The organism is Lysobacter capsici, from assembly GCF_014779555.2.
Taxonomy (GTDB): domain Bacteria; phylum Pseudomonadota; class Gammaproteobacteria; order Xanthomonadales; family Xanthomonadaceae; genus Lysobacter; species Lysobacter capsici.
Map to the genome: position 1 here is coordinate 2,407,463 of NZ_CP094357.1, position 113,215 is coordinate 2,520,677.

Annotated in this window: 102 protein-coding genes and 1 tRNA gene (2 of these 103 cut by a window edge); 57 read left to right on the forward strand and 46 right to left on the reverse strand. The window is 67.4% G+C overall.

What is annotated here, in order from left to right; translation table 11 throughout:
• The 3 genes from IEQ11_RS10145 to IEQ11_RS10155 form a co-directional block, all read right to left on the reverse strand.
• A protein-coding gene (locus IEQ11_RS10145) for a restriction endonuclease (RefSeq protein ID WP_191820960.1) crosses the window boundary here: on the reverse strand, nt 1-114 show its 5' end (the start). 969 nt of this gene lie to the left of the window's left edge; only the first 114 of its 1,083 coding nucleotides appear in the window; the start codon lies at nt 112-114; its stop codon lies off the left edge, out of view.
• Between the two features lie 483 nt (nt 115-597).
• The gene (locus IEQ11_RS10150; protein WP_046656388.1) at nt 598-1,206 is read right to left on the reverse strand and encodes a phasin family protein; all 609 of its coding nucleotides are present in this window, start codon (nt 1,204-1,206) and stop codon (nt 598-600) included.
• 155 nt (nt 1,207-1,361) lie between these two features.
• The gene (locus IEQ11_RS10155; RefSeq protein WP_191820961.1) at nt 1,362-2,729 is read right to left on the reverse strand and encodes a patatin-like phospholipase family protein; all 1,368 of its coding nucleotides are present in this window, start codon (nt 2,727-2,729) and stop codon (nt 1,362-1,364) included.
• 207 nt (nt 2,730-2,936) lie between these two features.
• Here IEQ11_RS10155 and IEQ11_RS10160 point away from each other — a divergent pair, with 207 nt between their 5' ends.
• Nucleotides 2,937-3,659, forward strand: coding sequence for a DUF8198 family protein (locus tag IEQ11_RS10160; RefSeq protein ID WP_036109729.1), 723 nt, complete (start codon nt 2,937-2,939; stop codon nt 3,657-3,659).
• Between the two features lie 378 nt (nt 3,660-4,037).
• Here the strand turns inward: IEQ11_RS10160 and IEQ11_RS10165 are convergent, their stop codons facing one another.
• Complete coding sequence (locus IEQ11_RS10165) at nt 4,038-4,313, reverse strand: polyhydroxyalkanoic acid system family protein (RefSeq protein ID WP_057921419.1); 276 nt, start codon at nt 4,311-4,313, stop codon at nt 4,038-4,040.
• A 250-nt stretch (nt 4,314-4,563) separates the two neighbouring features.
• Here IEQ11_RS10165 and IEQ11_RS10170 point away from each other — a divergent pair, with 250 nt between their 5' ends.
• Nucleotides 4,564-5,367, forward strand: coding sequence for an FHA domain-containing protein (locus IEQ11_RS10170; protein ID WP_036109735.1), 804 nt, complete (start codon nt 4,564-4,566; stop codon nt 5,365-5,367).
• 422 nt (nt 5,368-5,789) lie between these two features.
• Here the strand turns inward: IEQ11_RS10170 and msrQ are convergent, their stop codons facing one another.
• Nucleotides 5,790-6,425 carry a protein-methionine-sulfoxide reductase heme-binding subunit MsrQ gene (gene msrQ / locus IEQ11_RS10175; protein ID WP_247024839.1) on the reverse strand — a complete coding sequence of 212 codons (636 nt, stop codon included), beginning with the start codon at nt 6,423-6,425 and terminating at the stop codon, nt 5,790-5,792.
• A 94-nt stretch (nt 6,426-6,519) separates the two neighbouring features.
• A complete protein-coding gene (gene msrP, locus IEQ11_RS10180; RefSeq protein ID WP_057921421.1) occupies nt 6,520-7,491 on the reverse strand; it encodes a protein-methionine-sulfoxide reductase catalytic subunit MsrP in 972 nt (323 codons plus the stop codon).
• Nucleotides 7,492-7,684: 193 nt separating this feature from the next.
• On the opposite strand from msrP, the gene serC reads away from it, so the two are divergent.
• Genes serC through aroA form a run of 4 tightly spaced genes read left to right on the forward strand, consistent with a single transcriptional unit; the run spans nt 7,685 to nt 12,501 of the window.
• Complete coding sequence (serC, locus tag IEQ11_RS10185; protein WP_046656392.1) at nt 7,685-8,770, forward strand: 3-phosphoserine/phosphohydroxythreonine transaminase; 1,086 nt, start codon at nt 7,685-7,687, stop codon at nt 8,768-8,770.
• A 1-nt stretch (nt 8,771) separates the two neighbouring features.
• Nucleotides 8,772-9,986 carry a prephenate dehydratase gene (pheA, locus tag IEQ11_RS10190; RefSeq protein ID WP_191820963.1) on the forward strand — a complete coding sequence of 405 codons (1,215 nt, stop codon included), beginning with the start codon at nt 8,772-8,774 and terminating at the stop codon, nt 9,984-9,986.
• On the forward strand, nt 9,983-11,158 hold the full coding sequence (gene hisC, locus IEQ11_RS10195) for a histidinol-phosphate transaminase (RefSeq protein ID WP_191820964.1): 1,176 nt from the start codon (nt 9,983-9,985) through the stop codon (nt 11,156-11,158). Before pheA ends, hisC begins: the two co-directional genes overlap by 4 nt.
• A complete protein-coding gene (aroA, locus tag IEQ11_RS10200) occupies nt 11,155-12,501 on the forward strand; it encodes a 3-phosphoshikimate 1-carboxyvinyltransferase (protein WP_191820965.1) in 1,347 nt (448 codons plus the stop codon). The genes hisC and aroA overlap by 4 nt, the downstream gene beginning before the upstream one ends.
• Nucleotides 12,502-12,767: 266 nt before the next feature.
• On the opposite strand, the gene IEQ11_RS10205 is transcribed toward aroA, so the two are convergent.
• The 3 genes from IEQ11_RS10205 to IEQ11_RS10215 all read right to left on the reverse strand — a co-directional run bounded on the left by IEQ11_RS10205 (nt 12,768) and on the right by IEQ11_RS10215 (nt 15,184).
• Nucleotides 12,768-13,226, reverse strand: a complete 459-nt coding sequence (locus IEQ11_RS10205) for a hypothetical protein (protein ID WP_191820966.1) — start codon at nt 13,224-13,226, stop codon at nt 12,768-12,770.
• Between the two features lie 427 nt (nt 13,227-13,653).
• On the reverse strand, nt 13,654-14,271 hold the full coding sequence (locus IEQ11_RS10210) for an energy transducer TonB (protein WP_191820967.1): 618 nt from the start codon (nt 14,269-14,271) through the stop codon (nt 13,654-13,656).
• A gap of 238 nt (nt 14,272-14,509) precedes the next feature.
• Nucleotides 14,510-15,184: an energy transducer TonB gene (locus IEQ11_RS10215; RefSeq protein ID WP_191820968.1), complete on the reverse strand. Its 675-nt coding sequence runs from the start codon at nt 15,182-15,184 to the stop codon at nt 14,510-14,512.
• A 171-nt stretch (nt 15,185-15,355) separates the two neighbouring features.
• On the opposite strand from IEQ11_RS10215, the gene serS reads away from it, so the two are divergent.
• Nucleotides 15,356-16,648 (forward strand): serine--tRNA ligase, encoded by a 1,293-nt coding sequence (serS, locus tag IEQ11_RS10220; protein WP_036109753.1) that lies wholly within the window; start codon nt 15,356-15,358, stop codon nt 16,646-16,648.
• An 81-nt stretch (nt 16,649-16,729) separates the two neighbouring features.
• On the opposite strand, the gene IEQ11_RS10225 is transcribed toward serS, so the two are convergent.
• Both IEQ11_RS10225 and IEQ11_RS10230 read right to left on the reverse strand, forming a co-directional pair.
• Complete coding sequence (locus IEQ11_RS10225) at nt 16,730-17,389, reverse strand: hypothetical protein (protein ID WP_191820969.1); 660 nt, start codon at nt 17,387-17,389, stop codon at nt 16,730-16,732.
• Nucleotides 17,390-17,643: 254 nt separating this feature from the next.
• Nucleotides 17,644-18,222, reverse strand: a complete 579-nt coding sequence (locus IEQ11_RS10230; protein WP_191820970.1) for an FMN-dependent NADH-azoreductase — start codon at nt 18,220-18,222, stop codon at nt 17,644-17,646.
• 109 nt (nt 18,223-18,331) lie between these two features.
• Here IEQ11_RS10230 and IEQ11_RS10235 point away from each other — a divergent pair, with 109 nt between their 5' ends.
• Nucleotides 18,332-19,357, forward strand: a complete 1,026-nt coding sequence (locus IEQ11_RS10235) for a LysR family transcriptional regulator (protein WP_148650328.1) — start codon at nt 18,332-18,334, stop codon at nt 19,355-19,357.
• A gap of 152 nt (nt 19,358-19,509) precedes the next feature.
• Nucleotides 19,510-19,599, forward strand: a tRNA-Ser gene (locus tag IEQ11_RS10240).
• Nucleotides 19,600-19,692: 93 nt separating this feature from the next.
• Here the strand turns inward: IEQ11_RS10240 and IEQ11_RS10245 are convergent.
• Nucleotides 19,693-20,190 (reverse strand): hypothetical protein, encoded by a 498-nt coding sequence (locus IEQ11_RS10245; protein WP_191820971.1) that lies wholly within the window; start codon nt 20,188-20,190, stop codon nt 19,693-19,695.
• Nucleotides 20,191-20,587: 397 nt separating this feature from the next.
• Between IEQ11_RS10245 and IEQ11_RS10250 the strand changes: the two genes are divergently transcribed.
• Nucleotides 20,588-21,157, forward strand: a complete 570-nt coding sequence (locus IEQ11_RS10250; protein ID WP_191820972.1) for a hypothetical protein — start codon at nt 20,588-20,590, stop codon at nt 21,155-21,157.
• A gap of 127 nt (nt 21,158-21,284) precedes the next feature.
• Here the strand turns inward: IEQ11_RS10250 and fabV are convergent, their stop codons facing one another.
• Both fabV and IEQ11_RS10260 read right to left on the reverse strand, forming a co-directional pair.
• Nucleotides 21,285-22,493, reverse strand: coding sequence for an enoyl-ACP reductase FabV (gene fabV, locus IEQ11_RS10255; RefSeq protein WP_191820973.1), 1,209 nt, complete (start codon nt 22,491-22,493; stop codon nt 21,285-21,287).
• 115 nt (nt 22,494-22,608) lie between these two features.
• On the reverse strand, nt 22,609-23,319 hold the full coding sequence (locus tag IEQ11_RS10260) for an rRNA pseudouridine synthase (RefSeq protein WP_191820974.1): 711 nt from the start codon (nt 23,317-23,319) through the stop codon (nt 22,609-22,611).
• A 96-nt stretch (nt 23,320-23,415) separates the two neighbouring features.
• Between IEQ11_RS10260 and IEQ11_RS10265 the strand changes: the two genes are divergently transcribed.
• From IEQ11_RS10265 to IEQ11_RS10275, 3 genes are all read left to right on the forward strand, one after another.
• On the forward strand, nt 23,416-24,273 hold the full coding sequence (locus tag IEQ11_RS10265) for a PA4780 family RIO1-like protein kinase (RefSeq protein WP_036103231.1): 858 nt from the start codon (nt 23,416-23,418) through the stop codon (nt 24,271-24,273).
• Nucleotides 24,274-24,365: 92 nt separating this feature from the next.
• Complete coding sequence (locus IEQ11_RS10270; RefSeq protein WP_191820975.1) at nt 24,366-24,824, forward strand: AAA family ATPase; 459 nt, start codon at nt 24,366-24,368, stop codon at nt 24,822-24,824.
• A complete protein-coding gene (locus IEQ11_RS10275) occupies nt 24,821-25,576 on the forward strand; it encodes a tRNA(His) guanylyltransferase Thg1 family protein (RefSeq protein ID WP_191820976.1) in 756 nt (251 codons plus the stop codon). The genes IEQ11_RS10270 and IEQ11_RS10275 overlap by 4 nt, the downstream gene beginning before the upstream one ends.
• 69 nt (nt 25,577-25,645) lie before the next feature.
• On the opposite strand, the gene IEQ11_RS10280 is transcribed toward IEQ11_RS10275, so the two are convergent.
• Nucleotides 25,646-26,266 (reverse strand): LysE family translocator, encoded by a 621-nt coding sequence (locus IEQ11_RS10280; RefSeq protein ID WP_191820977.1) that lies wholly within the window; start codon nt 26,264-26,266, stop codon nt 25,646-25,648.
• Between the two features lie 103 nt (nt 26,267-26,369).
• Here IEQ11_RS10280 and IEQ11_RS10285 point away from each other — a divergent pair, with 103 nt between their 5' ends.
• The 7 genes from IEQ11_RS10285 to IEQ11_RS10315 all read left to right on the forward strand — a co-directional run bounded on the left by IEQ11_RS10285 (nt 26,370) and on the right by IEQ11_RS10315 (nt 37,721).
• Complete coding sequence (locus IEQ11_RS10285) at nt 26,370-27,248, forward strand: LysR substrate-binding domain-containing protein (protein WP_228464449.1); 879 nt, start codon at nt 26,370-26,372, stop codon at nt 27,246-27,248.
• 923 nt (nt 27,249-28,171) lie between these two features.
• Nucleotides 28,172-28,327 (forward strand): class III lanthipeptide, encoded by a 156-nt coding sequence (locus IEQ11_RS10290; RefSeq protein ID WP_157753924.1) that lies wholly within the window; start codon nt 28,172-28,174, stop codon nt 28,325-28,327.
• A 208-nt stretch (nt 28,328-28,535) separates the two neighbouring features.
• The gene (gene lanKC / locus IEQ11_RS10295; RefSeq protein WP_191820979.1) at nt 28,536-31,274 is read left to right on the forward strand and encodes a class III lanthionine synthetase LanKC; all 2,739 of its coding nucleotides are present in this window, start codon (nt 28,536-28,538) and stop codon (nt 31,272-31,274) included.
• Nucleotides 31,275-31,344: 70 nt separating this feature from the next.
• Nucleotides 31,345-33,231 (forward strand): ABC transporter ATP-binding protein, encoded by a 1,887-nt coding sequence (locus IEQ11_RS10300; RefSeq protein WP_191820980.1) that lies wholly within the window; start codon nt 31,345-31,347, stop codon nt 33,229-33,231.
• Between the two features lie 38 nt (nt 33,232-33,269).
• Entirely contained in the window at nt 33,270-34,490 is a 1,221-nt protein-coding gene (locus tag IEQ11_RS10305; protein WP_228464450.1) for an efflux RND transporter periplasmic adaptor subunit, read from the forward strand.
• Between the two features lie 16 nt (nt 34,491-34,506).
• Complete coding sequence (locus tag IEQ11_RS10310; RefSeq protein WP_191820981.1) at nt 34,507-35,289, forward strand: ABC transporter ATP-binding protein; 783 nt, start codon at nt 34,507-34,509, stop codon at nt 35,287-35,289.
• A gap of 2 nt (nt 35,290-35,291) precedes the next feature.
• Nucleotides 35,292-37,721, forward strand: a complete 2,430-nt coding sequence (locus tag IEQ11_RS10315; protein ID WP_191820982.1) for an ADOP family duplicated permease — start codon at nt 35,292-35,294, stop codon at nt 37,719-37,721.
• 10 nt (nt 37,722-37,731) lie between these two features.
• On the opposite strand, the gene IEQ11_RS10320 is transcribed toward IEQ11_RS10315, so the two are convergent.
• Nucleotides 37,732-38,634: an AraC family transcriptional regulator gene (locus IEQ11_RS10320; RefSeq protein ID WP_191820983.1), complete on the reverse strand. Its 903-nt coding sequence runs from the start codon at nt 38,632-38,634 to the stop codon at nt 37,732-37,734.
• Nucleotides 38,635-38,868: 234 nt separating this feature from the next.
• On the opposite strand from IEQ11_RS10320, the gene IEQ11_RS10325 reads away from it, so the two are divergent.
• A complete protein-coding gene (locus IEQ11_RS10325; protein WP_191820984.1) occupies nt 38,869-39,612 on the forward strand; it encodes an SDR family oxidoreductase in 744 nt (247 codons plus the stop codon).
• Between the two features lie 237 nt (nt 39,613-39,849).
• Here the strand turns inward: IEQ11_RS10325 and IEQ11_RS10330 are convergent, their stop codons facing one another.
• From IEQ11_RS10330 to IEQ11_RS10340, 3 genes are all read right to left on the reverse strand, one after another.
• On the reverse strand, nt 39,850-41,310 hold the full coding sequence (locus tag IEQ11_RS10330; protein WP_191820985.1) for a TIGR04222 domain-containing membrane protein: 1,461 nt from the start codon (nt 41,308-41,310) through the stop codon (nt 39,850-39,852).
• A 501-nt stretch (nt 41,311-41,811) separates the two neighbouring features.
• Nucleotides 41,812-42,627, reverse strand: a complete 816-nt coding sequence (locus tag IEQ11_RS10335) for an isocitrate lyase/PEP mutase family protein (protein ID WP_036103203.1) — start codon at nt 42,625-42,627, stop codon at nt 41,812-41,814.
• A gap of 114 nt (nt 42,628-42,741) precedes the next feature.
• Nucleotides 42,742-42,948 carry a hypothetical protein gene (locus IEQ11_RS10340; protein ID WP_148650331.1) on the reverse strand — a complete coding sequence of 69 codons (207 nt, stop codon included), beginning with the start codon at nt 42,946-42,948 and terminating at the stop codon, nt 42,742-42,744.
• Nucleotides 42,949-43,113: 165 nt separating this feature from the next.
• On the opposite strand from IEQ11_RS10340, the gene IEQ11_RS10345 reads away from it, so the two are divergent.
• A complete protein-coding gene (locus tag IEQ11_RS10345; protein WP_036103199.1) occupies nt 43,114-43,761 on the forward strand; it encodes a response regulator in 648 nt (215 codons plus the stop codon).
• 1,014 nt (nt 43,762-44,775) lie between these two features.
• Here IEQ11_RS10345 and IEQ11_RS10350 read toward each other — a convergent pair.
• On the reverse strand, nt 44,776-48,330 hold the full coding sequence (locus tag IEQ11_RS10350; RefSeq protein ID WP_191820986.1) for a ribonuclease E/G: 3,555 nt from the start codon (nt 48,328-48,330) through the stop codon (nt 44,776-44,778).
• A gap of 497 nt (nt 48,331-48,827) precedes the next feature.
• On the opposite strand from IEQ11_RS10350, the gene IEQ11_RS10355 reads away from it, so the two are divergent.
• Complete coding sequence (locus tag IEQ11_RS10355; protein ID WP_036103193.1) at nt 48,828-49,784, forward strand: RluA family pseudouridine synthase; 957 nt, start codon at nt 48,828-48,830, stop codon at nt 49,782-49,784.
• 18 nt (nt 49,785-49,802) lie between these two features.
• Here IEQ11_RS10355 and IEQ11_RS10360 read toward each other — a convergent pair whose 3' ends face one another.
• From IEQ11_RS10360 to IEQ11_RS10370, 3 genes are all read right to left on the reverse strand, one after another.
• Nucleotides 49,803-50,576: an energy transducer TonB gene (locus tag IEQ11_RS10360; protein WP_425494669.1), complete on the reverse strand. Its 774-nt coding sequence runs from the start codon at nt 50,574-50,576 to the stop codon at nt 49,803-49,805.
• 212 nt (nt 50,577-50,788) lie between these two features.
• The gene (locus IEQ11_RS10365; protein WP_228464451.1) at nt 50,789-51,214 is read right to left on the reverse strand and encodes an energy transducer TonB; all 426 of its coding nucleotides are present in this window, start codon (nt 51,212-51,214) and stop codon (nt 50,789-50,791) included.
• A gap of 5 nt (nt 51,215-51,219) precedes the next feature.
• Nucleotides 51,220-51,561, reverse strand: a complete 342-nt coding sequence (locus tag IEQ11_RS10370) for a 4a-hydroxytetrahydrobiopterin dehydratase (protein WP_191820988.1) — start codon at nt 51,559-51,561, stop codon at nt 51,220-51,222.
• A 142-nt stretch (nt 51,562-51,703) separates the two neighbouring features.
• On the opposite strand from IEQ11_RS10370, the gene IEQ11_RS10375 reads away from it, so the two are divergent.
• Nucleotides 51,704-52,300: an NfuA family Fe-S biogenesis protein gene (locus IEQ11_RS10375; RefSeq protein WP_046656418.1), complete on the forward strand. Its 597-nt coding sequence runs from the start codon at nt 51,704-51,706 to the stop codon at nt 52,298-52,300.
• 21 nt (nt 52,301-52,321) lie between these two features.
• On the forward strand, nt 52,322-54,046 hold the full coding sequence (locus IEQ11_RS10380; protein WP_191820989.1) for a hypothetical protein: 1,725 nt from the start codon (nt 52,322-52,324) through the stop codon (nt 54,044-54,046).
• An 859-nt stretch (nt 54,047-54,905) separates the two neighbouring features.
• On the opposite strand, the gene IEQ11_RS10385 is transcribed toward IEQ11_RS10380, so the two are convergent.
• Together IEQ11_RS10385 and IEQ11_RS10390 are read right to left on the reverse strand one after the other, a co-directional pair.
• Nucleotides 54,906-55,361, reverse strand: coding sequence for a c-type cytochrome (locus IEQ11_RS10385; RefSeq protein WP_036103182.1), 456 nt, complete (start codon nt 55,359-55,361; stop codon nt 54,906-54,908).
• Nucleotides 55,362-55,369: 8 nt separating this feature from the next.
• A complete protein-coding gene (locus tag IEQ11_RS10390; RefSeq protein ID WP_036103715.1) occupies nt 55,370-55,762 on the reverse strand; it encodes a c-type cytochrome in 393 nt (130 codons plus the stop codon).
• A 365-nt stretch (nt 55,763-56,127) separates the two neighbouring features.
• Here IEQ11_RS10390 and IEQ11_RS10395 point away from each other — a divergent pair, with 365 nt between their 5' ends.
• From IEQ11_RS10395 to IEQ11_RS10405, 3 genes are all read left to right on the forward strand, one after another.
• On the forward strand, nt 56,128-57,279 hold the full coding sequence (locus IEQ11_RS10395; RefSeq protein ID WP_046656420.1) for an efflux RND transporter periplasmic adaptor subunit: 1,152 nt from the start codon (nt 56,128-56,130) through the stop codon (nt 57,277-57,279).
• A 76-nt stretch (nt 57,280-57,355) separates the two neighbouring features.
• Nucleotides 57,356-60,847 carry an efflux RND transporter permease subunit gene (locus IEQ11_RS10400; protein ID WP_247024788.1) on the forward strand — a complete coding sequence of 1,164 codons (3,492 nt, stop codon included), beginning with the start codon at nt 57,356-57,358 and terminating at the stop codon, nt 60,845-60,847.
• A 1-nt stretch (nt 60,848) separates the two neighbouring features.
• On the forward strand, nt 60,849-63,941 hold the full coding sequence (locus IEQ11_RS10405; RefSeq protein WP_191820990.1) for an efflux RND transporter permease subunit: 3,093 nt from the start codon (nt 60,849-60,851) through the stop codon (nt 63,939-63,941).
• A 10-nt stretch (nt 63,942-63,951) separates the two neighbouring features.
• Here the strand turns inward: IEQ11_RS10405 and IEQ11_RS10410 are convergent, their stop codons facing one another.
• The 7 genes from IEQ11_RS10410 to IEQ11_RS10430 all read right to left on the reverse strand — a co-directional run bounded on the left by IEQ11_RS10410 (nt 63,952) and on the right by IEQ11_RS10430 (nt 69,750).
• Entirely contained in the window at nt 63,952-64,599 is a 648-nt protein-coding gene (locus tag IEQ11_RS10410) for a thioredoxin domain-containing protein (RefSeq protein ID WP_191820991.1), read from the reverse strand.
• A gap of 112 nt (nt 64,600-64,711) precedes the next feature.
• Nucleotides 64,712-64,840, reverse strand: a complete 129-nt coding sequence (locus IEQ11_RS25880; protein WP_257720857.1) for a hypothetical protein — start codon at nt 64,838-64,840, stop codon at nt 64,712-64,714.
• Nucleotides 64,841-64,953: 113 nt separating this feature from the next.
• Entirely contained in the window at nt 64,954-65,082 is a 129-nt protein-coding gene (locus tag IEQ11_RS25885) for a hypothetical protein (RefSeq protein WP_257720858.1), read from the reverse strand.
• A 40-nt stretch (nt 65,083-65,122) separates the two neighbouring features.
• Nucleotides 65,123-66,349 (reverse strand): zinc metalloprotease, encoded by a 1,227-nt coding sequence (locus tag IEQ11_RS10415; RefSeq protein ID WP_191820992.1) that lies wholly within the window; start codon nt 66,347-66,349, stop codon nt 65,123-65,125.
• Between the two features lie 224 nt (nt 66,350-66,573).
• Nucleotides 66,574-67,779 carry a TraB/GumN family protein gene (locus tag IEQ11_RS10420; protein ID WP_046656425.1) on the reverse strand — a complete coding sequence of 402 codons (1,206 nt, stop codon included), beginning with the start codon at nt 67,777-67,779 and terminating at the stop codon, nt 66,574-66,576.
• A 410-nt stretch (nt 67,780-68,189) separates the two neighbouring features.
• Nucleotides 68,190-69,116 carry an alpha/beta hydrolase gene (locus tag IEQ11_RS10425; RefSeq protein WP_191820993.1) on the reverse strand — a complete coding sequence of 309 codons (927 nt, stop codon included), beginning with the start codon at nt 69,114-69,116 and terminating at the stop codon, nt 68,190-68,192.
• Nucleotides 69,117-69,135: 19 nt separating this feature from the next.
• Entirely contained in the window at nt 69,136-69,750 is a 615-nt protein-coding gene (locus IEQ11_RS10430) for a TetR/AcrR family transcriptional regulator (RefSeq protein ID WP_057921449.1), read from the reverse strand.
• A 502-nt stretch (nt 69,751-70,252) separates the two neighbouring features.
• On the opposite strand from IEQ11_RS10430, the gene IEQ11_RS10435 reads away from it, so the two are divergent.
• Nucleotides 70,253-70,855, forward strand: a complete 603-nt coding sequence (locus IEQ11_RS10435) for a TetR/AcrR family transcriptional regulator (protein ID WP_046658990.1) — start codon at nt 70,253-70,255, stop codon at nt 70,853-70,855.
• A 163-nt stretch (nt 70,856-71,018) separates the two neighbouring features.
• Nucleotides 71,019-72,053, forward strand: a complete 1,035-nt coding sequence (locus IEQ11_RS10440; protein ID WP_191820994.1) for an NADP-dependent oxidoreductase — start codon at nt 71,019-71,021, stop codon at nt 72,051-72,053.
• Between the two features lie 173 nt (nt 72,054-72,226).
• Here the strand turns inward: IEQ11_RS10440 and IEQ11_RS10445 are convergent, their stop codons facing one another.
• From IEQ11_RS10445 to ykgO, 6 genes are all read right to left on the reverse strand, one after another.
• Nucleotides 72,227-72,790, reverse strand: a complete 564-nt coding sequence (locus IEQ11_RS10445) for a GNAT family N-acetyltransferase (RefSeq protein WP_191820995.1) — start codon at nt 72,788-72,790, stop codon at nt 72,227-72,229.
• Entirely contained in the window at nt 72,787-73,674 is an 888-nt protein-coding gene (locus IEQ11_RS10450) for a carbon-nitrogen hydrolase (protein ID WP_191820996.1), read from the reverse strand. The genes IEQ11_RS10445 and IEQ11_RS10450 overlap by 4 nt, the downstream gene beginning before the upstream one ends.
• 96 nt (nt 73,675-73,770) lie before the next feature.
• Complete coding sequence (locus tag IEQ11_RS10455) at nt 73,771-74,310, reverse strand: hypothetical protein (RefSeq protein WP_191820997.1); 540 nt, start codon at nt 74,308-74,310, stop codon at nt 73,771-73,773.
• 186 nt (nt 74,311-74,496) lie between these two features.
• A complete protein-coding gene (locus IEQ11_RS10460) occupies nt 74,497-75,534 on the reverse strand; it encodes an agmatine deiminase family protein (RefSeq protein ID WP_191820998.1) in 1,038 nt (345 codons plus the stop codon).
• A 4-nt stretch (nt 75,535-75,538) separates the two neighbouring features.
• Nucleotides 75,539-75,868, reverse strand: a complete 330-nt coding sequence (locus IEQ11_RS10465; RefSeq protein WP_036103150.1) for a hypothetical protein — start codon at nt 75,866-75,868, stop codon at nt 75,539-75,541.
• 179 nt (nt 75,869-76,047) lie between these two features.
• The gene (gene ykgO, locus IEQ11_RS10470) at nt 76,048-76,173 is read right to left on the reverse strand and encodes a type B 50S ribosomal protein L36 (RefSeq protein ID WP_010342887.1); all 126 of its coding nucleotides are present in this window, start codon (nt 76,171-76,173) and stop codon (nt 76,048-76,050) included.
• Nucleotides 76,174-76,477: 304 nt separating this feature from the next.
• On the opposite strand from ykgO, the gene cmk reads away from it, so the two are divergent.
• The 8 genes from cmk to galU all read left to right on the forward strand — a co-directional run bounded on the left by cmk (nt 76,478) and on the right by galU (nt 85,239).
• Entirely contained in the window at nt 76,478-77,170 is a 693-nt protein-coding gene (gene cmk / locus IEQ11_RS10475) for a (d)CMP kinase (protein ID WP_046656433.1), read from the forward strand.
• 238 nt (nt 77,171-77,408) lie between these two features.
• Nucleotides 77,409-79,097: a 30S ribosomal protein S1 gene (gene rpsA / locus IEQ11_RS10480; protein ID WP_036103144.1), complete on the forward strand. Its 1,689-nt coding sequence runs from the start codon at nt 77,409-77,411 to the stop codon at nt 79,095-79,097.
• A 208-nt stretch (nt 79,098-79,305) separates the two neighbouring features.
• The gene (locus IEQ11_RS10485) at nt 79,306-79,608 is read left to right on the forward strand and encodes an integration host factor subunit beta (RefSeq protein ID WP_036103140.1); all 303 of its coding nucleotides are present in this window, start codon (nt 79,306-79,308) and stop codon (nt 79,606-79,608) included.
• 326 nt (nt 79,609-79,934) lie between these two features.
• Nucleotides 79,935-80,207, forward strand: coding sequence for a lipopolysaccharide assembly protein LapA domain-containing protein (locus tag IEQ11_RS10490; protein WP_057921454.1), 273 nt, complete (start codon nt 79,935-79,937; stop codon nt 80,205-80,207).
• 2 nt (nt 80,208-80,209) lie between these two features.
• Nucleotides 80,210-81,385, forward strand: coding sequence for a lipopolysaccharide assembly protein LapB (lapB, locus tag IEQ11_RS10495; RefSeq protein ID WP_036103137.1), 1,176 nt, complete (start codon nt 80,210-80,212; stop codon nt 81,383-81,385).
• 3 nt (nt 81,386-81,388) lie between these two features.
• Entirely contained in the window at nt 81,389-82,390 is a 1,002-nt protein-coding gene (locus IEQ11_RS10500; protein WP_191820999.1) for an MraY family glycosyltransferase, read from the forward strand.
• Nucleotides 82,391-82,429: 39 nt separating this feature from the next.
• A complete protein-coding gene (locus IEQ11_RS10505) occupies nt 82,430-84,340 on the forward strand; it encodes a polysaccharide biosynthesis protein (RefSeq protein WP_036103132.1) in 1,911 nt (636 codons plus the stop codon).
• Nucleotides 84,340-85,239 carry a UTP--glucose-1-phosphate uridylyltransferase GalU gene (gene galU, locus IEQ11_RS10510; RefSeq protein WP_036103130.1) on the forward strand — a complete coding sequence of 300 codons (900 nt, stop codon included), beginning with the start codon at nt 84,340-84,342 and terminating at the stop codon, nt 85,237-85,239. Before IEQ11_RS10505 ends, galU begins: the two co-directional genes overlap by 1 nt.
• 68 nt (nt 85,240-85,307) lie before the next feature.
• On the opposite strand, the gene IEQ11_RS10515 is transcribed toward galU, so the two are convergent.
• A complete protein-coding gene (locus tag IEQ11_RS10515) occupies nt 85,308-85,769 on the reverse strand; it encodes a hypothetical protein (protein ID WP_191821000.1) in 462 nt (153 codons plus the stop codon).
• Between the two features lie 80 nt (nt 85,770-85,849).
• On the opposite strand from IEQ11_RS10515, the gene IEQ11_RS10520 reads away from it, so the two are divergent.
• The 3 genes from IEQ11_RS10520 (at nt 85,850) to IEQ11_RS10530 (ending at nt 87,936) form a co-directional block, all read left to right on the forward strand.
• Complete coding sequence (locus IEQ11_RS10520; protein ID WP_191821001.1) at nt 85,850-87,145, forward strand: NAD(P)/FAD-dependent oxidoreductase; 1,296 nt, start codon at nt 85,850-85,852, stop codon at nt 87,143-87,145.
• Nucleotides 87,142-87,498: a tRNA-binding protein gene (locus IEQ11_RS10525; RefSeq protein WP_036103124.1), complete on the forward strand. Its 357-nt coding sequence runs from the start codon at nt 87,142-87,144 to the stop codon at nt 87,496-87,498. The genes IEQ11_RS10520 and IEQ11_RS10525 overlap by 4 nt, the downstream gene beginning before the upstream one ends.
• Before the next feature lie 144 nt (nt 87,499-87,642).
• Entirely contained in the window at nt 87,643-87,936 is a 294-nt protein-coding gene (locus IEQ11_RS10530; protein ID WP_036103121.1) for a hypothetical protein, read from the forward strand.
• A 146-nt stretch (nt 87,937-88,082) separates the two neighbouring features.
• Here IEQ11_RS10530 and IEQ11_RS10535 read toward each other — a convergent pair whose 3' ends face one another.
• The 4 genes from IEQ11_RS10535 to IEQ11_RS10550 form a co-directional block, all read right to left on the reverse strand.
• Nucleotides 88,083-88,817, reverse strand: a complete 735-nt coding sequence (locus IEQ11_RS10535; protein ID WP_198339020.1) for a methyltransferase family protein — start codon at nt 88,815-88,817, stop codon at nt 88,083-88,085.
• A 159-nt stretch (nt 88,818-88,976) separates the two neighbouring features.
• The gene (locus tag IEQ11_RS10540) at nt 88,977-90,182 is read right to left on the reverse strand and encodes an acetyl-CoA C-acyltransferase (RefSeq protein ID WP_096414331.1); all 1,206 of its coding nucleotides are present in this window, start codon (nt 90,180-90,182) and stop codon (nt 88,977-88,979) included.
• A 173-nt stretch (nt 90,183-90,355) separates the two neighbouring features.
• Nucleotides 90,356-92,731 (reverse strand): 3-hydroxyacyl-CoA dehydrogenase/enoyl-CoA hydratase family protein, encoded by a 2,376-nt coding sequence (locus IEQ11_RS10545; protein ID WP_191821002.1) that lies wholly within the window; start codon nt 92,729-92,731, stop codon nt 90,356-90,358.
• Nucleotides 92,732-92,892: 161 nt separating this feature from the next.
• Complete coding sequence (locus tag IEQ11_RS10550; RefSeq protein WP_036103114.1) at nt 92,893-93,513, reverse strand: TetR/AcrR family transcriptional regulator; 621 nt, start codon at nt 93,511-93,513, stop codon at nt 92,893-92,895.
• 434 nt (nt 93,514-93,947) lie between these two features.
• Here IEQ11_RS10550 and ndk point away from each other — a divergent pair, with 434 nt between their 5' ends.
• The 10 genes from ndk (at nt 93,948) to moeB (ending at nt 104,772) form a co-directional block, all read left to right on the forward strand.
• A complete protein-coding gene (gene ndk, locus IEQ11_RS10555; protein ID WP_046656439.1) occupies nt 93,948-94,373 on the forward strand; it encodes a nucleoside-diphosphate kinase in 426 nt (141 codons plus the stop codon).
• A gap of 189 nt (nt 94,374-94,562) precedes the next feature.
• Entirely contained in the window at nt 94,563-95,732 is a 1,170-nt protein-coding gene (rlmN, locus tag IEQ11_RS10560) for a dual-specificity RNA methyltransferase RlmN (protein WP_036103704.1), read from the forward strand.
• Between the two features lie 4 nt (nt 95,733-95,736).
• Nucleotides 95,737-96,594, forward strand: coding sequence for a type IV pilus biogenesis/stability protein PilW (pilW, locus tag IEQ11_RS10565; protein WP_052756193.1), 858 nt, complete (start codon nt 95,737-95,739; stop codon nt 96,592-96,594).
• A complete protein-coding gene (locus tag IEQ11_RS10570) occupies nt 96,591-97,415 on the forward strand; it encodes a RodZ domain-containing protein (RefSeq protein ID WP_425477292.1) in 825 nt (274 codons plus the stop codon). The genes pilW and IEQ11_RS10570 overlap by 4 nt, the downstream gene beginning before the upstream one ends.
• Nucleotides 97,416-97,549: 134 nt before the next feature.
• The gene (locus IEQ11_RS10575) at nt 97,550-98,179 is read left to right on the forward strand and encodes a YfgM family protein (RefSeq protein ID WP_036103110.1); all 630 of its coding nucleotides are present in this window, start codon (nt 97,550-97,552) and stop codon (nt 98,177-98,179) included.
• 2 nt (nt 98,180-98,181) lie between these two features.
• Entirely contained in the window at nt 98,182-99,417 is a 1,236-nt protein-coding gene (bamB, locus tag IEQ11_RS10580; protein WP_191821066.1) for an outer membrane protein assembly factor BamB, read from the forward strand.
• 365 nt (nt 99,418-99,782) lie between these two features.
• Nucleotides 99,783-101,183, forward strand: coding sequence for a ribosome biogenesis GTPase Der (gene der / locus IEQ11_RS10585; protein WP_046656442.1), 1,401 nt, complete (start codon nt 99,783-99,785; stop codon nt 101,181-101,183).
• Nucleotides 101,184-101,543: 360 nt separating this feature from the next.
• Complete coding sequence (gene mobA / locus IEQ11_RS10590; RefSeq protein ID WP_191821003.1) at nt 101,544-102,170, forward strand: molybdenum cofactor guanylyltransferase; 627 nt, start codon at nt 101,544-101,546, stop codon at nt 102,168-102,170.
• A 64-nt stretch (nt 102,171-102,234) separates the two neighbouring features.
• Nucleotides 102,235-103,455, forward strand: a complete 1,221-nt coding sequence (locus IEQ11_RS10595) for a molybdopterin molybdotransferase MoeA (protein WP_191821004.1) — start codon at nt 102,235-102,237, stop codon at nt 103,453-103,455.
• A 180-nt stretch (nt 103,456-103,635) separates the two neighbouring features.
• Nucleotides 103,636-104,772 carry a molybdopterin-synthase adenylyltransferase MoeB gene (gene moeB, locus IEQ11_RS10600; RefSeq protein ID WP_191821005.1) on the forward strand — a complete coding sequence of 379 codons (1,137 nt, stop codon included), beginning with the start codon at nt 103,636-103,638 and terminating at the stop codon, nt 104,770-104,772.
• A 97-nt stretch (nt 104,773-104,869) separates the two neighbouring features.
• Here the strand turns inward: moeB and IEQ11_RS10605 are convergent, their stop codons facing one another.
• A complete protein-coding gene (locus IEQ11_RS10605) occupies nt 104,870-105,238 on the reverse strand; it encodes a RidA family protein (RefSeq protein ID WP_036103106.1) in 369 nt (122 codons plus the stop codon).
• A gap of 21 nt (nt 105,239-105,259) precedes the next feature.
• Entirely contained in the window at nt 105,260-106,057 is a 798-nt protein-coding gene (locus IEQ11_RS10610; RefSeq protein ID WP_228464452.1) for an alpha/beta hydrolase, read from the reverse strand.
• Between the two features lie 237 nt (nt 106,058-106,294).
• Here IEQ11_RS10610 and IEQ11_RS10615 point away from each other — a divergent pair, with 237 nt between their 5' ends.
• Nucleotides 106,295-107,338: a DUF2272 domain-containing protein gene (locus IEQ11_RS10615; RefSeq protein ID WP_057921463.1), complete on the forward strand. Its 1,044-nt coding sequence runs from the start codon at nt 106,295-106,297 to the stop codon at nt 107,336-107,338.
• Nucleotides 107,339-107,480: 142 nt separating this feature from the next.
• Here the strand turns inward: IEQ11_RS10615 and IEQ11_RS10620 are convergent, their stop codons facing one another.
• On the reverse strand, nt 107,481-107,816 hold the full coding sequence (locus IEQ11_RS10620; protein ID WP_191821006.1) for a DUF1244 domain-containing protein: 336 nt from the start codon (nt 107,814-107,816) through the stop codon (nt 107,481-107,483).
• A 157-nt stretch (nt 107,817-107,973) separates the two neighbouring features.
• On the opposite strand from IEQ11_RS10620, the gene folD reads away from it, so the two are divergent.
• The 5 genes from folD to IEQ11_RS10645 all read left to right on the forward strand — a co-directional run.
• Nucleotides 107,974-108,852 (forward strand): bifunctional methylenetetrahydrofolate dehydrogenase/methenyltetrahydrofolate cyclohydrolase FolD, encoded by an 879-nt coding sequence (gene folD, locus IEQ11_RS10625; protein WP_036103105.1) that lies wholly within the window; start codon nt 107,974-107,976, stop codon nt 108,850-108,852.
• Nucleotides 108,853-109,432: 580 nt separating this feature from the next.
• Entirely contained in the window at nt 109,433-110,890 is a 1,458-nt protein-coding gene (gene guaB / locus IEQ11_RS10630) for an IMP dehydrogenase (protein WP_046656447.1), read from the forward strand.
• 3 nt (nt 110,891-110,893) lie between these two features.
• The gene (locus IEQ11_RS10635) at nt 110,894-111,220 is read left to right on the forward strand and encodes a hypothetical protein (RefSeq protein ID WP_191821007.1); all 327 of its coding nucleotides are present in this window, start codon (nt 110,894-110,896) and stop codon (nt 111,218-111,220) included.
• Nucleotides 111,217-112,785: a glutamine-hydrolyzing GMP synthase gene (guaA, locus tag IEQ11_RS10640; protein ID WP_191821008.1), complete on the forward strand. Its 1,569-nt coding sequence runs from the start codon at nt 111,217-111,219 to the stop codon at nt 112,783-112,785. The genes IEQ11_RS10635 and guaA overlap by 4 nt, the downstream gene beginning before the upstream one ends.
• 26 nt (nt 112,786-112,811) lie before the next feature.
• Nucleotides 112,812-113,215, forward strand: partial view of a hypothetical protein gene (locus tag IEQ11_RS10645; RefSeq protein ID WP_191821009.1) — the 5' portion only. The gene runs 310 nt beyond the window's last position; the window shows 404 of its 714 coding nt (coding positions 1-404); its start codon is at nt 112,812-112,814; its stop codon lies off the right edge, out of view.

Consider the following 113,215-nt stretch of genomic DNA (forward strand, 5'->3'; position numbering starts at 1 on the left):
GATGCCGGTGCTGACCTCAGTGCGATGGCGGCGATACGACCAAAGGTAGGCGGTGGACGCCAGGCCGATCGTCAGTGCGACGGCGGCGGCGGACCACAGGGAGAAACTCGACATGCAGCACGAAGCCCATAAAAGACGCTGAGGATATACGGCTTCATACACATGAAATTCACGAAAATTGAGACGTGTTTCGCGAATTCGATGTGTCCGTCATCAGCCGTTATTGATTCAACGTCCCAGATGCGGGTCTGTGAAGCGACGTTTGCGACTGCCGGGAAGTCACGGCCAGGGCACGGAAAGTCGGCGTGCAGTGTCTTTGCGAGGCCGTCGCGTGTCCGCGCGCGGCGGCGGCAATAAGAAAGCCCGCCAGTCCGAAACCGTAAGGGGAGGGGAGCATACGGAAGCGCGGACTGGCGGGCTTAAACGTCGCGTCGCCGATGCGCGGCGACGCGGTGAAACCGGTTCGCAGCCGATGCAGGGCTGCGAGGAACTGCGATCGGGCGGTATTGCGAACTGCCGGGTTGCTGCAACGGTTGAGCGTCGTTACTGCTAAGACTTGCTACTGCTGAGCATGTACCAATACCCGTTGTGAATCGCTTACGGTGCGACCGGCGGCTTGGGACGCGCGATCGACTTGCGCGCGGCCTTGGCCGGCTTGGCGGCCGACTTGGCCGCGGCCTTGCGCGGCGCGGCGGCCTTCTTGGCCGGTGCCTTCGCTGCCGGTGCCTTGGCGGCCTTGCGCGCGGCCGGGGCGCCGCCCTGGCGACGCAGCTCGGCGGTCAGCGCATCGACGCGATCGCTCAGGCCGGCCAGATCGTCGCGGCCCGGCACGCCGAGCTTGACCAGCGCGCGCTGGACGCGTTCTTCGAACACCTTTTCCAGACGGTCCCAGGTGTCGGTGGCGCGTTCGCGCGCCTGGCCGACCTTGGACTCGACCGCATCGCGCAACACGCTGGCCTGGCCGCCGGTGAACTTGCGCGCGGTCTGCTCGAGGTTGAGACCTTCCTTGACCAGGCCTTCGAACAGCTTGGTGCCCTCGGCCTGGGCGCGACCGAACGCGCCGACGCCGGCCAGCCAGATCTGCTGCGCGGACTCGCTCAGCGTCTTGGACAGGCGCTCGGCCTGTTCCTGCGCGCTGCCCTTGCCGGCGGTGTTGCTGGTCTTGCCGGAAGTCTTCTTCGCGGTCTTCTTGAACTTGGCGGCCATGGACATCCTGTAGTTGGGGTTAGTGCTGTGCCCCCACCATGGCGGTGCTGTCTAGAGTATTCACACCACAGGGCGAGGAACGAGTTCGCAGGAGTGAGAAGCGAGTAAAGCGGTCGTATCGACTCGTTTCTCACTCCTGTGAACTCATTCCTGCTCTAAGCCCGACGCGCCTTGCGCGCGGCGCCGGCATTGCCGGCCACCAGCAGATCCACATCGTCCAGCGCCCGCCGCAGCCGCGCCGTGGTCTCGGTATCGCGCTGCGGCGGCTCGATCCCGTCGAGGATCGAGCGCTCGGTATCGGCCAGCACGTCCTCGCGCAGGCGCAGGCCGTGCGCGGCCAGCATCGGCCCCAGCGTGTCCGCGCGCAGGCGCAGGTCGGCCAGGGTGTTGCGGTAGGCGATCTCGCAGATGCGCTTGCGCGCCGAGAAACTGAAGGCGTTGGTGAAGAACAGCTCGCGGTCTTCGGCGTTGGGTTCGAACACCAACTGGTCGACGTCCGGGTATTGCTGGGCGTAACGCGCCAGCCCGACCTGCATGCGCGATTGCAGCAGGGTGCGGAAGGTCTGCGACAGCACCGCCGGCAGGCCGCCCGCGGCGAGGCTGTTGTCCTCGGCCACCGGCACGCCCTGGGCGTGATTGAACGGCACCAGCGGATTGATCCCGATCAGCAGGTCGATGCCGCGTTCGAGCACCACCGAGGCGTGCATGGTCCGGCGCAGCGCGCCGTCGACGAAGTGGCGGCCGCGGATCTGCACCGGCGGGTACAGCCCGGGCAGCGCGGCGCTGGCCTGGACCGCCTGCGAGATCGGCACGTCGTTCCAGTTGTCGCCGCCGAAGCGCACCGCGTCGCCGCTGTCGATGTCGACCGCGACCACGTACAGGTCGGCGTCGAGTTCGCGGAAATCGTTGCTGCGGCCGCGGCGGGTGAACACTTCGCGCAGGAACAGCTCGACCTGGGCGTTGTCGAACAGGCCGTTGGGGATCAGCCCGCCGAAGCGGGTGATCAGGTCCGACCAGCGCGCTTCCAGCGGCGAGAACAGCAGCTCGCGCCACCATTCGGTGGCCAGGCGTGGAAAGCTCGCCGCGCGCTTGATGTATTCGAGGAAGGCCGGACGCATGAAGGTTTCGGGACGGAACTCGACATCGGCGCTGTCGCCGGTGACGAAGATCCGGCACATCTCGGCGGTGTCCATGCGATTGGCCAGGCCGGCGGCGAGAAACGCGCCGCTGCTGACGCCGACGTAGCAATCCAGCCGGGTCAGGTCCAGGCCTTCGATGGCTTCGTCTAGCGCGCGCAGGGCGCCAAGTTCGTACATGCCGCCGATCGGGCCGCCGCCGGCGATGGCCAGGCCGATCCGCGGCTTGGCGCTGGGCGCCGCGACCTTGGCGGCGCTCGCCTTGGAGGTGCCGGTTTTGCTCGCGCCGGCCTTGTATTTGCCGGTTTCGGACGCTGTCGGGTGGGAGGAGCCGTTGGCCGTGCGTTTGCGGTTCGCCCGATGCTGGGCGGCATGAAGTGACAGCATGTGATCGGCGGCACGTCCTGGGCGGAATCGGCCGAGTGTAGCCCAGCTGGGACACGCGTCCAGCGGGCTAGGACCAAGGTCGCAGGGCGGAGCAGGGGATTGGATACGGTGCGATCGGGCACCTTCGATGCGCCTGTCGGCTCAGCTGTCGGTCGCCGGGAGGGCGGCGCTTGCGGTACGGCGCGGACGTGGCGATCATCCCCGACGATGTCCAGAACGACCGACCTCAGCCAACGACTGGGCTGCCTGCTGGCCCGCCATCAGGCCCTGCACGACCCGCGCCGCGAGCCGCGCAACCAGTTGCGCTGGCTGCCGGAGCTGCGCAGTTGGCAGGCGCGGCGGCTGGAGGCCAGCTTCGACCGCTTCCTGCGCGACCCGCGCCGACGCCCGGCGGCGCAGTTCTTCCTCAGCGACGTCTATAACGACCGCGACTTCAGCCGTCGCGACGCCGACATCGCCAAGGTCCTGCCGATGATGCAGCGGCTGTTGCCGGGCGCGCTGCTGAACACCGTCGCCGACGCGATCGAGCTGGGCCTGCTGACCCACGCCTTCGACCTGCGCATCAGCCAGTGCCTGCACGAGATCGCGCCGCGCCGGCGCAAGCTCGACGGCCGCCTGTACGCGCAGGCCTATCGCGCCTGCGGCCTGCCGCGGCTGCGCGACCATCAGATCGACCTGATCGCCCGGGTCGGCCTGGGCCTGGGCAAGGCGCTGCGGATGCCGGGCATCATGACCTTGCTCAAACTCTCGCGCGGCCCGGCCAAGGCCGCGGGCCTGTCGGAACTGCAGGGGTTCCTGGAGCGCGGCTTCGCCGCGTTCTCGCAACTGGGCGACGTGCGCGAGTTCATCGCCGAGATCGAAGAAGACGAGCGCGAGGTGGCGCGGCGCTTGTTCGAGGAGGATGGCGATCCGTTTCCGCATTTGGAGTGATGCGGGGGAGGGGTGATGCGAGGGCGGCGGGTCCGTTGCGGGAACGCGTCGGGCGCTTGTGCTTCTCCTTGCCGCCGGGCTCAGCGCTGAGCCTGTTCGCGTTCTTCCAGAACGTCATTCCCGCGAAGGCGGGCTGCGCTTTACTTCGGTGCCGCCGAATATCCTGAGGCTTTAGCGCCATTCCTCCAGACCGTCATTCCCGCGAACGCGGGAATCCAGTGACTTCAAACGTTCTCGCACGAAAGGCACTGGATTCCCGCGTTCGCGGGAATGACGTTCTGAAGAAGACGTCGTGCTGGAGAGGTCGTGCTGGAGAGAGCGTCGGGTCTTCAAGAGCTTAGGCTTCGATTCCCGATTCCCGATTCCCGATTCCCAGCCTTACTTGAACCGCTCCTCCAGCACCCGCCGGATCTCCGACTCGATCGGCCCCTTCAGAGCGCCGAGCAAAAAGCCCAACTGGGCCGACACATGCAGTTGATTGGGCTGCAGCGCGATCTTGCCGTCGACGCCGCTGCGGCTGAAATTGAGGGTGTCGCCGACCCAGCCGTATTCGACGTCGAAACGTTCGGCGAGCTTCTTGGCGACTTCTTCGACGGCCTTGCGGGCCTTGGCCGGAGCCAGCGAGTGCGGGTGTTGGATATCGATACTGGACATGGTCGGGCTCGTCGAAGTCTGGGTTTCCCTGGAACCGGGTATTGTGCGGGCAGGCGGCGGCGCATCCAAGTCCGCGGGGCGGGGGGAGCGCCGGGGGAGAAACGAGTGCACAGGAGTGAGGAATGAGTAAGGCAGGGGCTCCGATTCACTCTTTACTCCTGAGCACTCGTTCCCGCTCCCCACCATCGTTCATGTAACCCCGCCGCACCCCGGATGTGCCTATCCCCACAACCTGCTAGATTCCTGCCGGGTGAGCGCACTCAAACTTCGATATCCCAACCGCGAACATGCCGACCTGCCGCTGAAACCCGGCGTGCATGCGATCGGCCGCGATCCCGCCGGCCGCACCGTCCTGGTCGAGGACGCCGGCGCGGCGATCGCACAGTTCAGCGTCGACCGGCGCGGCGTGTGGCTGCAGGTGCGCGAAGGCCTGCGCGGGCTGCACGTCAACGGCCGGCCGGTGAAGCGCATGGCGATGCTGCGGCCGGGCGATGCGATCTTTCTCGACGGGGTCGAGCTGCTGCTGGTCTCGGACAAGCCCGAAGCGGCGCCGCCGTTCGGGGTCGAGATTCCGGCCGATTCGCGCATGGTCGTGCGCGGCGTCGGCGGCATCCACCATGGCCGCTGCTACACCCTGGAGCAGCCGCGGGTGATCGGCCGCGCCGGCGACTGCGATATCCGCATCAACGAGCCGGCCTTCGCCGACCGCCACGCCCGCCTGGAGGCGCATGCCGACGGCGTGGTGCTGCGCGACGTGGGCTCGGTCGACGGCAGCGTGGTCAACGGCCAGCCGGTGCGGCATGCCTTGCTCAAGCCGGGCGATCAGTTGCTGCTCGACGGCCAGCACCGGTTCGTGATCGAAGCGCCGACCCGCCAGTTCAGCGCGGCCGAGGCCTTGCAGGCGCAACTGGCCCAGGAAGCGGCCGCGAACGAAGACCGTCCGCCGCCGCCGTCGGCCCTGCCGGCGTCGGTGCGGCGCATGCCATGGTTGCTGCTTGCGGCGGTGGTGATGGCGGGGTTGCTCGGGTTGTTGCTGTTGTACGGCGTGCGTTGAGCGCACGGGATTGGGTTAGCTCCCTGTAGGAGCGGCGTGAGCCGCGACCAACCGAAGCGACGTACGCAAGCGTCCCAGCCGACGCCCGGCAACTCTCATCGCCAAACACGAATGGCCGTCAGAAGTTTTCGCTTCGGCGGGTTGAGTGGTATTCGGCCTCTTCGGGTGGTCGCGGCTCACGCCGCTCCTACAGGGGCTTCGGCGAGCGCGCCGCGGCTGGGTGGGCACGGCTTCGTGTATCGGCCACTCCTCGTAAAGCCGCCAGACCCGCAACGCCGTCGCAATCGCTCCCTGTAGGAGCGGCGCGAGCCGCGACCGCGATACCGCGCCTTCGTCGTATCTGCCGTATCTAGCCGGCGTTACGGCCGCGCCCTTGTGCCTGCGTCGTAACCGCGATGTCGCTGTCGCGGCTTGCGCCGCTCCTACAGGGGCTTCGGCGAGCGCGCGGCGGCTGGATGGGCGCGGTTTCGTGTGTCGGCCACTCGCTTGTACAGCCGCCAGGCCAACAACGCCGCCAGAATCGCCGCATACAGCAGCGGCTCGCGGATGTCCGATTTCACCAGCCACCAGAAGTGCAGCACCGCCAGCACCGCGATCGCATAGATCAGCCGATGCAGCTTGCCCCAGAGCCGGCCGAGCCGACGCATCATGCCCTGGGTCGAGGTCAGCGCCAGCGGGATCAGCAGCAGCCACGCCAGGAAACCCACGGTGATGTACGGCCGCTTGGCGATCTCTTCGAAGATCTGGGTCCAATAACCCTTGAGGTCGAGCAGCAGGTACGCGGCCAGATGCGCGCTGGCATAGAAGAACGCATACAGCCCCAGCATGCGCCGGAACCGCAGCAGCACGGCCTGGCCGCTCAGCTGGCGCAGCGGGGTGATCGCCAGGGTGATCAGCAGCAGGCGCAGCGCCCACAGCCCCAGGCGATGCTCGATCTCGGCGATCGGATCGGCGCCCAGGCCGCCGCTGCCGGTGAGGAACTCCTCGCGGATCTGCCAGGCCAGGATCGCCGCGGGCGTCAGCGCCAGCGCGTGCACCGCGACCTTGGCGGCGATCACGCCCTTGGGCGTCTTGCGCTTGGGCACTGGCCGCGCCGCGCGCGCGGCGGCCGTGGTGGCGTCGCCGCCGGGAGTGCGGGTCGAATCGCTCATCTCAGAACCAGGTCTTGAGGTTCATGCCGGTGTACAGCCCGGCGACCTGATCGGCGTAGCCGTTGTACAGCCGGGTCGCGATGCGGTCGGCGAACAGCTTGCTGCCGGTGCCGGCGATGCGGCGCTCGGTCTTCTGGCTCCAGCGCGGGTGGTCGACGTTGGGGTTCACGTTGGAGAAGAAGCCATATTCGCTGGGCTGCAGCTGGTTCCAACTGGTCACCGGCATTTTTTCCACGAAGGTGATCGCGATGATCGACTTGATGCTCTTGAAGCCGTATTTCCACGGCACCACCAGCCGCAATGGCGCGCCGTTCTGCTGCGGCAGCGATTTGCCGTACAGGCCGGTGGCGAGCAGGGTCAGCGGGTGCATGGCCTCGTCGATGCGCAGGCCCTCGCGGTAGGGCCAGTCGATCGAGTCGTAGGCGATGCCGGGCATCTGCTTGCGGTCGGCCAGGGTGGTGAAGGCGACGTACTTGGCCTTGGACGTGGGCTCGAAGCGCTTGAGCACGTCGGCCAGCGGCACGCCCAGCCACGGGATCACCATCGACCAGCCCTCCACGCAGCGCAGCCGGTAGATGCGCTCCTGCGGGGTCAGGCCCTTGATCAGATCCTCCAGCGACAGTTTGCCCGGCTTGGCGCAAGCGCCGCCGACCGCGACCGTCCACGGGCTGGTGCGCAGGGTCTTGGCCGCGGCCGAGGGGTCGCCCTTGTCGGTGCCGAACTCGTAGAAGTTGTTGTAGCTGGTGATGTCCTCGAAGCGCGTGAGCACTTCGTCGGTGCGGAATCCGGCCTTGGCCTGCTCGGGGCTGACCGGCTTGGCGGCCGGCGGCGGCGGGGCCTCGGCCTCGGCGCAGCCGGACAGGCCCAGCGCCGGGGCCAGGGCCAGCGCGGTCAGCAGGCGGCGCCGGTCGCGGTAGACCGCCTCGTCGGTGATTTCGGAAGCGGGGATATTCAGCACTTGGCGCAACGACATGGGACGGCTCCGGGGCGGGGGACGAGCGGGATCTGCGGACGGACTTCGAGAACGGGACGCGGCTTGAGTGATACGAGACCGCATACCCACATAGAGGCAGCTGCCGGGGTAAAAGTTGCGCGAGTAACGACAGGTACACACGGTGTTGCACTGCGGCATACTTGGGGTCCACCCCACACCCCGGAGCCTCCCGATGTCCCGCGCCTTCAACTTTAGTGCCGGTCCCGCGACCCTGCCCGAATCGGTCTTGCTGCAGGCGCAGTCGGAACTGTTGGAGTGGAACAATGCCGGGGCCTCGATCGTCGAACTCAGCCACCGCGGCCCGGAGTTCATCCAGGTCGCCGCCGAGGCCGAGCGCAACCTGCGCACGCTGATGTCGATCCCGGACGATTACGCGGTGCTGTTCCTGCAGGGCGGCGCGACCGCGCAGCAGGCGCTGATCGCGCTGAACTTCGCCGACCCGGGCCAGACCGTCGACTACGTGGTCAGCGGCCACTGGGGCAAGACCGCATTGAAGCAGGTCAAGCCTTACGTCAACGCGAACGTGGCCGCCAACGGCGAGCCGGGCGGCTTCCGCGACATTCCCGCGCGCGACACCTGGAATCTGTCCAAGGACGCGGCCTATGTCCACTACACCGCCAACGAGACCATCCACGGCGTCGAGTTCCGCGACATTCCCGACACCGGCGACGTTCCGCTCGTCGCCGACTTCAGTTCCTCGATCGTGTCCGAGCCGCTGGACGTGTCCAAGTTCGGCGTGATCTATGCCGGCGCGCAGAAGAACCTCGGCCCGGTCGGCGTCAGCGTGGTCATCGTCAAGCGCGAACTGCTCGAACGCGCCGGTCAGCCGCGCGCGGAAATCTTCGACTACCGCGCCCACGTCAAGGGCGAGTCGATGCTCAATACGCCGCCGACCTACAACTGGTATCTGGCCGGCCTGGTGTTCAAGTGGATGCTGGCCGAAGGCGGCGTCGAGGAATTCGCCAAGCGCAACGCGCGCAAGTCGGCGCTGCTGTACGGCGTGATCGACAACTCCGGCGGCTTCTATCGCAACGAAGTCGTGGTGGGCGCGCGTTCGCGCATGAACGTGCCGTTCTTCCTCAAGGACGAAGCGCTCGACAAGCCCTTCCTCAAGGAAGCCGAAGCGGCCGGGCTGATCTCGCTCAAGGGCCATCGCGCGCTGGGCGGCATGCGCGCTTCGATCTACAACGCGATGCCGGAAGCCGGCGTGCAGGCGTTGGCGTCCTTCATGCAAGACTTCCAACAACGGCACGGTTGAGATGGCCAGCAAAGATACGAAGAAGCCGGCCAAGCCCGGCAAGCAGAAATCCGTCGCCGCTGCGAAGAGCGCGAGCGACAAGAAGGCCGCCGGCAAATCCAAGGCCGCCAAGCCCGAGGACGCCGCGCCCGTCGCGGCCGGTCCCGACCTGGCCACCTTGCGCGAACGCATCGACGGCATCGACCTGCATATCCAGCAGTTGATCGGCGAGCGCGCGCAGTTCGCCAATCAGGTCGGCAAGGCCAAGGGCAAGCTCGCCGCGGCGGTGGATTACTACCGTCCCGAACGCGAAGCGCAGGTGCTGCGCCGGGTGGTCGACCGCAACGACGGCCCGCTGCACGACGAAGTGCTGGTGCGGCTGTTCCGCGAAATCATGTCGGCCTGCCTGGCCCAGCAGGAGCCGCTGAAGATCGGCTTCCTCGGCCCGGAAGGCACGCATTCGCAGCAGGCCGTGTTCAAGCACTTCGGCCATTCGATCCACGGCCTGCCGCTGGCGAGCATCGAGGAAGTCTTCCAGGAAGTCGAAGCCGGCAACGCCGATTTCGGCGTGGTGCCGGTCGAGAATTCGACCCAGGGCACGATCCAGTCCACGCTCGACATGTTCCTGACCTCCAAGCTCAAGATCAGCGGCGAAGTCGAACTGCGCGTGCATCAGCACCTGCTGTCGCGTAGCGGCCGGATCGAGGACATCGAGCGGGTCTATTCGCATCCGCAATCGTTCGCCCAATGCAAGGCGTGGCTGCGCGAATACCTGCCGAAGGCCGAGAAGATCGCGGTGTCGAGCAACGCCGAGGCGGCGCGCCGCGCGCGCAATGCCGACGACGCGGCGGCGATCGCCGGGGCCAGCGCGGGCAATGTTTACGGGCTGCGCACGGTCGCTGGGCCGATCGAGGATCGCCCCGACAATACGACACGATTCTTGGTGATCGGCCGCGAACTGTTCACGCCCTCGGGCAACGACCGCACCTCGCTGCTGATCTTCATCAAGGACGAGCCGGGCGCGCTGTACAACGTGCTGTCGCCGTTCGCCAAGCGCGGCCTGAGCATGAACCGGATCGAATCGCGTCCGGGCCACACCGGCCGCTGGCAGTACGCGTTCTTCGTCGATATCGGCGGCCACGTGCAGGAGCCGGCGATGCGCGAAGCGCTCGACGAGCTGCAGGACCTCGCGCATGAAGTGAAGGTGCTCGGCTCCTACCCGGTGGCGATCGCATGAGTCAGGCGGCCGCGCAATCGCAGCAACCGGCGTCGTCATCGACCCCGGCCTTCGACGAAGCCTGGTTCGCCGCGCGCGCGCAGCCGGGCGTGCAACGCCTGAAGGCTTACGACCCGGGTCACGATCTGGTCGCGTTACGGCGCCGTTTCGGCGAGGCGAATCTCGCCGAACTGGGCTCCAACGAAAACCCGTACGGCCCGTCGCCGGCCGCGCGTCAGGCGATCCTCGAATCGCTGCACGCGCTGCACCGTTATCCCGATCCGCTCGGCGCCGACCTCAAGCGCGCGCTGGCGGCGCGACATGGCGTGAACGTCGCGCAGCTGCAGCTCGGCAACGGTTCGCACGAACTGCTGATGCAACTGGCGCAGGTATTCGCCGGCCCCGGCGACGAGGTGGTGTTCTCGCGTTACGGTTTCGCCGTGTTCGCCCTGGCGACGCAATGCGCCGGCGCGACCATGCGCATCGTCGAGGCGCTGCCGCGCGATGCGGCGATGCCCTGCGGTCACGATCTCGATGCGATCGCCGCGGCGATCGGGCCGCAGACGCGCTTGGTGTATCTGGCCAATCCGAACAATCCCACCGGTACCTGGTTCGGCCGCGAGGCGATGATCGCGTTTCTCGAGCGCGTGCCGCCGCAAGTGATCGTGGTGATGGACGAAGCCTATGCGGAAATGGCCGATGCGCCCGATTACGCCAGCGCGGTGTCCTTGCTTGATCGCTATCGCAATCTCGCCGTCACCCGCACCTTCAGCAAGGCCTACGGGCTGGCCGGCTTGCGGGTCGGTTATCTGATCGCGCAGCCGGGTTTGATCGCGGTGATGGATCGCGCGCGCGAAAGCTTCAACGTCAACGGCCCGGCCTTGGCCGCGTGCGAGGCCGCGCTCGGCGACGTCGCGCATCTGGACTGGGCCTGCGCGCGCAACGCCGAGCAGCGTTCGGCCCTGGCCGATGCGCTGACGCGGCGCGGGCTGCGGGTGTTTCCGTCGCAGACCAATTTCGTGCTGGTCGAATTCGGCGCGCGTACGTCGCAGATCGAAGCGGCCCTGGTCGAACTCGGGGTGATCCTGCGGCCGATGGGCGGCTACGGTTTGCCCGATTGCCTACGCATCAGCGTCGGTTCGCCCGATGAGAGCCGTCGTCTGTTGAGCGCATTGGATCAGGTGTTGGCATGAGCGGTTCGGCGGATACGCAGCACACCCAGGCGCAAGCGCAACAGGCCTGGAACGCCGGCACCGGCACGCCGCTGCGCGGCTCGCTGCGCGTGCCCGGCGACAAGTCGGTGTCGCATCGCGCGGTCATGCTCGGCGCGCTGGCCGAAGGCGTCACCCGCGTCACCGGCTTTCTCGAAGGCGAAGACACCCGCGCCACCGCGCGCGTGTTCGAACGCCTGGGCGTGCGCATCGAAACGCCGAGCGCGAGCGAACGCATCGTCCACGGTGTCGGCCTGCACGGCCTGCGCGGCATCGTCGAACCGCTGGATTGTGGCAACGCCGGCACCGGCATGCGCCTGCTCGCGGGCGCGCTGGCGGGGCAGGCCTTCGATAGCGTGCTGATCGGCGATGCGTCCCTGTCGAAGCGGCCGATGCGTCGCGTCACCGAGCCGCTCGCGGCGATGGGCGCGCATATCGACACCGACGAAGGCGGTCTGCCGCCGTTGCGCATCCGCGGCGGTCGCGCCCTGCGGGGCATCGAATACACCTTGCCGGTCGCAAGCGCGCAGGTGAAATCGGCGCTGCTGCTGGCCGGCCTGTACGCACAAGGCGACACCGTCGTCCATGAGCCGCACCCGACCCGCGACTACACCGAGCGCATGCTCGCCGCGTTCGCCTGGCCGATCGAGTTCTCGCCGGGTTACGCCAAACTCAGCGGCGGCCATGTGCTGCGCGCGGCCGATGTCGCGGTGCCGGCGGATTTCTCCTCGGCTGCGTTCTTCCTGGTCGCGGCGAGCGTGGTGCCGGGTTCTGAGCTGCTGCTCGAAGCGGTCGGCATGAACCCGCGCCGCACCGGCCTATTGTCGGCGTTGCGGCTGATGGGCGCGGACATCGTCGAAGAAAATCCGCGCGCCGAAGGCGGCGAACCGGTCGCCGACCTGCGCGTGCGCTACGCGCCCCTGCAAGGCGTCGAAGTACCCGAAGCCCTGGTGCCGGACATGATCGACGAATTCCCGGCCTTGTTCGTCGCCGCCGCGGTGGCGCGGGGACGCACCGTTATTCGCGGCGCGGCCGAGCTGCGGGTCAAGGAGTCCGACCGCATCGCGAGCATGGCGACCGGCCTGCGCGCGCTGGGCGCGACGATCGAGGAAACCCCCGACGGCGCGATCATCGACGGCGGCGCCCTGCATGGCGGCGAGATCGACAGCCATGGCGACCATCGCATCGCGATGAGCTTCGCGATCGCCGCGCAGCTGGCGAGCGGCGAGGTCCGCATCGGCGACGTGGCGAATGTCGCGACTTCGTTCCCGGGCTTCGAGGCCTTGGCGGCGAAGGCGGGGATGCGGGTCGACGCGGCGCGGTAAGCCGTGTTGCCCGATACGGTTGTACGACGGCGGCCTTGAGCCGCCGTCGTTGTTTTGCTGTTCGTCAGTCCCCGACCTTTCAAGCCGCCTGGGCGCCGCGATGCGTCTGTGGGATGGGCTTGACGCGTTTTGCGCAGATCACGACGCAGCCGAAGCATTGCGCTTATGACAAGGCAGCGGTTCGCGATACCGGTCGAACGCGTCGGTCCTCAAACCCCGCACAAGACCTCGTGTTTTCGCGGCCGTGAATCCGCGCGGCGGTGGTTCTATCCCATGTCCGAAACGGTCAGCGTGTACGACAAGGCCCGATTGCCGTAGCGGAACTCCTCGATCAGCGCGAACACGTTCTCGACCTGGCCATAGTGGTTTTCGTGCCCCGGCTCCTTGCGCCAGTCGAGCTGGAAACGCAGGCCTCGGTGCTTCGCCGCCAGTGCGTCAAGGTCCGGCGGCCCGATCAGTTCCAGATACTCCGCTTCGCTGATGCGCCTGGACCAGTCCAGCAGCGCGTGAGGCGGGGACACCCGCGGCAAGCGGTAGCGATCGATGAGCCCCAGGGCGCCGCCCGGCAAGGTGAATCCGCAGTACGACAAGTCGAGCGACATCGTGCGCGGATAGTCGGGCGATCTGTGCCTGCGGATCGCGATGGGCTCGGCGAACTCGATGGCGATGTAGGCGCTGACGGACAAAGGCGTGCTTGCGTGCGGGTGTTCGAAAAACGATTGCATGCGGTGGAGCCTGAGACAAGTCGTTCCGGCCGGCGCCGCGGCGCCGCGGCGGTCGCTCGGCGACCGTCATGCCGCAATCGCACGACACCGCTTCACCGAATCCATCCGGCCGCGACCGCCGCGCTCATGGCCTCGGCTCAGTTCGGACCGGCCTGAACCCGACAACCTGCCAATGCCACGGTGCCTTGAAGCCGCGCTGGCTCGCGCGGGAGTTTCAGCCAGACGCTATTGGTCGCGAGTTCTCGAAGGCAAAGCGCCAAGCCGTCCCAACAAAGAACGGCGGCCCTCGCGGGCCGCCGTTATTCGTTCAATCGCTTTGCTTTCGAATCGGCCAGCGTCGCATCGGGCGAGCCCCGCATCACACCGCGGGCGCCGCATGCGAGCTTTCGCCCTCATGGCCGCCTATCACGGTCAGCCACCTCGATGCTTACTGGAGTGGACGAAACTCCACCGGCTGCTCCACCACCGAGGCCACTTCGCGGCCGTTGCGCGTGGCCGGCTTGAAGCGCCAGTCGCGCACCGCGGTCATCGCGGCGCGGTCGAGATCGCGCGAACCGCTGCGGCGGCTCACCGCGATATCGTCGGGCACGCCGTCGGCGCCGACGTTCACTCGCAACACCACCGTGCCGCCTTCGCCGCGACGCAGCGCCGCGGCCGGATAACGCGGTTCCGGGCTGCGGCTGGCGATCGGGCGGGCCTGGGTCGCGCGCGGCTTGGCCGCGACCGGCTTGGCGCTGGGCGTGGGCTTGGCGGCATTGGGCTTGTTCGCCGTGTTCGCCGTGTTCGCGGCGTTGGCGATCGCGCCGGCATCGTTCGCGCCGCGATCGAGCGGCGGCAGCGCCACGATCGGCGGCAACGGCGCCGGCGGCGCGACCGGAGCGCGCTTGCCGTACAGATACCAACCCAGGAAGGTCGCGCCGAGCAGGATCATCAGCAGCCACAGGCCGGTGCGGCTGGGCGCGGCCTGGATCGCGGCGGCCTCAGGGGCCGGCGGGGTGTCGCGATCGGGCGCGTTGGGATCGATGGAATGTGATGTGGTGCTCATGTCGGCCTCCTTCTGACCGTCCCCGGGGGATGGGATCGGAGGCCGAGCTTCTTAGCGCTGTCGTTAGCCGGTGGTGAACAGCGCGCACATGCGGTTCAGTCGCGCGACAGGCTTGTGCAAATGCAGATACGCGCGATCCGCGAGTTGGTGCTTCACAAAACGTAGAGGACGGCATCGAGACGGGGACGAGACGCTTCTCCGATTCCCGATTCCCGATTCCCGATTCCCGTCCCGAGCCTCACTGATTGGGATTGAACGTGATCGGCACGATCACCGCGCCCGCCACCGGCTGGCCGCCGCGCATCGCCGGCTTGAAGCGCCAGGAACGCACCGCGCTCAGCGCCGCGCGATCGAGCGCGCGCGAGCCGCTGCCTTCGACCACGTCCACGCCGTCGACGCCGCCTTGTTCGGTGACCTCGACGCGAACGCGCACCGTGCCGCCTTCGCCGCGGCGCAGCGAGGCCGGCGGATACTGCGGCGGCCGATTGCCCGGCAGCGGCGAGGCCGCGGTCTGCGCGCCCGAGGCCGCGTTCGACGCGGCCGGCGCTTGCGGAGCGTTCGGCATGCTCTGCGGCGGCGCCGGCGGGTTCGGGTTTTCGACCAGTTGCGGGGTGTCCTGCGGCTCGTCGCCGGCCGCGGCGGGCGAGGGCTGCGGCGACGGAGCCGGCGCCACGCCCTCGCCATCGGCCGAGGCCGGCGCGGGCAGCGGCGCATAGAACGGTTGCGCGCTGGTCGGCGGGGTGTCGCCGCTGCGATAGAAGCCATCGCCGCGATTGCGGTTGCTCGACCAGACCCAGGCGAACAGGGCCAGGCCGATGGCGAACGCGCCCACGACCCACAGCCACGCCTTGCCCGACGGCAGCCAGGCGGCGAAATTGAAGGAACGGCGAGGTGCGGGGGACGGTGTCGACATGGGGCCGGCTGCTCGTGGATCTGATTCGTGATGCTCCGCATTCTGCATCGAAACGCCGCGCCGCGCCGAACGCGGGTGGCGCGGGTTCGCGGCGCGGCGCCATGAAGTTCGCTAAAAACCCCGCCAGCCGCGATAATCTGCGGTTCTCCCGCCACGTCCTCCGGCACCGCCATGCTCGATCCGACCCTGCTGCGCCAACAGCCCGCCGAACTCGCCGCCCGTCTGCACGCCACCCGCGGCTATCTGCTCGATCCGGCGGCGCTGGCATCGCTGGAAAGCGAACGCAAGATGGTCCAGGTGCGGACCCAGGAACTGCAGGCCTCGCGCAACAAGCTGTCGGGCGAGATCGGCAAGCGCAAGAGCAAGGGCGAGGACGTTTCCGATCTGATGGCGCAGGTGTCGAGCTTCGGCGACGAGCAGAAGCGCGGCGAAACCCGTCTGGATGAAATCAAGGCCGAGATCGAGGCGATCGCGCTGGGCATCCCAAACCTGCCTAACGATTCGGTGCCGCTCGGCCCGGACGAAAGCGGCAACGTCGAGCAGCACCGCTGGGGCAGCCCGCGCGAGTTCGACTTCCAGGTCAAGGACCACGTCGAACTGGGCGCGCGCAACGGCTGGCTCGACGGCGAGACCGCGGCCAAGCTGTCGGGCGCGCGTTTCACCGTGCTGCGCGGCGGCCTGGCGCGGCTGCATCGCGCGCTGGCCCAGTTCATGCTCGACCTGCACACCGAGCAGCACGAATACCAGGAAACCAACGTGCCGCTGCTGGTCAACGCCGACGCGATGCGCGGCACCGGCCAGTTGCCCAAGTTCGAGGACGATCTGTTCGCGACCCACGTCGGCGAAGGCGAAGCGGCGAGCAAGCGTTATCTGATCCCGACCTCGGAAGTGCCGCTGACCAATATCGTCCGCGACGAAATCCTCGAGGAGTCCGCGCTGCCGCTGCGCATGACCGCGCACTCGATGTGCTTCCGCGCCGAGGCCGGCAGCGCCGGCCGCGACACCCGCGGCATGATCCGCCAGCATCAGTTCGAGAAGGTCGAATTGGTCACCATCGCGCGGCCGGACCAGAGCTACGAAGAGCACGAGCGCATGACCCGCTGCGCCGAGGTCGTGCTCGAAAGCCTCGGCCTTCCGTACCGGCGCATGCTGCTGTGCACCGGCGACATGGGCTTCTCCGCGACCAAGACCTACGATCTGGAAGTGTGGCTGCCGAGCCAGGGCAGCTACCGCGAGATTTCCTCGTGCTCCAACTGCGAAGCCTTCCAGGCCCGGCGCATGCAGGCGCGCTGGCGCAACCCGGCGACCGGCAAGCCCGAGCCGGTGCATACCCTCAACGGCTCCGGCGTCGCCATCGGCCGCGCGATGATCGCGGTGATGGAGAACTATCAGAACGCCGATGGTTCGATCACGGTGCCTGAGGTGCTGCGGCGGTACATGGGTGGGGTCGAAACGCTGGTTTGATGGCGCGATGGCGGTGGGTGCGGGAGATCCTGTCCGGATTACCGACGCCGCCCCTTCGACATAAACGGTGGCGGGCGATTTTTATTCGCCCGGAAATACCTCCGCGATTCCGCTCCGTCGGTCCACGACGACCAGGAACGTGCAGCCGGGCGGAGGCACAGGCTTGCAAAGGAAGCCGAACAGCCATTGGCCGCCATCTTCCGATAGCTCGCGACCAAACGCGTCGAGCGAGTAGCGCTCAAGATCGTAGCCGTGGGCCGTGGCGGCCTTGCGAGCGATCGCCAGTCCCTCTTCGCGAGTCAAGAAGCTCTCGGTCTGGCGGCTTCCTTCAGTCGCAGCGTTCTGACGTTTGGCGATTGATGTCGTTTCCCGACATTCGTCCATCGCCGTGGGGCGATCCTTCGACTGAAACCGCACGTTGTCGCCGTAGCAGACGTGATCGCAACCGCCGCCAACACGGTGTCCGTGCGGACTCGCCAGGCAGGTGAGGACGCAGTCCGCGGCCGCCGTGCATTGGTTTTTCAATCGGCCAACCAGGCAGTCTTCGTAAGCAGACAGCTTGCGCTGGGGAAGCTCGGCGCAACCATGGAAATGCGCAATGTCTCCTACGTCGGGAGGCGGGGGCGGCTGTGCTTCTTGAGAGGTCGCAGTTTCGGCCCCGACGGATAGATTTCCTCTGCCGCAGCCGGACATGGCCAGGATCAGCCCAGCAACAAGGGTCATCGCCACGATGCGGTGCATGCTCGATGCGGTCCCGGGCTGTCAGGCTAATAAGTTATCAGCCCTTCGAACGTTGGCTTCGAGCTGCGAGGCGTTCAAGCGCAACTGCCGCAATCCATGTGAGGCGCGACAGAGCGGTATTCCCGCGAACAAAATCGACACCCACAAAAAAGCCGGGCCCGTCAGGACCCGGCCAATGCCGGCATGGGGGAGGGAACGCCGGCCTTGCACTTACACGGTGGGACACGGGACTCGCGGGACAAGCGCGGAGAGCTTCACGCCGCCTGTCGTTGCGGCAGCGGGATGGAAGCGTGCGCCGCAGCGAGCGCGTCGGCACGATGCTGTGGCGAGTAAGCCACACCTTCGGCACGCACGAACTCGACATCGGTCACGCCAATGAAGCCCAGGACGTGACGCAGGTAGGTCTCCTGAAAATCGCTGGGCTGCCCGCTGTGCAGGCCGCCGCGGCCGCTGACGATGATCGCGCGCTTGCCCTTGGCCAGGCCTTCCGGGCCGTCGGCGGTGTAGCGGAAGGTCTTGCCCGCGACCGCGACCCGATCGATCCACGCCTTGAGCGTGGAAGGAATGCCGAAGTTGTACATCGGCACGCCCAAAACAATCACGTCGGCGTCCAGGAATTGTTGCAGGATATGAGCGGAAGCCTCGGTTTCGGCCGGATCGGTCCCGGCCAGGGAACGACCGGTAAGATGCGGGATCGGGTCGGCATCGAGGTCGCGGTAATCGATGCTCAGATCGGGCAGGGCGTCCAGCCACCGCGTCGCCACCGCGGCGGACAGCTCGCGAGTCACGGAATTTGCGCCCAGAGCGCTTGAATCGATGTGCAGGAGCTTCATGTCTATGACCTCGATGGGTCGTCTGATGCGGGCCTCGCCGCGTTGGAGCAAAGTCTGCATCGTTGCGTCAGTGGGATAAAGCTGCTTCAATATCACTAATTGTTCTATTATTGGAACTTTCGTCATGCACGATCTGAATGACCTGTACTACTTCGCGATGGTCGTCGACCACGCCGGGTTCGCCGCCGCGGAACGCGCGCTGGGCATTCCCAAGTCGCGCCTGAGCCGCCGCATCAGCCAGCTGGAAACCGATCTGGGCGTGCGCCTGCTGCAGCGGTCGACCCGCCGTTTCGCCGTCACCGAAGTCGGCAACAGCGTCTATCGCCACGCCCAGTCGATGCTGGCCGAGGCCCAGGCCGCGCGCGAAGTGGTCGACCGCCTCAGCGCCGAGCCGCGCGGGGTGATCCGGGTCAGCGTGCCGGTCGGCCTGGCCCAGCAGCAGATTCCCAAGCTGCTGCCCGAATTCCTGGCCAAGTACCCGCAGGTGCGCGTGCAGCTGCACGTCAGCAACCGCCGGGTCGACATCATCAACGAAGGCATCGACGTCGCCTTGCGCGTGCGTTCCAAGCTCGACGACGACGGCAGTCTGGTGATGCGCAGCTTCGGTCAGATCCAGGAACTGCTGGTCGCCAGCCCGAAGTACCTGACCCGCATGGGCCGGCCGACCAATCCCGACGAACTGTCCGATCACGTCACCCTGAGCATCAGCGAAGACGACGCCCGCCAGCGCTGGGAACTGCACGGCCCGGACGGCGAAGTGCGCAAGGTCGAACTCAAGCCGCGGGTGATGGGCTTCGATTTCCCGATGCTGATGGCGCTGGCCGAGCAGGGCGTGGGCATCACCCTGCTGCCCGAGACCGTCTGCGCCGAGGCCGTGCGCCGCGGTGAACTGGAAGTGGTGCTGCCGAACTGGCGCCTGCCGCAGGGCATCTTCCACGCCGTGTTCGCCTCGCGCCGCGGCCTGCTGCCGGCGGTGCGGGTGTTCATCGACTTCCTGGCCGAGAAGGCCCCGTCCCTGGTCGAATCCGCGCGCCTGCAATGCAGCGACATCAAGGGCGTGCCGTGCCCCGACAGCATCGCCGGCCGCGACGGCAAGAAGCACGACAAGCCGGTGAAGATTTCCGCTCCGGCATGAGAGAATGCCCCGCGCCCGGTGCAGGCCGGGCGCATGGGGATGGCGCCGCAATGGTCCGTCCCTGATCGATCCAGCGTTTCGGCATGGCCGCCGAAGGCGCGATGATCGATCGCCGCGTAGCGCCTTCGTGCGTACCCGGAAGTTGCGTTTACGGAGAGATGGCCGAGTGGTTTAAGGCAGCGGTCTTGAAAACCGCCGAAGGGTTAAACCTTCCGTGGGTTCGAATCCCACTCTCTCCGCCATTCCTGGAAAATTCGAGGCGACTCGCGATATGGCCGTCGCAGCTACGCGACGGCCCGGGTGGTTACTGCGCAGTTCGTCGTTGCGCTGCCCGATCAATACCCGCCGCGCCCCAGAAACCCCGCGCCGATCGTGCATTGCTTGCCGCACGAGTCGCATTTGTCTTCGGCGGCCTTGAATACGGCTTTTTCGGAGTCGGACAATTTCGTGAATTCCTCGGCGAAGGCTTGCGAGCCGGCCGAGACACGCAGCAGCAGGCGGGCGGTGACTTCGCTGGCGGCCATCGCGCGTTCGTACATGCGGTCGCAGTGCTTGTAGCAAAAGCCGTCATGCACCGAGACGGTCTCGCGCGCGCCGATCACGCCGGCCTTGATCATGATGTCGCGGCAACTCGCCGACGCCGCGGACAGGTAGCTGTCCTGTTCGCAATAACCGCCCTTGCAGCTCAGGCCCGCCGCGCAGGTGGCGACGATTTTCGAGTCCTCGCCGCAGGTATCGCCCTGTTGGCGGACGAAGTGCTGCTTGGCCGATGCATCGGTGCTGCAAACCGCGGCCAGAACGAAAAGGCAGAGGGTGGCGATCATGCGGCTCATGCGAGGTCTCCTTGGCGAGAGGGAAGTTCTTCCCGGGCGCACGACCCGAGCGGCGATCGCGGGACGATGGCCGTGTGCGACGGGCCCGGGTTGCGTGCGGTCCCTGGCGGCGTGCCGCATCGCCGAGGCCAGCTTAGGAAGCGGCAAGATCGCGCGAACGTGATTCGCGTTGGAGAGTGAAGATGGGTGAGGCGTGCCGCTTCGCAACGCTCGATACGGTGTGAGTGATCGCTATGCATCGCCCGCATGCCGGCGATGGCGTGTTGGCGCGTGGCGGGCGAGGGCTGACCGCTTCCGGCCTAGCGTCACGTTTCCGCATGGGAGAGATCGCGGATGAGCCGACGGCGCGGAGCCGCCGTACGAGCCGATCCGGTCATCACCCGTCCAAGGATGCGACATGTCGACGATCAAGGCGTTTCTGGAAGCGGCTAAATCCCTCGTCACCCTTGGTGCCGGCGCCAATGCCGCGGCGCGACAGCAGATTCGTGAGGTGACCGGGCAGTTGGCCGACGAGCTCGACCGGGCGTTGTCGCTGGCCGATTCGTATCTGGTCGGGGTGCGCTTTTCCAGGGACGATCACGAACTCGCCGCCTATCTGTACGACGCGCGGTCCAAGTTGATGGGCAGTTACCACGAGCACCATATCTGCGCGGGGCTGTATCAGCTGGCCGACAAGTTCGGGCAGTTGTTCGATCCCACTCGATTCTCGGTGTCGCTGGATTCGTATCGCGAGATCCCGCAATTGATCGAGCATCTAAAAAACGGCGAGCGCGCGGTCATCGACGATCTCGATGAGTTGATCGGCCAGTTTCAGGACTTGGCCGCGCGGCTGGCCGCGGCGCCGGCGGGACAGAAAGACGAGGCGCGGGCGGCGATTCTCGCGTCGGCCGACTATTTCCGCGACAAGCTTGTGCAGCAGCGCAAGCAACTCAAGAGCAGCCGGCGGCGGATCGTCGATACCTTGTAGCGATCCGCGCATCGGCGTGCGTGCGATGTCGCGGCGGTCAGTCGCGGCCTCGGCTTGAAGCGATCGGCAAATCAGTGCCGGCACCCCGCGTCGCAGGGTGCCGGAGGCGTGAGGCCCGGTTTCGCGATTACAGCTCGATGCAGTCGAACGTGACCTCGGGATCGACCTCGGCGCCGTAATCGACATCGTCGCGCTCGAAGCCGAACAGCTTGAGGAATTCGTGCTTGTAGCTGGCGTAGTCGGTGAGCTGGAACAAGGTCTCGGTGGTCACCTGCGGCCACAGCGCCTTGCATTCGCTCTGCACGTCCTCGCGCAGTTCCCAGTCGTCCAGGCGCAGGCGGTTTTCCGAATCGGTTTCCGCCGCCTGGCCGTCCTGGCGGTACATGCGTTCGCGGAACAAGCGGTCGAGTTGATCGATCGGGCCTTCGTGCAGGCCTTTTTCCTTCATCACCTTGAACACCAGCGAGATGTACAGCGGCATCACCGGAATCGCCGAGCTGGCCTGAGTCACCACCGACTTGAGCACCGCGACATTGGCGCCGCCGCCGATTTTCTGGCTCAGGCGCGCGTCGAGCCGCTGCGCGGTCTGGTCGAGATCGACCTTGGCCTTGCCGAGCGCGCCGTGCCAGTAGATCGGCCAGGTGATTTCGGTGCCGATGTAGCTGAAGGCGACCGTGCGCGCGCCCGGCGCCAGCGCGTCGGCGCGTTCGAGCGCGTCGATCCACAGCTCCCAGTCCTGGCCGCCCATCACCGTCACGGTGTCTTCGATTTCCTGCTCGGTCGCCGGTTCGACCGTGGCCTGGATGATGGTGTCCTTGTTGGTGTCGATCGCGGTCGAGGTGTAGGGCTCGCCGATGGTCTTGAGCGCCGAGCGCTTGAGTTCGCCGCCGCCGGGCAGCTTGCGCACCGGCGAGGCCAGCGAATAGACGATCAGGTCGACCTGGCCGCCCATTTCGTTCTTGATCAGTTCGATGACCTGGGCGCGCGCTTCATCGGAGAAGGCGTCGCCGTTGATCGACTTGCTGTACAGCCCCTTGGCCTTGGCGAACTTGTCGAACGCGGCCGAGTTGTACCAGCCGGCGGTGCCGGGCTTCTTGTCGGTGCCGGGTTTTTCGAAGAACACGCCGAGGGTGTCGGCGCCGAAACCGAACGCGGCGCTGATGCGCGCGGCCAGGCCGTAGCCGCTGGACGCGCCGATCACCAGCACCTTCTTCGGGCCGTCGGCGCGCACGCCGCGGGCGACCGTGGCGTTGATCTGATCGCGGACATTGAGTTCGCAGCCGAGCGGATGCGTGGTGGTGCAAATGAAGCCGCGAACCTTGGGCTGAATGATCAACTCGATTACCTCGTCACTGGGCGATGGCCGGCAGTTTAGTACCTGCCATCGACGAATGCGCGCGCGGCCGGGCAGGGCGCGCGGGACGGCGCGCGGCGGCGCCGGCGAATCGGCCTCAGAAACGTTCGCCTACCGGCAGATAGCGCCATTCGCCGACCGGCATCTTGCTCAGCGCAATGCGGCCGATACGCAGGCGTCTGGTCGAGATCACCTCCAGCCCGACCTCGGCGCAGACATGCCGCAACTGGCCCGGCTGCACGTTCTTGACCGCGAACCGCAGCCGCGTCTCGTTCTGCCAGCTGACCTTGCACGGCGGCAGCGGGCGGCCGCGATAGCTCAGGCCGTGGGCGAGCTTCTTCAGCCCGTACGGCGCGAGCTGGCCGCTGATCTCGACCACGAACTCCTGTTCGAGCTGGGCGTAATCCTCGTTCAGCCTGCGCCGCACACGCGGGTCCTGGGTCAGCACCACCAGCCCGCTGGCATCGGCATCGAGCGCCATCAGCGGGGCCAGGTGCTGGAAGTGGCGCTTGAGCAGGCGCACTTCGGACAGATCGCCCTGCGTGTGATTGACCGGCACGACCAGCCGGGCGCTCTCGTTGAGCGGCATTCCGGCCGGCTTGTGCAGCAGCATCGTGGCCGGTTCGGCGGGCTCGGCCCGCGCATCCGGGTCCAATTCGACCCGCTGGGCCACGATCGGCGCCTGCGGCTCCTCGACCACCTTGCCATCGACCCGGACCCAGCCGCCCTCGATGTATTGCTGGGCCTGCGCGCGTGAACAACCGATCAATTCGGCCAGGCATTTGTCGAGTCGGACGGGTTCGGACATGAGGAAAGTCGATGTGGGAAGCGGCAAGTGTAAAGATATACGCCTGTCGCGCCGGAAATCCCCCGCAACCGGCGACGGCTTCACTCACAGGACGCTATGAAGACTCCACCCGGTTTGCAGGCGCTGATCGACGACGGCGTGATCGACGAAGTGATGCGCCCGCTCAAGAGCGGCAAGGAAGCCGCGGTGTATGTCGTGCGCTGCGGCGACGAGATCCGCTGCGCCAAGGTGTACAAGGACATGGCCCAGCGCAGCTTCCAGCAGCGCGTGCAGTACCAGGAAGGGCGCAAGGTGCGCGGCAGCCGCGAGGCGCGTGCGATCGGCAAGGCCAGCAAGTACGGCCGCAAGCAGCAGGAAACCGCCTGGAAGAACACCGAGGTCGACGCGCTGTACCAATTGCGCGAGGCCGGCGTGCGCGTGCCCGAGCCGCACGGCTATTTCCACGGCGTGCTGGTGATGGAGCTGGTGACCGACGCCGACGGCCATTCGGCGCCGCGCCTGGGCGAGGTCGAGCTGGCGCCGGACCAGGCGCGCGGTTTCCACCGCTTCCTGGTGCGCCAGGTGGTCAAGATGCTGTGCGTGGGCCTGATCCACGGCGATCTGTCCGAATACAACGTGCTGGTCGCGCCCGATGGCCCGGTCATCATCGATTTCCCGCAGGTGGTCAGCGCGGCCGGCAACAACGCCGCGCGCACCATGCTGCTGCGCGACGTCAACAACCTCACCGCCAGCCTGGGCGCATGGGCGCCGGAACTGCTCGACACCTGGTACGGCGAGGAAATGTGGGCGCTGTTCGTGGCCGGCGATCTGCACCCGGACAGCGAACTGACCGGCGTGTTCGTGCACGACGAATCGGCGGTGGACGTCGACAGCGTGCGTCACGCGATCAACGACGCGCGCGAGGAAGCGCTGATCCGGCAGCAGGGGCGCGAGGCGGCGGCCGAGGCGGATTAGGCGGCATCGCTTCGAGCACGTTCGGGGCGGTGCAATGCCGCCCGGCTCCGGTACAGTCGTGGCTTATACGGTCAGGGCGGATGCGGCGCGGCATGGAAATGGTTCTGTTCATCGGCGCCCAGGGCGCGGGCAAGTCGCGTTTCTATCTCGACCGGTTCTTCGCCACCCACGTGCGGGTCAACCTGGACATGCTCAAGACCCGCCATCGCGAGCGGCTGTTGTTGCGCGCCTGTTTCGAGATGAAGCAGCGCTTCGTGGTCGACAACACCAACCCGACCTGCGAAGAACGTGTCGCTTACATCGCCCAGGCCCGCGAGCAAGGTTTCGCGGTGCGGGGCTATTACTTCGACGTACCCTACGACGACCTGCTGTCGCGCAACGCCCAGCGCGAGGGCAAGGCGCGGGTGCCGGAAATTGCGATACGCGCGACCTTGAAACGATTGCAGCCGCCCGCCTGGGCGGAAGGTTTCGAACAGCTCTACACGGTGCAGGTGCGCGACGGCGGCTGCATCGTGATCGACTATGAATCTGAAAACGAAGGCGCGCGATGAAGTTCGAAAATCTCGATGCGCGCATGCGCGTCTACGAAACCGCTCATGACCACTGCGTCCTGCCCGGTCTGCATGTCGTGGTGCGACTGGACGGCAAGAACTTTACCCGCCTGACCAAGGAAACCTGGCCGTTCGAAGCGCCGTTCGACCCGCGTTTTCGCGACCTGATGCTCGACACCGTCACCCACCTGATGGAGTGCGGCGTCGGCGCGGTGTACGGCTATACCCAGAGCGATGAAATCTCGCTGCTGCTGCGCCAGGACGACAACAGCTTCGGTCGCAAGACCCGCAAGCTGATATCGGTGTTGGCCGGCGAGGCCAGCGCCAAGTTCAGTCTGGGCCTGGGCGGCGTGGGTGTTTTCGACGCGCGGGTGTCGCAGTTGCCTTCGGCACAGAACGTGGTCGAGTATTTTCGCTGGCGCCACGAGGACGCCCATCGCAATGCGCTCAGCGCGCATTGCTATTGGCTGCTGCGCAAGCGCGGCGACAGCGCGCAGGCCGCGAACCAGGCCTTGCTCGGCTTGTCCACCGCCGGCAAGAACGAGCTGCTGTTCCAGCACGGTATCCAGTTCAACGATCTGCCGGCCTGGCAGAAGCGCGGCACGGCGATCCATTGGGAGGATTACCACAAGCCCGCGTTGCATCCCAAAACTGGTGAAGCGGTCACTGCGCAACGCCGGCGGCTGAGTCGCAACCTCGAATTGCCGCTCGGCGAGGCGTACGCCGAGTACGTGCGGGGCTTTGTGATCTGACGGCATCGCGCCATCCGGTCGTCGGCGACCGCGCTGGGGGCGTCGCCGGCCATCGCCGCGATGCCGGTTTCATCGCCTGAGCGCAGACCCCGCCAACAACCCGCCGAACCCGATCAGCACCGTGCCGAAGGCGCGGTCGATCCAGCGGCGCGCGCCCAGCAGCCGCGTTTTCAGCGTTCCGCCCGAAAACAGCAAGGCGACCAGGCCGAACCACAACACATGGGTGGCCGATACGAACGCGCCGTAGCCGATTCGCGCCGCCAGCGGCGTGCTCGGCTGCACCACCTGCAGGAACAGGCTGACGATGAACACCGTGCATTTCGGGTTCAAGGCGTTGGTCAGGAAACCAATGCGCAGCGCGGCCAGGTCCGACAGTTCGGCGGTGTCGGGCCCGGTCGCCGATGCGTCGGCCGCGGGCGCTCGCAGCATTTTCCAACCCAGATAGATCAGGTACAGCGCGCCGACGATCTTGAGCGCGGCATACAGGCGCAGCGATTGCTGGATCACCAGCCCGACCCCGAGCAGGGTGTAGGCCACATGCACCCACACGCCCAGGCCGATGCCGAGCGCGGTCAGCAGGCCGGCGCGGCGCGAGCGCAGCAGGCTGTTGCGCGACACCATCGCGAAGTCCGGGCCGGGGCTGATCACGGCCAGCACGGTGATGGTGAGTACGGCTAACAGTTCCTGCATGGCGGTTTATCGCGAATCGGCGGATAAGCGCTAAATTAGTCGGGTGCGGGCAGGGCGGCAAACGATGAATAGTCACGATGGTGGTGAGAAAAATTCACGATCGATGCGGGCGTGGCTGCCTCCGCTGGGCGGCTTGCGCTGTTTCGAGGCGGCCGCGCGCCTGGGCAGCTTTTCGCGCGCTGCCGAGGAACTGCACCTGACCCACGGCGCGATCAGCCGCGCGGTGCGTTCGCTCGAAGACGCGCTCGGCGTGGCCTTGTTCGAACGTCGCAACCAGCGCGTGCATCTGACCGCGGCCGGGGCGAGGTTGCGCGATGCGGCGGCCTCGGCCTTCGATGGACTCGCCGCGGCCGTGCATGAGCTGCGCAGCACGTCGCGCTCGCCGGTGCTGGTGCTGTCGTGCGAACCGACCTTGCTGATGCGTTGGCTGATCCCGCGGCTGCCGTCGTTTCATGCCCTGCATCCGCGGATCGCGCTGCGACTGGTCGCCGGCGGCGGGCCGGTCGGTTTCGGTGAAGTCGATCTGGCGATCCGGCGCGACGATTTCGAGCGCGATGCGCGGGTGCATGCGCAGTTCCTGTTCGAGGAACGGATCGGCCCGGTGTGCAGCCCGCGTCTGCGCGCCCAGGTCGTGAGCGGCGCCGGCTCGCGCCTGCGTCTGCGCGCGCGGGCCACGCGATTGCACAGCGCGACCCGGCCGGGCGCGTGGAGCGATTGGGCGCGTGCGAGCGGCCGCGGCCTGGCCGACGCGCCATCGCAAGGTTTCGAACATTTCTATTTCAGTCTGCAGGCGGCTTCGGCCGGGGTCGGCGTCGCGATCGGGCCGTGGCAGTTGGTGCGCGACGAGATCGATGCCGGCCTGCTCGAAGCGCCGTTCGGTTTCCTCGCCGACGGCAGCGCGTATCACCTGCTGTCGCCGGCGCCGATCGCGCCGGAGTCCGATGCCGCGCACTTGCTCGACTGGCTGCGTTCGCAGGCCTGAGCGCGCCGATGCGGCGCGGGCGTGCGGGCCGCGCGAGAGAAGGCTGAGCTCGTTACGGCGGTGTTGCTCGCACGCAACACGACGGCCGTGGCCGGCCACATCCGCGGATCGACATTGCTGAATGAGCCGCCGAATCGTGCGTTCTCTAATAGCGACGATGGTGGCATCGCGCTGTTCGATCCGTGGTTTGCGACCGTCATCGTATTTAACTTGCGCACGACACCGCCCGCGGCGCGGCGGGATTCGACATGAACGCCGATCGCGCTCTAATGCGTTTTGCAATGTGTTGACCAGTTCTCGATTCGTTGCCGAATTTGTTGTGCATGTCGCAGATGCGTGTGTTTGCGCGTGCTTGAATGCTTCACAGCGAGGTGATTCGCTCGCACATGAAAGCAGGCCGATGGTCCGGGTTTCTTGTGCGACGCAGCGATCAGAGCGACTCGCTACAGGGGCGGCGCCGTGATGCGGCGCCGATAAGGATGGCGAGTAGGGATCACTCGTTCTATGGACGCGCTCGTTTCTTTTTCTATCGCGCTTGATGCGCCCGAGCCGGCGATTGCGCCGAGTCCGCGGCGCTCGCGCGTTCGCGCCGCGGATGCGGTCGCGCGCTCGCCGTCACCTCCCCTGTGTCCCAACGAACGCGGCCTCGGGCTGTAATCGAGGCGTTTTTACGCGGTTTCGTCGTTCCGGCCGCATCAGGCGGCGGGGCGAAGAAACGCGTGTGGATGCACGCGCATGAAATTCGTCGGCCATGGACAGCCGGTGGAGAAGTCGAGCGCTGCGGCGCTCGATGCAACGCACGCCGGGACTGAGCGCGCGCCGGAGCCGGCACGCCTGCACGCTTCCAGGATGGAGGCGGGCGGGATCACGCGGGGACGCAATCGCTGCGTCCTTCAATCGATGATCTCAAGGAGGATAGACCCATGAACCGCATCTTGAACCTGCAGAAACTCGCCGTCAGCGCCGATCCGAGCGACGGCGCCGCCGCCGACAGCACCAGCAGCTTCGCCGGCTGCAACTGTTCGACCAGCAGCAACGGCGGCTGCCTGTGCAGCGGCGAAGTGACCATCGCGGTCTGAGTCGTGGTCGGAGCCCCGGGGAGGTAACGCCTCCCCGGGCTCCAATCGATGCAGCGCCAACGCGACGCCAGCGACGGCTCGATCGTCGCCGCGCGGGCGATGGCGTGTACGCGGCGCGCGCGGACTTCGGCGAGCCGATCGATAGCGTCCGTCGCGGTGAACGATCGCGGCGGCAGGTGCGGACAATCAATCAACCAGGGGATGGGGCATGGGCGAGCTGCTGATACAGGACAAACAGCTGTTCTCGATGGCGAGCAAGGAGTTCTACGAACCCATGTCGCGCTATCAGCCCTTGCTGGGCGATTACCACGCGCAGGTGCGGCGCCTGCTTCCGCCCGACTGGCGCATCGATCAGCACAATGTCTGGTGGGGCTGCAACTACGAGGGCGCGCAGATTCCGGCGCAGGGCTGGAAGATCCATCTGTCGGCCACGCCCGCGCATTCGCCGGCGATCCTGATGACCGTGGCGCGGATGATGATCGAGCGCCGGGTCACCTTCAAATTCCTGGTCGACCGCACCATGCTGCATCTGTCCAACGGCAAGCGCTGGTCGCGCGGCGCGGCCGGAAAATTCATCACCGTCTATCCCACCAGCACCGAGCACTGTGCCGAACTGCTGGAGGAGCTGCACCGGGCGACCATCGGTTACTGGGGGCCGTACATCCTGTCGGATCGTCGCTACAAGGACAGCCGCATCGTGCATTACCGCTACGGCGGCCTGTTGCCGGTCAAGCGGCTGGATGTCAGCGGCCGCACCGTGCATGTGATCCAGGATCAGGACGGCAACTACATCGACGACGAGCGCACGCCGTTCTTCCATCTGCCCGACGGCGTGCACGATCCGTTCGAGCAGCCCGCCGCGGCGAGCGTCGACGAAGGCGAGGACGGCACCTTGTGCAAGGGACGTTACGAAGTGCGCGAGGTGTTGGCGTCGAGCAATCCGGGCTGCGTATACCTGGCCTGGGACCGACACGGCGAGCGTCAGGTCGTGATCAAGGAAGGCCGGCCGTACACCAACGTGTCCGCGCGCGGCCTGGATGCGATGCAACTGCTCAAGAAGGAGCACCGTCTGCTCGGCTTGATCGCCGATCTGGAGATCGCGCCCAAGCCACTGGATTTCTTCCTCGACTGGGAGCACGCCTATCTGGTCGAGGAATATCTCGAAGGCAGCCACACCTTGCGCGGCCATCTGCTGCAGATCGGCCTGCTGCTGCGCACCCGGCCCACCGTCGAGTACGCGCGCGAGTACTACCGCCGTTATCGCCATCTGTTCATCGAACTGGCGAAGATGGTCAAGGCGCTGCACGACCGCGACATCGTCTTCAGCGACCTGTCGATGGCCAACGTGATGGTGTTCATGCGCGACAGCGACGACCCGTATCCGACCCTGAAGCTGATCGACTTCGAGGGCGCTTACGAGGAAGGCATTGATCTGCCGACGCATCTGATGACCCCGGGTTTTTCGACCCAGCAGGCGGCCGACCGCGGCATGTCGACCAAGCGCGACGATTACTACTCGATCGGCGGCCTGATGATGGCCGGCCTGTTCCCGATGAATTCGCTGCTGGTGCTCGATCGCGATGCGCACAGGCGCTATATCGACGCGTGCCGGCGCGATTTCGATCTGCCCGACGATCTGGCCGAGCTGATCCTGGCGCTGCTGCATCCCGATGAAGAACAGCGGCCCGGCATGGAGCATGTGATCGAGGTGCTGTCGGTCGAGCACGAGCCGCGCGAACCGAACATCGGTACCTACGAACTGGACCAGATCGATCTGGACCAGACCATCGAGCGCATCCTGGGTTACGCCGACTCGGTCGCCGATTTCGAACGCAGCGACCGGCTGTATCCGGCCGATGCGCTGGTTTTCGACACCAATCCGCTCAGCATCGCCCACGGCGCCTGCGGCGTGGCCTATGTGATGCAGCGCGCGCGCGGCGCGGTGGACCCGCGGGTGATCGAATGGATCCGCGCGCAGAACCTCAACATCAAGGGGCGCACCTATTCGCCGGGCCTGTACACCGGGCTGGCCGGCATCGCCTGGTCGATGCTGGAACTGGGCCTGCGCGATGAAGCGATCGAGGCGATCGAGCACACCCGCGACCATCGCCTGCTGTGGAATTCGCCGACCCTGTTCGACGGCGCATCGGGCTGGGGCATGGCGCAGCTGCGGTTCTTCCGCGAGACCGGCGACCAGGCCTATCTGGATGCGGCGCGCAAGGTCGGCAATTTCCTGATCGAAAGCCGCGAGGTCGATCCCGAGCTGTTCCCCGGATGCTTCTGGAACGCGCCCGAGGGCGTGTCGTCCAGCCTGGCGCACGGCGCGGCGGGCATCGCGCTGTTCCTGCTGTATCTGCATTGCGCCACCGGCGAGGAACGGTTCCTGGCGACCGGGCGGCAGGCGATCGAATGGGTCATGCACAAGTCGGTGCGCAACGTCGAAGGCGGCCTGACCTGGCGCGCGCGCGATCGCACCGCGACCTTCACCCCGTACTGGCGCTGGGGCAGCTCCGGCATCGGCCGGGTGCTGCTGCGCTATTGGCATGCGACCGGCGATGCCGCCTATGCCGAGCCGATGGAACATATCCATATCGAATGCGATCGCAAGTACACGATCTTCCCCGGCTATTTCTTCGGCATCGCCGGGATCGCGGAAATGTACCTGGACATGGCGCGCTTCCCGCGCTGGGAAACGCTGGCGCTGGCGGCGACGCGGCGCTTGCTGGCCGGCGCCATGCTGTTCCCGGTCGAACGCGCGGGCGGCCTGGCGTTTCCGGGCGAATCGCTGACCCGGATCAGCTGCGACTTCGGTACTGGCGGCGCGGGCGTGGCCCTGGTGATGGACCGGTATCGCAAGCGCGACGGCGCTTCGTTCATGCTCGACGAACTGCTGCCGGACTGGGCGCCGCAGGATCGTCCGGAACCGGCATGCGAGGCCTTGTCATGAGCCTTGCGCCGATCGCGGTGGAGCGCCCGAATCCTGATGCGCTCGGCGGCGCGCGAGGATGCGTGCAGCGATGAGCGCGAAGGCGGGCGAGGACGGGCTGGAGCTGAGCGCACAGGCGAGGCGCATCTACGCCTTCGCCCGGCCGTATGCCGGGCGGATCGCGCTGTCGCTGCTGATGATCATGATCGCGACCGCGATCGGGCTGCTGTTGCCGCTGGGCATCAAGCAGTTGTTCGACCAGATGCTGGCCCAGCGCGACACCGCGGCCATCCATCTGGTGACCCTGGCCTTGCTCGGCATCTTCGTGCTGCGCGCGGTGTTCAGCTTCATCGGCCAGTTCCGCCTGCAACTGGTCGGCGACAGCGTGGTCGCCGAATTGCGCATCCGCGTGTTCGAGCATCTGCACACGCTGGGCCTGGACTATCACATCCAGCAACGCATCGGCGACCTGCTGTCGCGGCTGGGCAACGATGTCGCCGCGGTGCGCAACATCGTCGCCAATCTGTCGGTGTACGTGGTCATCAACCTGTTCCAGTTCGTCGGCGCGGCGGTGGTGATGCTCGGCATGAACTGGCGCATGGGCCTGCTGGTGCTGGCGGTGACGCCGCTGACCACCGTGGTCACGCGCGGTTTCGGTCCGGTGTTGCGGCGGCTGTCGGCGAAGATCCAGGACGAACTGGCGCATTCGACCACCATCGCCCAGGAATCGCTGACCGGGATCGAACTGATCAAGGCCTATGCGCGCGCGCCGCGCGAGGCGCAGCGCTATCGCAGCGGCATGAACCGCTATCTCGCCGTGGTGCTGAGCGCGCGCCGCACCGATGCGTTCTTCAACGCCTTGATTTCCCTGCTAACCGCGAGTTCGACCATCGCCATCTTCTGGTACGGCGGGCTGCAGGTGATGGCCGGCCGGCTCAGCGCCGGCAGCCTGGTCGCGTTCTTGCTGTATTCGCAGAACATCACCCAGAGCATCGTCACCTTGTCGCAGCAGTATTCGAGCTTCAGCCAGGCGGCCGGCGCGTCGAAGCGGGTGTTCGAGATCCTCGACATCCAGCCGAGCCTGCGCGAGCGCGACGATGCGCTGGAACTGCGCAGCGAGCGCGCGGTGGTCGAGTTCGACGGCGTCGACTTCGCCTACCGCGCCGACGAGCCGGTGCTGGCCGGCATCCAGTTGCGCGCCGAGCCCGGCCAGACCGTGGCCCTGGTCGGCCACAGCGGCGCCGGCAAATCGACCCTGATCCGGTTGATCCCGCGCTTGTACGACGTCGGCGCCGGCGCGGTGCGGATCAACGGCCGCGACGTGCGCGACTACACGCTCGAATCATTGCGCCAATCGGTGGCGATGGTGTCGCAGGACGTGTTCCTGTTCGGCACCAGCGTGCGCGAGAACATCCGCTACGGCCGCCTCGACGCCAGCGACGAAGAGGTCGAAGCCGCCGCGCGGGCCGCGCACGCGCACGAGTTCATCGAACGCCTGCGCGAGGGTTACGACACCCAGATCGGCGAACGCGGCCTGCAACTCAGCGGCGGCCAGCGCCAGCGCATCTCGATCGCCCGCGCCTTGCTCAAGGACGCGCCGATCCTGTTGCTGGACGAGGCGACCTCGGCCGTCGACGGCGCCGCCGAGGCGCTGATCCAGCAGGCGATCGAACGGCTCAAGCGGCAGCGCACGACCTTCGTGGTCGCGCATCGCCAGGCCACCGTGCGCAATGCCGACCTGATCCTGGTACTGGAGCACGGACGCATCGTCGAGCGTCCCAGCTACGCCGAATTCATCGCCCGCGACCACGGCCTGGCGGTCGCGTTGCACACACGTCAGAACCCGCAGCCGGCGGCCGAGCCGGGCCGGGAATCGGGAATGGGGAGTCGGGAATCGCAACCGCCGGCCCCGACGCGAACTGCTTTTTCGATTCCCGATTCCCGACTCCCGATTCCCCGCTCGACCATGGTGGAGTAAGCGTCATGGATGTGATCAAACCGAAAAAAACCGGATTCATGCGCAAACGCAGCGGCTGGTGGCTGGCCGGCGGCAGCGTGGCCCTGGTCGCGATCAGCGCCGCGCTGATGGGCCTGGGCGAAGCGATGCCGAGCGCGCAGCGCTCGGACCTGTGGATCGACGCGGCCACGCGCGGCGACATGGTCCATGAGATCCGCGCCACCGGCACCCTGGTGCCGCGCGACGTGCGCTGGATCACCGCGGCCACCGCCGGCACGGTGCAGGAAGTGCTGGTGCTTCCCGGCGCGCGGGTCGGCGTCGATACGGTGATCCTGCGGCTCGGCAATCCGGCCGCGCTGGCCGCGCTGGAAAAGGCGCGCGCGGCGCTGGCCGGCGCCGATGCCGATGTCGCGGCCCAGCGCACCGCCTTGCAGTCGCAGTTGCTGGATCAGGAAGCGACCCTGACCAAGGCCGAATCGGTGTATCAGATCAGCAAGGCCAAGACCGAAGCGCAGGCGCGCGCCGAGGCGGCCGGCGCTTCGTCGAAGATGGAACTGCGGCAGAGCCAGATCACCCTGGTCCAGGACGGCAATCTGGTCGCGGTGGAGAAACGCCGCGCCGCCGCGGCGAGGCAGAACTTCGATGCGCAGATGCGCGCCGCGCAGGCCAAGCGCGACGAAGTCGCCAGCGCGTTCGAACTGGCGCGACAGGACGTGGCCGCGCTGGAAGTGCGCGCCGGCATCGACGGCATCGTGCAGCAGATGGATGTGGAACCCGGGCAGCAGGTTCCGCTCGGCACCAGCCTGGCGCGGGTGGCGCGGCAGGAGGTGCTGATCGCGCGACTACAGGTGCCCGAGGTGCAGGCCAAGGACCTGAGCCTGGACCTGCCGGTGCAGGTCGATACCCACAACGGCGTGGCCGAGGGCCGGATCAGCCGCATCGATCCGGCGGTGAAGGAAGGCCGGGTCACGGTCGATGTCGGTTTCGCGCGGCCGCTGCCCTCGGGCGCGCGGCCGGACTTGTCGGTCGACGGCCGCATCGTGCTGGCGCGCTTGCACGATGTGCTGAGCATCGGCCGGGCCGCGAGCGCGACGCCGCAGTCGGGCTCGCGCGTGTTCGTGTTGACGGCCGGCAGCGACGTGGCGCGGCGCGTGCAGGTGGCCTACGGCCGCGCGTCGGGCGATCGCATCGAAGTGCGTTCGGGCCTGCGTCCGGGCGATCAGGTGATTCTTTCCGAAACCAGCCAGTGGGACCGCTACGACACCCTCAAGGTGCGTTGATCACTACGGAGCGCGCATGAACGCAGCAGCCAGTTTCCAGACCCTTCGCGACGACGGCGTGGTTGCGGCCGGCGGCGAGGCCTCGTCCGCGCACCTCGCCGCGGCCGCCACGCCGCTGATCCGGTTGCGCGGCCTGGACAAGGTCTTCGACACCGACGAAGTGCGGACCCACGCATTGGCGGCGGTATCGCTGGACATCGCGCGCGGCGACTTCGTCGCCATCACCGGGCCGTCGGGCTGCGGCAAATCGACCCTGCTGTCGATCCTCGGCCTGCTCGACACGCCCAGCGGCGGCGAGTACTGGCTCAAGGGCCGCGATGTCGCCGGGCTCGGCCGCGCGGCGCGCGCGCAGATCCGCAACGACGAGATCGGCTTCATCTTCCAGTCGTTCAACCTGATCGCCGATCTGAGCGTGGAGGAAAACGTCGAACTGCCGTTGACCTACCGCGGCGCGATCGGCCGCGATCAGCGCCGTCGCCGCGTGGCCGAGGCGCTGGACCGCGTCGGCATGGCGCATCGCGCGCGGCATTACCCGGGGCAGTTGTCCGGCGGCCAGCAGCAGCGCGTGGCGGTGGCGCGCGCGCTGGTCGGCGAACCGGCGATCCTGCTCGCCGACGAACCCACCGGCAACCTCGACAGCCACAACGGCGAGGCGGTGATGGGCCTGCTCGAAGACCTGCATCGCGGCGGCTCGACCTTATGCATGGTCAGCCACGATCCGAGTTTCGCCGCGCGCGCCGGACGAGTGGTGCGCATGTTCGACGGGCGCATCCAGTCCGACGACGCGGAAACGGCTTGAGCATGGCCGCGATGCTGATCCTGAGCGAATGGCTGCGCGCGTGGCGCAATCTGCTGCGCAAGCCGGGCTATCTGCTGGTCGCGGCGCTGACCCTCGCGCTGGGCGTGGCCGCCAGTTGCGCGGTGTTCTCGCTGCTCTATCAAGGCTTGCTGCGACCGTTGCCGTTCGCGCAGCCGCAGCAACTGGTGGCGATCGGCATGGACTACGAAGGCAGCGTGGTCGCCGCGCCGGCGATCCAGCGCAGCCTGCGCGAACTGCCGGAATTTTCCGCCAGCGGCATCGCGTCCTCGTTCGTGCGCAACGTCAATGTCGTGCGCGACGATGCGCTGCTGGTCAGCCCGTTGTTGCTGGCCGACCATGGTTTTTTGCAGACGCTCGGCGTGCGCATGGCGCTGGGCCGCAATTTCAGCCAGACCGAGGACCGGCCCGAAGGCGATCGGGTGGTGGTGATCGGCCATGGTTTCTGGATCGCCCAGTTCGGCGGCGATGCGAACGTGCTCGGCCGTTCGATCGTGCTGGAAGGCAAGCCGGCGCGGATCATCGGCGTGCTGCCGAAAGACTTCGCCTGGGTCGAGGATTTCGATCTGCTGGTGCCGATGCGGCTTGCGCCCGCGAGCCAGGACATGGACACCAACCAGTACGCGATCGCGCGCCTGCGCGCTCCGGCCGAAGGTTTGAACGCGCGCATCGACGCGCGCATCCATGCCCTGATCGCCGATCTGCGCTCAAGCATGGCGCCCGAGGCCTACCAGCATCTGTCGCGCCAGCGTTACCTCGCCATGCCGCTGCGCGAGTTCTACACCGGCGCCACCGGCGCGACCTTGTGGCTGTTCTTCGCAGCGGCCTTGTGCGTGCTGGCGATCGCCGCGATCAACCTGACCAACCTGGTGATCCAGCGTTCGATCGTGCGCACCCACGACAGCGCGGTGCGCGCGGCGCTGGGCGCGTCGGGTCTGCGTCTGGCGATGCCGGCGTTCGCCGAAGCGCTGTTGATCGGCGCCTGCGGCAGCGCGGCCGGGATCGCGTTGGCCTGGGCCGGTTTGCGGCTGTTGGGCGGATCGGTGCCGCCGCAGTGGCTGCCCGGCGGACGCATCGCGCTGGTCGCGGCCGGCGGCTGGTTCGCGCTGGCGATCGGCGTGCTGGTGGCCTTGCTCGCGGCCGCGCTGGGCGCGTGGCGCGGCCGCGTGCGCAGCCTCAGCGCCGAACTGGTCGGCGGCGGCCGCTCCGGATTGAGCCGGCATGCCGGGCGTCTGGGGCGGGTGCTGGTGGTCGCGCAGGTGGCGCTGGCAGCGTTGCTGTTGGTGGTCGCGAGTTTGTTCATGCGCAGCCTGTACGAATTGAACTCGGTGCCGCTGGGATTCGATGCGACCTCGGTGGAGACCTTCAAGCTGGCGCCGGTGCGGCGCATCTACACCGACATCGACGCGGTCAACGCGCAGACCCGCGCGGTGCTCGATCGCCTGCGCGCGTTGCCGGGCGTGCAGCGGGTCGCGGTGACCGGCAACCTGCCGCTGGGCTCGCAGCTCAATCTGCCGGCGACCCTGGCCGACGGGCGTTCGATCCAGCCGCAATACCGCCCGGTCGATGGCGACTACTTCGCGCTGTTCGCCATCGCCAACAGCGCCGGTCGCGTGTTCGATGCACGCGACAGTCACGGCGCCGAACCGGTGTGCGTGGTCAGCGCCGCGTTCGCGCGCGAGTATCTCAAGGGCGATCCCTTGGGCCAGACCCTGCGCATGGGCCGCGGCGACGGCAACGCGATGCCGACGATGCGCGTGGTCGGCGTGGTCGGCGATGTGCGCCAGTTCGGTCCGGCCGAACCGGCGCCGCCGATCGTGTACGTGCCGCTGGCGCAGATGCCGCCCAAGCTGTGGAACACCATGCGCGAGTTCGGTCCGTTGAACTACGCGGTGCGTACCCATGGGCAGATAGCGAACCTGGAACCGGCGCTGCGCAAGGCGGTGGCCGAGGCCGCGCCGCAGCAGCCGATCGGCGATATCCGTTCGATGCGCTCGGTGGTCGATGAGGCGATGGGCGAGAGCCGGCTGCAGTTGCTGCTGGTCGGGCTGTTCTCGCTGCTGGCGTTGTCGCTGGCCTGCATCGGCCTGTATGCGGTGCTGTCGGTCAACGTGGCCGCGCGCCGCCACGAGTACGGCGTGCGCGCCGCGCTCGGCGCCAGCGCGCGGCGTCTGCTGGCGCTGGTGTTCCGCGACAGCGCGCTGCAGGTCACGGTCGGTCTGGGCGCGGGCATGATCGCGGCGTTGTTGGCGGCGCGGGTGATCCGGCGTTTCCTGTTCGGCGTCGGCGCGGCCGATCCGCTGGCGATGCTGGCGGTGGCGCTGGTGTTGGCGCTCGCCGCGGCCGTGGCGACCGCGCTGCCGGCGTTGCGGGTGGCGCGCTCGGACCCGATGCAGGCGCTGCGCGTGGACTGAGCCGGCCGGTTCAACTGCCCTGGAAGCCCGAGGGAAGTTCGCGCAGCCGCGCCACGTCGCGCAACGGCGGCGCGCCGAACAGGCGCGCGTATTCGCGGCTGAACTGCGAGGGGCTGTCGTAACCGACCGCGTGGCCGGCGCTGGCCGCGTCCATGGCCTGGCCCAGCATCAGCCCGCGCGCCTGCTGCAGGCGCAGTTGCTTCTGGTACTGCAGCGGGCTCATGCGGGTGACGGTCTTGAAGTGCGCGTGCAGGGCCGAGGGGCTCATGCGCGCGTGCGCGGCGAGTTCGGCCATGTCGAAGGGCTCGCGGAAATTGCGCTTGATCCAGTCGATCGCGCGATGCACCTGGCGGCCGCGGCTTTCGCCGTGGGCGATGTCGTACAGGCGCGCGGCCTGTTCGCCCTTGATCAGGCGATAGAGGATTTCGCGTTCGATCAGCGGCGCCAGCATGGGAATGTCGTCGGGCGTGTCGAGCAGGTTCAACAGCCGCACCGCGGCGTCGAGCAGGTCGGCGGTGGCGTTGCTGAGCATCAGGCTGGGGCCGGGCGCGGCCTCGACCGCCGGCGGCAGGCCCGATTCGATCCACAGCGCGCTCAGCAGCGCCGGATCGAGGTCCAGGCGCAGGCACAGATAGGGTTCGTCGTCGCTGGCGTGAACGATCTCGCCGATGATCGGCACGTCGACCGACACCACCAGGTAGCGCTGAGGATCGTATTCGTAGATGCGGTCGCCCAGGATCACCCGCTTGCTGCCCTGGGCGACGATGCAGACCGCGGGCCGATGCAGTTCGTGCAGCGCATCGACCGGACGGCTGCAACGGATCAGTTGCACCCGCGGCAACGCGGTCGGATGCAGGCCGTCGCCGTCGGAGTATCGGTCAATCGAGCGGGCGAGCAGGTGTGCGGCAGTCATGGCGGGAACATCGCCTCGGTGGGTTGCGGGCCTTGGTTTTCAGCGGATTTCGCCGACGGACCCGATGCGGCGATGATCCGCGCGCGGGATTGGCCGGACAAGGCTTCGCGGGCGGTTGTGGAGGATCGTGCAAGAGTTCGCGGCGATCATGCTATCGCCGCGAGGCCGCGGCTGCGCAAAGTGCGCCGCAGGCCGGACGACCCGCGTCCGCCGTCCGAACACGAGGAAACCGACATGAGCAACACCCCCTCTTTGCACGGCAAGACCGTATTGATCACCGGCGCCAGCAGCGGCATCGGCGAGGCCACCGCGAAGCTGCTGGCGCAGCGCGGCGCCAACGTGGTGATCGGCGCGCGCCGCGGCGAGCGCCTGCGGGCGCTGGAGCAGGCCATCACCGATGCCGGCGGCTCGGTCCGCCATCGCTTGCTCGACGTCACCGACCCAGCCGATGTCGCCGCGTTCGTCGCCTACGCGCAGCAGCAATTCGGCCGCGTCGACGTGCTGGTCAACAACGCCGGGATCATGCCGCTGTCGCCGCTGAGCGCGCTCAAGCTCGACGAATGGAACCGCATGATCGACGTGAATATCCGTGGCGTGCTGCACGGGATCGCCGCGATCTTGCCGGTGATGCGGGCGCAGGGTTCGGGCCAGGTGATCAACGTCGCGTCCCTGGGCGCGCACTACGTGGTGCCGACCGCGGCGGTGTACTGCGCGACCAAGTTCGCGGTGTGGGCGATCTCCGACGGCCTGCGCCAGGAAAGCGACACGATCCGGGTGACCACGATTTCGCCGGGCGTGGTCGAGTCGGAACTGGCCGACACCATCACCGACCCGGCCACCGCGCAGGGCATGAAGGAGTTCCGCCGCATCGCGATCCAGCCCGACGCGATAGCCCGCGCGATCGCGTTCGCGATCGAACAGCCGGCCGATGTGGATGTCAGCGAGGTGATCGTGCGGCCGACGGCGGGGACGTTCTGACCCGGCGGCTTGATGGGGTCGATCGGAGCACGCGCGAAGGTCGTGGGCTTATCCGGATACGACGTGATCGCAATCGAGCTGCATCGATCCGGGCTGCATCAATCCGAGCCGCATCCATCCGACCGTCGAAGTGCAGCCTGTCCCCGCGCTGACGTGGGGACAGGCTGTCGAGGCTGGTATCGCTCAGGTTTCGCCGGCATGACACTGACTGCACTGCGGCGAACTGGAGCCCGGGCATCAACTGCCGCCGCATCCACCGCAGCCGCCGCCGCAACCACCTCCGCCGCCATCGCCCCCACCGCCGCCGCCGCCTCCACCATCGCCACCGCCCACGCCGCCGTGACCGGCGGGCTCGCGCACCAGGTTGTAGCCGTCCAGCGGCGTGCCCATCAGCGCCGCGGGGCCGATCAGGGCGACGTAGGTCAACGCATCGCCAGGGGACTCGTTCGCCCGACGGCGTGCGCGGTACAGCTCCCATTCGCCGGCGTGGCTGATCGCGTCGACCGGAATCGCCATCCGCACCAGGGTGATCAGCATCATCAGCACGGTCAGCACCACCAGGAACGCGACCGGATGATCGCCCTGCAGGCCGATCACGATCTTGCTCACGCCCAATACGATCACCGCCACCGGCGGGGCCAGCGACCACAGCTTGGCCTTGAAGCGTTGCTCGGTGGTGTTGGCCAGGCCCGCGCGTTGCAACTCTTCGTCCATGCCTTCATAGCGCTGACGCAGCAGGCCGAGGATGTGCGACAGGTTCTTGCGCGAGGCGACGATGGTATCCATCGCTTCGCGCAGGATCGGCGGCAGCGCCTCCATCTGCGCCGGTATCTGCGGTTGCGGGCGCAGCCACACTTGATCGTTGTTGCGCGCGTCGTTGAGGTCCTTGCGGTCGAATTCAAGCACGACCAGATCGCGCGCCAGCAACTCGGCCACGACCGCGTCGGCGACGCGCATGGCGCCGCCGGCCAGATAGGCCAGTTCCCAGGGTTCGGCCTTGCGCTTGGCGCGGTCGCCATGATTTCTGCCGTGTCGCAGCAGCCAGCCGCTCAGGCGCAACGAGGCGAACATCAAGGTCAGGTACCACAGCAGGAACGCGCCGCCGGTCCAGTGCAAGGGATTGAGGCGTTCGCAATACGAGGCCAGTAGGATGTAGGCGATGGCGGTGATCGAGCCCGTGCGCACCAGCCAACGCAGGGAGTTGGACGGTTCGCGCTCCGACCCCAGGCTGAGGGCGCGGACTTTCTGGGCGATGCGCGCATCCGGCCAGATGCGTTCGGGCAACGGACCGAAGTAGCGCCGGTAACTGTCCAGGGTGTCGGCGTATTGCGCTTCGTGGCGCCGGTCTTCGGCGACCCCGCCCCGCGAAGGCACGTGGTGCAGCGGCTGCTTGAGCACCTGCTGGCAGAACGCCTGATAGCCGCGGGTGTCGGTGATGTGGGTATGCCAGACCTGATCGACCCGCTGGCTCGGCGTGACCGGATGGCCGGCGGCCACCGCGAGAAAGCAAAAGCGCCGGTATTCCTCGATCGCGGCCTGGGCGTCGTCGAGGTGCAGCCGCGCGTCCTTGGCCACGCGCAGCGCGAATTCGTCGGAACCGGGCTCGTCGAAACGATGCTCGCGCAAGCGTTCCCACAAGGCTTTTTGTTCGCTCGTCCATTGCGCGGCGTCCGTCGCCGCAGTGTTCGGATCGCTCATGACAATCCTCCGCAAGTCCATCCATTGAACCGTGGTGTCTTCACTGTACGACGCCGCGTGCGATCCGTCGCCGTGCCAGCTTGGGCGGCACGGTACGTGGGCGACGATCGCGGCGAAATAGCCGGATGTAGCTAGACATGCCGCTGCGTACACGGCGAAAAATTAACGAATGCATCGCCTCATCGCGATGCGATGCATCCGCTGTCAGTGCTTTCGTCGGCGGCGCTGCGGCCGGCTGCCTTGGTCAGCTGCCGCCGCGAGCAAGCGCGAACGCCGTTCCAGCAAGCACGCCCGTGGTTGCATATTGCACTGTAGGAGCGGCGCAAGACGCGACCGCGCTGCATCATGTTCGCGACGAAAGATGGTTTCGTCGCGATCGGGTGGCTCGCGATCGCGGCTTGCGCCGCTCCCGCAGGCAGCTAAAGTCGCCATTCCGGCGACCTGAGGCTTGCCGGCACGACGCATCGCCAAGTTGCCGGCGTCACCGGCAATCGCCTGGCTTCAACGGCCTTCGAACAAGGCGTTGAGTTGCGAGTACGGCGTCGCATCGGCGCCGAGCGGGCGCGAATCGCCGTCGCGCAGGAAGCCGCTGGCCAGCGCGGACATGCGCGTGTACATCGACTGGGCGATGTCCGAGCCGGCGCTGAGGCGGCGCACGCCCCAGGTCTGCAGGACCTCCGCCGACGGCAGCGCCGGACGCGCGAGCAGGTTCAGCGGCAGACCGGCTTCGCTGGCGATCGCGCGGGTCTGCGCTTCGTCGGTCAGGCCGGGCACGAACAGGCCGTCGGCGCCGGCGGCGCGATAGCGCGCGGCGCGGGCGAGGGTGGCCTCGACGCGCTGTTCCGGCGGCGCCAGGCCGCGCAGGTAGACGTCGGTGCGCGCGTTGAGGTACAGCGCGATGCCCAGGCGCGCGCTCGCGCGCTTGATGTGCTCGATCTTGGCGCACAGCAGGTCGGGGTCCTGGCCGCCGTCTTCCAGATTGATGCCGACCGCGCCGACGTCTATCAGGCCCGACACGGTTTCGGCGACCGCGGCCGGATCGTCCGAATAGCCGCCTTCGGCATCGACCGTGAGCGGTATCTGGATCGCGCGCACGATGTCGGCGACCGTCGCCACCAGCCGCCGCACCGGCAGCAGGTCGCCGTCGGGATAGCCGTGCGACCAGGCCACGCCGGCGCTGGTGGTGGCCATCGCCTTGGCGCCCAGGCTTTCGATCATGCGCGCGCTACCGGCGTCCCAGGCATTGGCGAGCAGCAGCAGGCCGTCGTGGTGCAGGGCATGGAACTGGGTGGCGAGTTCGGTTTGCGGACGGCTCATGGAGGGGGTTCCGGATGCGGGAGAAGGGCGTGCGGCCAGCATGGCATGCGTGTATCGGCGGTGCCGGCCGTTTTCGGTCGTGAACTTACCTGAGAAAGCGCGGCTCGCGTCTCGCTAAAAAGCGAACTGCATCGCATCTTCGCGCGGCGCGAATTTTATTTTCCAGCGTGAGCCGATTGTCGCGTAACCGACACGAAGCGCCGGTTTCCCGCCATTCTCGGCCGCCGCCGGGTTTGCCCGGCGCGACTCGGATACCATTACCGCGTGCCAGCGCTGGCAACTGCGGCGAGTCAATGCCGGGTTGTGACGCAGATCATTCAAGGCGATCGGCCTGGCGCGGCACGGATGCTTTTTTCGCGTATGCGAAGCCGGAGTTTATGCGGCATCGGGGCGGCGTCGTTGAGTCATCAATATCAATGCCTTGCGCGGTTTCATACCGCCGCGTAGCCTCGCTTACGTTGGCTGAACGTGTTTTCTGGGGATCGTATGACCATCCGTGTATTCATCGTGGACGACCATGCTCTGGTGCGAACCGGCATGCGCATGATCCTGTCGGCGGAGACGGATATCGAGGTACTCGGCGATGTCGAGAGCGGCGAAGAGGCCTTGCCGCAGATCCGCAAGCTCAAGCCCGACGTGGTGCTGTGCGATCTGCACCTGCCCGGCGTCAGCGGTCTGGAAGTCACCGAACGCATCGTCAAGGGCGATCACGGCACCCGGGTGATCATCGTCTCGGTGCTCGAGGACGGGCCGATGCCCAAGCGCCTGCTCGAAGCCGGCGCATCGGGCTATGTCGGCAAGGGCGGCGACGCCAGCGAACTGCTGCGCGCGATCCGCGACGTGGCCCGCGGCAAGCGTTATCTGGCCAGCAACATCGCCCAGAACCTGGCCTTGTCCAACCTCGACGGCGGCGCGTCGCCGTTCGACGAATTGTCGCCGCGCGAACTGGAAATCGCCTTGCTGCTGGTGCAGGGCTTCCGTCAGGAAGAGATCGCCAAGCGCCTGAGTTTGAGCGCGAAGACCGTCAACACCCACAAGACGCGATTGTTCGAGAAACTCGCGATCAACGACAGCATCGCGCTGGCGCGCCTGGCGACGCAGTACGGACTGGCGGATCCGGCGCATTCGCTTTAAGAGGTTTTCGCGCGGGTTTGTCGGGGGGGGCTTGTCGGGGGCTTGTCGGATTTGCGGTCGTCTGCGCTAGCGGTTGCGCTATGCGCTGGCGTCGGCTGCGTGTGGTTGCGCCGTAGTTGTGGGTTGCGCGGTCGCGGCTTGCGCCGCTCCTACAGTCGGACCCGATCAGACGTAGCCACCCGAAGCCGCCCTATAGGAGCTGCGTAAGCTGCGACCGCGAAGCCGCATGAGCCGGCGCGCGCATGCAGCAGGCGAATCGTCACGATCTGCACGGGTGGTTGCGCTATGCGCTGATGATCGCGCCAGCGTCGGCTGCGTGTGCTTGTGTCGCGGCCATGGGTTGCGCGGTCGCGGCTTGCGCCGCTCCTACAGTCGGACCCGATCAGACGTAGCCACCCGAAGCCCCCCCTGTAGGAGCTGCGTAAGCTGCGACCGCGGAACCGCATGAGCCGGCGCGCGCATGCAGCAGTCGAATCGTCACGATCTGCACGGGTGGTTGCGCTGTGCGCTGGCGATCACGCCAGCGTCGGCTGCGTGTGCTTGCGTCGCGGCCGGGGGGGGGGGCGCGGTCGCGGCTTGCGCCGCTCCTACAGTCGGGCCCGATCAGACGTAGCCACCCGAAGCCCCCTGTAGGAGCTGCGTAAGCTGCGACCGTGAAGCCGCATGAGCCGGCGCGCGCATGCAGCAGTCGAATCGTCACGATCTGCACGGGTGGTTGCGCTATGCGCTGGCGATCACGCCAGCATCGGCTGCGTGTGCTTGCGTCGCGGCCGGGGGGTGCGCGGTCGCGGCTTGCGCCGCTCCTACAGTCGGACCCGATCAGAGGTTGTCACCGGTAGCCCCTGTAGGAGCTGCGCAAGCTGCGACTGCGTGATCGCAAATGCCGACGCAAGCATGCCGCGGCAGTTCGATCTTCGCGATGCGCGCAGTCGTCGCCGCGCTGGCCCCAAAAGAAAACCGGCCGCTCTCGCGGCCGGTTTTCTGTTTACTGCGTTCGATCCGCGAACGTCGCGATCAGGCGCGACGCTCGTGGTGGTCGTCCGGGCCGGCACCGCTCGAATCGTCTTCGGCGCTTTGCTCGCCTTCGACCGCGGCCTGGGCCGCATCGGCCTGCGCCGGTTCGGCCGGGTGGGGCAGGGTGTCGAACAGGCCGCCGGTGCGCGGGGTCAGCGGCGAGGCCGGTTCGACCGACTCCACGCTCGCGGCCGCGGTATCGATCGGGCCGGCCGGTTCGACCGGCGCGACGACCGGCGCGACCGCCGCGGGAGCGGCGGTGACGACTTCGTTCGCGATGATCGGCTGCGGCGCGACCACGGGCTCGGCGACGTGCGCCGCCGACGCTTCGACGGCGTTCGCCGCCGCGCGGGCCGGTTCGGCCGACACCGGTTCGACGGCGACCGGTGCAACCGCCACCGGAGCCACCGCCACGGGTTCGACCACGACCGCTTCGACCACCGTCGGCTCGATCGCCGCGGGCGGCGCGATACGGGTCGGTTCGACCACTTCGGGCTCGACCACCACCGATGCCGGCTCGTCGTTATCGACGGGCTGCACCGGCGCCGCGGTATGCGCCGCGACGGCCTGCCCGGTCACCACGATCACTTCAGGCTTGGCCTGCTCGATCGATTCGACCGACTCGACCGCGGCCTGGGCCGGCGTGGCTTGCGTTACCGGTTCGGCGGATGCCGGCGTGGCGTACGAGGTCGCAGGCTTGGCGAACGCGGACTGCGGCGCCACGAACGAAGTCGACGGCGCGGTGAACACGCTGGCCGGCTTGCTGTCGGCCGGTTCGGCCTCGACACGCTCGACTTCGGCCTGCGCCTTGGCCGGTGCGGGCTTGGTGTCCGCATGCGTGGCGTGGTCGAAGTTCTCGAACGAGGGCTTGGGCTGGTTGCGGGCTTCGCTCGGGTTCGACGGCGCGAACACGCTGCTCGCGGCGGTGCTCGCCGTGGCGGCGACCACCGCGGCCGCGGCGGCCGGGGTGGCGGCCGGTGCAGGCTGCGCGCCGGACTCGTCGTCGAAATCGAACTCGGGCTGCGAACGGTTCGCGGCCGCGGGCGCCGAACCCGGCTCGCCGGAGTTGTCGTCTTCGTCGTCGAAACCGTTCTCGTCCTGGTTCTGGCCTTCGCCTTCGCCCGCGGCGCCGGCTTCGCCGTTGCCACGACGACGACGGCGACCGCCGCGACGGCCGCGACGGCGGCGTCCGCTGCCTTCGCCGGTATCGCCCGCGGCCGTGCCGGCATCGCCGTCATGGGCTTCGGCTTGCGCGTTCTCGGCCACGACGGCTTCGGCGGCGGCGGTGTCGGGCTTGATCGCGCTGTCGTCGCTCACCACCGGCGGCGCGACCGGCGCACCGGTGCTGGCCGAGGCGGCGGCGATCGCGGTCGGCACCACCGCGGCGGCGACGGCGTCGCTCGCGGCGACGTCCTGACGCGGCGGACGCGGCTCGCGCGGCGGACGCGGGGTCTGGCCGTTGTTGCCGCCGTTGGCCTGCTGCGCGGCGCGTTCCTCGCGATCGGGCTTGTTCTGCGGCTGCGGCTTGGGCTGCTGGGCCTGCTTGGGCTGCTGCGGTTGCGGCTGCTTCTGCTTGGGCTGCTGCGCCTGCGCGGCGGCGGGGACCTGCACCTGCGCGTTGCCCTGCTGCGGCTTGTCGCGGCGCGAGTCCTGACGGGCCTCGTCACGACGCGGCTCGTCGCGGCGCGCGCCATCGCGGCCGCCCTTGCCGTTGCGGTTCTCGCCGCGGCGCTGACCGTTGCGGTCGCCGCGATCGTTGCGTGCGCCACGGCCTTCGCTGTTGCGCGCGGCCGGTTCGGGCTGGGCCACGGCCGGCTGCGGGGTGCCGCGGAAGATGCGCAGGATGCGCTCGACCAAGCCGACCGAGTGGGTCGGCGCGGCGACCGGCGCGGGCGCCGGTGCGGCGACGGCAGCCACCGCCACGGCCGGCTCGCGGGGTTCGCGAAGCGGCGCGGGCTGGAGCGGTTTTACGTTGGTGACCGCCGGCGCGTCCGGAATGTTCAGATGCGCCTTGGTCAGCGCATGTACCGGCAGCTTGCGCTGGGTGCCGCGCTGGTAGCTGGGCTTGGTGGTTTCTTCGCCGATCTCGTTCTCGCGCACCCGGGTGACTTCGTAGTGCGGGGTTTCGAGCTGATCGTCGGCGACGATCACGATCGGCGAATCGTGGCGCAGCTCGATCTCGGTCAGCGCGCGGCGCTTTTCGTTGAGCAGGAAGTTGGCGATCTCGACCGGGGCCTGCACCAGCACCTGTCCGGTGTTTTCCTTCATCGCGTGCTCTTCGGCCACGCGCAGGATCGACAACGACAGCGATTCGACGCTGCGCATGCGGCCGTGGCCGTCGCAGCGCGGGCACACCAGCTGGCTGGATTCGCCCAGCGACGGGCGCAGGCGCTGGCGGCTGAGTTCGAGCAGGCCGAAGCGCGAGATGCGGCCGATCTGCACGCGCGCGCGGTCCTGCTTGAGCGCGTTCTGCAGCTTGTTTTCGACTTCGCGCTGGTGGCGGTTGGACGACATGTCGATGAAGTCGATCACCACCAGGCCGCCCAGGTCGCGCAGGCGCATCTGGCGGGCCACTTCCTCGGCCGCTTCCAGGTTGGTGTTGAACGCGGTTTCCTCGATGTCGCCGCCCTTGGTGGCGCGCGCCGAGTTGACGTCGATCGCGGTCAGCGCTTCGGTCTGGTCGATGACCAGGGCGCCGCCGGAGGGCAGGCGCACGGTGCGCTCGTACGCGTTCTCGATCTGCGATTCGATCTGGAAGCGGTTGAACAGCGGGGTTTCGTCGGCGTACTTCTTCAGCTTGCGCAGGTTGTGCGGCATCACCTGCTCGACGAACTCGCGCGCTTCGGCGTACATCTCGTCGGTGTCGACCAGGATCTCGCCGATGTCCGGGCGCATGTAGTCGCGCAGGGCGCGGATGATCAGGCGCGACTCCTGGTACAGCAGGAACGGCGCGGGCTTCTTCAGCGCCTCGTCGGTGACCGCCTTCCAGATGCTCAGCAGGTAGTCGAGGTCCCACTGCAGTTCTTCCGCGTCGCGGCCGACGCCGGCGGTGCGGATGATCACGCCCATGTCGTCGGGGATGGTCAGCTTGTCCATCGCCTCTTTGAGCGCGGCGCGGTCGTCGCCTTCGATCCGGCGCGAGACGCCGCCGGCGGTCGGCGAGTTGGGCATCAGCACCATGTAGCGGCCGGCCAGCGAGATGAAGCTGGTCAGGGCGGCGCCCTTGTTGCCGCGTTCTTCCTTGTCGACCTGGACCACGATCTCCTGGCCTTCGCGCAGGACCTCGCGCAGGCCGGCCTTGTTATGGTCGACGCCGGGCTGGAAGTAGTCGCGGGAGATTTCCTTCAGCGGCAGGAAGCCGTGACGGTCGGCGCCGTAATCGACGAAGGCCGCTTCCAGGGAAGGCTCGAGCCGGGTGATGCGGCCCTTGTAGATGTTGGACTTCTTTTGTTCCTTGGAGGGCTGTTCGATATCGATGTCGTACAGGTTCTGCCCGTCGACGATGGCGACGCGCAGTTCTTCTGCCTGCGTCGCGTTGATCAGCATGCGCTTCATTGTTGCGTTCCTCGCGCGCTCTACCGCGCGGAACGCCATGGCGTTTCGCTATCTGGGAACTGAGGCCACGCCGTCGCGATCGTCGGCCGCATCGGATGCGGGCCGCCCGCGCGCCGGCGAGCCTCCACTACCAGCGCTACATCACCACGGCACGCCGCGGGAGCGCTTCTTACCTATGCAAAAACTATCGGGGCCGGCGACGCGAACGTCGCTCGGGGCGGGCGGCGGCAGCTTCGAGCCGGCTCTTCTTTGAGAGGCCTTGGCGCCGCACGGTTGTTCATCGCGATGGTTTGACCCATCGGGCGAAGGCCGGTTCCGCCGGTCCGTCGCTGCTAACATGGCTACCCCGTGGGCAGTGGTTAGACGCGGACCGGAATCGCGGGAGGGGCTTTCGGCCCCGTGCCGGGCCGCACGCTGTTGAGGCGGACGACTGGCACAACTCCCAGCGAAATCAAAACCTTATCTCGCGTCGCGAGTGTAACAGATAACGCTTCGGGATGACCCAGTCAGCAAACTCCACTAATGCCGGTGCCCGCACCGTGCGCGTGCCCGAAGACCGCGATGGCCAGCGGCTCGACAACTTCCTGTTGGGCCAACTCAAAGGTGCGCCCAGATCCTTGATCTACAAGCTGGTGCGCTCCGGTCAGGTGCGCGTGAACGGGGGCCGGGCCAAGGCCGAGCGCAAGCTCGAGGCCGGCGACGAAGTGCGGATCCCGCCGGTTCGTCTCAACGAGGCCGGAGAAAAGCCGACCCCGCCCAAGGGGTTCATGGACGCCCTGGACGCCGCGATCGTGTTCGAGGACGCGCGTCTGCTCGCCCTGAACAAGCCGTCCGGGGTCGCCAGCCATGGCGGCAGCGGGATCAGTTTCGGCGCGATCGAGACCCTGCGCGCCTCGCGTCCGGGCCACACCCTGGAACTGGTGCACCGGCTCGACCGCGACACCTCCGGGCTGCTGATCGTGGCCAAGAAGCGTTCGGCCCTGACCGAGATGCAGGCGCTGATGCGCGAGGACGGCGGCATCGCCAAGCGCTACCTGGCGCTGGTGACCGGCCGCATGCCCGAAGGGGTGATGAGCGTCGACGCGCCGCTGCATATCGGCCTGCGCCAGGGCGGCGAGCGCCACGTCCAGGTCCATCGCGAGGGCAAGCCGTCGCTGAGCCATTTCAAGACCCTGGAACGGCGCGGCGGGCAGTCCTATTGCGAGGTGCGGATCGAGACCGGCCGCACCCACCAGATCCGCGTGCATGCCCAGCACATCGGCCATCCGGTCGCCGGCGACGACAAGTACGGCGAGGCCGAGGTCAACAAGAAGCTGCGCGATCAGTTCGGCCTGCGCCGCCTGTTCCTGCACGCCTCGACCCTGGAGTTCGCGCTCGACGGCGGACGCGAGCCTTATCTGCTCAATGCGCCGCTGGCGCCGGAGCTGGTCGAGGTGCTGGATCGGCTGGGGTGAGCGGCCATGCCGCGGCCGCTATCTGATCGAAAAGCGGTGACGCGAATGGCTTTGGCCATCGACGAAAATTTCCAGCAGATACTCGCCCTGAGGCAGCGTCGGCGCTTGTGACAGCACGAATTCGCTGCTCTGGCGCGACTCGGACGCCGGCAGGTCGCGGCTGTGTTCCTGGACGGTGCGGGTCGCGGCGCCGTTGCCGATGCGTTTCCAACTCGCCAGCACCCGGGTCGGAGCGAACGCGTATTGGGAGACGATCGCTTCGATGCGATCGCCGGCAGCGAAGACGTGCGGCGCGGCGTCTTCGCCGGCCTGCGGCATCGCCGCCTGGCCGGCCTCGATCGGCTTGCGCAAATCGACGCTGAGCGCGCAGTACGCGGGCGGCTGCGCCGGCTCGATGAAATCGAACGGCAGGCGGACCATCGAGGGAATCGCGACGCCGTTGTAGATCTCCGGATTGAACAAGGTCAGTTCGCCCGCTTCGACCGCGGCGCGATCGAGCTCGCGATGGCGGCTACTTTTTTCGACCAGGGCCTTGGTCACGCGGCCGTTTTCGTCGACCTTGAGCACCAGGGTCGTGCTGCCGTTTTTACCGGCGCAGGCGGCATCGCGCGGAAACTGCGGGGTGAACTTCTGGCGCAGGGTCGGATCGCGCTGCGGCTTGCTCGGGTCCCGCGGCGGCCGGGGCGTGGGCGCGACCCAGTTCGGTTCGTCCGGCGGAGGCGGCGGAGGCGGTATGACCGAAGGGTCGCTGGCGACCGCGTTGGTGGCCAAAGTTAAGTACAGGGCGAGCAAGCCGGCAACCGCGCCTTTCGATCGTCGCGCCTTAGCCGGCAGCATTGATGCGGACCCGGCCGTGGTCACGGCTTCTGACATCGCCTGTTCCGCTTGCAGATTCCCTTGCACGGTAGTACGTCCCTGATGGTTTGGATGGGGCGTGAGCACACGCGCGCAAGACCGCCGCGTGGCTGATGTCATCGTGACTGAGTGTCGCGCTTGTAGCCCTCTCAGAGCCGCCCGCAATGCGCCGGCCGGTCGGCCGGCGGATGGAAGGTCACCGGCACCTGGATATCGGTGGCGACCGGCTTGCCGTTGCGGGTGGCCGCTTCGAAGCGCCAGCGCTGCACGCCCTTGACCGCGGCATCGTCCAGCGCCTGGGTCTTGCTGCTGGTCAGCACCGTGGCCTTGGTCGGCTTGCCTTCCGGGCCGACGGTGAGTTGCAGCACGACCTTGCCGCCGATCTGGTCGCAGCCGATCTCGACCGGGTACTCCGGCGGCGGGGTATCGACCGCGCGCAGCGGGGTCGACGGAATGATCGGCTGGTCGGCGTCGCGCGGGCCGCAGCCGGCGGCGAGCGCGGCGAGCAGCCCGCTGGCGAGCAGCGCGCCCAGGCGGGGGGAACCGACAAAACGATGGCGAGCACGCATGGTCATGGCGATCAACCTGTCAGAGCGTCGGCCTTCGCCGCGCAGATGAAGTCGTTTTCGCTCAGTCCGCCGACGTCGTGGGTCGAGTAACGCACCACGCAGCGGTCGTAATGGACGCCCAGATCGGGATGATGATCCTCGCGGTTGGCCATGAAGGCCAGCGCGTTCACGAACGCCATGGTCCGATAGTAATCGTCGAAGCGGAAGGTTTTGGTGAGGGCGTGGCCGTCCTCGGCCAGCTCCCAGCCGGGGACTTCCGGCAGCAGTTCGCGCACGCGCGCTTCGCTGAGCCGGTGCTCGCTGCCGCGGCGGGCGATGCAACGGGCCTGCGAAAGGGGGATCAGATCGTTCATGCGATGACTCCTGGCGGCCTGCAGCGGGCGCGGCGGCGTTGCGTTTGCGCCGGCGCGGCTCCATATGAACGGAATCGTATCGCCGACGGTCGTAGGATGCAGGCACGGCTACGCGCCGCACTGACCCCGCTAGAATAGCCCGATGATCAATATTTCCGAATCCGCGCAAACGCACTTCCGCAAACTGATCGAGCGCGAGGCCCTGCCGGGGCTGGGCGTGCGGCTGTCGGCGGTGCATGCCGGGACTCCGCGCGCCGACGTGCGCCTGGAGTTCGCCGAACCGGCCGATCTGGTCGGCGACGAATGGGCGATCGATTGCGAAGGCTTCACCCTGTGGCTGCACGCCGACAGCGTGAAGTACCTCGACGGCGCGCAGATCGATTACGAAAACAAGGCCACCGGCGGCCAGCTGCAGATCCGCGCGCCCAAGATCAAGGGCGAAGCGCCGGCCGATTCGGCCTCGCTGGTCGAACGCGTGCGCTGGGTGGTCGAGCACGAGGTCAATCCGCAGCTCGCCCAGCACCGCGGCAACGTGTCGGTGCAGGAAGTGACCGCCGACGGCGTGGTCGTGCTGCGCTTCGGCGGCGGCTGCCAGGGCTGCGGCATGGCCGACGTGACCCTCAAGCAGGGGATCGAGACCACCTTGATGACCAAGGTGCCGGGCGTGACCGCGGTGCGCGACGCGACCGACCACGAAACCGGCGACGCGCCGTACATTCCCCGCGACAGCGCGGCCTGACGCCCGGGCGGCGCAGAGCCCATGCCCACCGCCGCATCGCTCATCGAGGCCCTGCAACGCCGGTTGCGGCTGTCGCTGCGCCGCGAGTCGCCCGCGCCCGGTGAGTTTCCGCCGGGCTGGCAGCATTGGTTCGACTCGCTGAGCGAACGCGGCGGCGCGGTGGTCGGCGCGACCTCCGAGGCGATGATCGCCACCCTCGCGCAGCGGCCGCTGGCGTCGCCGCCGCGGCGCGCGGCCAACCTCAATCGCTGGCAGGCCTTCGCCACCTTGTGGCGCCAGCAATGGCACCCGCCGGAACGCGAGGACCGTCGCCTGCGCTGGGTGGCCGCCACGTTTTCGGTGCTGTGGCATATCTTCGTCGCCGGCGCGCTGATCTGGCTGATGTACCTGCAGTTCTTCGCCACCCGTCCGCCGCCGCAGGGCGAGGACGTCACCATGATCGAATTCATCGGCGACGGCACGCCCAAGGACCCCGGCGGCGGCGCGCAGCAGCCGTCGGATCAGCCGCGGACCGAACCGACGCCGCCGCAGCCGCCCGCCACGCCGGCGCCGCCGCAAGCCGCGCAACCGCCGCAGGTCGCGATCAGCGCGCCGCCCCCGCCGGAACTGCAGGCGAGCGTGCCCGAGGTACCGCAACGCGACGTGCCCGAGCCGCAACTGCCGCCGCCGACGGTCGAACAGCCGGTGATGGTCAGCAAGGACGTGCCCGATTCGCCGCAGATCTTCGTGCTGCCGCCCACGCGCAAGCGCCTGGACGATACGCCGCGGGTGCCGCAGCTCGAGATCGCGACCCGGCCGGTGCCGACCCAGGACGTGCCGACGCCGGTGCAGCCCTTGTCGCGCGAACTGCCGCAACCGCAGATCGCCGCGCCGACGGTGAACGCGCAGCCGCGCGAGGTCGCGGTGCGCGAGGTGCCCGCGCCGTTGCCGCAATTGCAGATGCGCGAACTGCCGACGCAGCCGATCGCGGCGCCGCAAGTGCGCGCGACGACCCCGCAGGTGCGCATCGCCGAGATTCCGGCGCCCTCGGTTTCGGCCACGCCGGCACCGGCCAGCTCGCCTTCGCCCGCGACGACGGCGCCGGCGAATGCGACGTCCACGGCGCCGGCGCCCAATGCCGCCGCGGCGAGTTCCAGCACCGCGACGGCGACACCCAGCGCCACGCCCAGTGCCAGCTCCAGCGCCGCGCCCTCGCGCACGCCGGCCGCGACCGCCGGCGCCGGACCGAAACCCACGCCTGCGCCGGGCACTTGGTCGAACCTGAAGACCGACGACGATTGGGGCGGCTCCAACCGCAACCGTCCGGGCGCGCAACGCGGCGACACGCCGGGCCTGTACAACAGCGACGGCAGTCCGCGCATCGCCAACACGCCGGGCTCGGCTTCGCCGGGCAAGCCGCCTGGCACGATCACCGCCGAGATCAAGGACCTCGACCGCGCCGGCACCTGGCTGCGGCGCAAGCCCACCGACTACGAACCGACCGCGCTCGACAAATACTGGCGGCCGAACGAAACCCTGCTGGCCGAGTGGGTGCGGCGCAGCGTGCAGACGGTGATGATTCCGATCCCCGGCACCAGCAAGCGCATCCAGTGCTCGGTGGTGTTGCTGATGGCCGGCGGCGGCTGCGGCATCGACGATCCCAACCTCAACGACCAGCCGGCCGAAGCGCGTCCGCCGCCGGATATCCCGTTCAAGCCGCACCTGCAGGAAAACAACGGCAGCGTGAGGCCGCCGCCGGGTGGGTGAGGGGTGAGGGCGTCACCCGGAGGGCGATGCATGGAGTCCCGGGTATGCAGGTATCGCCTTACTTGCATGTCGCTCACTTGTCGATTGAACCGCTTTTGCTCGTCATTCCCGCGAAGGCGGGAATCCAGTGGCTTTAGCGTGGGGCATGCGGGCGGCGTCGTTTCTGTTGTTGCGCCAAAGTCGCTGAATGTTCGGCTCCGCCGAAGTAAAGCTGAGCCCGCGTTCGCGGGAATGACGGTAGGAATGGGGCGCAGTCACTGGCCGATTCGATGGCGAGGTATCGGTTGAAGCTTCGACCTGCGGGTTGAATGGCTTTTGCTCGTCATTCCCGCGAAGGCGGGAGTCCAGTGGCTTTAGCGCGGGTCACGCAGGTCACGTCGTTTCCGTTGCCCCGTCAAAGTCACTGGATGTTCGGCTCCGCCGAAGTAAAGCTGAGCCCGCCTACGCGGGAATGAAGGTAGGAGAGGACGCAGCAAGTGAAAAAAGCTGTGGTGATGCGCGGCCACAGGCACTTAGTCCACCTATCGATCAAGCCGCTTTTGCTCGTCATTCCCGCGAAGGCGGGAATCCAGTGGCTTTAGCGTGGGTCACGCAGGGCACGTCGTTTCCGTTGCCCCGTCAAAGGCACTGGATGTTCGGCTCCGCCGAAATAAAGCTGAGCCCGCGTTCGCGGGAATGACGGTAGGGGAGGGGAGCGTCACACGTGAAAAATGCTGTGGCGACTGGGCCAAATGATGCGTCCCGCTTCTTGGTTGCGGCATCCGATAACCGCACAAACAAAAACGGCCCGCAATGCGGGCCGTTTTCAGCAGCGCGATCCAAACGCGCGATCCAGCCGCGCGCCCGATCCGCCGATCGATCAATGCACGCCGTGCAGATCGCGCAGCTTGTCGTTCTGCAGCGAGCCGAAATACGCGGTCACGTCGGCGATCTGCTGGTCGGTCAGATCCTTGGCCTGCAACGACATCAGCGCGTGCGCGCGGTCGCCGTCGCGGTACATCTGCAGCGAGTGCGCCAGATAGTCGTGGTACTGGCCGGCCAGTCGCGGCGTCACCGGATCGATCGGCAGCTTGCTGTCGCTGTTGGTGCCGTGGCATTCCACGCAGGCCTGATTGGTCGGCGGGCGCTTGGTGTTGGCGAATTTCTCGCCCGCGGCGATGTTGCCGGCCGGCAGGCCCGAGGACGACTTGGTGTGGCCTTCGTTGCGGTCGGCCGAGGAATGGCCGGCGGGCACTTCGCCGCTGGAGCAGGCGGCCAGGGCCAGGGCGAGCGAGGCGATGGCGAGGCCGCGCTTGAAGAAGCTGGGATTCGTCATGAGGCGGCTCACTTGGCGCTGGAAAGGAAGGCGGCGATGTCGGCGATGTCCTGGTCAGAGAAGCTCTGCGCCTGGGCCTGCATCGTGGGGTGCTTGCGCGTGCCCTTCTTGTATTCGGTCAGCGCGCTGACCAGGTACTCGGGCGACTGGCCGACGATCTTGGGAACGTGATAGTTCGGGTAGGCGTTCTTGTAACCGGTCACGCCGTGGCAGCCCTGACAGGTGTAGGTGAGCTGACGGCCGGTTTCGGCGTTGCCCTTGGGAGACGGCGCGGCGGCCGGGGCGGCGGCCGGAGCCGTCGGAGTGGGGGCCGGCGCCTTGGCGGCATCCTGGGGCTGAGCATGTGCGCTCAGGGCGGCCAGGGTCAGGGCAAAGCAGGCGGCGATCGTCAGCGGTCGCATCATGTCGTAGTCCGCAATCTCGAATGGCTAGCGAAAGGTGGTGGCTGGCTCTGCGGGGCCGGAGCCGCGCACAAGCCGCCGAGTATAGCTGGGCAGACGACTGCAACGAAGCCGTCCTTGACCGCATCCATACTTGGCGCCGATTCCGGAACGCTCCGGGCCCGGCGTGGATTTGCGCTGCACGGCACGGCGGCGCGCGCGACGGACATCGTCCGCGCGCACCGTGCCTCAGAATAAATCCATGGCTCCAGTCATCATGACCTTCGGCGGATGTTGGCTTTGGGGGCTGGTGATATACCTATATACAACACCGGCATACGACCGGAAACCGACGAAAAAACTTTAGTAGCTTGGGGTCGTCTCGAATGCGTCAACTCACCAACAACCGCAAGGGCGGTCCGGCAGTGCGCGGCACGGTGGCTATCGCCGCCCTGGCCTTGGCCTGCGTCATGGGACTGTCGGCCTGCAAGGGCGGAGCGGGCGCCGCCGAGGCGCAGGCCAAGGAGGCCAAGGACAAGGTGTCGGAAGCGGTGCCGGTCGAGGTCGCCGCGGCCAGCCGCCGCGCGATCGCGGCCAGTTATACCGGTACCGCGCCGCTGGAAGCGCGGGCCGAATCGCAGGTGGTCGCAAAGACCTCCGGCGTCGCCCTCGACGTGATGGTCGAGGAAGGCCAGTTCGTCAAGGCCGGGCAGGTGCTGGTGCGGCTGGACTCGGCCCGCGCCGAGCAGCAGGCCGCGCAGACCAACGCGACCATGCGCAAGCTCGAGGCCAACTACGCGCGTGCCCGGCAGATGGCCGAGCAGCGCCTGCTCAGCGCCAACGACGCCGACCAGTTGCGCTACGACCTGGAAAGCGCGCGCGCGGCCAACCGCATGGCGAGCCTGGAACTGTCCTACGCCAAGGTCGAAGCGCCGATTTCCGGCGTGGTCGCCTCGCGTTCGATCAAGACCGGCAACTTCGTGCAGATCAACTCGCCGATCATCCGCATCGTCGACACCTCGCTGCTCGAGGCCACCCTCAACGTCCCCGAGCGCGAATTGGCGACCTTGAAGGCCGGCCTGCCGGTGCAGATGCTGGTCGACGCGATGCCCGGCAAGACGTTTACCGGCAAGGTCGACCGGGTCGCTCCGGTGGTCGATTCGGGCAGCGGCACCTTCCGGGTGATCTGCAGCTTCGAAGGCGGCGGGGTGTTGCAGCCGGGCATGTTCGGCCGCCTGCGCATCGATTACGACAACCGCGCCGATGCGCTGGTGGTGCCGCGCGCGGCGCTGCTCGACGACGAAGGCGATCCGGCGGTGTTCGTGGTGCGCGGCAAGAAGGTCGCGCGCGTGCCGGTCAAGCTGGGTTACCTCGACGGCGCCTGGGCCGAGGTGCGCGACGGCATCAAGCTCGGCGACCAGGTGGTGGTGGCCGGCAAGACCGCGCTGCGCGAAGGCACCGAAGTGTTGCCGATCAACGCCGCCAAGCCCAAGGAAGTGGCCGCCGCCGCGAGCGCGACCGCTCCGCTGAAGCAGTAAACCGGCGATCACGCCCCCGACGCGGCCGCAAGCGGCCGCGTCCTTCGCACTACCTATTTGAACGTGGGGACTGACTGTGGCTCAGCTTCCGGACACGACGTCCTTTAACCTGGTGGAGTTTTCCACCCGTCGCCGCGTGACCGTGGCGATGGTGACCATCACCTTCCTGTTGTTCGGCGTGATCGCGCTCAACAGCCTGAAGGTCAATCTGCTGCCCGATCTGAGTTATCCGACCCTGACCGTGCGTACCGAGTACGCCGGCGCGGCGCCGACCGAGATCGAGACCTTGATCTCCGAACCGCTGGAAGAAGCGGTCGGCGTGGTCAAGGGCCTGCGCAAGCTCAAGTCGGTATCGCGCACCGGCCAGAGCGACGTGGTGCTCGAGTTCGCCTGGGGCACCGACATGGACCAGGCCAGCCTGGAGGTGCGCGACAAGATGGAGATCGTGCAGCTGCCGCTGGAAGCCAAGAAGCCGGTGCTGCTGCGCTTCAATCCCTCGACCGAGCCGATCCTGCGCATCGCGCTGTCGACCAAGGGCGGCGACAAGGCCAGCGACACCGAGGCGATCCGTCAGCTGACCGCGCTGCGCCGCTACGCCGACGACGATCTGAAGAAGAAACTCGAACCGGTCGAAGGTGTGGCCGCGGTCAAGGTCGGCGGCGGTCTGGAGGACGAAATCCAGGTCGACATCGATCAGCAGAAACTCGCCCAGCTCAATCTGCCGATCGACACCGTGATCCAGCGGCTCAAGGCCGAGAACATCAACGTCTCCGGCGGCCGCCTGGAAGAGGGCGCGCAGCGTTATCTGGTGCGCACGGTCAACGAATTCGCCAGCGTGCCGGAAATCCGCGAGATGCTGGTCACCACGCAGAAGGTCGGCGGCAACGCCGCGGCCGACGCGGCGGCGGAAATGGCGCGAGTGGCCGCGGCCTCGGGGTCGGCCGACGCGATGGCGGCGGCGGCTTCGGTGCAGAGCGCGAACTCGGGCGATCAAGCCACCGCGGCCGGCGGCAAGCCGGTGCGGTTGAAGGACATCGCCGAGATCCGCCAGGGTTACAAGGAACGCGAGGCGGTCATCCGCCTGGCCGGCGTGGAAGCGGTGGAACTGGCCATCTACAAGGAAGGCGACGCCAATACCGTGTCCACCGCCGATGCGATCCAGGCGCGGCTGGCGCAGATCAAGGCGCAGATTCCGCCGGACGTTGAACTGACCACGATCGACGACCAATCGCAGTTCATCCGTCACGCCATCGCCGACGTCAAGAAAGACGCGGTCATCGGAGCGTTCCTTGCGGTCCTGATCATCTTCCTGTTCCTGCGCGACGGCTGGAGCACGTTCGTGATCGGCCTGTCGCTGCCGGTGTCGATCATCGCCACGTTCTTCTTCATGGACCGTCTGGGCCTGAGCTTGAACGTGATGTCGCTGGGCGGCTTGGCGCTGGCCACCGGCCTGGTGGTGGACGATTCGATCGTGGTGCTGGAATCGATCGCCAAGGCGCGCGAGCGCGGCCTGGGCATTCTCGAGGCGGCCGTGGTCGGCACCCGCGAGGTCAGCATGGCGGTGGTCGCCTCGACCCTGACCACCATCGCGGTGTTCCTGCCGCTGGTGTTCGTCGAGGGCATCGCCGGTCAGCTGTTCCGCGATCAGGCGTTGACGGTGGCGTTGGCGATCGGCATTTCGCTGATCGTGTCGATGACCCTGATCCCGATGCTGAGCGCGTTGCGCGGCCGGCCGGCGCTGGGCTTCCAGGAAGAAGCGCCGCATCCGCGTTGGCAGCCGCGCAATCGGCTGTTGAAGATCGTGGCGTGGCCGCTGTATGCGATCGCCTCTGCGGTGCGTTGGACCTTCTTCGGCATCGCCTGGGTGGTGGTGCGCGCGTGGCGCGGCCTCGGCGCGGTGGTAGGCCCGGTCATGGGCAAGGCGAGCGATCTGGCGATGGCGCCGTACGAGCGCGCCGAACGCGGCTATCTGAAGCTGCTGCCGGCGGCGATGGGCCATCGCGCGCTGGTGCTCGGCCTGGCCGGCGCGGCGTTCGTGGCGACCCTGGCGGCGGTGCCGCTGCTGGGCGCCGACCTGATCCCGCAGCTGGCGCAGGACCGCTTCGACATGACGGTCAAGCTGCCGCCGGGCACGCCGCTGCGCGAGACCGACAAGCTGGTGCGCGAGATCCAGGAAAAGCACGCCAAGGATCCGGGCATCCACGCCTGGTTCGGCGTGAGCGGCAGCGGCACCCGGCTGGACGCCAATCCGACCGAGAGCGGCGAGAACATCGGCAAGATCACCGTGGTGATGGCCGACGGCGGCAGCAAGGAAGTCGAAGCGGCCGAAACCGAAAAGCTGCGCCAGACCATGCAGGCGCATCCCGGCGCCCAGGTCGACTTCGCCCGTCCGCAGCTTTTCAGTTTCTCCACGCCGCTGGAAATCGAGTTGCGCGGGCAGGACCTGGAAACCATCCAGCGCGCCGGCCAGAAGATGGCGGCGATGCTGCGCGCCAATCCGCATTTCGCCGACGTCAAATCCACCGTGGAGCAGGGCTTCCCCGAGATCCAGATCCGCTTCGACCAGGACCGCGCCGGCGCGCTCGGCCTGGCCACCCGCGACATCGCCGATATCGTGGTCAAGAAGGTGCGTGGCGACGTCGCCACCCGCTACAGCTTCCGCGATCGCAAGATCGACGTGCTGGTGCGCGCGCGCGAATCCGATCGCGCCTCGATCGAGAACATCCGCCGCCTGATCGTCAATCCCAACAGCAGCCGCCCGGTCACGCTGGAATCGGTGGCCGACGTGGTCGCCACCAGCGGCCCCAGCGAAATCCACCGCGCCGATCAGGTGCGCGTGGCGATCGTGTCGTCGAATCTGCGCGACATCGACCTGGGCGGCGCGGTCGCCGAGGTCGAGAAGATGGTGCGCGAGCAGCCGCTGAGCCCGGAGGTGCGCATGCACATCGGCGGTCAGGGCGAGGAACTGCAGCAGTCGATCAATTCGCTGTTGTTCGCGTTCGGGCTGGCGATCTTCCTGGTGTACCTGGTGATGGCCTCGCAGTTCGAATCGCTGCTGCATCCGTTCGTGATCCTGTTCACCATCCCACTGGCCCTGGTCGGCGCGGTGCTGGCGCTGCTGCTGACCCGTTCGGCGGTGTCGGTGGTGGTGTTCATCGGCCTGATCCTGCTGGTCGGCCTGGTGGTCAAGAACGCGATCATCCTGATCGACAAGGTCAACCAGTTGCGCGAGCACGGCACGCCCAAGCGCGAGGCCCTGATCGAGGGCGCGCGTTCGCGCCTGCGCCCGATCATCATGACCACGCTGTGCACCTTGTTCGGCTTCCTGCCGCTGGCGATCGCGACCGGCGAGGGCGCCGAAGTGCGCTCGCCGATGGCGATCACGGTGATCGGCGGCCTGCTGGTGTCGACGTTGCTGACCTTGGTGGTGATCCCGGTGGTCTACGATCTGCTCGACCGCCGCGGCGACGAGTACTACCGCAACCGCGTGCGCAAGGCCGAACGCGAGGCGCGCGTGGCCGCCGACAAGATCGGCCACGACAACGATCCGCTGGCGGAGACGCACTGACATGAGCAGCGTTGCCGAGATCAGCATCAAGCGGCCGATCACGACCATCATGTTGTTCGTGTCGATGTTCGTGATCGGCCTGATCGCGGCGGTGCGGCTGCCGCTGGAGTCGCTGCCGGACATCACCGCGCCGTTCCTGCTGGTGCAGTTGCCCTACGACGGCTCCACCCCGGAAGAGGTCGAACGCACCATCCTGCGCCCGGCCGAGGAGGCGTTGGCGACGATGACCGGGATCAAGAGCATGCGCGGCAGCGCCAGCTCCGACTCGGCCACCATCCAGATGGAGTTCAAGGACTGGGACCGCGACATCGCCATCGCGGCCTCGGAGGCGCGCGAGCGCATCGACGCGATCGTCGACGATCTGCCCGAGGGCTTCCAGCGCTACTTCGTGTTCAAGTGGTCCAGCGGCGACCAGGCGATCCTGCAGGTGCGCCTGGCCGGCGACATGGATCTCAGCCGCGAGTACGACCTGATCGACCGCGAGTTCAAGCGCCGCCTCGAACGCATCCCGGGCGTGGCCAAGGTCGAGATCGGCGGCGCGGCGCCCAGCGAGGTCGAGATCGCGATCCTGCCCGACCGCATGGTCGCGCACGGCGTGGATCTCAATACCCTGACCAAGAGTCTGCAGGCGCTGAATTTCTCGATTTCCGCCGGCGAAATCGAAGACGGCGGCCGCCGTCTGCGGGTCCAGCCGATCGGTCAGGTCGCCGATCTGGAACAGTTCCGCAACCTGGTCATCAACACCAGCGGCCTGAAGCTGGGTGCGATCGCGGACGTGCGCCTCAAGCCCGCGCGTCTGGAAACCGGCCGGCGCCTGGACGGACGCCCGGCGATCGGCCTGGACATCTACAAGGAGCGCAGCGCCAACCTGGTGGAGGTGGCGAAGCTGGCGCTGGCCGAGGTCGAGGCGATCCGCGCCCAACCCGCGCTGCGCAACATCGAAATCAAGGTGGTGCAGAACCAGGGCGAGGACGTGACCAGCTCCTTGCTGGAACTGGCCGAGGCCGGCGCGATCGGCCTGCTGCTGTCGGTGGCGGTGCTGTTTTTCTTCCTGCGCCATTGGCCGTCGACCTTGATGGTGACCCTGGCCATTCCGATCTGTTTCGTGATGACCCTCGGGCTGATGCATTTCGTCGGCGTCACCCTCAACGTGCTGTCGCTGATGGGCCTGCTGCTCGCGGTCGGCATGCTGGTCGACAACGCGGTGGTGGTGGTCGAGAGCATCTATCAGGAACGCGAGAAGATGCCCGATCAGCCGCAGCTGGCCTCGATCCTGGGCACCCGCCACGTCGCCATCGCCCTGTCGGCGGGCACGCTGTGCCACTGCATCGTGTTCCTGCCGAACCTGATCGGCGAGACCAACGACATCAGCATCTTCATGTCGCAGATCGCGATCACCATCTCGGTGTCGCTGCTGGCCTCGTGGCTGGTCGCGGTCAGCCTGATCCCGATGATCTCCGCGCGCCTGAAAACGCCGCCGGCGGTCAACACCACCACCGGCCTGATCCCGCGGCTGCAGCGCGTGTACGCGCGGTTCCTGCGCTGGACCCTGGAGCATCGGGGCCTGAGCGTGCTCGGCATCGTGCTGGTGGTGGCGATCAGCCTGGTGCCGATGACCCAGACCAAGTTCGACATGTTCGGCAACGAGGGCGGCAAGGAAGCGTTCATCCAGTACCACTGGAAGGGCAGCTACACCCGCGAGCAGATGTCGATGGAAATCCTCAAGACCGAGCGTTTCCTGGAGGAGCACCGCAAGCAGTACCACATCAAGCAGATCTATTCGTTCTTCAGCGAACAGGGCAGCGAAGCCGGCACCCGCCTGCAGTTCCACGAGAACGAGGTCAAGAACACCAAGCCGGTGGTCGACGCGATCGCCAAGGCGATGCCGAAATCGGCCAAGGCCGAGATCAGCATGGGCCAGGACGAGGGCAGCGCGCAGGGCGGCGGCAACAACGTCCAGGTGCAGCTGGTCGGCGACTCCACCGAAACCCTGAGCGAACTGGCGAACGACATCGTGCCGATGCTCGCGCGCCGGCCCGAACTGCGCGATGTGCGCGTGGACGTGGGCGACCGCAATACCGAGCTCAACGTGAAGGTGGATCGCGAGCGCGCGGCTTCGTTCGGTTTCAGCGTCGAGGAAGTTTCGCGCTTCGTCGGCCTGTCGCTGCGCGGCGCCCAGTTGCGCGATTTCCAGCGCGGTGATACCGAAGTGCCGGTGTGGGCGCGTTTCGCCGGCGCGGAGAGCTACGGCATCGAGAATCTGGCCGAATTCACCGTGCGTTCCAGCGACGGCCGCAGCGTACCGCTGCTGGCGATGGTCGACGTCAACGTGCGCCCGACCGCGAGCCAGATCAATCGCAACAACCGTCAGACCACGCTGACCGTGCTGGCCAGCCTCAACGGCAAGGCGACCACGCCCGATGCGCGCAAGGCGATGGAGGAAACGCTCAAGAAGGTGTCGTTCCCGGCCGGTTACAGCTACAGCTTCGACGGCAGTTCGTTCGAACGCGACGACGACGCCGGCAAGCAGATGATGATCAACCTGGTGCTGGCGCTGGTGATGATCTACGTGGTGATGGCGGCAGTGTTCGAATCGCTGTTGTTCCCGGCGGCGATCATGAGCTGCGTGGTGTTCTCGATCTTCGGCGTGTTCTGGCTGTTCTGGCTGACCGGCAGCTCGTTCACGGTGATGGCCTTCATCGGCATCCTGGTGCTGATGGGCGTGGTGGTGAACAACGGCATCGTCATGGTCGAGCACATCAACAACCTGCGCAGGCGCGGCATGTCGCGCAACGAGGCGTTGGTGGAGGGCAGCCGCGAGCGTCTGCGCCCGATCATGATGACCATGGGCACCGCGATCCTGGCGATGGTGCCGATTTCGCTCAGCGACACCGTGGTGCTGGGCGGCCTGGCGTACTCGCCGATGGCGCGCGCGGTGGCCGGCGGCCTGGCGTTCTCCACCGTCGTCAGCCTGCTGTTCCTGCCCACGATTTACGGCATTCTCGACGATATGCGCGCCGGTACTTCCGCGCTGGTGCGGCGCGCGCGCGGTGCGCGCGCGGCCGCGGGCGGCACGGCCGAAGCGGCGGTCTGAGCGTCGCGGGTCAGCGGCTTGGCAACAGGCCGTTGATCACGCGCGCGATCTGCGCGGCATCGGAATCGACCAGCAACTGGTCTTCGACCAGGATGCTGGGCGTGTATGCGGCGAAGACGCGGGTGCGGGCGTCGATCGAGGCCTGTTCGCGCTTGAGCGCGGCGCTGTCGAGCTGCGCCAGAAGCTCCGACGGCAGGCCGATCTGACGGGCGATGCCGCCGAGCACGGCGTCTTGTTCGATGTCCTGCTTCAGATCGAAGCGGGCGCGATACAGCGCGTCGCGCGCGACCGGCCCCAGGCCCGCGCGCTTGGCAAGCAGGAACAGCCGCTCGGGACGGCCCGAGCCCGAGCGCGGCGTCACCGCGGTCTGCTCGATGCTCAAACGCTCGCCGTATTTGGCCGCAAGCGTATCCAGGCTGGGTTGGAAACGCTTGCAGGCGGGGCAGTGGAAACTGATGGCGACCTCGATCCGCACCCGCTGCAGCGAATGCGGCCGCAGCCGCGACACCACCGCGTAGTCGCCATCGATCTGGGCGATGCCGGCGGGAGGTTGCGGTCCGCAGGCGACCAGCGCGGCGACCGTCAGGCCGATGCCCGTCAGCCGCGCCCATCGAACCGCATGAAGCGGCTCGCGGCGGAGTGTGTTTGCTGCGTTCAAGATTCGATCCCGTGCGTTGGGTCGCATGCGAAGCGGGGCGCGACCGCGTCGAGCGATTCGCATTTTCACGTCGGAAGCGGGATCGGCGCGGAACCGATCCCGCCCCGGCGTATTACTGGATGCAGTTGCCGCCGAAGTATTCGTAGATCGGGAAGTACTCGCACACCCAGGCCGGCGCGAACTCCAGGCGCTCGTCGAGTTCTTCCAGTTTCAGTTCGTTGCTGTCGATCGGGGCGTCCATGGCTTTCTTCGCGGTTGGCCGCGGCCACGATGGCCGCGACGGTGGAGCATCGGCCGTCCGTGGGGCGGCGTTCGGCCTTCATGCAACGCCGACACGGACCGCGTCGGCGATCGTTACTGGGTGCAGTCCAGGCCCCAGAAATCGGTGAACCACTCGGCGTTCTCGCACAGCCACGCCGGAGCGAACTCGAGGCGTTCGTCCAACTCTTCCAGTTTCAGATCGGTATCCAGGTTTTCGTTCATGCTCGGACAGTCCATTTTGAGGCCGCGCTTCGGGTAGTGCTCAACCAGGCCGGCGGCGTGACCTGGCGTTGTTCGCGAGCCGGCGCGCTACCGCCAGCAGTTGATAGAGGAGGAAGCAAAGCAGTACCAGCGACAGCCAGCGCGAGGGCTGGCGCAAGATGTCGGACACGATGCCGGCGGCGTAGGAATCGGCGATGGCGTGCAGCAGGCCGGAGGCGTGGCGGAAGGACAAAATCAGGACCGCGACCACGACGGCGGCATTGCTCAGTTGATACGCCAGGCGCAAGCGCGCCTTGCGGCCGGTGGCGTCGGGTTGCCTGCACTCGCGCAGTAATTTGGCGTCGAACTTGCCCAGGCGCGGTTCGCGCAGCAGATCGCTCAGCACCCAGTACCCGTCGGTGCGCGCGAACGGCATGAACTGGGTAAGCGTCAAAATCACCGACAGCGCGCCGGCCATCTGCAGTGCCGGATATCCGGCGATCGCGCCGAGCAGCATCAGCGCGGTGGCATAGATCGCCTGGAAGTACACGCCGCCGAGGTTGACCACCACGCGCGCGCGCACGCTCAGGCGCCAGGCGCGCGAGACGTCGGCGTAGAACACCGGAATCGCGCCGAGATAAAGGCCGGCGCCGATGGCGCCGGCGGGTTGGCCATGCCGCACCAGCGCGCCGGCATGGCCGAACTCGTGAATCGCCGCGCCCAGCAGGATCAGTGCGAACGCAGCGATGGATTGGTCCAGGCTCAGCCAGGTCGCGGCCAGGCGCTCGCCGAACACCGCGATCGCCAACACCGGCGCGGCCAAGGCGGCGAGCAGGCCGAGCGCGGCCCACGGCAACACGAAGGCGTGCCGGGCGATGTTCGCGAACGGGGCGACGCGCTCGGGCGACAACACCGTGCGGCGGAACAACAGCCGAGGCGGAGCGGCCGGCGAGGGCGTCAGCGTGAGCGCGGCGAGGCAGCGCGAAGCCTGGGCGAGGAACGCCGCTTCGGCCAGGCGACCGCCTTGCGCGGCATAGCGAGCATAGGCTTGCGCGCCGTTTTGAGCTTCGCAAAGCGCGCGGATGACCAGCGCGATTTCCTTGCCGGCGACCAGATGCTTGCCGGCGGCGTTGCCGATCAGGAACTCGCCGTTGGGCCAGGTCTGGATCTGGATGCCTTGCAGCGGCAGTCCCGCATCCAGGATGGAGGTTGCGGGCTGGTCGTTGGAGTCGGCGCAAGGCACCGGGACAGCCGGCGCGTCGTCGCTAGCGGTGCTTGCCTCATCCATGGCGTTATGCGCGTGGCCTACCGCGGATCTGATCCATCCGGTGTCGAACTATCGGGCGGCTCCAGCGTCAAGTCAACGGCGAAAACTGACAGGTCGGCCGCGCCGCGCAATCGTTATCGCCGTAGCCGCGCACACGATGGTTCGCTTGAATAACCGCGTTCGTGGCGCGCCATCGCGAACGGCGAGGGCGTCGATGAACCATGCGCCGCCAGAATCGTGCCGCGTCAGCCAACCAGCTTGCTCGCAATCCGAAACCCGGCGATCCAAACCCCCACGCCGGTGCCGATATTGGTCAGCATGAAGTTCAACACCACACGTGCCACCCGGTTGCGATACCAGCCCTTGAGCGTCTGCGCATCGTCGCGTAGGGCCATGAAGTCGCCGTAAGCGGGCTTGCGCTGGTGCACTTCGACCAGCGCGCTGAGCGCGCCGGTCGGTACGCCGGGACGGAACGGTTTGAGCGGCGCGACCACCGCCGCGGTGATGACGCTGAAGGGATGACCGCCGGCCAGCAGACAGCCCAACGCGGCCAGGCCGCCGGTGTACAGCACCCACTGCAGCAGCAGGTCCGCGCCCATCGCCACGCCGCCTTTCCAGAAGCCCCAGGCGATGCCGGCGAGGATCAGGCTGGTGATCACGATCATCACCCACGGCACCTTGCTCTTGGTCGCGACCTGTTCCAGCGCGGTGCGTTGCGCGACCGGGTCTTCGGTGTCTTCGCGCAGGTGCCTGGCCAGCCCTTGCAGATGGCCGGCGCCGACCACCGCCAGCACTTCGCGCGCGTCGCCGTGGGTCTCGCGCAGACGCGCGGCCATGTAGCGGTCGCGTTCGGCGATCACGGTTTCGTACAACTGCGGGCTTTCGGCGGCGAATTCGCCGAAGCTCGATTCGAGCATGTCGCCCTGCTTGAGCTTCTCGATTTCTTCCTCGCCGACCTCGTCGGCGGCGAACAGGCCGCTGATCAGGCCGACGCCGAGCTTGGCCCGGCCCCAGAACCCCAGCTTGCTGGACGCGCGCTTGAAGGTCAGGCCGACTTCGCGGTCGATCAGATGCACCGGCAGCTCGCGCTGGCGCGCTTCGAGCACCGCGCGCTTGAGTTCGGCGCCGGGCTCGATGCCGAGCTGCTCGGCGAGGCGGCGCTGGTACGCGGCCAAGGCCAGGTTGGCGGCGAACAGCGCGGTCTTGCCCGAGCGGATCACCTGGATCAGGTCGAGCTTGGCCAGCGCGTCGGGGTCGGTCAGCGCCTGCAGGCGCTGCGCGTCGAGTTCGACCGCGACGGCGTCATAGCGGCCGCTGCCGACCGCATCGCGGACCGCGTCGACGCTGGCCTGCGACACGTGCGCGGTGCCCAGCAGGGTGTAGCGGACGCCGTCGCGTTCGACGATGGCGTGCGGTTGGCCGTGCAGGCCGTCGTTCAGCGGTTCATTCATTCGGATGGGGGCTTCTGGCTCGCGCGGCGAGGTGCTGTGCCGGAGCACAGAAAGGCCCGCAGCATAGAGGTCGGGCAGGGGTGCCGGCAAACCCGCGACGGCGGTCCGGGCATGGGCAAGCGGCGCGGCGCGCGGGCCGGTGGTTTCGACGGCGCGGCGGCGAATGCGTACGCGCGGCGCGGCGCCCGTGGCGATGAGTCGTGTCGGCGGTATCCGGCCCGCGAGCGCCGGGTGACCACGGCGCCCGCCCGCATTCGCGATCGGCACAAACCGCAAAGCGAACGGTCTGGCCGAAGCCGGAGGGGTGAAGCCCCGACCAGACCGATCGCATGTCGCACCAGCTCCTACTCGTTACTCACTGCTCTCTACTCGTTTTTCGATTGATCGATTGATCGATCGAGCGCCATCACTCAAGCAAACCCATAAGGCAGATTCTCGCTGGACACCACCTTGTCCCCGACCGGTTCGCCGTGCAGGAAACGCAGCGCCGCGACGATCACGCCGCCGTCGTCGGCGATGCGGTTATGGCCCAGGCCCTGAGTGCTGAGCAGGCGCGAATCGGGCCAGTAGCGCGCATAGCGCTCGCCCTCGGCCCAGGGCACTTCGCGATCGTCCAGGTCGTGCACGATCAGGGCCGGGCGGGCGATGGTCGGGGCATTGCGGTGCGCCTGCTGCGAATCGAAGCTGATGCCGATGCGCGCCTCGAAATACGCGAACATGCGGCGGCACAGCTCGTCGTCCACCCACAGGAAGCGCGCGAAGCGTTTGACCGCGGCGACCGGATCGGCCGCCGGCGCGATCAGCACCGCGCGTTCGGCGCGCAGGCCGCGCGCCATCGCCAGCAGCGCCGCGGCGCCGCCGAGCGAATGGCCGATCACCGCCGCGGCCGGGCCGTAGTGTTCGCCGACCTTGTACAGATGGCGGGTGAAGTCGGGCAGGGTGGCCAGGCGCCCGCCGCTGCGGCCGTGACCGGGCTGGTCGAACGCGACCACCGCATAGCCTTCGGCGCGCAACTGCGGCAGCCACTTGGCCACGCGGGTGCCATGGCTGGACCAACCGTGCGCGAACAACACATACGGCTGACGCTGCGGATCGCCCCAGACATAGGCGGCGATGGCATGGCCGTCGATGTCGAGCGTGTCTTCGCGCGCGTCGAAGGTCGGCGCGGCCAGGGCGCGCCGGCGCGAGGACGCGAACGGGGTGCAGAACAGGTCGGCGGCGCGGCGCGTGGTCGCCTCGGGCGCCAACCAGCCGCCGAAAACGAAGCTCAGGCGCAGGCCGTATAGCTTGATTACGTTACGAACGGTCGTGCTAATTTTGGCGATAAGCGGGTACATGCCGGACCTCGTCGGGCGCTCAGGCGGTGGGGGAGGACGCGTAGGAGCGGATCAGGCGCTCGAAGGCGCGCCGGCCGCGTTCGGTGGCGGCGTCGAAACCGAACAGGCCGGCGTCGTGGTGGACGATCAGCGCCAATCCGTAGATTTCGAACGCGAGTTGCTCGGTATCGGTGTCGGCGCCGAGTTCGCCGGTGTCGATGGTCAACTGCACGGCGTGGCCCAGGACCTGGCGCCAGCGCTTTTGCTGTTCGACCACCCAGTCGCGCAGGGGGCCGGGCCGGTCGTCGTACTCGCTGACCGCGCCGAGCAGCACGCAGCCACCGTCGGTGTGCCGCGACCAGTCGAACCAGGCATTCACGATGGCGCGCAGACGCACCAGGCCGCGCGGCTGCTGCAAGGCCGGCAGCAGCACGTAACCGGCGAAACGCTGTCCGGCCATGTCGAGCACGGCGAGCTGCAGATCCTCGCGCGAGCCGAAGTGGGCGAACACGCCGCTCTTGGACATGCCGACCGCGGCCGCGAGCGGGCCGATCGACAGCCCTTCCAATCCGGCCGAACAGGCGATGCCGTAGGCCTGTTCGAGGATCGCGTCGCGGGTGGCGGCGCCTTTGTTGGTGGCGGTCAGGGTCGACATGGGCTGAAAAATAGCACGTCCGTTCGTTTTATTGTTGCCGTTCGTCGGCCGCGAGTGTGCGGATCGAGTAAGGCCGAGCGCCGGCTTGATGTCGAGAGTGCGCTATTCGCGTGCGTGGGCCATCGGTCTTAAGGCACAGGTGGGTGCGTGCGGATGCGGCGGCGGTCGAACGAGGGGCTACGTTGAATGGAGGCGGCGTCGAATGCAGTGGGCGGGGCGGACTGCGAGGGCTCACGGCGCTCGCGGGTTTATTTGGCCGGTACACGGCCGTGGCGCAGCCGCAGTGCTCAGGAGCGGGTTGAGCCCATCCAAAGACCTTATACGGATTGGTACGGCTTTTCTGGAACGGCCGCTCTGACCGGACACTTTGGACTGAATCGGACTTCAGCCACGGACAGCCAGGCGCCACGCCGAGCACGCGACCCGAGATCAGAAACGGCCCCGGTTGATACCGAACCACCGCTACTAGACGACCGGTCTAATGGCCGCTAATGTGGCCGCCATGAATGCCACTCCCGCCACCGCCGATGTGCGCCAGCACATCCTCGACGTCGCCCATCCCTTGCTGTTGCGCAAGGGCTTCACCGCGGTCGGCCTGGCCGAGATCCTGAGCGCGGCGCAGGTGCCGAAGGGCTCGTTCTACCACTACTTCGGCTCCAAGGAAGCCTTCGGCGAGGCCGTGCTCGAGGCCTATTTCGCCGATTACCTGGGGCGGATGGACGAGTTACTGGCGCAACCGGGCACGGCGGCGCAGCGAGTGAGCGCCTATTTCCACGACTGGCTGGATTCGCAGACCGGCGACGAAGCGCAGAGCCGCTGCCTGGTGGTCAAGCTCGGCGCCGAGGTCTGCGATCTGTCCGAAAGCATGCGCGCGGCGCTGGCGCGCGGAACCCGCGGCATCACCGACCGGCTGGCGCGCTGCATCGAAGCCGGTCGCGCGGACGGCTCCCTGGCGGCCCCTCGGGATGCCGCCCAGGCGGGCGCCGAGCTTTACCAGAACTGGCTCGGCGCCAGCCTGCTGGCCAAGATCACCCGCGATCGCACGCCGTTGGACACCGCCATGGCCAGCACCCGGCAATTGCTGGGGCTGGTCGCGACCGCCTGAGGCGGGAGGGCGCAGGCCATCCCGTCTTTTCTTCGCCTGTTTCATAGACGACCGGTCTATTTAAGCCGTGCAACCCACCCGAGTCGGCTCTGCCTCAAGCCCCCACGCGCTTGACGGCCCGCACCGACTCACCCGATCTCCCACGCCCACCGGACCTCATCCCATGCCGCAAAGCGACACCGTCAATCGCCGCTTCCTTCTCGCCGCCCGCCCGCAAGGTTTGCCGACCGCGCAGGATTTTCGCCTCGACCAAGCCGCCGTACCGGTGCCGGCCGAAGGACAGGTGCTGTTGCGCACGCTGTATCTGTCGCTCGACCCCTACATGCGCACCTTGATGGAAGAAGGCGGCACCTCGTATGCGCCCGGCGTGACCCTGGGCGCGCCGATGATCGGCGGCACGGTCAGCCGTGTGGTCGCGTCCAGGCATCCGCGGTTCCAAGTCGGCGAGCTGGTGCTCGCCAACGCCGGCTGGCAGGACTACGCCTTGTCCGACGGCCAGGATCTGACCGCGCTCGGCGCGATGGCGCAGCCTTCGCGCGCGCTGGGCGGGCTCGGCATGCCGGCGTTCACCGCTTACGTCGGCCTGCTCGATATCGGCCAGCCCCGCCCGGGCGAGACCGTGGTGGTGGCCGCGGCGACCGGCGCGGTCGGTTCGGTGGTCGGGCAGATCGCCAAGCTCAAGGGCGCGCGCGTGGTCGGCATCGCCGGCGGCGCCGACAAATGCCGGTATGCGGTCGAGACCCTGGGCTTCGATGTCTGCCTGGATCGCCACGATCCGCAGTGGGCCGCGCAACTCGCCGCGGCCTGCGCCGACGGCATCGACGTGTATTTCGAGAACGTCGGCGGCGAGGTGTTCGACGCGGTGCTGCCGCTGCTCAACCTCGGCGCGCGCGTGCCGGTGTGCGGACACATCGCCGACTACAACCGCCAAAGCCTGCCGGCCGGGCCCAACCGCCTGCCGCTGCTGATGGCGACGGTGCTGCAACAGCGCATCCGCATGCAGGGCTTCATCATCCTCGACCACTATGCGGACCGCTTCGAAGCCTTCCGCCGCGACATGGGCGAATGGATCGACGCCGGTCGCGTGATCGTGCGCGAGGACGTGATCGACGGCCTGGAGAATGCGCCGGAGGCGTTCATCGGTCTGCTCGAAGGGCGCAACTTCGGCAAGTTGGTGGTGCGGGTTTCGGAGGATTGATCCGACGCCGGTGAACTGCTTCCGCTCGCGATGATGCGATCGGAGGTCGGGTGGCCCGGCGCAGTTCGAACCGTCGCGATGAAGCATCGATGCGATCGGAACGAAAGGCGTCGGGCTGACGCAAGCCGGCGAGCCACCGACCTCAAGCCGCGTCTGCGCGTTGAACGATCGGCTTACTTCAAACCGGGCACGTTCTCATCGGGCTCGCCGACATTGCCGTCGCCGAGCGGCCGCAGCATCTGCACCGTGTCCAGCCAGCGCCCGTGTTTGCGGCCCAGGCCATGAAACACGCCGGCGAGCTTGAAGCCCAGGCGCTCGTGCAGCGCCACCGAGGCGGCGTTGCTGCCGTCGCCGATCACCGCGACCATCTGCCGGAACCCCAGCGCGGTGCAGTCGTCGATCAGCCGCAGCATCAGCGCGCGGCCGATGCCGCGGCCGTGGAAGGCCGGTTCGATGTAGACCGAGTTCTCTACCGTCCAGCGATAGCCGATGCGGGTGCGGTAACTGGTCGCGTAGGCGTAACCGGCGAAGGCGCCGTCGCATTCGGCGACCAGGTAGGGATAGCCCGCGTCGACGATCGCGCGCCAGCGCCGATGCATTTCGGCCAGGTCGGGCACGTCGTACTCGTAGGTCGCCAGATGCTCGCGCACCTCGACCGCGTACAGCGCGTGGATCGCGGCGAGGTCGCTTTCGACCGCCGGGCGCAGTTGCAACGACGCGGGCGCGGCGGGGCTCAATCGCGGTACCGCTTGAGCAGGTCGGCGTAGGCGTCGATGCGGCGGTCGCGCAGGAACGGCCAGATCCGCCGCACGTGCTCGCTGCGGCCCAGATCGACATTGGCCATCACGATCTCCGGCTCGGCGGTCTGGGCCTGCGCCAGATACTCTCCTTGGGGCCCGAGCACATGGCTCGACCCCCAGAACTGGATGCCCGAGGCGCCGATCGGCGAGGGCTCATGGCCCACGCGATTGACGCTGAGCACCGGCAGCCCGTTGGCGACCGCGTGGCCGCGATGGCTGAGGATCCAGGCCATGCGCTGACGGTCTTTTTCGTCCTGCTGATCGTCCGGGTCCCAGCCGATCGCGGTCGGGTACAGCAGCAGATCGGCGCCGGCCAGCGCCATCAGCCGCGCGCCTTCCGGGTACCACTGGTCCCAGCACACCAGCACGCCCAGGCGGCCGACCGAGGTGTCGATCGGCTCGAAGCCGATGTCGCCCGGAGTGAAATAGAACTTCTCGTAGAAGCCCGGATCGTCCGGGATATGCATCTTGCGGTACTTGCCGGCGATGGAGCCGTCGGTCTCATAGACCACCGCGGTGTTGTGGTACAGCCCGGCCGCGCGGCGCTCGAACAGCGAGCTGACCAGGACCACGCCGTGCTGCTTGGCCAGCGCGCCCAGGCGCTGGGTGCTCGGGCCCGGGATCGGCTCGGCCAGATCGAACTCGGCCACCGATTCGTGCTGGCAGAAATACGGCCCGTTGTGCAGTTCCTGCAGCAGCACCAGCTTGGCGCCTTGCCTGGCGGCTTCGGCGACGCGGCTTTCGATGTTGGCGAGGTTGGCCTCGCGCGAGCCGTGGTCGCGGTCCTGGATCAGGGCGACGGGGAGGGTGGTGGGCTTCATCGTCGGGTCGCAATCACGAGCGTGGGGCCGATCATTGTAAAGCCGAAGACCGCGACTGCTCCGTCGCGCGATCGGCCTCGCGCGACGGGCGCCGGATCAGCCGGCGGCTTCGAGCGGACAGTTGCGGGGATCCTCGACGGTCAGGTCCGACGGCGCTGCGTCGGTGCCCTGGTCCAGCACGCGCAGCTCGCAGGTGTGCGGCCGGTGTTGCTCCTGGATGATTTCGTAGCTGTGGCCGGCCTGTGGAATGAAGCTGGCCAGATTGCGGCAGGTGCCGTGGGTCATGTACATGCCCGGCGCGCTCGATTGATCAGGCGGGCCGCCGACGCTGTATTCGTGCAATCCGGCGATCAGGTAGAGCCGTTGGCCGGCGTCGACCACGGCGGTTTTGTCGACGGTCGCGTAGGTGAGCATCCAGCCCAGGCGCCCGGTTCCCGTCGATCGCGAGCATCGACTGTCGCGATAACCGGCGTACACCTGCAACGAACGGCCGCCCAGGTGCATGGCGCCCCGGCTCATGTTCAAGGTGGCGGTGCCGCCGCCCGGCGATTGGGGCTTGTAATAGCGCGGGCCGCAGCCGCTGAGCAGGCCGGCCGCGGCGAGAGCCAGACCGGTAGCAAGGATGGTTCGACGCATGAGATCCCCTGAGCCGCGCGCGAATGGACGGTCGTGTACCGGTGCCGGAGATTGTCGCAGCGGGACCTGTTCGGCAAGCCTCGCGGTTTGGGCCGTGGATGGCCTGGGGCCAATGGCCCGCGTTACAGACAAATCGGCCGCCGAAGCGGCGGCCGATGTCTGCGTTGGCTGAGGACGAAGCGAGACCTAGCCCGCCACCACGCCGCGCGGCAACTGCATGGTCACGCAATGCAGGCTGCCGTTCTGCCAGATCAACGGCCGGCAGGGCACGGCGACGATCTCGCGATCCGGGAAGGCCTGCGCCAGCACCGCCTGGGCCTCGCCGTCGCGGGCGTCGCCGTAGGCCGGCATCAGCACGGCGCCGTTGACGATCAGGAAGTTGGCGTAACTGGCCGCCAGCCTTCGGTTTTCGTCGATGATCGGCTGCGCCCACGGCAGTGCGAACAGGCGGTACGGCTGGCCGTCGCGGGTGCGCAGGGCGGCCAGCTCGGCGGCCATGGCCTGCAGTTCGTCGTAATGCGAATCCGAAGGATCGTCGCAGCCCTGGTAGACGATGGCGTCGACCGCGGCGAAGCGGGCCAGGGTGTCGATGTGGGCGTCGGTGTCGTCGCCCTCCAGGTAGCCGTGGTCCAGCCACAGCACCCGGTCCTGATGCAGCCAGGCCGACAGCTTGGCGGTGATGTCTTCGCGGCTGGCGTCGGGGTGGCGCTCGTGCAGGCACTGCCAGGTGCTCAGCAAGGTGCCGGCGCCGTCGGTCTCGATGCCGCCGCCTTCCAAAGCGAAATCAATGCTTTGGCGCTCGCTGTTCGCGAAGATTCCCTGATCGCTGAGCCGTTCCACCAGCAGATCGTCCTGGCTGGCGTCGAACTTGCCGCCCCAGCCGGTGAAGCGGAAATCCAGCAGGCGGAAGCCGTCGCCGGCCTTGAGCGTGATCGGCCCGGAGTCGCGCAGCCAGGTGTCGTCGTAGGGTGCGTCGATGAAACGCACCGCGCCCATGTCGATCCGCGCCGAGGACAGGCGCGCGCGGGCATACGCCTGCACGTCGTCGTCGGCCACGCAGATCAGCACCGGCTGGAAGCGGGTGATGGCTGCGACCAGGGCGATATAGGTTTCCTCGACCTCGCCCAGGCGATCGGCCCAGTCGGTGTCGGCGTTCGGCCACGCGATAAGGACCGCGGATTGGGGTTCCCACTCCGCGGGGAAGCGCAATGCGTTGTTAGTCATAACCTCAAAGGATAGGCGGTTTCGGCCCGACTTCGTTCGCATCGGCCTTGTTCGCCACCACGTCGATCACCCGGCTCTTCTCGAAATACACGGTGAAGGCCGGATAGACCCAGCGGTTGATCTGCGGCCACTGCCGCTTCTGACCGCCGCGCGCTTCCAGGCGCTGGGTCGGCTCGCCGTAGCGGGCCTTGACCTGGTCCATGCCTTGACCGCGCACCGGCAGCAGGGCCTTGCCCTCTTGCTGCACGCGCTCGATCAACAGGGTCTCGGCCGAGGCGGCGCCGGACAGGGCGAGCAGGGCAAGCAGGGGTGCAACGGCAATGCGCAGTTTCATGGCAAATCCACCTCGTCAAAGGACGCGGGATTCTAGGCACAAGGTGACGCTTAACGGCAGCGTGCGGCCGTCACGTTTTTGCGAAGCGGTTGGGCGCGAGGGGTGGGAGAACGAAGAAAGCCGCCTCGCGGCGGCTTTCGACTTGAACCTCATGCGGCCGGTTGGGCCGCAGGCGGGTCTCAGCGCTGACGCGCCTTGAAACGCGGGTTCGACTTGCAAATCACGAAGACCTTGCCGCGGCGGCGGACGACTTTGCAGTCGCGGTGACGGGCCTTCGCCGACTTCAGGGAGGACAGGACCTTCATGACAGACCTCGGCAAAAATAGGTGAAAGAAACGGGGTGGAAAAGTTAGCCCGCGATTGTACCGGATAAATCTTCGTCCGATCAAGCGCTTGCAGGGAAAAAATTCACTCGGCGCGAGCGGGGCGGAGCGATACGCTCAATTCAGGGGCCAATTGCGCTGTCGGCGGCGGTTCGGCCGGCCGGCCGTCGCGTGCCGGCGGACGGCCTCGGAGCCGAGGATGCGGGGGCCGATCCGTCGCTCGGGCCCGGATCGCGTCAGGTCGAGGCGGACCGAAACCGCTTCCAGCCCCCGCATAATAGGACGCATGAATAATGCATCCTCTGACAGCAGCACCATTCCCGTCCTGACCATCGACGGGCCCTCGGGCTCGGGCAAGGGCACCATCAGCCGCCTGGTCGCCCAGCGCCTGGGCTGGCATTACCTGGATTCGGGCGCCCTGTACCGCGCGGTCGGCGTCGCCGCCGGCTGGGCCGATCTGGACCTGGCCGACCCGGCCGCCCTGGTCCGCTGCGCCTTCGACACCCGCATCGGCTTCCGCGACGACCCGTCCGGCGAGCTTCGGGTGCTGGTCAACGAGCAGGACGCCACCGACGAGCTGCGCACCGAGACCGCTGGCGCGGCCGCCTCGGCGATCGCCGCGATTCCGGAAGTCCGGGCCGCGCTCAAGGATCGCCAACGCGCATTCAGGCAGGCGCCGGGCCTGGTCGCCGACGGACGGGACATGGGCACGGTGATCTTCCCGGACGCCCCGTTCAAGGTCTTCCTGACCGCCAGCGCCGACGAACGGGCGGAAAGGCGCTATAAGCAGTTGAAAGACAAAGGGGTTTGCGTTACCTTGGACGGTCTGCTGCGGGAGATTTTGGCCCGCGACGCCCGCGATGCCCAGCGCGCGGTGGCTCCCTTGCGACCGGCTGAAGACGCCGTCCGCATCGATACCACCGGTCTGGGAATCGACACGGTAGTCGAACAGGTGCTGGCTTTGTTGCCTGCGCGCTGAACGGCCATCGAGCACGGCGCGAGCCGATCGTCCGCGGCAGAGATACGCAACAAACGTTTCACAAAAAATCTCAGCAACAAAAACCCCGTCGCAATCCTGCGGCGGATCAACCAACAACACATGGTGCAGTTCCATCGCGCCACATAACGGGTGGGTCGACCACGTTCTGCTTGCGTTGCCACGACGGCAACGATGTCAAACGGTGCGGCCCGTGTGTTCAACCGAGATATTCAATCCAATGACCGAATCATTTGCCGAACTGTTCGAAGCCAGCCAGCAATACCTGGCCAAGCTGAAGCCGGGCGCCATCGTCACCGGTACCGTTGTGGAAGTCCGCAGCGACGTGGTGGTGATCAACGCCGGCCTGAAGTCCGAAGGCATTGTGCCGATCGAACAGTTCCGTAACGACGCCGGCGAGATCGACGTTGCCGTGGGCGACGAGGTCAAGGTCGCACTCGACTCGATCGAGAACGGCTTTGGCGAAACCGTGTTGTCGCGCGAGAAGGCCAAGCGCGCGATGGTGTGGGACGAGCTCGAAGAGGCGCTCGAAAAGAACGAGACCATCACCGGCCGCATCAGCGGCAAGGTCAAGGGTGGTTTCACCGTCGACATCAAGGATGTCCGCGGCTTCCTGCCCGGTTCGCTGGTGGACGTGCGCCCGGTGCGCGACTCCGCCTACCTGGAAGGCAAGGAACTCGAGTTCAAGCTGATCAAGCTGGACCGCAAGCGCAATAACATCGTCGTCTCCCGCCGCGCGGTGGTCGAGAGCGAGTACAGCGTCGAGCGCGAACAGCTGATGGAGAAGCTGCAGGAAGGCGCGATCCTCAAGGGCGTGGTCAAGAACCTCACCGATTACGGCGCGTTCGTGGACCTGGGCGGCATCGACGGTCTGCTGCACATCACCGACATGGCGTGGAAGCGCGTGCGTCACCCGTCGGAAGTGGTCGAAGTCGGCCAGGAACTCGACGTGCGCGTGCTCAAGTACGACCGCGAGCGCAACCGCGTCAGCCTCGGCCTCAAGCAGCTGGGCGAGGATCCGTGGGACAACATCGCCCGTCGCTACCCGGCCAACACCCGCGTGTTCGGCAAGGTCAGCAACGTCACCGATTACGGCGCGTTCGTCGAGATCGAGCCGGGCGTGGAAGGTCTGGTCCACGTGTCCGAAATGGACTGGACCAACAAGAACGTCAACCCGTCCAAGATCGTGCAGGTCGGCGATGAAGTTCAGGTCATGGTGCTCGACGTCGATGAAGAGCGTCGTCGTATCTCGCTGGGCATGAAGCAGGTCACCTCGAACCCGTGGGAGACCTTCGCGGCCATCCACAAGAAGGGCGACAAGGTCGAAGGCCAGATCAAGTCGATCACCGACTTCGGCATCTTCATCGGCCTGGACGGCGGCATCGACGGCCTGGTGCACCTGTCGGACATCAGCTGGAACACCACCGGCGAAGACATCGTGCGCAACTTCAAGAAGGGCGACACGCTGGAAGCCGTGGTCCTGGCCGTGGATCCGGAGCGCGAGCGCATCTCGCTCGGCGTCAAGCAGCTCGAGCAGGACCCGATGGGTCAGTACGTCGCTTCCAACGCCAAGGGCTCGATCGTCAAGGGCGTGGTCAAGGAAGTCGACGCCAAGGGCGCCACGATCGAACTGGCCGATGGTATCGAGGGCTACGTCGCCGCGCGCGACATCGCCAAGGAACGCGTCGAAGACGCCTCCACGTACCTCAAGGTCGGCCAGGAAGTCGAAGCCAAGATCATCGGCACCGACCGCAAGGGCCGCAGCATGCAGCTGTCGATCAAGGCGAAGGACGAAGCCGAGCAGCAGGAAGCGCTGTCGGACTACAACCACCGCGCTTCGGAAGCCTCCAGCGGCACCACCAGCCTCGGCGCGTTGCTGCGCGAGCGTCTGGGCGGCAAGTCCGAGTAATCGCGGGCTTTACGTTCCATCGAAATACGGCCGGGATTCGTCCCGGCCGGCGGTATCCGCGTCGCGGTCCGGCCCAGCGCCGGCCGCGATGCGACACCGGGACGGTCCGGCCACGCCGGCCGTCTTCGGTCTGCGGCAGGGGATCGCGGCGTTCCGCGATGTCGCAGGCACTCTTCAACGACCTTCATAAGGCCAGGCAACACTCCGCATGACCAAGTCCGAGCTCATCGAGATCCTTTCGCAGCGTCAGGCCCATCTCAAGGGCGACGATGTGGATCTGGCGGTGAAGGCATTACTGGAAATGATGGGCGGCGCCTTGTCGGCCGGCGAGCGGATCGAGATCCGCGGCTTCGGCAGTTTTTCGCTGCATTACCGTCCGCCGCGCCTGGGCCGCAACCCCAAGACCGGCGAATCGGTCGCGCTGCCCGGCAAGCATGTCCCGCATTTCAAGCCCGGCAAGGAATTGCGCGAGCGCGTCAGCGGCGTTACGCCGTTGGACGAGGAAAGCTGAAAGTTCAGGAATGAGTGGCGGCTGCGCCGCCTTGAGGAGTGAGGAACGAGTGGCGTCTTCGCCGCCGGTCCGCTCCCGATTATTTGTATGTACCGGCCGCACTGGCCGAGGGGGCAGGGCGATCGCGCCCCGGCTCACTCCTCACTTCTCTAAACTCGTTTTTCCGGTTCCGGCCGCACCGGCCGAGAGGCGGGCGCCCGCGCCCTGACTCACTCCTCACTCCTCTAAACTCGTTCCTGCCCCCCAGGCCCACACGCCGCGCGCGTGCGCGTCCGTTAAGCTAGGGCCGACACGCACGAGACCGTGCAAGACCGTTGGAAACCCCCATGCGCGTGATCCGCCTTCTCATCGCCCTGGTCTGCCTCGCGGCAGGGGCGATTCTCGGCGCCCTCAATCGCCAGATCGTCAGCATCGATCTGGGCGTGGGCTTCATCCCGGCGACCTCGCTCGGCATCGCCCTGATCGTGGCGCTGCTGATCGGCGCGCTGATCGGCGGCCTGGCGATCAGTGCCAGCGTGGTCCTGCCGTTGCGCCGCCGGCTCGCCCGCGCGCAGCGCACCACCGTGGCGCCGCCCACGATCGCCGGTCCCGAGGTCTGAGCATGGAATTCATCAGCCAGTGGTTCTGGTTCTTTCTGTTGCTGCCGATCGCCGCGGTCAGCGGCTGGGTGGTCGGCCGGCGCGGCGGCGAACGGCACAGTGACAACCAGGTCAGCCGCCTGTCCACCACTTACTTCCGCGGCCTCAACTACCTGCTCAACGAACAGCCCGACAAGGCGATCGAGATCTTCCTGCATATCGCCGAGCTCGATAAAGACACCTTCGAGACCCAGGTCGCGCTCGGTCATCTGTTCCGCCGCCGCGGCGAGGTCGACCGGGCGATCCGGTTGCATCAGGCGCTGGTGCAGCGGCCGGGCCTGAGCGATCAGCAGAAGGTGCAGGCGCTGCTGGCGCTGGGCGAGGACTACATGCGCTCGGGCCTGCTCGACCGCGCCGAGACCGTGTTCAGCGATCTGGTCGCGCTGGACCTGGCGCCGCTGGCGCTGCGTCATCTGATCGGCATCTACCAATCCGAGCGCGACTGGGACAAGGCGATCGAGAACGCCCGGCGCTACGAAGCGGCGACCGGCGAGCCGATGGGCAAGCTGATCGCCCAGTTCGAATGCGAACTGGCCGATCGCCATCGCGCCGCCGGCGACAGCGAGGCCGCGCGCGCCGCGATCAAGCGCGCCTACGAGGCAGACGCCAACTCGGTGCGCGCCGGCATGCTCGAGGGCCGGGTCGAGGTCGAGGCCGGCAACGATCCGGCCGCGATCCGCGCGTTCGAGCGGGTCGCCCGCGCCGATCCGGACTACCTGCCCGAAGTGCTGCCGTCCCTGCTCAGCTGCTACGAGCGCGACGGCGACGCCACCGGCGCGCGCGCGTTCCTGGCCGAGATGTGCGAGCACTACCGCGGCATCGCCCCGGTGCTGGCGCTGACCCGCATGGTCGAGGCCGAGGACGGCGTGCCGGCCGCGCGCGCCTACCTGGCGCGGCAGCTCAAGGACCGCCCGTCGGTGCGCGGCGAAGCGGCGCTGATCGATCTGACCATCGCCGAGAACGCCGACCCGCTGGCGACCCTGCACGATCTCAAGCACATCACCGACCAATTGCTGGTGCGCAACCCGAGCTACCGCTGCAAGAGCTGCGGCTTCGGCGCGCGCAGCCACCACTGGCAATGCCCGAGCTGCAAGGAGTGGGGCACGATCAAGCCGCTGTTGAACTACGCGGTGGTCTGACGCATGTGGCAGTGGATCGCGATCTATGCGGCGCTGGGCGCGGCAGGGACCTGGCTGGCGCGCGTGTACGCATTGCGCAGCAACATGATCGACCAGCCCGGCGAACGCCGCAGCCACAGCGAGGCGACCCCGCGCGGCGGCGGCATCGCCATCGTCGCGGCGGTGCTGATCGCCGCGGTCGCGCTGGGCATTCGGTTTCCCTCGCACGCGCCGCTGGTGTGGGCGTTCGCGCTGGGCCTGCTGATGGTCGCGGCGATCGGCTGGGTCGACGATCACCGGCCGCTGTCGCCGTGGCTGCGGCTGGGCGTGCATGCGCTGGCCGCGGCGGTGTTCGGCTTCGCGATCTGGTCGGTGCTCGGCGACGTGTGGCTGGCGCTGGCCGCGTTCGTGCTCGCGGTCGGCCTGACCAACGTGTGGAATTTCATGGACGGGATCAACGGCCTGGCCGCCTCGCAGGCGGCGCTGGTCGGGTTCGCCCTGGTCGGCCTGGGCGGCGCGGTCTGGAACTGGCTGGCGCTGGCCTTGATGGCGGCCTGCCTGGGCTTTCTGCCGTTCAATTTCCCGCGCGCGCGGATCTTCATGGGCGATGTCGGCAGCGGCGCGATCGGCTACGCCGTGGCCGCCTTGACCGTGGTCAGCGCAGGGATGCTGGGGCTGCGTTCACAGGGTGGGCTGACCACCGGCCTGGTGATGGCGATGATCCCGCTGGCCGCATTCATGATCGATTCCTCGCTGACCTTGCTGCGGCGGGTGAGGCGCGGTGAGCGTTGGTGGACCCCGCACACTCAGCATGCTTATCAGGTCTGGGCGAGGCACATCGGGCACACACGCGTGACCCTTGCCTATGCGGTTTTCACACTGCTGGCCTTACTCTCCATACGGCTTGTGACCGAAGTCCGAATCGGTTTCATGCTGTGTATGGGGGCCGGATGGTATATATCCGGCGCTTTTTTTTGGTGGCTGATCCAGAAGACCGGGACTCGATCCGACGGTCGCGGCCGCTGACGCATACCCGACCGTTACCCGTTATCAGGCGAGGCAAGAATGAGCTCATGGCGTGATCGTCTCAAAAGCGGACTGCCCCGATTGGCGGTGGTCGCGCACGATCTCGCGATGGTCTGGCTGGTCTGGCAAGCGCTGCACAAGCTGCGTTTCGGCATCACCGCCACGCCGCCGCCGCTGCCGCTGTGGTCGACCGAAATCGCCCTGGTACTGCTCGCGCAAGGCCTGGTGTTCTGGCAGGTCGGCCTGTATCGCGGCCTGTGGCGCTTCGCCGGCGTTCCCGATCTTTGGAATATCTTCAAGGCCTGCATGCTCGGCTTGTTCGCGATCGTGCTCGGCCTGTTCCTGTACAACCGCGTCGAACAGGTCCCGCGCACGGTGCTGGTGCTGTATCCGCTGGTGCTGATGGGCATGCTCGGCGCGCCGCGCCTGCTGTATCGCGCCTGGAAGGACAGCCGGATCGACAGCGCCAACGCGGTCTCGGTGCGCATCCTGATCCTCGGCGCCGGCCGCGCCGGCGAGGCGCTGGTCCGCGATCTGCGCCGCTTCGGCACCTATCACCCGGTCGGTTTCCTCGACGACGCCGCGCGTCTGCGCGGCAGCAAGGTGCAGGGCGTGCCGGTGCTGGGTCGGGTCGACGACGTGGCCGAGATCGCCCGCGAGACCGCCGCCAAGCTGCTGGTGATCGCGATGCCGTCGGCCGACGCCAATGCGATGCAGCGCATCGTCATGGCCTGCGAGCGCACCGGCGTGCCGTTCCGGATGGTGCCGCGCCTGCAGGACGTGCTCGAAGGGCGTTCGCTGCCGGGCGAGTTGAAGGAAGTCGCGATCGAAGACTTGCTCGGCCGTAAACCCGTCCTGCCGGATTGGAAAGCGATCCGTGGCTGGTTGGGCGCGCGGTCGGTCTTGGTCACCGGCGCCGGCGGCTCGATCGGTTCGGAGCTGTGCCGCCAGTGCGCGCGCCACGGCGCCGGCCGCATCGCCCTGATCGAAATCGACGAACTCGCCCTGGTCACCACCGAGACCGCGCTGCGCCGCGATTTCCCCGACGTCGAATTCATTCCGATCCTCGGCGACTGCGGCGACAAGGCGGTGATCGAATACGCGCTCAAGCTGGCCGAACCCGACGCGGCCTTCCACGCCGCCGCCTACAAGCAGGTGCCGCTGCTGGAAGCGCAGTTGCGCGAGGCGGTGCGCAACAACGTGCTGGCCACCGAAACCGTCGCGCGCGCCTGCCGCGCCGCCGGCGTGGGCACCTTCGTGCTGATCTCCACCGACAAGGCGGTCGATCCGGTCAACGTGCTCGGCGCGACCAAGCGTCTGGCCGAGATGACCTGCACCTCGCTGGCCGATCAGCGCAAGACCCGCTTCGTCACCGTGCGCTTCGGCAACGTGCTCGACTCGGCCGGCAGCGTGGTGCCGCTGTTCCGCGAACAGATCCGCAGCGGCGGGCCGGTCACGGTCACCGATCCGGAAGTCACCCGGTTCTTCATGACCATTCCCGAAGCCTGCCAGTTGATCCTGCAGGCCTCGGCGATCGGCACCCACGAGGCGATCTACACCCTCGACATGGGCGAGCCGGTGCCGATCCGCCTGCTCGCCGAGCAGATGATCCGTCTGGCCGGCAAGCAGCCGGGCCGCGACGTGGCGATCGTCTACACCGGCCTGCGTCCGGGCGAGAAGCTGCACGAGACGCTGTTCCATGCCGACGAGCGCTATCGCCCGACCGTGCACCCCAAGATCCTGCAGGCCGAGCCGCGCGACGTCTCGACCAGCGCGCTGGAGCACTCGCTGCAGCAGTTGCGCGAAGCCTCGATCCGCTACGACCGCGACGCGCTCGCGGTGTTGCTGCGCATCGCGGTGCCGGAGTTCCATCCGGTGGGTGAACACCCTGATTACAAAGAGTCGGCTACGGTGGTGGCATTCCCCGCCCGTAACGCCAGGAAGATTTGATGCCTCCACGTATTCGCAAGGCCGTGTTCCCCGTCGCCGGCCTCGGCACCCGGTTTCTTCCCGCGACCAAGACCGTGCCCAAGGAAATGCTGCCGATCATCGATCGGCCGCTGATCCAGTACGCGGTCGATGAAGCCATCGAAGCCGGCTGCGACACCCTGGTGTTCATCACCAACCGCTACAAGCACGCGGTCGCCGACTACTTCGACAAGGCCTACGAGCTGGAACAAAAGCTCGAACGCTCCGGCAAGCTGGAACAGCTCGAACTGATCCGCAACGTGCTGCCGCCCGGCGTGCGCGCGGTGTTCGTGACCCAGGCCGAAGCGCTCGGCCTGGGCCATGCAGTGCTGTGCGCCAAGGACGTGATCGGCAACGAGCCGTTCGCGGTGCTGCTGCCCGACGACGTGATCTGGAACCGAGGCCCCGGCGCGCTCAAGCAGATGGCCGATGCGGCCGAGTCCACCGGCGCCAGCGTGATCGCCGTGCAGGACGTTCCGCGTTCGCAGACCGCGAGCTACGGCATCGTCGCGACCGACAGTTTCGACGCGCGCCAAGGCCGCATCCGCGCGATCGTCGAGAAGCCGGCACCCGAGGTGGCTCCGAGCAATCTGGCCGTGGTCGGCCGTTACGTGCTCAACCCGGGCATTTTCGAACTGCTGGAAAAGACCACGCCGGGCGCCGGCGGCGAGATCCAGCTGACCGATGCGATCGCGACCTTGCTCGAACGCGAAACCGTCAACGCCTATCGGTTCCAGGGCACCCGCTTCGACTGCGGTACCCACCTGGGCCTGATCGAGGCGACCATCCGTTATGCGCTCGATCACGAAAAGCTCAGCGACGCGGCCCGCCAGTTGATGCAGAACGCGTTGAACGAACTGGGCGTGGAAGATCTGGCCTGAGGCCGCGGGCCACGCTGAGAATCGAGTGGCACTGGGCTATGTCGACCGGCCCGGCTGAGCCAGCCGGCTCAGCTCAACCATAGCCACACCGCCAACGCCGCCGCGACCAACACTCCGGCGGCGTTTTGCGCTAACCGGCCCATGCGTTCGCTGCGCCGCGACCAATCCAGCGCGGCGCGATCGCGCAACACATTGACGTCGCGATAGGTCTTCCAGTCGCGCGGCGGAAACCGGCCTTGCGCGCGCGCGGCCGCGCCCAGGCGACGCAGGCCGCGCCCCCATCCGAACAACGGCAATACCGGCGCCAACAGCATGAGCACGATCGCCTGGGCCAGCCAGCGCCGCGCGTGTTCGGGCGGGCTGGCGACGACCTGATCGCGTACCGTCGTCAGCCACTCGTGCCAATGCCACAGGCCGATCGCGCAGATCAGCACGGTCGCGGCGAGCAGCCACAGGCTGCGTCTGCGGTAGGCTAGGTCGGCGCGGTGGATTTCGCGGCTCGGCTGCATGGGTTCGCTGCGATCGTTCAAGGCAGGTGGTCGGCGTCGGCGCGGCGGGTCCGCGCAATGCGCGCGCTCGGCCGCCCTCATCAAACCGCCGCGCTTCGTCCATGTCCATACCCGCCGAAAACTACTATCGCGCCAGCCTCGAACACCGCCCCGAATGGCCGGTGCTGGAGGGCCGGGCGCAAACCCGCGTGTGCGTGATCGGCGGCGGCTTCGCCGGCCTCAACACCGCGCTCGGTCTGGCCGAGCGCGGGCTGTCGGATGTGCTGCTGCTCGACGCGCGGCAGATCGGCTTCGGCGCGTCCGGGCGTAACGGCGGTTTCGTGTTCGGCGGTTTCTCGCGCGGCGAAGACGCGTTGCTGCGCGACCTGGGGCCGCAACGCGCGCGCGCCGTGTACGCGGGCACCACCGACGCGGTCGAGCTGATCCGCGGCCGCATCCATCGCCATGCCATCGAATGCGACGCGGTCGAGGCCGGCATCGTCTGGGCGAACTGGTTCCGCGATCCGCGGGTGCTGCGCTCGCGCCAGCAATTGCTGGCCGAACACTTCGGGGTGAACTGGCAATGGTGGTCGCGCGAGCGCGTGCGCGAACGGCTGCGCAGCGAGCGCTATCACGAGGCCTTGTTCGAACCGCAGGCCTTGCACTTTCATCCCTTGAAGTACGCGCACGGCCTGGCCGCGCTGGCCGCGCGCCTGGGCGTGCGCGTGCACGAGCGCAGCCCGGCGCTCGCGCTGGAGCGCGACGGCGCCGGCTGGCGGGTGCGCACCGAACACGGCGAGATTCATGCCGAGCAGGTGGTGCTGGCCTGCGGCGGCTACCTGGCGGGGCTGCGGCGCCGGGTCGACGCGGCGGTGATGCCGATCGCGACCTATGTGATGGTCACCGAGCCGCTCGGCGCGCGCTTGCACGAAGCGCTGCATACCAAAGCGGCGGTGTACGACACCCGTTTCGCCTTCGACTATTATCGGCCGCTGCCCGATACGCGCCTGCTGTGGGGCGGCCGCATCTCGGTGCGCGATCGCTCGCCGAGCGAGGTAAAACGCCTGTTGTATCGCGATCTGCTCAAGGTGTTTCCGCAACTGAGCGGCGCGCGCATCGATTACGCGTGGTCGGGGCTGATGAGTTATGCGCGCCACCAGATGCCGCAGATCGGCCAGGTCGAGCCCGGCCTGTGGCTGGCGCAGGCGTTCGGCGGACACGGCGTCGCGCCGACCACGTTCGCCGGCGAGCTGCTCGCCGCGGCGATCGCCGAGGGCGACGAGCGCTGGCGCGAGCTGTCCGATTACGGGCTGGTCTCGGCGATGAAGCCCGCCGGCCTGCTGGCGGCGCAGCTGAGCTACAGCTGGGCGCAATGGAAGGACGCGTGGAAAGACATGAGCGAAGGAATCAGACGATGAGCCAGGCAACCCCCGAACCCACCGCGACGATCGAGTGGAGCGATTTCGAGAAGGTCGTGCTCTGCGCCGGCACCGTGACCCAGGTCGAGGAATTTCCGCAGGCGCGCAAGCCGGCGTGGAAACTGTGGGTCGATTTCGGCCCGCACGGCATCCGCAAGACCAGTGCGCAGATCCGTCACCTGTACGCCGCTGAGGATCTGGTCGGACGCCAGATCGTCGGGGTGATCAATTTCCCGCCCAAGCAGATCGGGCCGTTCGTGTCGGAGTTTCTGCTGACCGGTTTTCCGACCGACGAGGGCGTGGTCATCACCACGATCGAACGGCCGGTGGCGAACGGCACCCGGATGGCCTGAGCCGCGAAGCGCCGATGTCGAACCCCGGCGGGCAGGGCGGGCAGATTAAGTAAATTTAATCCCGGCAACACACAGCGACGGTGTCCGGATTGCTAGCATCGCGCTGCGATCGACCTTGCGGTCGCGTTCCCGGGAGACTTCGCCATGCGCCGTACGCTCGCCGTTTCGCTCGCCACCGTCCTGCTGTCCCTGAGCCTGGGCGCGATCGCCGCGCCGCAACCCGCGCCGGCCACTCAGCCCACGCCGACGACCAAGTCGACTCCGGCGCCGGCACCGACCACCAAGCCCGCCGCCGCGGCCGCGACCAAGACCGCGCCCGCCAAGGCCGCCACCGAGCGCTGCCGCGACGACAAGGGCAAGTTCATCGCCTGCGCGAAGAAGGCCGAGGCCAAGCGTTGCCGCGATGCCAAGGGCAAGTTCACGGCCTGCCCGAAATAAGGCTTGAAACCGGGTCCGTGCGGTTGCGCGCGGGCCCGGTCGTTCGCGCTTCACTAAAGCCGCGCCTGATGAGAGCGGCGCGTACGCATCCGCGCTGACCGCGGCGCAAGCGATGCCCGTTGCCTGCTTGGCCGATTCGGCCCGGCTCACAGCAGCCCCGGTATCAGCCACCAACTGCGTCGCTTGTATTGCGCCCACTGCGGATAGCGCGACATGCTCGCCTCCTTCATCGCCATGTTCACCGCGAACAGGCCCAGCCAGACCCAGGCCAGCACCACGACCGGCAGCCAATGCCAGACCATCAGCGCGAAGCTGCCGTAGATCATGATCTCGCCCAGATAGTTCGGATGGCGCACGTAGCGGAACATGCCGTCGGTGATCAGGCCGCCACGCAAACGCAAGGTGAAGTATTTCTGCGCGTCGGCGGCGATCATGATCGCGCAGCCGAGCATGCACAGGCTGATGCACAGGCAGAACCAGACCGCGTCCGGCAGCGGATAGTCCGGTTGCGACGCGCCTGAAATCAGCAGCCAGCCGAACACCCAGTACCAGGCCAGCACGCTCGCGAACGCGTTGATCCCGCCGCCGATCGTCACCTTGACCTGCCAGCTCGGATCGGGAAACGCCAGGTCCTTGATGATCCAGATCAGGCCGTAGCTGCCGTGCATCGCGAGGTAAATCCAGGCGGCCGTCGAAGTGTTGTGGTAGTAGCCGATCAACGCGCCGAGAAACACGAAGGTGCCGGCCTTCTGGAAATTGACCACCCAGGCGAGTTTCCACGGACGCGGACCGCCGAGGAAATCCTGCGACAGGTAGGTGGTGAGCCGTCGCATCGCGACGGCCCAGCCCGGGGCGGCGTAAGGCAGAACTGATTCGCTCATGGCGCGGCTCCGGAACAGGCGCGGGTCGATGCGCGTCATCCCATCATGCCGGTCGCGCGCGGCACAGGGCGGATACGGCCAGATGCGAAGGAAAAATCGGACACAAAAAGAACCCCGGGTTTCCCCAGGGTTCTTTGCTGGCGCTGACGCACGCTTGGCTTACAGCGACTCGAACACGCCCGCCGCGCCCATGCCGGTGCCGATGCACATGGTCACCAGGCCGTACTTCTGCTGACGGCGCTTCAAGCCGTGCACGATCGTCGCGGTGCGGATCGCGCCGGTCGCGCCGAGCGGGTGGCCGAGCGCGATGGCGCCGCCGAGCGGGTTGACCTTGGACGGGTCGAGCTCGCTGTCGCGGATCACCGCCAGCGCCTGCGCGGCGAAGGCTTCGTTGAGTTCGATCCAGTCGATCTGGTCCTTGGTCAGACCGGCCTGCTTGAGCGCCTTCGGAATCGCCGCGATCGGGCCGATGCCCATCACTTCCGGACGCACGCCGGCGACCGAGAAGCTGACGAAGCGCGCGAGCGGGGTCAGGCCGTAGTCCTTGACCGCCTGGCCCGAGGCCAGCAGCACCGCGGCGGCGCCGTCGCTCATCTGCGAGCTGGTGCCGGCGGTGACGCTGCCGCCGAACTGGCCGTTGCGGAACACCGGCTTGAGCTTGGCGAGGGCTTCCAGCGACGCGTCCGGACGCGGACCTTCGTCGAGTTCGACCAGGGTCTTGCGCAGCTTGATCAGGTTGCCGGACAGATCGGGCTGGTGCGAGATCACTTCATACGGGCTGATTTCGCTGGCGAATTCGCCGGCCTGCTGCGCGGCGATGGCCTTCTGGTGCGAGGCCAGCGCGAACGCGTCCTGATCCTCGCGCGAGATCTTCCATTCCTCGGCGACCTTCTCGGCGGTGATGCCCATGCCGTAGGCGATGGCGACGTGGTCGTCGTTGAACACCGACGGCGACAGCGCGACCTTGTTGCCCATCATCGGCACCATCGACATCGACTCGGTGCCGCCAGCCAGCATCAGGTCGGAATTGCCCAGGCGAATCTCGTTGGCCGCCAGCGCCACGGCCTGCAGGCCGGACGAGCAGAAGCGGTTGATGGTTTGGGCGGCGATGGTGTTGGGCAGGCCGGCCAGCAGCACGCCGATGCGCGCCACGTTCATGCCTTGCTCGCCCTCGGGCATGGCGCAGCCGATGATCGCGTCGTCGATGCGGTTGACGTCGATGCCCGGCGCCTGCGCGATCACCGACTTGAGCACATGCGCGAGCATGTCGTCGGGACGGGTATTGCGGAACACGCCGCGCGGGGCCTTGCCGACCGGGGTGCGGGTGGCGGCGACGATATAAGCTTCTTGAACTTGCTTGCTCATGGCTTTCTCCGAAAGCCGGGAATCGGGAATCGGGAGTCGGGAATCGTCGAGGCAAAGGCCCGGCGACATTCCGATTCGATTCGTGCTCCCGGTTTTTTCTATATGGGGGCAGGGCAGGGGAAACGGGAGAAGAAGTCGTGCTTCTGCGATTCCCGATTCCCCATTCCCGATTCTCAGTTGCGCAGCGGCTTGCCGGTCTTGAGCATGTGCGCGATGCGCTCCTGGGTCTTGGGCATCTGCGCCAAGGCCACGAAGTGTTCGCGTTCGAGCTTGAGCAGCCATTCCTCGTCGACCAGCGCGTTGCGATCGACTTCGCCGCCGCAGATCACGGTGGCGATGCGGGTCGCGATCTCGTAGTCGTGCGGCGAGATGAAGCGGCCTTCGAGCATGTTGACCAGCATCATCTTGAAGGTCGCGATGCCGACGTCGCCGGCGACCTGGATACGGCGCGCCGGCAGCGGCGGGCGGTAGCCGCTTTCGGCCAACGCGCGCGCCTGGGCCTTGGCCACGTGCAGCAGTTCGAAGGCGTTGAACACGACGCGGTCGCCGTCGCGGGCGAGCTTGAGTTCGCGCGCTTCGAAGGCCGAGGTCGAGACCTTGCCCATCGCCACGCTTTCGAACGCGGTCTTGAGTTCGGCGAACACGTCGCCGCCCGGGCCGGCCGCTTCGGAGGCGCGCACCGCGAATTCCTTCAGACCGCCGCCGGCCGGCAGCAGGCCGACGCCGGCTTCGACCAGGCCGATGTAGCTTTCCAGCGCGAACACGCTGCGGGCCGAATGCATCTGGAATTCGCAGCCGCCGCCCAGCGCCAGACCGCGCACCGCCGCGACCACCGGCACCAGCGAGTATTTGATGCGCTGGCTGGTGGCCTGGAAGTTGGCGACCATCGCCTCGAAGCCCTTCAGATCGCCGGCCTGCAGCAGGCCCAGCGCGCCGGACAGATCCGCGCCGGCCGAGAACGGCTCCTTCGGCTGCCAGATCACCACGCCCTTGAACTTCTTCTCGGCGATGCCGATCGCTTCCTGGATGCCGTTGAGCACATGGTCGTTGACCGTGTGCATCTTGGTCTTGAAGCTGATCACCGCGATGTCGTCGCCGTCGTCGGCCCACAGACGGATGCCGTCGTTCTCGAACACGGTCTGGCCCTGCGAGAACTTCTCGCCGATCAGCGCGTCGGGGAAGCGCTGGCGCGCGTACACCGGGTTGGACGAACGCGGCACCTGGGCGTTGCGGCCCGGGCTGTAGCTGCCGTCCTTGTTATGCACGCCGTCGCGGCCGTCGAACACCCAGTTCGGCAGCGGCGCGTTGGCCATGGCCTTGCCGGCGACGATGTCTTCGGCGATCCAGTCGGCGACCTGCTTCCAGCCCGCGGCCTGCCAGGTTTCGAACGGGCCCAGCGACCAGCCGTAGCCCCAGCGCATGGCGAAATCGACGTCGCGCGCGGTGTCGGCGATCGATTCCAGATGGAAGGCGCTGTAGTGGAAGCTGTCGCGGAACACCGCCCACAGGAACTGCGCCTGCGGATTGGTGCTGGCGCGCAATGCTGCGAACTTCTTGGCCGGGTCCTTTTCTTTCAGCAGCGCGGCGATGTCGGCATCGAGCTCGCCGGCCGAGACGCGGTAATCCTGCGCCTTCAGGTCGAGCACCAGGATGTCCTTGCTCTTCTTGGTGTAGAAACCGGCGCCGGCCTTCTGGCCCAGCGCGCCTTTCTCGACCAGCGCGGTCAGCCACTTGGGCGACTTGAAGTACTGGTGCCACGGATCGTCGGGCAGGGTGTCGCCCATGGTCTTGATGACGTGGGCCATCGTGTCCAGACCGACCACGTCGGCGGTGCGGTAGGTCGCCGACTTCGGGCGGCCGATCGCCGGGCCGGTCAGCGCGTCGACGGTGTCGAAGCCCAGGCCGAACTGTTCGGTGTGGTGCATCGCCGCCAGCATCGAGAACACGCCGACGCGGTTGCCGATGAAGTTCGGGGTGTCCTTGGCGATCACCACGCCCTTGCCGAGCGTCGTGGTCAGGAAGGTTTCCAGGCCTTCGAGCACGGCCGCGTCGGTGGTCTTGGCCGGGATCAGCTCGGCCAGGTGCATGTAGCGCGGCGGGTTGAAGAAATGCACGCCGAGGAAGCGGTGACGCAGTTTTTCCGGCAGCACTTCGGCGAGCTTGTTGATGCCCAGGCCGGAGGTGTTGGAGGCCAGTACGGCGTGGTCGGGCACGTGGTCGGCGATCTTCTTGTACAGGTCCTGCTTCCAGTCCATGCGTTCGGCGATCGCTTCGATCACCAGGTCGCAGTCGCGCAGCAGTTCCAGGCCGGTGTCGTAGTTGGCGGCGGTCAGGCGCTCGGCCAGGGCCTTGCTGGCCAGCGGCGCCGGGCTGAGCTTGGTCAGGTTGGCGATGGCCTTGTCGACGATGCCGTTGGGCGCGCCTTCCTTGGCGGCCAGGTCGAACAGCACCGTGTCGACGCCGGCATTGGTGAGGTGCGCGGCGATCTGGGCGCCCATGACGCCGGCCCCGAGGACCGCGGCGCGACGGACTAGCAATTGGTTGGACATCGTCTACAACTCCTTGAAGGAATTCGAGAATCTTGGGACGTGGCGAGGGGAGGGACGCGCTCGGCGGGGAATCTGCTTTTCGCGAGCGGGCGGGTTTACGGAACCGGTGCACTGGGCACTCCGGCGGCGTCGGTCCCCGCCGGGACCGGCGCCCGCGCCGCTCAGCTCTTGAAGCCGGCGGCGGCGAAACGGATCAGTTCGCGGGCGGCGCGTTCACGATGCGCCGCCTCGGTGACACCGGCGGGACGCTTGATCAGGCCGAAGTCGGCCATGGCGTAGGTCAGCGAGCCGGCCAGGAAATCCAGACGCCAGTACAGCTCTTCCTTGCTCAGGCCCGGCACCGCCACGGCGATGGCCTTGGCGAATTCGCGCAGCACGTGGCCGTAGTGGTCGGACAGGAACTTGCGCAGGCTGTCGTTCTTCTCGGCGTAGGCGCGGGCGATGACCCGCACGAAGGCGCCGCCGCCGTTGCGGTCCTGGGCCAGGGCGAGGGCGGGCTGGACGAACGCGGCCAGGATCGGCTCGAGTTCGCCCGGATGCGCCTCCACCGCGGCCTTGAGCGCGCTCATGCGCTGCTCGGTCATCTCGTCCATGCGCCGGCGGAATACCTCGTTGACGAGGTTTTCCTTGCTGCCGAAGTGGTAGTTGACCGCGGCGATGTTGACGTCGGCGCGGCTGGTGACCTGGCGCAGCGAGGTGCCGGTGAAGCCGAACTGGGCGAACAGCTCTTCGGCGGCGCCGAGGATGCGGTCCTTGGTCGAGAAATGAGCGGTGGTGGTCATGCGGACGGTCGGACTCCGGGAGCGGGGGATGGCCTGGGTACCGGCCTGGACGCCGGTCTTAAAGCGGCGGCATGAATCAAACGCTTGTTTGATGCTAGTCCGCGGGGTGTGGCTGCGTCAATCGGTGGGGGCCGGGAATCGGGAATGGGGAGTCGGGAATCGGAAAAGCGCGGACGCGGCGATCTTTCGTATTCGTCGCCTTCGGCGCCCCAAATTTAGATTCCGGGCTTTTGCGAAATGGGGGCCGCCGGCAATGTCCCGCGGGCGCCAGAATCTCCCCGGCGAGGCCTTCCGATTCCCGATTCCCCATTCCCGATTCCCGCCCTTTACATGTAGAATTACGGGAGCCATATCGGCTAAACCCGCGTCCTGTCGCGGGTTTTCTGTTATTCTCAGGGCCGACCGTAAGCGGCCCGCCTACCCGGAGACTTTCCATGGCGCTGGAGCGCACCCTGTCCATCATCAAGCCCGACGCCGTCGCCAAGAACGTCATCGGCGAGATCTATTCCCGTTTCGAAAAGGCCGGCCTGAAGGTCGTCGCTTCCAAGATGAAGCAGCTGTCGAAGCAGGAAGCCGAAGGTTTCTACGCGGTCCACCGCGAGCGCCCGTTCTTCGCCGCCCTGGTCGAGTTCATGATCAGCGGCCCGGTGATGATCCAGGCGCTGCAGGGCGAGAACGCCGTGCTCAAGCACCGCGACCTGATGGGCGCCACCAATCCGAAGGACGCCGCGCCGGGCACGATCCGCGCCGACTTCGCCGACAGCATCGACGCCAACGCCGTGCACGGTTCGGACAGCCTGGAGAACGCCGCGATCGAGATCGCGTACTTCTTCCCGGCCACCGACGTGTACGCGCGCTAAGCCGCACGCACATCGAGCAATGCAGTGAACGATATCCGCGACAACGCCAACGACCTTCCGCTGCTCGGCGACACGCCCTCGACGGAAGCCGTTGCGCGCGCGCCGATCGCGATCACGCAAGTCGACAGCGTCAACGTCGACGGCTCGAACGTTGAAAGCGCGCAGGCGCCGGCTTCGGCCGGCGTCTTCGTGCCCGACAACGGCAAGACCAATCTGTTCGATCTCGACCGCACCCAACTCGAGGATTTCTTCGAGCAGACCCTGGGCGAGAAGCGCTACCGCGCGCATCAGGTGATGAAGTGGATCCATCACCGCTACGTCACCGATTTCCACGACATGACCGACCTGGGCAAGGTGCTGCGCGCCAAGCTCGAAGAGCACGCGCAAGTGCGCGCGCCGATGGTCATTTTCGACAAGCCCTCGACCGACGGCACCCACAAGTGGCTGCTCGGCATGGACGCCAAGAACGCGATCGAGGCGGTGTTCATTCCCGACAAGGGCCGCGGCACGCTGTGCGTGTCCTCGCAGGTCGGCTGCGCCTTGAACTGCCAGTTCTGTTCGACCGCGACCCAGGGCTTCAACCGCAACCTGTCGACCGCCGAGATCATCGGCCAGGTCTGGGTCGCGGCGCGTCACCTCGGCAACGTCCCGCACCAGCAGCGCAAGCTCACCAACGTGGTGATGATGGGCATGGGCGAGCCGCTGATGAATTTCGACAACGTCGTGCGCGCCATGAGCATCATGCGCGACGACCTGGGCTACGGCCTGGCCAACAAGCGCGTGACCCTGTCGACCGCCGGCATGGTGCCGATGATCGACAAGCTCGGCGAGGTCAGCGACGTGTCGCTGGCGGTGTCGCTGCACGCGGCCAACGACGAGTTGCGCAGCCAGTTGGTGCCGCTCAACAAGAAATACCCGATCGAACAATTGATGGACGCCTGCGTGCGTTACGCGCTGCGCAAGCGCGGCACCTCGGTGACCTTCGAGTACACCCTGATGAAGGGCGTCAACGACCAGCCGACCCACGCGCGCCAGCTGGTGCGGCTGCTGCGCCAGTTCGACAACGCGGTGCAGATGAAGGACGCGGCCAAGGTCAACCTGATTCCGTTCAACCCGTTCCCGGGCACCCGTTTCGAGCGCCCGGACGAAGTCGCGATCCGCGCGTTCCAGAAGCTGCTCAACGACGCCGGCATGATCGCGCCGGTGCGCCGCACCCGCGGCGACGACATCGACGCGGCCTGCGGGCAGCTCAAGGGCCAGGTCATGGACCGCACCCGGCGTCAGGCCGAATTCCGCAAGCAACTGCAGGCCCAGGGCCTGAGCCAGCCCGACGGGAGCGTCGGCGATGCCGCGGCTTGATTCCGTGCGGTCCGCTCTGACCCTGCGCAAGGCCCCGGCCCGCGGACGCGTCCTGCGCCTGCTGGCCCTGCTGACGCTGATCGTGTTCGCCACCGTCGCCTGCAACCGGCTGAGCTTCATCCGCCCGAAGATGGACCGCAAGGGCTTCAAGCAGACCGCGGTCGAATACGACGTCGGCGATCGGCGCAAGGCGCCCGACGGCGCGGCCGCCGCGCAGGGCCGGGTCCAGTCGGCGCAGCGTTATCTGGAAGCCGGCGACCGCGACAAGGCCCGTTCCGAGCTCAAGCAGGCGCTGCAGATCGATTCCAAGTCGGCCGAGGCCTACAGCCTGATGGCGGTCATGGCCGAGATGGACGGCAAGACCGCCGAGGCCGGCGGCTACTACCGCAAGGCCGCCGAGTACGCGCCCGACCGCGGCGCCGCGCTCAACAACTACGGCGTGTGGCTGTGCGACAACAACCGCGCCGCCGAAGCGATGCCTTATTTCGACCGCACTCTGGCCGATCCGCGCTACGGCAGTCCGGCGGTGGCGCTGGCCAACAGCGGCGCCTGCGCCGACAAGCTCGGCCAGAACGATCGCGCCGACCGCGATCTTCGCCTGGCGCTGTCGCTCGATCCCAAATCCACGCTCGCGCTGAGCGCGATGGCCAAGCGCCAGTTGCGCCTGGGCAACGCCTTCGAAGCGCGGGCATTTTCTGAACGGCGACTGGCCATTGAGCCTATTTCAGCTGAAGCGCTGATGACTGCGTCACAAATCGAACAAAAACTCGGCGACACGGCTGCCGCCGCGAGATACGTTCAGCGAATGAGGGCGGAGTTCCCTGACACGCAGGGCTCCGGAATAGGGGATGGCGGTAAGTGATGATGCAGTCGAACGAATTCGCGCCTGAAGGCAGCGGAAGCTGCGGCGCGCGTCTCAAGCAGGCCCGCGAAGCCGCGGGGCTGTCCGTGGAAGACGTGGCCGCGCGGCTGAAAATGCCTGCGCGCGTCGTGTATTCCCTGGAAAACGACGACATCGCCAGCATGGGCGCGCCGGTGTTCGTGCGCGGGCAGTTGCGCAGCTATGCGCGGCTGGTCGGCATCGACCTGGAAAGCCAGCTCAGCGGCACGTCGGTCGCTTCGACCGCGCCGTCCGAACTCGTCAGCCACACCCACACCCCGCGCTATCGCCGCGTGTTCGAACAGACCACGCGCCGCGCCGTCTACATCGTCATGACCGCGGCCATCGCGGTGCCGATCTGGATCGCGACCCGTCATCCGGCCAGCAATTCCACCGTGCAGTCCCTGGACATGGCGGCGGTCGCGCCGGGCACGGCCAACACCGCGTTGCCGGCCGCGCGTCCGTCGTCGGCCACGCCGCCGCAGCGCACCCCGGTCACCGCCTCGATCATGCCGTCCTCGGCCGCCGCCGCGCCGGCCAAGACCCTGGTGCTGAAATTCAGCGGCGACAGCTGGGTGCAGATCGTCGGCGTCGACGGCAGCAAGCTAGAAGAAGGCATCCTCGGCGCAGGCCAGGAGCGCAGCTACGGCCCGGGCGAAGTCGCCAGCGTGCGTCTGGGCAATACCGCCGCGGTGGAAGTCAGCGCCGCCGGCCAACCGCTCGATCTGGCGCCGTTCAGCCGCGCGAACGTCGCGCGCTTTACGCTATCCTCTGACGGTTCCCTCGCGCCAGTCTCCGACTGATCCGCGCTGCGGGTCCGCGAACACCTTCATCGGCCCGACGCTGCATCGACTGCGGCATCGGGCCGGTCCATTACGGCCCATCCTCGCGCGTTGCGCGGCGCTGGGGCGTTCAAGCAGCTTAGCGACGGCGCATCATGGCGATAGACGACCTGCTCGACGAACACGAACAAAGCGAACGCGTGCTGGCGTGGTTGCGCGCCAACGGCGCCGGCCTGATCGGCGGCATCGCGCTGGGCCTGGCCGCGATCGGCGGCTGGAAATGGTGGGGCAACCACCAGCTCGAGGAACACGGCAAGGCCGCCGCGCAGTTCCAGGCCGCCGCCGATGCGGTCGAGGCCAAGGACAAGACCGCCGCGGCCAAGGTCAAGGCGCTGCCGGCCGGGACCTACCAGACCCTGGCCCAGCTCGACCTGGCCAAGTCGCAGGTCGACAGCGACCAGCGCGACGCCGCGATCGCGACCCTGCGCAGCATCAAGACCGAAGACGCCGCGATCGCCGAGATCGTCAACCAGCGTCTGGCGCGTCTGCTGATCGACGCCAAGCAGCCGGCCGAAGCGGTCAAGCTGCTCGGCAAATCGACCTCGCCGCTGGCGATCGAGGTGCGCGGCGACGCGCAGTTCGCGCTCGGCAAGAGCGAGCTGGCCCGCAACGACTACAGCGCCGCGCTCGGCAAGCTCGACGAGGCTTCGCAGCGTCGCCGTCTGCTCGAACTCAAGCTCATTGAAGCCGGCGGCACGCCGGCCAAGCCCGAGGCCAAATCTTGAAGATGAAGCAAGCTCAGAAGACCGGTCGCGACCTGCGTCCGGCCGTTCGCGTCGCCGCGGTGGTGCTGTGCGCGTTCGCGCTGGCCGGCTGCTCCACGGTCAAGGGTTGGTTCGGCGGCAAGAAGAAGGACGACGGCAAGCCCAACGAGCCGGCCGAACTCACCGATTTCACCGCCAGCGTCAAAGTCGACAAGATCTGGTCGGCCAATGCCGGCAAGGGCGAGGACCGCATCGGCGTGCGCCAGGGCCCGGTCGTGGCCGACGGCCGCGTCTACGCCGCGGCGATCAAGGGCGGCGTGCATGCCTACGATCTGCAAACCGGCAAGCAGGTCTGGGAATACATCCCCAAGCGCAAGGACAAGGACAAGAAGGACAAGGACATCCGCCTGTCCGGCGGCCCCGGCGCGGGCGACGGCCTGGTCGTGATCGGCGGCCTGGACGGCGAAGTGATCGCGCTCGATGCCGCCACCGGCGCCGAGAAGTGGACCGCCAAGGTCACCAACGAAGTCATCGCCGCGCCGGCGATCGGCCTGGGCTTGGTGTTCGTGCGTTCCAACGACGGCCGGGTGACCGCGTTCGACGCCGCCAGCGGCGAGCGTCGCTGGTTCTGGACCCATGAAGTGCCGATGCTGTCGCTGCGCGGCAACGGTTCGCCGGCGATCGGCCCGGGCTTCGTGTTCGTCGGCAACGACGACGGCACCCTCAGCGCGCTGGCCGCCAGCGACGGTCGTCCGACCTGGGACCAGCCGGTCGCGCAGCCTGAAGGCCGCAGCGAACTCGACCGCATGGCCGACGTCGACGGCACTCCGGTGCTCGACGGCACCGTGCTGTACGCGAGCAGCTTCAAGAAGCAGACCGTCGCCATCGACGCCCCGAGCGGCCGTCCGATCTGGGTCAGCGAGCACGGCGGCGCGGGCCGCGTCGGCGTGGCCAGCGATCGCCTGATCGTCAGCGACCCGTCCGGCACCGTCTACGGTCTGGACCGCTCCAGCGGCAGCGCGCTGTGGTCGCAGCCCTCGCTGGCGCGCCGCAACCTGACCGGCGCGGCCGTGCAGGGCGATTACGCGGTGGTCGGCGATTTCGACGGCTACATCCACTGGATGAAGCTCGACACCGGCGAGTTCGCCGCGCGCGAGCGCGTCGGCGGCAAGTCGCTGCGGGCCGCTCCGGTGGTCGCCGACGGCGTGCTGATCGTGCAGAACGTGAAGGGCGAGCTGACGGCGTTCAAGTTGCAGTGAAGCCGGGAATGGGGAGTCGGGAATAGGGAATCGGGGTTCGCCGCGGCTTGTCGATGCGCCGCCTCCGGTTCGATTTCCGCTCCTTGTTTCATGATGTTTCGCGGCCCGGGTGGCGATCAGCCGTCCGGGCCGTTTGTTTGAACGGTCTTACGTATTTGCGCGCCTGATCCAGCGTCCTGCCGGACCGCCAACCGCCTCCTTTGTGCGTCGCCAAAGCGCCGCGGCGGCCGGTCTGGCACTATGGCGCCCTATTCGACGGCTTGTTGAAGGCTCGTCCCGAGGCAATCCGAAGGCCGGCGCCGCACCAAGCGGCCGCGTTGCCAGCGATTCCCGACTCCCCATTCTCCATTCCCGGCTCCAAACACATGCTCCCCCTAGTCGCCCTCGTTGGCCGTCCCAACGTCGGAAAATCCACACTGTTCAACGCGCTCACGCGTACCCGCGACGCGCTCGTCCATGACGAGCCCGGCGTCACCCGCGATCGCCACTACGGCGTGTGCCGGCCCGAAGGCCAGCGCCCGTTCGCGATCGTGGACACCGGCGGCATGGCCGGCGTGGACGAAGGCCTGGCCGGCGCGACCGCGCGCCAGGCCCGTTCCGCCGCCGAGGAAGCCGATCTGGTGCTGTTCGTGGTCGACGGCCGCGAAGGCGCGTCCGCGCTCGACGACGAAATCCTCGCCTGGCTGCGCAAGACCGCGCGGCCGACCCTGCTGGTGGTCAACAAGACCGACGGCCTCGACGCGCGTCAGGCGATCAACGATTTCGCCCGTTACGGCATCCGCGACGCGATCGCGGTGTCCTCGGCGCACCGCCAGGGCATCGACGAGCTGCTGGCCGAGGTCTACAGCCGATTGCCGGAAGAAGGCACGACCACCGAGCTCGACAACGATCCCAAGCGCATGCGCGTGGCCTTCATCGGCCGCCCGAACGTGGGCAAGTCGACCCTGGTCAATCGCCTGCTCGGCGAGGAGCGCATGATCGCCTCCGAAGTGCCGGGCACCACCCGCGATTCGGTCGCGATCGACATGGAGCGCGACGGCCGTCTGTACCGCCTGGTCGATACCGCCGGCGTGCGACGCAAGGCGCGGGTCGAGGAGGCGGTCGAGAAGTTCTCGATCATCAAGACCCTGCAAGCGATCGAGAACTGCCAGGTCGCGGTGGTCATGCTCGACGCCGGCGAAGGCGTGACCGATCAGGACGCCAGCGTGCTCGGTTACGCGCTCGACTCCGGCCGCGCCCTGGTGGTGGCGGTCAACAAGTGGGACGGGCAGACCGAATACCAGCGCCAGCAGACCGAAAACCTGCTCAAGCGCAAGCTCGCCTTCGTCGAGTGGGCCGAACCGGTGCGGATCAGCGCCAAGCACGGCTCCGGCCTGCGCGAACTGTTCTCCGCGATCCATCGCGCGCACGCCTCGGCGACCACCGAGATCGGCACCAGCGAAGTCACCAAGGCGATGGAAGTCGCCTACGAAACCAACCCGCCGCCGGTGGTGCGCGGGCACGTGGCCAAGCTGCGCTTCGCCCATCCGGCCGGCTTGAATCCGCCGACCTTCGTCGTCCACGGCACCCGTCTGCGTACGCTCAGCGACAGCTACAAGCGCTATCTGGAAAACTTCTTCCGCAAGCGTTTCAAGCTGGTCGGCACGCCGGTAAAGTTTATTTTCAAGGACAGCAGCAACCCGTACGAAGGCAAGAAGAACGTGCTGACCGAGCGGCAGGTGGCCAAGAAGAAGCGCTTGATCCGGCATGTGAAGCGCGGCAAGTAAGCCGGTTTCGGCGATCGGGCGATTCCTCGAAGTCGCACTGCGTTTCGCGTCGGGCTGGTGTCCGTCCACAAAAAACCTCGCGGCTTGCGAGGTTTTTTTGTTTTTGCGGAGCGATTGCGATTCGCGGGCTGGCGGGCATTCGGCCACCTCAGCCGTTCACAACGCTCAGTCGATGTCAGACGATCAAGACGCCGCGAAGTAGCGAAGTCTCGTGCGAACGGCTTCGCCCCGACCCGAAACCCTGCCGGCGATCTAGGTACGACGCCGGGTCGACCTTTGTTCGCCATCCCCACCACCGCGCCTGCGCGAGCCAACGGGCACAATACGAACCGACTCCCGCAAGCCCCGACCGCATCCCCCATGAGCATCGCCACGTCCGAGCTGACCCTGGGCCTGTTGGCCGGCGGCCGCGCGTCGCGGCTCGGCGGGCTCGACAAGGCCTGGCTGCAGCGCGACGGCGTCGCCCAGGTGCTGCGCCTGTCGCGGCTGTACGCGCCGCAGGTCGCGCAGGTGCTGGTCAGCGCCAATCGCGATCTGCCGCGTTATGCCGCCGCCGGATTGAACGCATTCGCCGACGCGACGCCCGAGCTGGGCCCGCTCGGCGGCCTCGACGCATTGGCGACGGCCTGCGCCACGCCCTGGCTGTTCACCGTGCCGGTGGATGCGGTGACCCTCGACGATCGGCTGTTGCCGGCGCTGATCGCCGCGCAGAACGGGCAGGGCGCCTACGCGATCGACGACGACGGCGTGCAGCCGCTGTTCGCGCTGTGGCCGCTGGCGCCGTTGCGCCGCGCCTTGAGCGAGGCCTTGCCGCAGCGGCGTCTGGCCGTGCGCGCGTTGCAGGCGCGGTTGGGCATGGCCGGGCTGCGCCTGGATGGCCTACGCTTCGGCAATCTCAATACGCCCGACGATCTGGCCGCGGCCGGGTATCAGGCCGATTCCCGGGCCGATCCGGAGCGCTGCGATCCGCCGCCGGATCGGCGCTGAGCGGTCGTTGCTCGCGGCGAGCGCATCTCCCTTAATCCACACGTTTCCGATGAGTCCCCAGCCCATGAGCGATTTCCCCACCGGCCTGCTGTTCGACGACGCCATGGCGATCGTCGCCGAGGTCGCCGCCGCGCATCGGCTCGCTACCGAGTCCCTGTCGCTGCCGCGTTGCCACGGCCGGGTGCTGGCGCGCGATATCGACGCGCCGCTGTCGCTGCCGCCGTTCGACAACAGCGCGATGGACGGGTTCGCCCTGCGTCACGCCGATCTCGACGGCGACGACACCGCGCTGGCCCTGGTCGGCGAACAATTTGCCGGTCTCGCTGCGGGCTTGAGCCTGGGCGCCGGGCAATGCGTGCGCATCACCACCGGCGCGCCGTTGCCGGCCGGCGCCGACACCGTGGCGATCAAGGAAAACGTGCGCATCGACGGCGATCGCGTGTGGGTGCCGGCGACCGCGCTCGGCCAGAACGTGCGTTATGCCGGCGAAGACGTGCGCGAAGGCGAGCGCGTGCTGCGCGCCGGGCAGCTGCTGACGCCCGCGCGGGTGTCGCTGGCGGCGTCGCTGGGCCTGGCTTCGCTGGAGGTGCGGCGCAAACCCACGGTCGCGGTGTTCACCAGTGGCGATGAGCTGGTCGAACCGGGCATGCCGCTGGCGCCGGGGCAGATCTACGACAGCAATCGCGATCTGCTGATGGGCTTGCTGCGCGCCGACGGTCTGGAACCGACCGCATGGCCGCGTTTGCCCGACGATCCCAAGCAAGTCGAAATCGCGCTGCGCGATGCCGCCTGCGCGTTCGATCTGGTGTTCACCTGCGGCGCGGTGTCGGCCGGCGAGAAGGACCACATCCCCGCGGTGCTCGGCGAATTCGGCGCGATCCATTTTTGGAAAGTGAAGATGCGCCCAGGCATGCCGCTGCTGTTCGGCAGCATGGACCAGGCGCGGATGCTGGGTCTGCCGGGCAATCCGGTGTCGGTGATGGCGACTTATCTCAGCTTCGGCCGCGCCCTGATCGACGGGCTGCAAGGCCGCGCCGAACCGCGCCCGGTGTGGCGCGCGCGGCTGGTCGGATCGATCGAGAAGACTCATCCGCGGCGCGAATTCATCCGTGCGCGCCTGCTCAGCGACGACGACGGCGTGTTGCGGGTCGATCCCAATCCGGCCACCGGCTCGCATCGCCTGCGCGCGGCGGCCGATTCCGATGCGCTGATGGTGGTGGCGGAAGGACCGCAGCGGTTAGAAGACGGGACGGTGATGGAGGTTTTGCCATATTCGTTTGGCTGAGTGGGCTGGCGCTTGCCCTCACCCCAACCCTCTCCCGCAAGCGGGAGAGGGAGTTTGCCTGCGCTGGTGTTTTAGCCCTTCTCCCGCTTGCGGGAGAGGGGTTGGGGTGAGGGCCCGGGACGCAACACAGCATCGCGCCCCGCACCCGCCAGCGTCGCCGCAACCGGCGATAATCCACCCATGAACATCGAACAGATTTCCCCCGCGCAAGCGCGTGCGCGGCAGCAGGCCGGCGCGATCCTGATCGACGTGCGCGAGCCGCACGAACGCGCCGCCGGCCAGGCCGAGCATGCGCTGGGCATCGTCAAGGACGCGCTGGAAGCCGATCCGCGCGCGCATCTGCCCGACCGCGACGCCGCCATCGTGCTGATCTGCCAATCCGGCGCGCGTTCGTTGCGCGCCGCGCAGACCCTGCTTGATGCCGGTTACGCCCGGGTCGCCTCGGTCGAGGGCGGCACCGCGCGCTGGATCGCCGAAGGCCTGCCGCTGGCGGTGTTGGAGCAGTCCGACGAACAACGCGACTTCTACGATCGCTATTCGCGCCATCTGCGTCTGCCCGAAGTCGGCGAAGCCGGTCAGCGCAAGCTGCAGGCCGCGCGCGTGGCGATGGTCGGCGCGGGCGGGCTGGGTTCGCCGGCCGCGTTCTACCTGGCCGCGGCCGGGATCGGCACCCTGGTGCTGGCCGACGACGACGTGGTTGATCGCAGCAATCTGCAGCGGCAGATCCTGCACACCGAAGACCGGATCGGCGTGTCCAAGGTCGAATCGGCGCGGATCGCCTTGAACGCGCTCAACCCGCGGGTGCGGGTGGAGACCTTCGCCGAGCGGATCAGCTCCGACAATGTCGAGCGCCTGATCGGCGAGGCCGACGTGGTGTTCGACGGCGCCGACAATTTCCCGGTGCGCTATCTGCTCAACGATGCCTGCGTGAAACTGGCCAAGCCGTTGGTGTACGGCGCGATCCACCGGTTCGAAGGCCAGGTCAGCGTGTTCGATGCCGGCCGTCATCGCGGCCAGTGCCCGTGCTACCGCTGCCTGTTCCCCGAACCGCCGCCGCCGGAAGCCGCGCCCAACTGCGCCGAGGCCGGCGTGCTCGGCGTGTTGCCGGGCGTGGTCGGGCTGATCCAGGCCACCGAAGTGGTCAAGTTGATCCTAGGCCTGGGCGAATCGCTGGCCGGACGCCTGCTGCATTTCGACGCGCTGGCGATGCGCTTCCGCGAAACCCGGCTGCGGCCCGACCCCGATTGCCCCGTATGCGCGGCCGGTCGCGCGTTTCCCGGCTATATCGACTATCAGGCGTTCTGCGCTTCGGGCTAGCAGTGAGTGGAGAGGAGTGAGGAATGAGTAAAAGCGTCGTTAGCCGTGCCTCGGCTCTTACTCACTCCTCACTCCTCTGAACTCATTCCTGACTTCCTCAGTCAGCCGCGATCGCCTCGATCTCCACCATCCAGCCTTCCTCGTACAACTCGGCGATCACCACCGTCAGCGCCGGCGAATGCTCGCCCAGCACTTCATGGCGGATTTCGTAATTGCGCTTGCGCATGCGCCGGTCGGTCAGGAAGGTGGTGACCTTGACCAGGTTGCTGAAATCCATCCCGGCCGCTTCGAGCTGGCGCTCGACGTTGGCCCAGGCGCGGCGGCATTGGCCGTCGAAGTCCTTGGGCAGGATGCAGGCGTCGCATTGCGGCAACTGGCCGCTGATGAACAACAGGCGCTTGAAACCGGTGATCTGGTGCGCCTGCGAGTAAGACACTTGGGTGGGATGGATCACTTGGCGTTCCATGTCGCACCTCGGGTTGATGGATCAGTGGATGAAATCCCTCAGAGCCTGACCGTACTGCGGGTACTGGCCGATGTTGTGATGATCGGCGCCGTTCAACTGGATCACGTCCAATCCTTGCGGACGCGTTTGCAACGAGTGGATCAGACGCTGGGTGTTGGCCGGCGGGATCACGTCGTCGGCGCTCGCGCGCACGACCAGGATCGGGCCGAAATAACCGCGCAGATGCGCGACGGAGTCGTAGCGGTCGCGCACCAGCCAGCGCGTCGGCAGCCAGTTGTAGTGCGCTTGCGCGGTTTCGCTGAGGCTGTCGAACGGGGTCACCAGCGCCAGGCGCTCGACCGGCCGCTGGCCGGCGACATAGCTGGCCACGCCGCTGCCGAGGCTGCGGCCGATCACCGCGATGGGTTGCTTGGGATGCTCGCGCGCGACCTGGTCGAACATCGCCAGCGCGTCGGCGAACAGCTTGGCTTCCTCGGGCTGGCCTTCGCTGGCGCCGAAGCCGCGGTAGGACACCAGGTAGATAGTGCGATCGGGGAACCACTGCGCCAGCGACTCGCGCATGTTCTCGATGCGTTCGGCGTTACCGCCGAAATAGATCAGGGCCTTTTCGCGGCCCGCGTTGAGCCGCCAGCCGCGCAGCACCACATCGCCGCGATCGACCGCGTAATCGGTCATGTCCGAGCCAAGACGGGTGTTCTGCGGGAAATACATCAGCTCGCGCTGCTTGAAGTACAGCCAGCCGCAGATGCTGAGATAACCGGCCGCGGCGACGCCGGCGAGCACGGTGACGGATTGGAGCAGACGGGGGTTGCGAGCCATCGATGCGAGAGCCTTCCTTGCGGGGCGGGGGAGCGCCGACTGCGGTCGCACAAACCGTGTGCCGCAATGCGTTGTTGCGACGATAACCCGCGACGGTGCCGTCTCGCCAGCGCTGGCGCGATCACGCCGTTTGCACGGAAGATGACTAGGCTGGAAACAGGCGGGCTCATTGGGGTCGTGCCGAGAAACCCTGCGGCCGCCCAGCATCGCGGCCGCATCGCCACCCGGAGATCGCCGATGTACCGCTGCGCTTTGTTGGTTTTGCTGAGTCTGTCGGCAACGTTGTGGCCGCTGCGGCCCGCGCTCGCCGCCGACGCCTGTCCCGCATTGCGCGACCAGGGCGCGGCCGCGGATGCGGCCACCCGTATCGCGGCGGCGGCCTGCACCGAGAATCTGCTGTGGTTCCGGCCCTTCATCGACACCCAGGGCCGGCTCGCCAGCGCGGTGGTCAGCGAAGCGGAAACCTCGCGCCTGCAGGACGGCGCCACCGAGACCTGGCGCCGCACCGCCAGTTATTGGCGCGACACCGGCCTGCTTCAGCGCATGAGCGGTTTCGCCGGCGCGGAGCAATGCTTCGATCCTTACGGCAGCGGCTATTCGGCGGTGGCCTGCCGCGCCTTCCTGATCGATAACCCGTGGTCGGCGGCGTTTATTTCCTACGTGATGATGAAAGCGTCGGTGCCCGGGTTCCGGCCGTCGGCCAGCCATTACGACTACGTGCGCGACGCGTATCGCGGCGCCGACCAGAGCCCGTTTCAGTTCCTCGATCCGGCCAGCGCGACCGCGTCGCCCGGCGATCTGCTGTGCGCGGTGCGCTCGAGCAACCGGGTCTACGGTTTTTCGGGCCTGACCGCCGCGCTCGACGCCAACAACGGTTCGCTCAACATGCATTGCGACGTGGTCGTCGCGGTCAATCCCGGCAACGACGGCAAGGCTTATCTGATCGGCGGCAACGTCCAGCAGGGCGCGACCATGCGGCTGATGGCGGTCAACCGCAACGGCCAGTTCTGGCCGCTGCCGCTGCGCAGCGAAACCCAGGTCGAGTGTTCACCCGACACCGCCTCGGCCTGCGACATGAGCAAGCTCGACTGGGCGGTGCTGCTCAAGCTCAAGTCCGAATCGGCTTTGGCCCAGCTCGCGCCGCCGACGCCGCTGTTCGCCCCGCAGGTCGCGCCGGCGTCGTTGCAGCCGTCGGGCTGCTGCGTGCAGTGCGTGGTGGGCTCGGGCGTGCCGCGTTGCCCGAATCCCAATACGCCGGGGATCCGGCCGGAGCAGAACTGAGCCGGCCGGCGGTATCGATAGATCCCTGTAGGAGCGGCGCGAGCCGCGACCGCGACATCGCAATTACGGCGTCAGTTTCGTCGTAGCCGCGATGTCGCGGTCGCGGCTCGCGCCGCTCCTACAGGTAAATACCCACGACGGCTCAGCCGTGCTTTTTCTGCGCCGCCTCGAACGCCGCCAGTTGCTCCGGCGTCGCTTCGCGCTGGAACTGCGCCTTCCACTGCGCGAACGGCATGCCGTAGATCGCTTCGCGCGCCTCGTCCTTGCTCATGTCGATGCCGCGCGCCTGCGCCGCGTCGCGGTACCAGTCGCCCAGGCAGTTGCGGCAGAAGCCGGCCAGGATCATCAGGTCGATGTTCTGCACGTCGCTGCGCTCGTGCATGAGGTGGGCGAGCAGGCGGCGGAACGCGGCGGCCTGGATCGCGATGGTTTCGTGGTCCTGCGGCGTGGGATCGACGGGCGGGACGGGATGGCTCATGGCGGTGTCTCGTTCGGACTTGGAAGGGCGGGATGGCGGTACGGCGGTTGCGAGCGACGCCGGCTGGCGCCGATTCGGCGGCGCGGTGGCGAAAATCGCGCGAAAGAATGGGGGATAATGCGCGGCCCCGACTCTAGCGCAGCGCCGACGACCCCGCATGACGCCTCCTTCGCACCCGGCCCGCATCCTCGACGGCAAGCGCATCGCCGAGGACCTGCTCGACAACCTCAAGGCCCAGGTCGACGCGCGCGTCGCCGCCGGCCAGTCGCGGCCCGGTCTGGCGGTGGTGCTGGTCGGCAACGATCCGGCCTCCAGCGTCTACGTGCGCAACAAGCGCCGCGCCGCGCAGAAGGTCGGCATCCGCGCGATCGACTACGACCTGCCGGCCGATACCGGCGACGAGCAGCTGCTGGCGCTGATCGACCGGCTCAACGCCGACCCCGAGGTCCACGGCATCCTGGTGCAGCTGCCGCTGCCCGACCGCCGCGACGCCACCGCGCTGATCCACCGCATCGACCCGAAGAAGGACGTCGATGGCTTCCATCCCGAGAACGTCGGCCATCTGGTCCTGCGCCAGTTCGGCCTGCGTCCATGCACGCCGCGCGGCATCACCACCTTGCTGGGCTACACCGACCGGCCGGTGCGCGGGCAGAGCGCGACCGTGGTCGGGGTCAGCAACCACGTCGGCCGGCCGATGGCGCTGGAACTGCTGATCGCCGGCTGCACCGTCACCAGCTGCCACAAGTTCACCCCGCCCGAGGTGCTGGAAGCCTCGGTGCGCGGCGCCGACATCCTGGTGGTCGCCGCCGGCCGTCCGGGGCTGATCCCGGGCGAATGGGTCAAGCCCGGCGCGGTGGTGATCGACGTGGGCATCAACCGCCTGGACGACGGCCGCCTGGTCGGCGACATCGGCTTCGACGCCGCCGCCCAGCGCGCCAGCTGGATCACCCCGGTCCCGGGCGGGGTCGGGCCGATGACGGTGGCGACGTTGATGCAGAACACGTTGGAGGCCGCGGAGGCGGGGGATCGGGGTTAAGGGACCTTTGATCCGGCAGGCCTTTGCTTTTGCTCGTCATTCCCACGAAGGCGGGCTCTGCTTTACTTCGGCGAAGCCGAATATCCAGCTACTTTAGCCGCTACTTCCAGGCCCGCCTTCGACCCGACTTGCTGCTTTGCTTTTGCCCGTCATTCGCGCGAAGGCGGGAATCCAGAGACTTCAGCGCCATCTTCCCAGGCCGTCATTCCCGCGAACGCGGGAATCCAGAGACTTTGGCCGCTACTTCCAGGCCCGTCTTCGACCCGACTTACTGTCTTCGCTTTTGCCCGTCATTCCCGCGAAGGCGGGAATCCAGGGCCTTTTGCGCGAGAACCCTCGAAGTCCGGCCTGAACCAGGCCAGGAAAGTACCGGCCAAATTCACTGGATTCCCGCGTTCGCGGGAATGACGAGCAAAACAAGCGCGATCGCGCGGAAGGCCGGCGCCCATGAAGATCACCCAAAGCCCCGCTAAATCCCTCACCAAATCCCGCAAACAGAACGCCCCTTTCCGCCCGCAACCCCAGCGCCGGACCCCCGGTTCGGGTTAGAATGGCGCGCTTCATCCTCCCGGGCCCGCCCATGCTGCGCATCCAGGCTGAAGCGCTTACTTACGACGATGTGTCTCTCGTCCCCGCGCATTCGATCGTCCTGCCTAAGGACGTAAACCTCTCCACCCGCCTGACCCGCGACCTGTCGATCCGTCTGCCGATCCTGTCGGCCGCGATGGACACGGTCAGCGAGGCCCGCCTTGCGATCGCACTGGCCCAGCTCGGCGGCATCAGCATCATCCACAAGAACATGAGCCTGGAAGCCCAGGCCGCGCAGGTCGCCAAGGTCAAGAAGTTCGAGGCCGGGGTGATCCGCGAACCGTTCACCGTGGGGCCGGAAACGACCATCGGCGAGGTGCTCAAGCTGACCCGCGCGCGCAACATCTCCGGCGTGCCGGTGGTCGACGGCGGCCAGCTGGTCGGCATCGTCACCAGCCGCGACATGCGCTTCGAGACCAAGCTCGACGATCCGGTCCGCCACATCATGACCAAGCGCGATCGCCTGATCACCGTGCACGAAGGCGCCAGCGACGACGAAGTCCTGCAGCTGCTGCACAAGCACCGCATCGAGAAGATCCTGGTGGTCAACGACGGCTTCGAGCTGCGCGGCCTGATCACGGTCAAGGACATCCAGAAGAAGAGCGACAACCCCAACGCCGCCAAGGACAGCGCCGAGCGCTTGCTGGTGGGCGCGGCGGTCGGCGTCGGCGGCGACACCGAGGCGCGCGTGGAAGCGCTGGCCGCGGCCGGCGTGGACGTGGTCGTGGTCGATACCGCGCACGGTCATTCGCAGGGCGTGCTTGATCGCGTGCAGTGGGTCAAGAAGCGCTTCCCGCAATTGCAGGTGATCGGCGGCAACATCGTCACCGGCGAGGCGGCCTTGGCGTTGATGGATCACGGCGCGGACGCGGTCAAGGTCGGCGTCGGCCCCGGTTCGATCTGCACCACCCGAGTCGTCGCCGGTGTCGGCGTGCCGCAGGTGACCGCGGTGGCGATGGTCGCCGAGGCCTTGAAGGATCGCATTCCGCTGATCGCCGACGGCGGCATCCGCTACTCGGGGGACATCGGCAAGGCGCTGGTCGCGGGCGCGTCGACGGTGATGGTCGGCGGCCTGTTCGCCGGCACCGAGGAAGCGCCGGGCGAGATCGAGCTGTTCCAGGGCCGCAGCTACAAGAGCTACCGCGGCATGGGCAGCCTGGGCGCGATGGAGCAGGGCTCCAAGGATCGCTATTTCCAGGACGCCTCCGACGCCGACAAGCTCGTGCCCGAAGGCATCGAAGGCCGCGTGCCGTACCGCGGTTCGCTCGGCGGCGTGGTCCACCAACTCGCCGGCGGCCTGCGCGCGACGATGGGCTACGTGGGCTGCGCGACCATCGAGGAAATGCGCAAGAAGCCCAGCTTCGTGCGCATCACCAACGCCGGCGCGCGCGAGAGCCATGTCCACGATGTGCAGATCACCAAGGAACCGCCGAATTATCGCGCGGGCTGATCGATGAACGCATACGACTTCACGCTGCTGGCCATGTTGTTGTTTTTGAGCCTGATCGTGTTCGTCGTCATGCCGGTCTGGGTTCTATGGAAGTTGATCGAAGTCGTACCCATGCGCAGATCGATGCGCCTGACCGTTGCGACCGCAGCGCCGACCCTAGCGGTCGGCGCGTTCGCATTCTGGCTCGTGCCGTTGCTGGCCTCGGATGCCGCGATCGCTCCCGGCCTGGCCGATAGCCTGAAATTCTCTGTTCCTTTCTCCGCCGCCACCGCCATTGCGTCGCTGGGCCTTTGCCTGGCGTTCGAGTGGTTCGACAAGAAGCCCTCATGACCGATATCCATAACGACAAGATCCTGATCCTCGACTTCGGCGCGCAATACACGCAGCTGATCGCGCGACGCATCCGCGAACTGGGCGTGTACTGCGAGATCTGGGCCTGGGACCACGATCCGGCCGAAATCGAAGCGTACGGCGCCAAGGGCATCATCCTGTCGGGCGGCCCCGAGTCGACCACCGAGCACGGGTCGCCGCGCGCGTCGCAGCAGGTGTTCGACGCCGGCCTGCCGATCCTGGGCATCTGCTACGGCATGCAGACCATGGCCAAGCAGCTCGGCGGTGAAACCGAAGCGGCCGATCAGCGCGAGTTCGGTCATGCCGAAGTGTCGCTGGTCGCGCACGATCGCCTGTTCGACGGCTTGAAGGATCATCCCGGTTCGCCGCCGCGCCTGGACGTGTGGATGAGCCACGGCGACCACGTGTCGAAGGCGCCGGACGGTTTCGTCGTCACCGCAAAGACCGACCGCATCCCGGTCGCCGCCTTCGCCGACGACGCGCGCCGCTGGTACGGCGTGCAGTTCCATCCCGAAGTCACCCACACCAAGCAGGGCCAGACCTTGCTGCGCCGCTTCGTGGTCGACATCTGCGGCTGCCAGACCCTGTGGACCGCCGCGCACATCATCGACGACCAGATCGCGCGCGTGCGCGAGCAGGTCGGCCAGGACGAGGTGATCCTCGGCCTGTCCGGCGGCGTCGATTCCTCGGTGGTGGCCGCGCTGCTGCACAAGGCGATCGGCGATCAGCTGACCTGCGTGTTCGTCGACACCGGCCTGCTGCGCTTCAACGAAGGCGACCAGGTGATGGCGATGTTCGCCGAGCACATGGGCGTCAAGGTCGTGCGGGTCAACGCCGCGGACCGTTACTTCGAAAAACTCGCCGGCGTCAGCGACCCGGAAGCCAAGCGCAAGATCATCGGCAATTTGTTCGTCGAGATCTTCGACGAAGAGTCGCAGAAACTCGCCAACGCCAAATGGCTGGCGCAGGGCACGATCTACCCGGACGTGATCGAGTCCGCCGGCAGCAAGACCGGCAAGGCCCACGTCATCAAGAGCCACCACAACGTCGGCGGCCTGCCCGAGCACATGAAGCTCGGCCTGGTCGAACCGCTGCGCGAGCTGTTCAAGGACGAAGTGCGGCGCCTGGGCGTCGAACTCGGTCTGCCGCGCGAGATGGTCTACCGCCACCCGTTCCCGGGCCCGGGTCTGGGCGTGCGCATCCTCGGCGAAGTGAAGCGCGAATACGCCGACCTGCTCGCGCAAGCCGATCACATCTACATCGACGAACTGCGCAAGGCCGGCCTGTACGACAAGACCAGCCAGGCCTTCGCGGTGTTCCTGCCGGTGAAATCGGTCGGCGTGGTCGGCGACGCGCGCGCCTACGAATGGGTGATCGCGCTGCGCGCGGTCGAGACCATCGACTTCATGACCGCGCACTGGGCGCATTTGCCGTACGACTTCCTCGGCACGGTGTCGAACCGCATCATCAACGAACTGCGCGGCGTGTCGCGGGTGGTTTACGACATCAGCGGCAAGCCGCCGGCGACGATCGAGTGGGAGTGAGTTCGCTCCTGTGAGAGGTTCGGCGTATGTCCGGGTCAGGCAAGCGCGAGAGGACGGCGATCGAACAGGTCGCCAGATACGTCGGTGCGACCCGTGAGCAGGGCGGCGCGACGTCGCCCTATGCCTGTCTGACGCTTGACGCAAAACGCATCGCCGTCGAGGTGGCGGTGATGGAGCCCGCGGCCGCGGGACATGGCGACGATGCCGTGCCCCGTCTGCGCCTGGACAAGGTCGCGTTGCGTTTGATTTCGCGTTTGCAGGCCGCGCTTTCGCCACAGGTCGCCGATGGGCAGGTGGTGATGTTCAGCGTCACCGCGCCGATCCGCTTGCCGTCGAAGACCGCGGCCGAACTGGAAGCCGATATCAGCCAATGCCTCCGACGCGGCGCCACGACGGTCGAGATCAGCGACACGATCTGCGGCAATCAGGT

Bases quoted from the DNA above. Each gene is read 5' to 3' on its own strand.
- IEQ11_RS10270 (WP_191820975.1), top strand. From the start codon at position 24,366: ATGGAAATGGTTCTGTTCATCGGCGCCCAGGGCGCGGGCAAGTCGCGT.
- IEQ11_RS10320 (WP_191820983.1), bottom strand. From the start codon at position 38,634: ATGACTGCCGCACACCTGCTCGCCCGCTCGATTGACCGATACTCCGAC.
- aroA (WP_191820965.1), top strand. From the start codon at position 11,155: ATGAGCGGTTCGGCGGATACGCAGCACACCCAGGCGCAAGCGCAACAG.
- IEQ11_RS10440 (WP_191820994.1), top strand. From the start codon at position 71,019: ATGCCGCAAAGCGACACCGTCAATCGCCGCTTCCTTCTCGCCGCCCGC.
- IEQ11_RS10530 (WP_036103121.1), top strand. From the start codon at position 87,643: ATGCGCCGTACGCTCGCCGTTTCGCTCGCCACCGTCCTGCTGTCCCTG.
- IEQ11_RS10395 (WP_046656420.1), top strand. From the start codon at position 56,128: ATGCGTCAACTCACCAACAACCGCAAGGGCGGTCCGGCAGTGCGCGGC.
- IEQ11_RS25885 (WP_257720858.1), bottom strand. From the start codon at position 65,082: ATGAACGAAAACCTGGATACCGATCTGAAACTGGAAGAGTTGGACGAA.
- IEQ11_RS10620 (WP_191821006.1), bottom strand. From the start codon at position 107,816: ATGAGCCATCCCGTCCCGCCCGTCGATCCCACGCCGCAGGACCACGAA.
- IEQ11_RS10310 (WP_191820981.1), top strand. From the start codon at position 34,507: ATGAACGCAGCAGCCAGTTTCCAGACCCTTCGCGACGACGGCGTGGTT.
- IEQ11_RS10350 (WP_191820986.1), bottom strand. From the start codon at position 48,330: ATGAAGCGCATGCTGATCAACGCGACGCAGGCAGAAGAACTGCGCGTC.
- lanKC (WP_191820979.1), top strand. From the start codon at position 28,536: ATGGGCGAGCTGCTGATACAGGACAAACAGCTGTTCTCGATGGCGAGC.
- IEQ11_RS10305 (WP_228464450.1), top strand. From the start codon at position 33,270: ATGCGCAAACGCAGCGGCTGGTGGCTGGCCGGCGGCAGCGTGGCCCTG.
- IEQ11_RS10210 (WP_191820967.1), bottom strand. From the start codon at position 14,271: ATGAGCACCACATCACATTCCATCGATCCCAACGCGCCCGATCGCGAC.
- IEQ11_RS10205 (WP_191820966.1), bottom strand. From the start codon at position 13,226: ATGCAATCGTTTTTCGAACACCCGCACGCAAGCACGCCTTTGTCCGTC.
- IEQ11_RS10605 (WP_036103106.1), bottom strand. From the start codon at position 105,238: ATGGAACGCCAAGTGATCCATCCCACCCAAGTGTCTTACTCGCAGGCG.
- IEQ11_RS10390 (WP_036103715.1), bottom strand. From the start codon at position 55,762: ATGCGACCGCTGACGATCGCCGCCTGCTTTGCCCTGACCCTGGCCGCC.
- IEQ11_RS10455 (WP_191820997.1), bottom strand. From the start codon at position 74,310: ATGCGTCGAACCATCCTTGCTACCGGTCTGGCTCTCGCCGCGGCCGGC.
- IEQ11_RS25880 (WP_257720857.1), bottom strand. From the start codon at position 64,840: ATGGACGCCCCGATCGACAGCAACGAACTGAAACTGGAAGAACTCGAC.
- IEQ11_RS10520 (WP_191821001.1), top strand. From the start codon at position 85,850: ATGTCCATACCCGCCGAAAACTACTATCGCGCCAGCCTCGAACACCGC.
- IEQ11_RS10380 (WP_191820989.1), top strand. From the start codon at position 52,322: ATGCCCACCGCCGCATCGCTCATCGAGGCCCTGCAACGCCGGTTGCGG.
- serS (WP_036109753.1), top strand. From the start codon at position 15,356: ATGCTCGATCCGACCCTGCTGCGCCAACAGCCCGCCGAACTCGCCGCC.
- IEQ11_RS10370 (WP_191820988.1), bottom strand. From the start codon at position 51,561: ATGAACGATCTGATCCCCCTTTCGCAGGCCCGTTGCATCGCCCGCCGC.
- lapB (WP_036103137.1), top strand. From the start codon at position 80,210: ATGGAATTCATCAGCCAGTGGTTCTGGTTCTTTCTGTTGCTGCCGATC.
- IEQ11_RS10225 (WP_191820969.1), bottom strand. From the start codon at position 17,389: ATGCACCGCATCGTGGCGATGACCCTTGTTGCTGGGCTGATCCTGGCC.
- guaA (WP_191821008.1), top strand. From the start codon at position 111,217: ATGACCGATATCCATAACGACAAGATCCTGATCCTCGACTTCGGCGCG.
- serC (WP_046656392.1), top strand. From the start codon at position 7,685: ATGTCCCGCGCCTTCAACTTTAGTGCCGGTCCCGCGACCCTGCCCGAA.
- IEQ11_RS10490 (WP_057921454.1), top strand. From the start codon at position 79,935: ATGCGCGTGATCCGCCTTCTCATCGCCCTGGTCTGCCTCGCGGCAGGG.
- IEQ11_RS10290 (WP_157753924.1), top strand. From the start codon at position 28,172: ATGAACCGCATCTTGAACCTGCAGAAACTCGCCGTCAGCGCCGATCCG.
- IEQ11_RS10545 (WP_191821002.1), bottom strand. From the start codon at position 92,731: ATGTCCAACCAATTGCTAGTCCGTCGCGCCGCGGTCCTCGGGGCCGGC.
- der (WP_046656442.1), top strand. From the start codon at position 99,783: ATGCTCCCCCTAGTCGCCCTCGTTGGCCGTCCCAACGTCGGAAAATCC.
- IEQ11_RS10385 (WP_036103182.1), bottom strand. From the start codon at position 55,361: ATGACGAATCCCAGCTTCTTCAAGCGCGGCCTCGCCATCGCCTCGCTC.
- IEQ11_RS10265 (WP_036103231.1), top strand. From the start codon at position 23,416: ATGAAGACTCCACCCGGTTTGCAGGCGCTGATCGACGACGGCGTGATC.
- ykgO (WP_010342887.1), bottom strand. From the start codon at position 76,173: ATGAAGGTCCTGTCCTCCCTGAAGTCGGCGAAGGCCCGTCACCGCGAC.
- IEQ11_RS10300 (WP_191820980.1), top strand. From the start codon at position 31,345: ATGAGCGCGAAGGCGGGCGAGGACGGGCTGGAGCTGAGCGCACAGGCG.
- IEQ11_RS10315 (WP_191820982.1), top strand. From the start codon at position 35,292: ATGGCCGCGATGCTGATCCTGAGCGAATGGCTGCGCGCGTGGCGCAAT.
- IEQ11_RS10260 (WP_191820974.1), bottom strand. From the start codon at position 23,319: ATGTCCGAACCCGTCCGACTCGACAAATGCCTGGCCGAATTGATCGGT.
- IEQ11_RS10415 (WP_191820992.1), bottom strand. From the start codon at position 66,349: ATGGATGAGGCAAGCACCGCTAGCGACGACGCGCCGGCTGTCCCGGTG.
- folD (WP_036103105.1), top strand. From the start codon at position 107,974: ATGACGCCTCCTTCGCACCCGGCCCGCATCCTCGACGGCAAGCGCATC.
- IEQ11_RS10355 (WP_036103193.1), top strand. From the start codon at position 48,828: ATGACCCAGTCAGCAAACTCCACTAATGCCGGTGCCCGCACCGTGCGC.
- rpsA (WP_036103144.1), top strand. From the start codon at position 77,409: ATGACCGAATCATTTGCCGAACTGTTCGAAGCCAGCCAGCAATACCTG.
- IEQ11_RS10365 (WP_228464451.1), bottom strand. From the start codon at position 51,214: ATGACCATGCGTGCTCGCCATCGTTTTGTCGGTTCCCCCCGCCTGGGC.
- IEQ11_RS10375 (WP_046656418.1), top strand. From the start codon at position 51,704: ATGATCAATATTTCCGAATCCGCGCAAACGCACTTCCGCAAACTGATC.
- IEQ11_RS10425 (WP_191820993.1), bottom strand. From the start codon at position 69,116: ATGTACCCGCTTATCGCCAAAATTAGCACGACCGTTCGTAACGTAATC.
- IEQ11_RS10335 (WP_036103203.1), bottom strand. From the start codon at position 42,627: ATGAGCCGTCCGCAAACCGAACTCGCCACCCAGTTCCATGCCCTGCAC.
- galU (WP_036103130.1), top strand. From the start codon at position 84,340: ATGCCTCCACGTATTCGCAAGGCCGTGTTCCCCGTCGCCGGCCTCGGC.
- IEQ11_RS10330 (WP_191820985.1), bottom strand. From the start codon at position 41,310: ATGAGCGATCCGAACACTGCGGCGACGGACGCCGCGCAATGGACGAGC.
- IEQ11_RS10485 (WP_036103140.1), top strand. From the start codon at position 79,306: ATGACCAAGTCCGAGCTCATCGAGATCCTTTCGCAGCGTCAGGCCCAT.
- IEQ11_RS10250 (WP_191820972.1), top strand. From the start codon at position 20,588: ATGTCGACGATCAAGGCGTTTCTGGAAGCGGCTAAATCCCTCGTCACC.
- IEQ11_RS10160 (WP_036109729.1), top strand. From the start codon at position 2,937: ATGTCCAGAACGACCGACCTCAGCCAACGACTGGGCTGCCTGCTGGCC.
- IEQ11_RS10420 (WP_046656425.1), bottom strand. From the start codon at position 67,779: ATGAATGAACCGCTGAACGACGGCCTGCACGGCCAACCGCACGCCATC.
- IEQ11_RS10215 (WP_191820968.1), bottom strand. From the start codon at position 15,184: ATGTCGACACCGTCCCCCGCACCTCGCCGTTCCTTCAATTTCGCCGCC.
- IEQ11_RS10460 (WP_191820998.1), bottom strand. From the start codon at position 75,534: ATGACTAACAACGCATTGCGCTTCCCCGCGGAGTGGGAACCCCAATCC.
- IEQ11_RS10155 (WP_191820961.1), bottom strand. From the start codon at position 2,729: ATGCTGTCACTTCATGCCGCCCAGCATCGGGCGAACCGCAAACGCACG.
- IEQ11_RS10285 (WP_228464449.1), top strand. From the start codon at position 26,370: ATGCGGGCGTGGCTGCCTCCGCTGGGCGGCTTGCGCTGTTTCGAGGCG.
- cmk (WP_046656433.1), top strand. From the start codon at position 76,478: ATGAATAATGCATCCTCTGACAGCAGCACCATTCCCGTCCTGACCATC.
- ndk (WP_046656439.1), top strand. From the start codon at position 93,948: ATGGCGCTGGAGCGCACCCTGTCCATCATCAAGCCCGACGCCGTCGCC.
- IEQ11_RS10575 (WP_036103110.1), top strand. From the start codon at position 97,550: ATGGCGATAGACGACCTGCTCGACGAACACGAACAAAGCGAACGCGTG.
- IEQ11_RS10505 (WP_036103132.1), top strand. From the start codon at position 82,430: ATGAGCTCATGGCGTGATCGTCTCAAAAGCGGACTGCCCCGATTGGCG.
- IEQ11_RS10405 (WP_191820990.1), top strand. From the start codon at position 60,849: ATGAGCAGCGTTGCCGAGATCAGCATCAAGCGGCCGATCACGACCATC.
- IEQ11_RS10610 (WP_228464452.1), bottom strand. From the start codon at position 106,057: ATGGCTCGCAACCCCCGTCTGCTCCAATCCGTCACCGTGCTCGCCGGC.
- IEQ11_RS10540 (WP_096414331.1), bottom strand. From the start codon at position 90,182: ATGAGCAAGCAAGTTCAAGAAGCTTATATCGTCGCCGCCACCCGCACC.
- IEQ11_RS10230 (WP_191820970.1), bottom strand. From the start codon at position 18,222: ATGAAGCTCCTGCACATCGATTCAAGCGCTCTGGGCGCAAATTCCGTG.
- bamB (WP_191821066.1), top strand. From the start codon at position 98,182: ATGAAGCAAGCTCAGAAGACCGGTCGCGACCTGCGTCCGGCCGTTCGC.
- IEQ11_RS10150 (WP_046656388.1), bottom strand. From the start codon at position 1,206: ATGGCCGCCAAGTTCAAGAAGACCGCGAAGAAGACTTCCGGCAAGACC.
- hisC (WP_191820964.1), top strand. From the start codon at position 9,983: ATGAGTCAGGCGGCCGCGCAATCGCAGCAACCGGCGTCGTCATCGACC.
- IEQ11_RS10345 (WP_036103199.1), top strand. From the start codon at position 43,114: ATGACCATCCGTGTATTCATCGTGGACGACCATGCTCTGGTGCGAACC.
- IEQ11_RS10635 (WP_191821007.1), top strand. From the start codon at position 110,894: ATGAACGCATACGACTTCACGCTGCTGGCCATGTTGTTGTTTTTGAGC.
- IEQ11_RS10430 (WP_057921449.1), bottom strand. From the start codon at position 69,750: ATGTCGACCCTGACCGCCACCAACAAAGGCGCCGCCACCCGCGACGCG.
- IEQ11_RS10275 (WP_191820976.1), top strand. From the start codon at position 24,821: ATGAAGTTCGAAAATCTCGATGCGCGCATGCGCGTCTACGAAACCGCT.
- IEQ11_RS10465 (WP_036103150.1), bottom strand. From the start codon at position 75,868: ATGAAACTGCGCATTGCCGTTGCACCCCTGCTTGCCCTGCTCGCCCTG.
- IEQ11_RS10535 (WP_198339020.1), bottom strand. From the start codon at position 88,817: ATGAGCGAATCAGTTCTGCCTTACGCCGCCCCGGGCTGGGCCGTCGCG.
- IEQ11_RS10325 (WP_191820984.1), top strand. From the start codon at position 38,869: ATGAGCAACACCCCCTCTTTGCACGGCAAGACCGTATTGATCACCGGC.
- IEQ11_RS10595 (WP_191821004.1), top strand. From the start codon at position 102,235: ATGAGCGATTTCCCCACCGGCCTGCTGTTCGACGACGCCATGGCGATC.
- IEQ11_RS10550 (WP_036103114.1), bottom strand. From the start codon at position 93,513: ATGACCACCACCGCTCATTTCTCGACCAAGGACCGCATCCTCGGCGCC.
- pheA (WP_191820963.1), top strand. From the start codon at position 8,772: ATGGCCAGCAAAGATACGAAGAAGCCGGCCAAGCCCGGCAAGCAGAAA.
- IEQ11_RS10280 (WP_191820977.1), bottom strand. From the start codon at position 26,266: ATGCAGGAACTGTTAGCCGTACTCACCATCACCGTGCTGGCCGTGATC.
- IEQ11_RS10615 (WP_057921463.1), top strand. From the start codon at position 106,295: ATGTACCGCTGCGCTTTGTTGGTTTTGCTGAGTCTGTCGGCAACGTTG.
- IEQ11_RS10245 (WP_191820971.1), bottom strand. From the start codon at position 20,190: ATGAGCCGCATGATCGCCACCCTCTGCCTTTTCGTTCTGGCCGCGGTT.
- moeB (WP_191821005.1), top strand. From the start codon at position 103,636: ATGAACATCGAACAGATTTCCCCCGCGCAAGCGCGTGCGCGGCAGCAG.
- IEQ11_RS10525 (WP_036103124.1), top strand. From the start codon at position 87,142: ATGAGCCAGGCAACCCCCGAACCCACCGCGACGATCGAGTGGAGCGAT.
- msrP (WP_057921421.1), bottom strand. From the start codon at position 7,491: ATGTCGTTGCGCCAAGTGCTGAATATCCCCGCTTCCGAAATCACCGAC.
- IEQ11_RS10500 (WP_191820999.1), top strand. From the start codon at position 81,389: ATGTGGCAGTGGATCGCGATCTATGCGGCGCTGGGCGCGGCAGGGACC.
- mobA (WP_191821003.1), top strand. From the start codon at position 101,544: ATGAGCATCGCCACGTCCGAGCTGACCCTGGGCCTGTTGGCCGGCGGC.
- guaB (WP_046656447.1), top strand. From the start codon at position 109,433: ATGCTGCGCATCCAGGCTGAAGCGCTTACTTACGACGATGTGTCTCTC.
- IEQ11_RS10165 (WP_057921419.1), bottom strand. From the start codon at position 4,313: ATGTCCAGTATCGATATCCAACACCCGCACTCGCTGGCTCCGGCCAAG.
- IEQ11_RS10450 (WP_191820996.1), bottom strand. From the start codon at position 73,674: ATGAAGCCCACCACCCTCCCCGTCGCCCTGATCCAGGACCGCGACCAC.
- IEQ11_RS10435 (WP_046658990.1), top strand. From the start codon at position 70,253: ATGAATGCCACTCCCGCCACCGCCGATGTGCGCCAGCACATCCTCGAC.